Source organism: Herbaspirillum sp. GCM10030257 (genome assembly GCF_042666555.1).
Lineage (GTDB): Bacteria > Pseudomonadota > Gammaproteobacteria > Burkholderiales > Burkholderiaceae_D > Noviherbaspirillum.
Genome location: NZ_JBHTDH010000009.1, coordinates 1 through 114,442, shown reverse-complemented (window position 1 = coordinate 114,442; position 114,442 = coordinate 1). Strand labels below are relative to the sequence as shown.

Annotated in this window: 107 protein-coding genes and 2 pseudogenes; 49 read left to right on the top strand and 60 right to left on the bottom strand. The window is 55.5% G+C overall.

The genetic code is table 11. The annotated features are described in order from the left end of the window. Positions 1–152 precede the first annotated feature (152 nt). From boxC to ACFQUU_RS15655, 9 genes are all read left to right on the top strand, one after another. Positions 153–1,811 (top strand): 2,3-epoxybenzoyl-CoA dihydrolase, encoded by a 1,659-nt coding sequence (boxC, locus tag ACFQUU_RS15695; protein WP_382248740.1) that lies wholly within the window; start codon positions 153–155, stop codon positions 1,809–1,811. 33 nt (positions 1,812–1,844) lie between these two features. Then, positions 1,845–3,272 (top strand): benzoyl-CoA 2,3-epoxidase subunit BoxB, encoded by a 1,428-nt coding sequence (gene boxB, locus ACFQUU_RS15690; RefSeq protein WP_382248738.1) that lies wholly within the window; start codon positions 1,845–1,847, stop codon positions 3,270–3,272. Between the two features lie 319 nt (positions 3,273–3,591). After that, a complete protein-coding gene (gene boxA / locus ACFQUU_RS15685) occupies positions 3,592–4,836 on the top strand; it encodes a benzoyl-CoA 2,3-epoxidase subunit BoxA (protein ID WP_382248736.1) in 1,245 nt (414 codons plus the stop codon). 387 nt (positions 4,837–5,223) lie between these two features. Further along, complete coding sequence (locus ACFQUU_RS15680) at positions 5,224–6,375, top strand: ABC transporter substrate-binding protein (protein WP_382248734.1); 1,152 nt, start codon at positions 5,224–5,226, stop codon at positions 6,373–6,375. Between the two features lie 13 nt (positions 6,376–6,388). Beyond that, the gene (locus tag ACFQUU_RS15675) at positions 6,389–8,233 is read left to right on the top strand and encodes a feruloyl-CoA synthase (protein WP_382248732.1); all 1,845 of its coding nucleotides are present in this window, start codon (positions 6,389–6,391) and stop codon (positions 8,231–8,233) included. Positions 8,234–8,341: 108 nt separating this feature from the next. Then, on the top strand, positions 8,342–9,334 hold the full coding sequence (locus ACFQUU_RS15670) for a helix-turn-helix transcriptional regulator (RefSeq protein WP_382248730.1): 993 nt from the start codon (positions 8,342–8,344) through the stop codon (positions 9,332–9,334). A 460-nt stretch (positions 9,335–9,794) separates the two neighbouring features. Continuing rightward, positions 9,795–10,874, top strand: a complete 1,080-nt coding sequence (locus ACFQUU_RS15665) for a phospholipase A (RefSeq protein WP_382248728.1) — start codon at positions 9,795–9,797, stop codon at positions 10,872–10,874. Positions 10,875–11,079: 205 nt separating this feature from the next. Beyond that, positions 11,080–13,644 (top strand): EAL domain-containing protein, encoded by a 2,565-nt coding sequence (locus ACFQUU_RS15660; RefSeq protein WP_382248726.1) that lies wholly within the window; start codon positions 11,080–11,082, stop codon positions 13,642–13,644. 124 nt (positions 13,645–13,768) lie between these two features. Beyond that, positions 13,769–14,524 (top strand): substrate-binding periplasmic protein, encoded by a 756-nt coding sequence (locus tag ACFQUU_RS15655; RefSeq protein ID WP_382248724.1) that lies wholly within the window; start codon positions 13,769–13,771, stop codon positions 14,522–14,524. Between the two features lie 88 nt (positions 14,525–14,612). Here the strand turns inward: ACFQUU_RS15655 and ACFQUU_RS15650 are convergent, their stop codons facing one another. The 8 genes from ACFQUU_RS15650 to ACFQUU_RS15615 all read right to left on the bottom strand — a co-directional run bounded on the left by ACFQUU_RS15650 (position 14,613) and on the right by ACFQUU_RS15615 (position 25,702). Continuing rightward, entirely contained in the window at positions 14,613–14,804 is a 192-nt protein-coding gene (locus ACFQUU_RS15650) for a hypothetical protein (RefSeq protein WP_382248722.1), read from the bottom strand. Between the two features lie 175 nt (positions 14,805–14,979). Continuing rightward, positions 14,980–15,990, bottom strand: coding sequence for a trans-3-hydroxy-L-proline dehydratase (gene lhpH, locus ACFQUU_RS15645; RefSeq protein ID WP_382248720.1), 1,011 nt, complete (start codon positions 15,988–15,990; stop codon positions 14,980–14,982). Between the two features lie 175 nt (positions 15,991–16,165). After that, positions 16,166–17,275, bottom strand: coding sequence for a D-alanyl-D-alanine endopeptidase (gene pbpG, locus ACFQUU_RS15640; RefSeq protein WP_382248718.1), 1,110 nt, complete (start codon positions 17,273–17,275; stop codon positions 16,166–16,168). Between the two features lie 601 nt (positions 17,276–17,876). Continuing rightward, positions 17,877–18,206 carry a hypothetical protein gene (locus ACFQUU_RS15635; protein ID WP_382248716.1) on the bottom strand — a complete coding sequence of 110 codons (330 nt, stop codon included), beginning with the start codon at positions 18,204–18,206 and terminating at the stop codon, positions 17,877–17,879. A gap of 316 nt (positions 18,207–18,522) precedes the next feature. Then, positions 18,523–22,266 (bottom strand): AAA family ATPase, encoded by a 3,744-nt coding sequence (locus tag ACFQUU_RS15630; protein ID WP_382248714.1) that lies wholly within the window; start codon positions 22,264–22,266, stop codon positions 18,523–18,525. A 19-nt stretch (positions 22,267–22,285) separates the two neighbouring features. Then, complete coding sequence (locus ACFQUU_RS15625) at positions 22,286–23,521, bottom strand: exonuclease SbcCD subunit D (RefSeq protein ID WP_382248712.1); 1,236 nt, start codon at positions 23,519–23,521, stop codon at positions 22,286–22,288. Positions 23,522–23,623: 102 nt separating this feature from the next. Further along, positions 23,624–24,565, bottom strand: a complete 942-nt coding sequence (locus ACFQUU_RS15620) for an MYG1 family protein (RefSeq protein ID WP_382248710.1) — start codon at positions 24,563–24,565, stop codon at positions 23,624–23,626. Positions 24,566–24,643: 78 nt separating this feature from the next. Beyond that, positions 24,644–25,702 (bottom strand): NAD(P)-dependent alcohol dehydrogenase, encoded by a 1,059-nt coding sequence (locus tag ACFQUU_RS15615; protein WP_382248708.1) that lies wholly within the window; start codon positions 25,700–25,702, stop codon positions 24,644–24,646. 252 nt (positions 25,703–25,954) lie between these two features. Here ACFQUU_RS15615 and ACFQUU_RS15610 point away from each other — a divergent pair, with 252 nt between their 5' ends. Then, on the top strand, positions 25,955–26,089 hold the full coding sequence (locus ACFQUU_RS15610; RefSeq protein ID WP_382248706.1) for a hypothetical protein: 135 nt from the start codon (positions 25,955–25,957) through the stop codon (positions 26,087–26,089). Between the two features lie 25 nt (positions 26,090–26,114). Here ACFQUU_RS15610 and ACFQUU_RS15605 read toward each other — a convergent pair whose 3' ends face one another. After that, entirely contained in the window at positions 26,115–26,591 is a 477-nt protein-coding gene (locus tag ACFQUU_RS15605; RefSeq protein WP_382248704.1) for a DUF2269 family protein, read from the bottom strand. A gap of 370 nt (positions 26,592–26,961) precedes the next feature. On the opposite strand from ACFQUU_RS15605, the gene ACFQUU_RS15600 reads away from it, so the two are divergent. From ACFQUU_RS15600 to ACFQUU_RS15590, 3 genes are all read left to right on the top strand, one after another. After that, complete coding sequence (locus tag ACFQUU_RS15600; protein WP_382248702.1) at positions 26,962–27,714, top strand: peptidylprolyl isomerase; 753 nt, start codon at positions 26,962–26,964, stop codon at positions 27,712–27,714. Between the two features lie 87 nt (positions 27,715–27,801). Beyond that, positions 27,802–30,867, top strand: coding sequence for a peptidase domain-containing ABC transporter (locus ACFQUU_RS15595; RefSeq protein ID WP_382248700.1), 3,066 nt, complete (start codon positions 27,802–27,804; stop codon positions 30,865–30,867). Then, entirely contained in the window at positions 30,864–32,201 is a 1,338-nt protein-coding gene (locus ACFQUU_RS15590; RefSeq protein WP_382248698.1) for a sigma-54 interaction domain-containing protein, read from the top strand. Before ACFQUU_RS15595 ends, ACFQUU_RS15590 begins: the two co-directional genes overlap by 4 nt. A gap of 24 nt (positions 32,202–32,225) precedes the next feature. Here ACFQUU_RS15590 and ACFQUU_RS15585 read toward each other — a convergent pair whose 3' ends face one another. From ACFQUU_RS15585 to ACFQUU_RS15535, 11 genes are all read right to left on the bottom strand, one after another. Then, on the bottom strand, positions 32,226–32,996 hold the full coding sequence (locus tag ACFQUU_RS15585; protein ID WP_382248696.1) for a PP2C family protein-serine/threonine phosphatase: 771 nt from the start codon (positions 32,994–32,996) through the stop codon (positions 32,226–32,228). A gap of 103 nt (positions 32,997–33,099) precedes the next feature. Then, the gene (locus ACFQUU_RS15580) at positions 33,100–33,390 is read right to left on the bottom strand and encodes a hypothetical protein (protein WP_382248694.1); all 291 of its coding nucleotides are present in this window, start codon (positions 33,388–33,390) and stop codon (positions 33,100–33,102) included. A 102-nt stretch (positions 33,391–33,492) separates the two neighbouring features. Continuing rightward, positions 33,493–33,756 carry a hypothetical protein gene (locus ACFQUU_RS15575; RefSeq protein ID WP_382248690.1) on the bottom strand — a complete coding sequence of 88 codons (264 nt, stop codon included), beginning with the start codon at positions 33,754–33,756 and terminating at the stop codon, positions 33,493–33,495. Between the two features lie 103 nt (positions 33,757–33,859). Then, the gene (locus ACFQUU_RS15570) at positions 33,860–34,135 is read right to left on the bottom strand and encodes a hypothetical protein (RefSeq protein ID WP_382248688.1); all 276 of its coding nucleotides are present in this window, start codon (positions 34,133–34,135) and stop codon (positions 33,860–33,862) included. A gap of 67 nt (positions 34,136–34,202) precedes the next feature. Beyond that, positions 34,203–34,508: a hypothetical protein gene (locus ACFQUU_RS15565; protein ID WP_382248686.1), complete on the bottom strand. Its 306-nt coding sequence runs from the start codon at positions 34,506–34,508 to the stop codon at positions 34,203–34,205. Positions 34,509–34,576: 68 nt separating this feature from the next. After that, the gene (locus ACFQUU_RS15560; RefSeq protein WP_382248684.1) at positions 34,577–34,888 is read right to left on the bottom strand and encodes a hypothetical protein; all 312 of its coding nucleotides are present in this window, start codon (positions 34,886–34,888) and stop codon (positions 34,577–34,579) included. A gap of 728 nt (positions 34,889–35,616) precedes the next feature. Continuing rightward, entirely contained in the window at positions 35,617–35,820 is a 204-nt protein-coding gene (locus ACFQUU_RS15555) for a hypothetical protein (protein WP_382248692.1), read from the bottom strand. Positions 35,821–35,977: 157 nt separating this feature from the next. Then, positions 35,978–36,241 (bottom strand): hypothetical protein, encoded by a 264-nt coding sequence (locus tag ACFQUU_RS15550; RefSeq protein WP_382248690.1) that lies wholly within the window; start codon positions 36,239–36,241, stop codon positions 35,978–35,980. A 103-nt stretch (positions 36,242–36,344) separates the two neighbouring features. Next, the gene (locus tag ACFQUU_RS15545; protein WP_382248688.1) at positions 36,345–36,620 is read right to left on the bottom strand and encodes a hypothetical protein; all 276 of its coding nucleotides are present in this window, start codon (positions 36,618–36,620) and stop codon (positions 36,345–36,347) included. A gap of 67 nt (positions 36,621–36,687) precedes the next feature. Then, positions 36,688–36,993 carry a hypothetical protein gene (locus ACFQUU_RS15540; protein ID WP_382248686.1) on the bottom strand — a complete coding sequence of 102 codons (306 nt, stop codon included), beginning with the start codon at positions 36,991–36,993 and terminating at the stop codon, positions 36,688–36,690. A gap of 68 nt (positions 36,994–37,061) precedes the next feature. After that, positions 37,062–37,373: a hypothetical protein gene (locus ACFQUU_RS15535; protein WP_382248684.1), complete on the bottom strand. Its 312-nt coding sequence runs from the start codon at positions 37,371–37,373 to the stop codon at positions 37,062–37,064. 736 nt (positions 37,374–38,109) lie between these two features. Between ACFQUU_RS15535 and ACFQUU_RS15530 the strand changes: the two genes are divergently transcribed. After that, entirely contained in the window at positions 38,110–40,176 is a 2,067-nt protein-coding gene (locus tag ACFQUU_RS15530; protein WP_382248682.1) for a protein kinase, read from the top strand. Positions 40,177–40,188: 12 nt separating this feature from the next. Here the strand turns inward: ACFQUU_RS15530 and ACFQUU_RS15525 are convergent. Together ACFQUU_RS15525 and ACFQUU_RS15520 are read right to left on the bottom strand one after the other, a co-directional pair. Further along, a pseudogene (locus ACFQUU_RS15525) lies at positions 40,189–40,866 on the bottom strand (formylglycine-generating enzyme family protein); the annotation flags it as partial. A gap of 504 nt (positions 40,867–41,370) precedes the next feature. Next, positions 41,371–42,081, bottom strand: a pseudogene (locus ACFQUU_RS15520) (caspase domain-containing protein); the annotation flags it as partial. 408 nt (positions 42,082–42,489) lie between these two features. On the opposite strand from ACFQUU_RS15520, the gene ACFQUU_RS15515 reads away from it, so the two are divergent. From ACFQUU_RS15515 to ACFQUU_RS15480, 8 genes are all read left to right on the top strand, one after another. Beyond that, complete coding sequence (locus ACFQUU_RS15515) at positions 42,490–42,915, top strand: DUF4399 domain-containing protein (RefSeq protein WP_382248680.1); 426 nt, start codon at positions 42,490–42,492, stop codon at positions 42,913–42,915. 84 nt (positions 42,916–42,999) lie between these two features. Further along, the gene (locus tag ACFQUU_RS15510) at positions 43,000–43,425 is read left to right on the top strand and encodes a DUF4399 domain-containing protein (protein ID WP_382248678.1); all 426 of its coding nucleotides are present in this window, start codon (positions 43,000–43,002) and stop codon (positions 43,423–43,425) included. A 168-nt stretch (positions 43,426–43,593) separates the two neighbouring features. Beyond that, on the top strand, positions 43,594–45,531 hold the full coding sequence (locus ACFQUU_RS15505) for an HD domain-containing phosphohydrolase (protein ID WP_382248676.1): 1,938 nt from the start codon (positions 43,594–43,596) through the stop codon (positions 45,529–45,531). Between the two features lie 169 nt (positions 45,532–45,700). Beyond that, positions 45,701–47,074 (top strand): efflux transporter outer membrane subunit, encoded by a 1,374-nt coding sequence (locus tag ACFQUU_RS15500; protein WP_382248868.1) that lies wholly within the window; start codon positions 45,701–45,703, stop codon positions 47,072–47,074. A 100-nt stretch (positions 47,075–47,174) separates the two neighbouring features. Beyond that, positions 47,175–49,769, top strand: coding sequence for an FHA domain-containing protein (locus tag ACFQUU_RS15495; protein WP_382248674.1), 2,595 nt, complete (start codon positions 47,175–47,177; stop codon positions 49,767–49,769). Then, entirely contained in the window at positions 49,766–51,139 is a 1,374-nt protein-coding gene (locus tag ACFQUU_RS15490; protein ID WP_382248672.1) for an HlyD family efflux transporter periplasmic adaptor subunit, read from the top strand. Before ACFQUU_RS15495 ends, ACFQUU_RS15490 begins: the two co-directional genes overlap by 4 nt. Before the next feature lie 402 nt (positions 51,140–51,541). Beyond that, positions 51,542–53,008 carry an MFS transporter gene (locus tag ACFQUU_RS15485; protein ID WP_382248670.1) on the top strand — a complete coding sequence of 489 codons (1,467 nt, stop codon included), beginning with the start codon at positions 51,542–51,544 and terminating at the stop codon, positions 53,006–53,008. Between the two features lie 88 nt (positions 53,009–53,096). After that, positions 53,097–53,513 carry a ProQ/FINO family protein gene (locus ACFQUU_RS15480; RefSeq protein ID WP_057291250.1) on the top strand — a complete coding sequence of 139 codons (417 nt, stop codon included), beginning with the start codon at positions 53,097–53,099 and terminating at the stop codon, positions 53,511–53,513. Between the two features lie 129 nt (positions 53,514–53,642). Here ACFQUU_RS15480 and ACFQUU_RS15475 read toward each other — a convergent pair whose 3' ends face one another. The 3 genes from ACFQUU_RS15475 to ACFQUU_RS15465 all read right to left on the bottom strand — a co-directional run bounded on the left by ACFQUU_RS15475 (position 53,643) and on the right by ACFQUU_RS15465 (position 55,885). After that, positions 53,643–54,608, bottom strand: coding sequence for a TIGR01777 family oxidoreductase (locus ACFQUU_RS15475; RefSeq protein ID WP_382248668.1), 966 nt, complete (start codon positions 54,606–54,608; stop codon positions 53,643–53,645). A gap of 118 nt (positions 54,609–54,726) precedes the next feature. Continuing rightward, positions 54,727–55,269 (bottom strand): GbsR/MarR family transcriptional regulator, encoded by a 543-nt coding sequence (locus ACFQUU_RS15470; protein ID WP_382248666.1) that lies wholly within the window; start codon positions 55,267–55,269, stop codon positions 54,727–54,729. Positions 55,270–55,579: 310 nt separating this feature from the next. Then, positions 55,580–55,885: a hypothetical protein gene (locus ACFQUU_RS15465; RefSeq protein WP_382248664.1), complete on the bottom strand. Its 306-nt coding sequence runs from the start codon at positions 55,883–55,885 to the stop codon at positions 55,580–55,582. 516 nt (positions 55,886–56,401) lie between these two features. Between ACFQUU_RS15465 and ACFQUU_RS15460 the strand changes: the two genes are divergently transcribed. Continuing rightward, complete coding sequence (locus ACFQUU_RS15460) at positions 56,402–56,977, top strand: Rrf2 family transcriptional regulator (RefSeq protein WP_382248662.1); 576 nt, start codon at positions 56,402–56,404, stop codon at positions 56,975–56,977. Here ACFQUU_RS15460 and ACFQUU_RS15455 read toward each other — a convergent pair whose 3' ends face one another. Further along, positions 56,978–57,331 (bottom strand): PilZ domain-containing protein, encoded by a 354-nt coding sequence (locus ACFQUU_RS15455; protein ID WP_382248660.1) that lies wholly within the window; start codon positions 57,329–57,331, stop codon positions 56,978–56,980. It abuts the gene before it with no gap. A 117-nt stretch (positions 57,332–57,448) separates the two neighbouring features. Then, on the bottom strand, positions 57,449–58,705 hold the full coding sequence (locus tag ACFQUU_RS15450; protein ID WP_382248658.1) for an NTP/NDP exchange transporter: 1,257 nt from the start codon (positions 58,703–58,705) through the stop codon (positions 57,449–57,451). Between the two features lie 198 nt (positions 58,706–58,903). Between ACFQUU_RS15450 and ACFQUU_RS15445 the strand changes: the two genes are divergently transcribed. Then, entirely contained in the window at positions 58,904–59,083 is a 180-nt protein-coding gene (locus ACFQUU_RS15445) for a hypothetical protein (protein ID WP_382248656.1), read from the top strand. A gap of 113 nt (positions 59,084–59,196) precedes the next feature. Here ACFQUU_RS15445 and ACFQUU_RS15440 read toward each other — a convergent pair whose 3' ends face one another. Together ACFQUU_RS15440 and ACFQUU_RS15435 are read right to left on the bottom strand one after the other, a co-directional pair. Continuing rightward, on the bottom strand, positions 59,197–59,535 hold the full coding sequence (locus tag ACFQUU_RS15440; protein ID WP_382248654.1) for a hypothetical protein: 339 nt from the start codon (positions 59,533–59,535) through the stop codon (positions 59,197–59,199). Between the two features lie 244 nt (positions 59,536–59,779). Beyond that, entirely contained in the window at positions 59,780–60,265 is a 486-nt protein-coding gene (locus ACFQUU_RS15435) for a hypothetical protein (RefSeq protein WP_382248652.1), read from the bottom strand. Positions 60,266–60,586: 321 nt separating this feature from the next. Here ACFQUU_RS15435 and ACFQUU_RS15430 point away from each other — a divergent pair, with 321 nt between their 5' ends. Together ACFQUU_RS15430 and ACFQUU_RS15425 are read left to right on the top strand one after the other, a co-directional pair. Then, complete coding sequence (locus ACFQUU_RS15430) at positions 60,587–60,709, top strand: hypothetical protein (RefSeq protein WP_382248650.1); 123 nt, start codon at positions 60,587–60,589, stop codon at positions 60,707–60,709. Between the two features lie 148 nt (positions 60,710–60,857). Continuing rightward, positions 60,858–61,361, top strand: coding sequence for a hypothetical protein (locus ACFQUU_RS15425; protein WP_382248648.1), 504 nt, complete (start codon positions 60,858–60,860; stop codon positions 61,359–61,361). 164 nt (positions 61,362–61,525) lie between these two features. On the opposite strand, the gene ACFQUU_RS15420 is transcribed toward ACFQUU_RS15425, so the two are convergent. Both ACFQUU_RS15420 and ACFQUU_RS15415 read right to left on the bottom strand, forming a co-directional pair. Continuing rightward, complete coding sequence (locus tag ACFQUU_RS15420) at positions 61,526–62,338, bottom strand: IclR family transcriptional regulator (RefSeq protein WP_382248646.1); 813 nt, start codon at positions 62,336–62,338, stop codon at positions 61,526–61,528. Between the two features lie 136 nt (positions 62,339–62,474). Further along, positions 62,475–63,467 carry a Bug family tripartite tricarboxylate transporter substrate binding protein gene (locus ACFQUU_RS15415; protein WP_382248644.1) on the bottom strand — a complete coding sequence of 331 codons (993 nt, stop codon included), beginning with the start codon at positions 63,465–63,467 and terminating at the stop codon, positions 62,475–62,477. Between the two features lie 357 nt (positions 63,468–63,824). Between ACFQUU_RS15415 and ACFQUU_RS15410 the strand changes: the two genes are divergently transcribed. The 5 genes from ACFQUU_RS15410 (at position 63,825) to ACFQUU_RS15390 (ending at position 68,506) form a co-directional block, all read left to right on the top strand. After that, entirely contained in the window at positions 63,825–64,688 is an 864-nt protein-coding gene (locus ACFQUU_RS15410; protein WP_382248642.1) for a branched-chain amino acid ABC transporter permease, read from the top strand. A 2-nt stretch (positions 64,689–64,690) separates the two neighbouring features. Then, positions 64,691–65,716: a branched-chain amino acid ABC transporter permease gene (locus ACFQUU_RS15405; RefSeq protein ID WP_382248640.1), complete on the top strand. Its 1,026-nt coding sequence runs from the start codon at positions 64,691–64,693 to the stop codon at positions 65,714–65,716. Beyond that, on the top strand, positions 65,709–66,473 hold the full coding sequence (locus ACFQUU_RS15400) for an ABC transporter ATP-binding protein (protein WP_382248638.1): 765 nt from the start codon (positions 65,709–65,711) through the stop codon (positions 66,471–66,473). Before ACFQUU_RS15405 ends, ACFQUU_RS15400 begins: the two co-directional genes overlap by 8 nt. Further along, the gene (locus tag ACFQUU_RS15395; protein ID WP_382248636.1) at positions 66,460–67,167 is read left to right on the top strand and encodes an ABC transporter ATP-binding protein; all 708 of its coding nucleotides are present in this window, start codon (positions 66,460–66,462) and stop codon (positions 67,165–67,167) included. The genes ACFQUU_RS15400 and ACFQUU_RS15395 overlap by 14 nt, the downstream gene beginning before the upstream one ends. Before the next feature lie 163 nt (positions 67,168–67,330). Beyond that, positions 67,331–68,506 (top strand): ABC transporter substrate-binding protein, encoded by a 1,176-nt coding sequence (locus tag ACFQUU_RS15390; RefSeq protein ID WP_382248634.1) that lies wholly within the window; start codon positions 67,331–67,333, stop codon positions 68,504–68,506. 118 nt (positions 68,507–68,624) lie between these two features. Here ACFQUU_RS15390 and ACFQUU_RS15385 read toward each other — a convergent pair whose 3' ends face one another. Next, positions 68,625–68,864, bottom strand: a complete 240-nt coding sequence (locus ACFQUU_RS15385) for a hypothetical protein (RefSeq protein ID WP_382248632.1) — start codon at positions 68,862–68,864, stop codon at positions 68,625–68,627. Positions 68,865–69,407: 543 nt separating this feature from the next. Here ACFQUU_RS15385 and ACFQUU_RS15380 point away from each other — a divergent pair. The 3 genes from ACFQUU_RS15380 (at position 69,408) to ACFQUU_RS15370 (ending at position 74,852) form a co-directional block, all read left to right on the top strand. After that, entirely contained in the window at positions 69,408–70,574 is a 1,167-nt protein-coding gene (locus tag ACFQUU_RS15380; protein ID WP_382248630.1) for a hypothetical protein, read from the top strand. Positions 70,575–71,235: 661 nt separating this feature from the next. Next, positions 71,236–72,411, top strand: a complete 1,176-nt coding sequence (locus ACFQUU_RS15375) for a glycosyltransferase (RefSeq protein WP_382248628.1) — start codon at positions 71,236–71,238, stop codon at positions 72,409–72,411. Between the two features lie 212 nt (positions 72,412–72,623). Continuing rightward, entirely contained in the window at positions 72,624–74,852 is a 2,229-nt protein-coding gene (locus ACFQUU_RS15370) for a family 1 glycosylhydrolase (RefSeq protein ID WP_382248626.1), read from the top strand. A 43-nt stretch (positions 74,853–74,895) separates the two neighbouring features. Here ACFQUU_RS15370 and ACFQUU_RS15365 read toward each other — a convergent pair whose 3' ends face one another. The 6 genes from ACFQUU_RS15365 to ACFQUU_RS15340 form a co-directional block, all read right to left on the bottom strand. Then, positions 74,896–75,243 (bottom strand): hypothetical protein, encoded by a 348-nt coding sequence (locus tag ACFQUU_RS15365; protein ID WP_382248624.1) that lies wholly within the window; start codon positions 75,241–75,243, stop codon positions 74,896–74,898. 320 nt (positions 75,244–75,563) lie between these two features. Next, entirely contained in the window at positions 75,564–75,764 is a 201-nt protein-coding gene (locus tag ACFQUU_RS15360) for a hypothetical protein (protein ID WP_382248622.1), read from the bottom strand. Positions 75,765–75,847: 83 nt separating this feature from the next. Further along, positions 75,848–76,093 carry a hypothetical protein gene (locus tag ACFQUU_RS15355; protein ID WP_382248620.1) on the bottom strand — a complete coding sequence of 82 codons (246 nt, stop codon included), beginning with the start codon at positions 76,091–76,093 and terminating at the stop codon, positions 75,848–75,850. 116 nt (positions 76,094–76,209) lie between these two features. Beyond that, positions 76,210–76,587, bottom strand: coding sequence for a PilZ domain-containing protein (locus ACFQUU_RS15350; protein ID WP_382248618.1), 378 nt, complete (start codon positions 76,585–76,587; stop codon positions 76,210–76,212). Between the two features lie 265 nt (positions 76,588–76,852). Next, positions 76,853–77,191 carry a BON domain-containing protein gene (locus ACFQUU_RS15345; RefSeq protein ID WP_382248616.1) on the bottom strand — a complete coding sequence of 113 codons (339 nt, stop codon included), beginning with the start codon at positions 77,189–77,191 and terminating at the stop codon, positions 76,853–76,855. Between the two features lie 106 nt (positions 77,192–77,297). After that, positions 77,298–77,456 carry a hypothetical protein gene (locus ACFQUU_RS15340; RefSeq protein ID WP_382248614.1) on the bottom strand — a complete coding sequence of 53 codons (159 nt, stop codon included), beginning with the start codon at positions 77,454–77,456 and terminating at the stop codon, positions 77,298–77,300. A gap of 400 nt (positions 77,457–77,856) precedes the next feature. On the opposite strand from ACFQUU_RS15340, the gene ACFQUU_RS15335 reads away from it, so the two are divergent. Next, a complete protein-coding gene (locus ACFQUU_RS15335) occupies positions 77,857–78,165 on the top strand; it encodes a hypothetical protein (protein WP_382248612.1) in 309 nt (102 codons plus the stop codon). 83 nt (positions 78,166–78,248) lie between these two features. On the opposite strand, the gene ACFQUU_RS15330 is transcribed toward ACFQUU_RS15335, so the two are convergent. The 6 genes from ACFQUU_RS15330 to ACFQUU_RS15305 all read right to left on the bottom strand — a co-directional run bounded on the left by ACFQUU_RS15330 (position 78,249) and on the right by ACFQUU_RS15305 (position 86,253). Next, complete coding sequence (locus ACFQUU_RS15330; protein WP_382248610.1) at positions 78,249–79,247, bottom strand: Bug family tripartite tricarboxylate transporter substrate binding protein; 999 nt, start codon at positions 79,245–79,247, stop codon at positions 78,249–78,251. A 35-nt stretch (positions 79,248–79,282) separates the two neighbouring features. Further along, entirely contained in the window at positions 79,283–80,500 is a 1,218-nt protein-coding gene (locus tag ACFQUU_RS15325; protein ID WP_382248608.1) for an ABC transporter substrate-binding protein, read from the bottom strand. 48 nt (positions 80,501–80,548) lie between these two features. Further along, positions 80,549–81,598, bottom strand: a complete 1,050-nt coding sequence (locus ACFQUU_RS15320; protein ID WP_382248606.1) for a cyclase family protein — start codon at positions 81,596–81,598, stop codon at positions 80,549–80,551. A gap of 456 nt (positions 81,599–82,054) precedes the next feature. Then, positions 82,055–83,215 carry an MFS transporter gene (locus tag ACFQUU_RS15315; protein ID WP_382248604.1) on the bottom strand — a complete coding sequence of 387 codons (1,161 nt, stop codon included), beginning with the start codon at positions 83,213–83,215 and terminating at the stop codon, positions 82,055–82,057. A 435-nt stretch (positions 83,216–83,650) separates the two neighbouring features. Further along, on the bottom strand, positions 83,651–85,501 hold the full coding sequence (locus ACFQUU_RS15310; RefSeq protein ID WP_382248602.1) for a right-handed parallel beta-helix repeat-containing protein: 1,851 nt from the start codon (positions 85,499–85,501) through the stop codon (positions 83,651–83,653). Between the two features lie 392 nt (positions 85,502–85,893). Then, positions 85,894–86,253: a hypothetical protein gene (locus ACFQUU_RS15305; protein WP_382248600.1), complete on the bottom strand. Its 360-nt coding sequence runs from the start codon at positions 86,251–86,253 to the stop codon at positions 85,894–85,896. Positions 86,254–86,664: 411 nt separating this feature from the next. Between ACFQUU_RS15305 and ACFQUU_RS15300 the strand changes: the two genes are divergently transcribed. Next, entirely contained in the window at positions 86,665–88,137 is a 1,473-nt protein-coding gene (locus ACFQUU_RS15300) for a hypothetical protein (RefSeq protein ID WP_382248598.1), read from the top strand. 257 nt (positions 88,138–88,394) lie between these two features. Here ACFQUU_RS15300 and fahA read toward each other — a convergent pair whose 3' ends face one another. From fahA to hppD, 3 genes are read right to left on the bottom strand one after another with little or no spacing between them, the layout of a single operon-like run. Next, positions 88,395–89,672, bottom strand: a complete 1,278-nt coding sequence (fahA, locus tag ACFQUU_RS15295) for a fumarylacetoacetase (protein ID WP_382248596.1) — start codon at positions 89,670–89,672, stop codon at positions 88,395–88,397. A gap of 9 nt (positions 89,673–89,681) precedes the next feature. Further along, a complete protein-coding gene (locus ACFQUU_RS15290; RefSeq protein ID WP_382248594.1) occupies positions 89,682–90,224 on the bottom strand; it encodes a VOC family protein in 543 nt (180 codons plus the stop codon). Between the two features lie 16 nt (positions 90,225–90,240). Continuing rightward, complete coding sequence (gene hppD / locus ACFQUU_RS15285; protein WP_382248592.1) at positions 90,241–91,317, bottom strand: 4-hydroxyphenylpyruvate dioxygenase; 1,077 nt, start codon at positions 91,315–91,317, stop codon at positions 90,241–90,243. A gap of 222 nt (positions 91,318–91,539) precedes the next feature. Here hppD and ACFQUU_RS15280 point away from each other — a divergent pair, with 222 nt between their 5' ends. Then, entirely contained in the window at positions 91,540–92,058 is a 519-nt protein-coding gene (locus ACFQUU_RS15280; protein WP_057291217.1) for an Lrp/AsnC family transcriptional regulator, read from the top strand. A 156-nt stretch (positions 92,059–92,214) separates the two neighbouring features. Here ACFQUU_RS15280 and ACFQUU_RS15275 read toward each other — a convergent pair whose 3' ends face one another. Then, on the bottom strand, positions 92,215–94,446 hold the full coding sequence (locus ACFQUU_RS15275; RefSeq protein WP_382248589.1) for a malate synthase G: 2,232 nt from the start codon (positions 94,444–94,446) through the stop codon (positions 92,215–92,217). A gap of 78 nt (positions 94,447–94,524) precedes the next feature. Next, complete coding sequence (locus ACFQUU_RS15270; RefSeq protein ID WP_382248587.1) at positions 94,525–95,211, bottom strand: haloacid dehalogenase type II; 687 nt, start codon at positions 95,209–95,211, stop codon at positions 94,525–94,527. Positions 95,212–95,271: 60 nt separating this feature from the next. On the opposite strand from ACFQUU_RS15270, the gene ACFQUU_RS15265 reads away from it, so the two are divergent. The 3 genes from ACFQUU_RS15265 to ACFQUU_RS15255 are packed head-to-tail and all read left to right on the top strand — an operon-like array spanning position 95,272 to position 96,362. Beyond that, positions 95,272–95,529, top strand: coding sequence for a hypothetical protein (locus ACFQUU_RS15265; RefSeq protein WP_382248585.1), 258 nt, complete (start codon positions 95,272–95,274; stop codon positions 95,527–95,529). Positions 95,530–95,547: 18 nt separating this feature from the next. After that, the gene (locus ACFQUU_RS15260; RefSeq protein WP_382248583.1) at positions 95,548–95,874 is read left to right on the top strand and encodes a UPF0175 family protein; all 327 of its coding nucleotides are present in this window, start codon (positions 95,548–95,550) and stop codon (positions 95,872–95,874) included. Further along, the gene (locus ACFQUU_RS15255) at positions 95,871–96,362 is read left to right on the top strand and encodes a DUF3368 domain-containing protein (protein WP_382248581.1); all 492 of its coding nucleotides are present in this window, start codon (positions 95,871–95,873) and stop codon (positions 96,360–96,362) included. The genes ACFQUU_RS15260 and ACFQUU_RS15255 overlap by 4 nt, the downstream gene beginning before the upstream one ends. A 340-nt stretch (positions 96,363–96,702) precedes the next feature. Here the strand turns inward: ACFQUU_RS15255 and ACFQUU_RS15250 are convergent, their stop codons facing one another. The 3 genes from ACFQUU_RS15250 to ACFQUU_RS15240 all read right to left on the bottom strand — a co-directional run bounded on the left by ACFQUU_RS15250 (position 96,703) and on the right by ACFQUU_RS15240 (position 99,556). After that, positions 96,703–97,989 carry an O-acetylhomoserine aminocarboxypropyltransferase/cysteine synthase family protein gene (locus ACFQUU_RS15250; RefSeq protein WP_382248579.1) on the bottom strand — a complete coding sequence of 429 codons (1,287 nt, stop codon included), beginning with the start codon at positions 97,987–97,989 and terminating at the stop codon, positions 96,703–96,705. A 275-nt stretch (positions 97,990–98,264) separates the two neighbouring features. Further along, positions 98,265–99,059, bottom strand: coding sequence for an enoyl-CoA hydratase (locus ACFQUU_RS15245; RefSeq protein WP_382248577.1), 795 nt, complete (start codon positions 99,057–99,059; stop codon positions 98,265–98,267). Positions 99,060–99,094: 35 nt separating this feature from the next. Next, complete coding sequence (locus ACFQUU_RS15240) at positions 99,095–99,556, bottom strand: OsmC family protein (RefSeq protein ID WP_382248575.1); 462 nt, start codon at positions 99,554–99,556, stop codon at positions 99,095–99,097. A 450-nt stretch (positions 99,557–100,006) separates the two neighbouring features. Between ACFQUU_RS15240 and ACFQUU_RS15235 the strand changes: the two genes are divergently transcribed. Continuing rightward, on the top strand, positions 100,007–101,113 hold the full coding sequence (locus ACFQUU_RS15235; RefSeq protein WP_382248573.1) for a LysR family transcriptional regulator: 1,107 nt from the start codon (positions 100,007–100,009) through the stop codon (positions 101,111–101,113). 78 nt (positions 101,114–101,191) lie between these two features. On the opposite strand, the gene ACFQUU_RS15230 is transcribed toward ACFQUU_RS15235, so the two are convergent. Beyond that, the gene (locus ACFQUU_RS15230; protein ID WP_382248571.1) at positions 101,192–102,715 is read right to left on the bottom strand and encodes a CoA-acylating methylmalonate-semialdehyde dehydrogenase; all 1,524 of its coding nucleotides are present in this window, start codon (positions 102,713–102,715) and stop codon (positions 101,192–101,194) included. 300 nt (positions 102,716–103,015) lie between these two features. Further along, positions 103,016–103,810, bottom strand: coding sequence for a crotonase/enoyl-CoA hydratase family protein (locus ACFQUU_RS15225; protein ID WP_382248569.1), 795 nt, complete (start codon positions 103,808–103,810; stop codon positions 103,016–103,018). A 625-nt stretch (positions 103,811–104,435) separates the two neighbouring features. Here ACFQUU_RS15225 and ACFQUU_RS15220 point away from each other — a divergent pair. The 5 genes from ACFQUU_RS15220 (at position 104,436) to ACFQUU_RS15200 (ending at position 107,149) form a co-directional block, all read left to right on the top strand. Then, complete coding sequence (locus ACFQUU_RS15220; RefSeq protein WP_382248567.1) at positions 104,436–105,494, top strand: AraC family transcriptional regulator ligand-binding domain-containing protein; 1,059 nt, start codon at positions 104,436–104,438, stop codon at positions 105,492–105,494. A 165-nt stretch (positions 105,495–105,659) separates the two neighbouring features. Beyond that, the gene (locus ACFQUU_RS15215; protein WP_382248565.1) at positions 105,660–105,986 is read left to right on the top strand and encodes a metalloregulator ArsR/SmtB family transcription factor; all 327 of its coding nucleotides are present in this window, start codon (positions 105,660–105,662) and stop codon (positions 105,984–105,986) included. A 1-nt stretch (position 105,987) separates the two neighbouring features. Further along, positions 105,988–106,419: a YeeE/YedE family protein gene (locus tag ACFQUU_RS15210; RefSeq protein ID WP_382248563.1), complete on the top strand. Its 432-nt coding sequence runs from the start codon at positions 105,988–105,990 to the stop codon at positions 106,417–106,419. 14 nt (positions 106,420–106,433) lie between these two features. Beyond that, complete coding sequence (locus tag ACFQUU_RS15205) at positions 106,434–106,901, top strand: DUF6691 family protein (protein WP_382248561.1); 468 nt, start codon at positions 106,434–106,436, stop codon at positions 106,899–106,901. 89 nt (positions 106,902–106,990) lie between these two features. Beyond that, positions 106,991–107,149 (top strand): hypothetical protein, encoded by a 159-nt coding sequence (locus ACFQUU_RS15200; RefSeq protein ID WP_382248559.1) that lies wholly within the window; start codon positions 106,991–106,993, stop codon positions 107,147–107,149. Between the two features lie 196 nt (positions 107,150–107,345). On the opposite strand, the gene ACFQUU_RS15195 is transcribed toward ACFQUU_RS15200, so the two are convergent. Both ACFQUU_RS15195 and ACFQUU_RS15190 read right to left on the bottom strand, forming a co-directional pair. Next, complete coding sequence (locus ACFQUU_RS15195) at positions 107,346–107,555, bottom strand: hypothetical protein (protein WP_382248557.1); 210 nt, start codon at positions 107,553–107,555, stop codon at positions 107,346–107,348. A gap of 484 nt (positions 107,556–108,039) precedes the next feature. Next, positions 108,040–109,227, bottom strand: coding sequence for a YbfB/YjiJ family MFS transporter (locus ACFQUU_RS15190; protein WP_382248555.1), 1,188 nt, complete (start codon positions 109,225–109,227; stop codon positions 108,040–108,042). 248 nt (positions 109,228–109,475) lie between these two features. Between ACFQUU_RS15190 and ACFQUU_RS15185 the strand changes: the two genes are divergently transcribed. Next, entirely contained in the window at positions 109,476–110,243 is a 768-nt protein-coding gene (locus ACFQUU_RS15185) for an SDR family NAD(P)-dependent oxidoreductase (protein WP_382248553.1), read from the top strand. 262 nt (positions 110,244–110,505) lie between these two features. Here the strand turns inward: ACFQUU_RS15185 and ACFQUU_RS15180 are convergent, their stop codons facing one another. Beyond that, on the bottom strand, positions 110,506–111,291 hold the full coding sequence (locus ACFQUU_RS15180) for an enoyl-CoA hydratase/isomerase family protein (protein WP_382248551.1): 786 nt from the start codon (positions 111,289–111,291) through the stop codon (positions 110,506–110,508). Between the two features lie 154 nt (positions 111,292–111,445). On the opposite strand from ACFQUU_RS15180, the gene ACFQUU_RS15175 reads away from it, so the two are divergent. Next, positions 111,446–112,351 carry a LysR family transcriptional regulator gene (locus tag ACFQUU_RS15175; protein ID WP_382248549.1) on the top strand — a complete coding sequence of 302 codons (906 nt, stop codon included), beginning with the start codon at positions 111,446–111,448 and terminating at the stop codon, positions 112,349–112,351. A gap of 48 nt (positions 112,352–112,399) precedes the next feature. Here ACFQUU_RS15175 and ACFQUU_RS15170 read toward each other — a convergent pair whose 3' ends face one another. Together ACFQUU_RS15170 and ACFQUU_RS15165 are read right to left on the bottom strand one after the other, a co-directional pair. Then, positions 112,400–112,954 carry a tyrosine-type recombinase/integrase gene (locus ACFQUU_RS15170; protein ID WP_382248547.1) on the bottom strand — a complete coding sequence of 185 codons (555 nt, stop codon included), beginning with the start codon at positions 112,952–112,954 and terminating at the stop codon, positions 112,400–112,402. A 120-nt stretch (positions 112,955–113,074) separates the two neighbouring features. Continuing rightward, entirely contained in the window at positions 113,075–113,302 is a 228-nt protein-coding gene (locus ACFQUU_RS15165) for a phage integrase N-terminal SAM-like domain-containing protein (RefSeq protein WP_382248545.1), read from the bottom strand. 504 nt (positions 113,303–113,806) lie between these two features. Between ACFQUU_RS15165 and ACFQUU_RS15160 the strand changes: the two genes are divergently transcribed. Then, on the top strand, positions 113,807–114,274 hold the full coding sequence (locus tag ACFQUU_RS15160; RefSeq protein ID WP_382248543.1) for a hypothetical protein: 468 nt from the start codon (positions 113,807–113,809) through the stop codon (positions 114,272–114,274). Here the strand turns inward: ACFQUU_RS15160 and ACFQUU_RS15155 are convergent. Then, the coding region (locus ACFQUU_RS15155; protein ID WP_382248541.1) for a hypothetical protein at positions 114,261–114,442 on the bottom strand (182 nt) is incomplete at its 5' end. The two genes, ACFQUU_RS15160 and ACFQUU_RS15155, sit on opposite strands and share 14 nt — an antisense overlap.

Below are 114,442 nucleotides of genomic sequence, written 5' to 3'. Positions count from 1 at the left end.
AAAAGCCAACCCAAACCGCGTAGTCATTTCTTGTCCGCAAATTCTGCTCAAAGGTTTGAAAATTAATGCAGTTTACATCTTGACATTGGGGTATGTCGGCAATATAGTGCGTTTCATATCAGTCGAATGCATCATATTTCACCGAGGAGCCCATGCGCACCGCACCCCCGATCCACTACGCCACCTCGCCCGACCAGTACCGGCACTGGACGCTGGCCGTCGACGGCCCGATTGCCACCCTCACCATGAATGTCAACGAGGACGGCGGCATCCGGGACGGCTACAAGCTCAAGCTCAATTCCTATGACCTTGGCGTCGATATCGAACTCTACGACGCCGTCCAGCGCATCCGCTTCGAACACCCGACCGTCAAGACCGTCGTCATCACAAGCAGCCGCGACCGCATCTTCTGTTCCGGCGCCAATATCTTTATGCTCGGCAAGTCGTCGCATGCGTGGAAAGTCAACTTCTGCAAGTTCACGAATGAAACCCGCAATGGCCTGGAAGACTCCAGCCGCCATGGCGGGTTGAAGTTCGTCGCCGCCGTCAACGGCGCCTGTGCCGGCGGCGGCTATGAATTGGCGGCCGCCTGCGACGAAATCATCCTGGTCGATGACCGCTCGTCGTCGGTCAGTTTGCCGGAAGTGCCGCTGCTCGGTGTATTGCCCGGCACCGGTGGCCTGACCCGCCTGACCGACAAGCGCAAGGTGCGCCACGACCATGCCGACCTCTTTTGCACCACCTCCGAAGGCGTGCGCGGCCAGCGGGCCAAGGACTGGAAACTGGTCGACGAAGTGGCCAAACCGGCGCAGTTTGCCGATACCGTGCGCCGGCATGCGCTGGCACTCGCCGACAAGAGCAGCCGGCCCGACCAGGCCACCGGCGTCAAGCTGACTCCCCTGCAGCGCCAGCTCTCCGACAACGGTGTTGCCTATGAATTTGTCGATGTGGCCATCGACCGCGCCAACCGTACCGCGACCGTCACGGTCAAGGCCCCGACCGCGGCGCAGCCGGCCGACGTGGCCGGCATGGAAGCAGCCGGGGTGCGCTGGTGGCCATTGCAGTTTGCGCGTGAACTCGACGATGCGATCTTGCATTTGCGCACCAATGAACTCGAGATCGGCACCTGGATACTCAAGTCGGCCGGGGACCCGCAAGCCGTGCTCGACGTCGATGCCAGCCTGCTGGCCCACCAGGACCACTGGCTGGTGCGCGAAACGGTCGGTTACCTGCGCCGCACCTTGGCGCGGCTGGACGTGACGTCGCGCTCGCTGTTTGCCTTCATCGACGAAGACTCGTGCTTTGCCGGCACCCTGCTCGAAGTGGCGCTGGCGGCCGACCGCAGCTACATGCTGGCCTTGCCCGACGACCCCGTGAAGACCCCCAAGATCGCAATAAGCCAGCTCAACTTCGGCACCTATCCGATGGTCAGCGGCGAGTCGCGCCTCGCCCGCCGCTTCTATGGCGATGAAGCGGCGATGGCCGCCGTGCGCGAGCGCCGGGGCCAGCTGCTCGATGCCGATGCAGCCATGGCGCTGGGCCTGATCACCATGAACCCGGACGACCTCGACTGGCCGGACGAAACCCGCCTGGCGCTCGAAGAGCGTGCCAGCATGTCGCCCGATGCGCTGACCGGGATGGAAGCGAACCTGCGCTTCAACGGTCGCGAAACCATGGAAACGCGCATCTTTGGCCGCCTGACCGCCTGGCAGAACTGGATCTTCATCCGCCCCAATGCAGTCGGTGAACTGGGCGCCTTAAAAGTCTATGGCTCCGGCAGCAAGGCCCAGTTTGATCTGAACCGCGTCTAACGACATCGATACGCCCCCCATCAAGGATTCCCCGTGAGCACGATTAACTACAGCGACAAGATTCCCAACAACGTCAACCTGTCCGAAGACAAGACCCTGCAGCGTGCGCTCGAGCACTGGCAGCCCAACTACCTGCAATGGTGGCAGGACATGGGGCCCGACGGCTCGAGCAACTTCGATGTCTACCTGCGCACCGCGATCAATGTGACGCCCGAAGGCTGGGCCCATTTCGGCCATGTCAAGATGCCCGATTACCGCTGGGGCATCTTCCTGGCGCAGCAGGAAGAGGGACGACAGGTCAATTTCGGCGAGAACAAGGGGAGTGCCGCCTGGCAGGATGTGCCCGGTGAACACCGTGCCAACCTGCGCCGCATCATCGTCACCCAGGGCGACACCGAACCGGCGTCAGTCGAGCAGCAGCGCCATCTCGGCTTGACCGCCCCATCGCAGTACGACATGCGCAACCTGTTCCAGATCAACGTCGAAGAGGGCCGCCACCTGTGGGCGATGGTGTACTTGCTGCACAAGTATTTCGGGCGCGATGGACGCGAGGAAGCCGAAGCGCTGCTGCAGCGCAATTCCGGCAACCAGGACAATCCGCGTATCCTCGAGGCATTCAATGAGGAAACCCCGGACTGGCTGGCGTTTTACATGTTCACCTACTTCACCGATCGCGACGGCAAGTTCCAGTTGAATGCGCTGGCCGAATCGGGATTCGACCCCTTGTCGCGCACCTGCCGCTTCATGCTCACCGAAGAAGCGCATCACATGTTTGTTGGCGAATCGGGCATTTCACGGGTGATCCAGCGTACCGTCGACATCATGAAGCAGCACAAGATCGACGACCCCAATGAAGTGCGCAAGCATGGGGTGATCGATTTGCCGACCATCCAGCGCTACCTGAACTTCCATTTCAGCGTGACGGTCGATTTGTTCGGGGCCGACCAGTCGTCGAATGCGGCGACCTTTTACAGTTCCGGCCTCAAGGGCCGCTATGAAGAAACCAAGCGCGATGACGATCATGTATTGAAGAGCCACCAGTACCGCATCCTGGAGATCCAGGGCGAGCGCATGGTGGAGAAGGAAGTGCCGATGCTCAATGCGCTCAATGAAGTACTGCGTGATGACTACATCCGCGATTCGATCGCCGGCATTGGGCGCTGGAACCGCATCATCGACAAGGCGGGGCTGGCGTTCCGGCTGCAGGCGCCGCACAAGGCGTTCAACCGGCATATCGGCAGCTTTGCCGGACACAAGGTGTCGCCGGACGGGCGGGTGATTTCGGAAGCCGAGTGGGCGGCCAATGTGCGCAACTGGCTGCCCAGTGAAGAGGACCGGGCGTATGTGGCATCGCTGATGGGCCGGGTGATCGAGCCGGGCAAGATGGCCAACTGGATTGCGCCGCCGCCGGTGGGGATCAACCGGCAGCCGATCGAGTTTGAGTATGTGCGGTTTAATTGAGTAAGTGTGGTGTAACTGTTCAGAAAGACATCAGATGAAGATGAATTCCAGCAATAGCACCTGTCATATCTAATGCGCCTGTTAAGCATCATGCATCGCCGGACGGCTCCTTCCCCCTGTTAGGGGGAAGGTTGGGATGGGGGTGATACGGTCGAGCCAGCGCAGCAGGACAATCGACCTGTCCACCCCCACCCTAACCCTCCCCCTAGAAGGGGGAGGGAACCTGACGGAGAAGAGAGGACCTGACGAAGCACGTTGTGAACTCATCCGATCCATCGGAACGAAGCGGTAATCTCATCCCCTACCTGAGTCAACCACCATGAACGCCCCCGAACCGATCGCCATCATCCGCCAGCACCTGATCGACCCCGAGGTCTGCATCCGCTGCAACACCTGCGAAGAAACCTGCCCGGTCGATGCGATCACCCACGACAGCCGCAACTACGTGGTCAAGGCCGATGTCTGCAATGCCTGCGGCGCCTGCATCTCGCCGTGCCCGACCGGCTCCATCGACCACTGGCACCTGGTGCCGAAGGCCTCGGCCTACACCATCGAAGAGCAGTTGAGCTGGGATGAACTGCCGCCGCCGCAGGACCTCGACGCCGGTGTGCTCGACCAGGCCGCCAGCGACAATGCGGCCGAAGCCGCCAGCGAGGAAGTGCAGGTCAATGCGGCCACCTCGACCACCTCGTCGACACCGCCGTGGTCGGCGGCGCATCCGTATGTCAACCTGTACACGTTGAAAAACCCGATCACCGCCACCGTGGCCGGCAACTACCGGCTGACCGACCCCGCGGTGCAAAGCGATATCCACCATATCGTGCTCGACTTCGGCACCCAGGTGTTCCCGATTCTCGAAGGGCAGTCGATCGGCATCATTCCGCCAGGGACAGATGCCTACGGCAAGCCGCATTACCTGCGCATGTACTCGGTGGCCAGTCCGAGGAGCGGTGAGCGCGAGGGCTACAACAACTTGTCGCTGACCGTCAAGCGAGTGGTCGAGGACCATGCGGGCAGGCCGACGGTGGGGGTGGCTTCGAACTACCTGTGCGACTTGCCCAAGGGCGCCACGGTGCAGGTGACCGGCCCGTTCGGGGTCAATTACCTGATGCCCAACCATGCGGGCTCGAACATCCTGATGATCTGCACCGGCACAGGGTCGGCACCGATGCGGGCGATGACCGAGCACCGGCGGCGGCTGGAAGCGGCGGGCGGCAAGCTGGGCGGCAAGCTGATGCTGTTCTTCGGTGCGCGCAATGCGCAGGAATTGCCGTATTTCGGGCCGCTGCTGAAATTGCCGGAGCACTTCATCGACAAGCACTTTGCGTTCTCGCGGGTCGAGGGGCAGCCGAAGACGTATGTGCAGGACAAGATCCGTGCGGCCGGGGCAAAGGTGGCGGAGTTGCTGAAGGGCGACACCTACATTTACATCTGCGGGCTGAAGGGCATGGAGATCGGGGTGATGGATGCGTTGCAGGACGTGTGCACGGCCGAAGGACTGGACTGGAAGGCACTGCTCGACAGGATGGTCAGGGAAGGACGCTTCCATGTCGAAACCTATTGAATACGAATACGCAGTACGCCACTGAATTTGCGCACCATTAAACGTAAGTAAAAAGGACCCTCAGGGTCCTTTTTTTCATCTTCTGGTCCTTATGCGCATACCTGCATCGCTCATCGATTTTTGTGCTAACTCTTCCGATAGCAATCGTCGCTCTGCATGTTCGTAGATCTGCATTCTGGTATGCAGCCCCGAGTCTATTTCCACCTGACATACCGGTGTAGTTTTGCGGTGGCACAAGGAATCGAGCCCGAACGGCCAAGGCGAAAAAATATACTATGAAATAGGTTTTTCTCATAAATTAGCTATAGTATATTTGTCTCGCAGCGGCACAAAACGCGACGACCAAAACAAGCGGCTGCCCATCCAACCACTATCGTAGGAGGAGACATGAGCAACAAGTTCAAGGTAACCGCAGTGACGGCAGCGCTTGTATTCGTCGGAATCGCCGCCCCGGCAATGGCCGATATCAATGTCGGCATTTCTATCTGTGCAACCGGTCCAGGCGCAGCGCTGGGCATTCCCGAAAAAAACACCGTGGCGCTGCTTCCCACAACCATCGCTGGCGAGAAGGTCAATTACATTGTCCTTGACGACGGCACGGATGCCACCATGGCCAGCAAGAATGCCCGCAAGCTGGTCAGCGAAAACAATGTCGACATCATCATTGGTTCTTCTTCGGTGCCGCCAGCCATGGCGATCGTCGAAGTCGCCAATGAAACCAAAACGCCGCAGATCTCCCTTTCGCCGATTGAATTGGCCGGCGACAAGAACACTTGGGTTTTCCGTACGCCACAGCACAATTCCGTGATGGCAAAGGCGCTCGCAGAGCATATGCAGGCCAACAAGGTCAAGACCCTTGGCTTCATTGGTTATAGCGACGGCTACGGCGAAAGCTGGCTCAAGGAAATGACCAAGGCAGCAGAGGCAGTCGGCATCAAGGTGACTACCGTCGAACGCTTCAACCGGACCGACACCAGCGTTACCGGGCAGGCAGTCAAGCTTGCTTCGGCCAAGCCCGATGCCATCCTGGTCGCCGCGTCCGGCACACCTTCCGCGCTGCCCCAACTCAGCATCCTCGAGCGTGGTTACAAAGGCCAGATCTATCAGACTCACGGCACCGCAACCAAGGAATACATTCGTGTCGGCGGCAAAGCGGTGGACGGCACCATCCTGCCAGCGGGTCCAGTGGTCGTCGCAGCTCAACTGCCGGACAGTCATCCGTCGAAAAAGGTCGGCATGGACTACAGCCGCCAGTACGAGGAAAAATATGGAGCGGGATCGTTATCGTCCTTCGGTGCGCATATGTATGACGCCTATCTGGTGTTTGCCGCCGCTGTGACGACCGCGATGAAAAAAGCCAAGCCAGGCACACCCGAATTCAGGCAAGCGCTGCGCGACGCCCTTGAAACAGGCAAGGAAGTGGTCGGTACGCACGGCGTCTTCAACATGAAGGCCAGTGACCATTTCGGTCATGATGACCGCGCGCGTGCCCTGGTGCGGGTAGAGCAGGGCGACTGGAAACTGCTCAGCGACAAATAACAGCGAGGCAATCATGAATGCAACCATTGCAGGCACTGCGCTCTTTGCCGAGCCGCAGATGCTTGTCGAGCGTCGTGAGGACGGCGCTATTCTCCTGACTTCGCCAATCCCGCTCGAGAAACATGAACGCTGTATCGGCATGTACCTGGAGAAGTGGGCGGCTCGTGAGCCAGGTCGTCCGTTTCTGCTTGAGCGAGACCGGGAAGGCCGATGGGTGGGTGTGACGTATGCCGAGGCATTGGAAAAAGTACGCCGCATCGGGACGTGGCTGTTAGGTCATGGAGTGACAGCCGAACATCCCGTCGTTGTACTGTCGGATAACAGCGTTGAGCACGGACTGCTGATGCTTGCCTGCATGCATATCGGCGTCCCGTATTCGGCAATATCACCCGCCTATTCGCTTGTATCCAGAGATCACGCAAAGCTGAAAAGCTTGATTGCGCGGCTTGATCCCAGCGTGATTTACATCTCGGACAGCGAAAAATTTTCCGCACCGCTTGAAGCGATCAAGGATCTGCACCAAGCCACGCTTGTCACATCAGCGAGTACGGCGCCGCCCGAAGGCGGGGTATCGTTTTGTTCTTTGCTGGAGTCACTCGATGCAGACCGCGTCGCCGAGGCTTTTGCGCGGATCGACGGCGACACCGTGGCAAAAATCCTGTTTACCTCGGGATCGACCAGCGAGCCAAAGGGAGTCATCAACACGCAACGCATGCTGTGTGCCAGCCAGCAAGGCAAGACACAGCTGTGGCCTTTCCTGAAAGAGACGCCGCCAGTGCTGCTGGACTGGCTGCCATGGAATCACACGTTTGGCAGCAATCACAATTTCAATCTTGTTCTGATGCACGGTGGCACACTCTATATCGACGGTGGAAAGCCCATGCCGGGAATGTTCGACGTCAGCATTCAGAATCTGCGTGACGTTGCACCGACGCTTTACCTGAATGTGCCGCGCGGTTTCGACATGCTGGTGCCGGCCCTGCGTAGCGACGCCGCATTGCGAAAGGCATTCTTCTCAAGACTTCAAGTCATTTTCTATGCTGCTGCAGCGTTACCTCAGCATTTGTGGGATGCGCTGATCGAACTCTCCCGACAGGAGCTCGGCCACGCCTTGCCCATGGTGACGGCTTGGGGCTCGACCGAAACTTCGCCGCTTGCCACCGACTGTCATTACCAGGCTGAACGTTCCGGTGTCATCGGGCTGCCGATTCCCGGTGTTTCGCTCAAGTTGCTGCCGAACGGAGACAAGCTGGAGGTACGCGTCAAAGGACCGATCGTCACACCCGGTTACTACAAGCAGCCGGACATCAGCGCCAAGGCATTCGATGAAGAAGGCTTTTACCTGATCGGCGACGCAGTGCGCTTTGCCGATCCGGAGCAACCGCATCTTGGGCTGGTATTCGATGGCCGGGTCGCTGAAGATTTTAAGCTCAGCACCGGCACCTGGGTCAGCGTCGGCACCTTGCGAATGAAGGCCATCGAGAAGCTTGCGCCGGTGGCGCAGGATATCGTCGTCGCTGGGCATGACCGCGATAGCGTTTCCCTGCTGATATTCCCAAATGCCGCGGCCTGCAAACAGCTGGCGGGACTTCCCGCGGACGGAGCGTTCGCCGACGCACTGAACCATGAAGCGGTACGCAATCATGTGAAGCTCGCCATGGACGAACTGCGCAGGACGGGCAGTGGTACGTCGACCTTTGCGCAGCGTGCCTTGCTGATGACGGAACCACCTGCGGTCGATGGTAGCGAGATTACCGACAAGGGTTATATCAATCAGGCAGCGGTGTTGAAGAATCGAGCGCATCTGGTCGAAAGGCTATACGCGATCACACCGGACGCACAGGTAATCTGCCTTTAGAGATATGGCTATGATGCATGTGGTCAATCTGCGGTCCTCAACACGAAATGCCGAAGCACGCTTTGAGATAATGCTGCCGTTTATGTGTAGAGTTAAAGGAATTCCTTCATGCCGAGGAAAAAAAACGAGCCTGCCGACTGGCCCGCAGTAAAGCCATCCGCTACCGGAAAAGCATCTGGGGTCCGACGTAAAACGACTCAAGGGCAGGCTGAAATGACAAATCCTGGCGATGCCGTAAGCAGTGCGCTTTCCATGCGCCTTGGACAGCGGGTGCGCTCCGCCAGGGCTGCCCGGGCGATGACGATGAAGCAGCTCGCCATGGAGTCAGGTATTTCGCTGCCTTATCTGTCGCGAGTGGAAAAAGGGGACGGCAATATATCCATCGCCGTGCTTCACAAGCTCGCCACGGCGCTCAATCTGCCGCTTGAGAATCTGTTGTCCGACAATGAACGCTATGGGGCAGACTACGCGTTGATCGTCGAATTGCTCAAGCGACAATCGCATGAGCAATTGAGCGAGATTCGACAATGGCTTGCCGATTACACAAGCAAGCGTGCCGATCCTTCCATGGCGCCGATGCGGATTGCCTTGATTGGTTTGAGGGGCGCCGGAAAGTCGACGCTAGGGCCCTTGCTGGCCAGGCAGCTGGACGTTCCCTTTGTCGAACTTAATCGCGAAATCGAGGCGGAAGCCGGCGTCAATATAAAAGAAATTTTCTGGCTGTACGGGCAGGCCGGTTATCGCCGGCTCGAGCGCCGCTGCCTGGAGCGCGTGATCGCGACCTATCCGCAAGTCGTACTGGCAACCGGCGGCGGTATCGTCGCGGCCGCATCCACCTATGAACTGCTGCTGCATTCCTTTTATAACATCTGGTTGAAGGCTGAACCGGAAGAGCATTTTGCCCGCGTCATGGCGCAGCACGATGCACGTATCGCGAGTCCGCAGCTGCAAAAGGAAGCAATGGAGAATATTCACTATGCCCTCGAGGCACGTGGGGAGCTCTATGACCTGGCCCATGCGAAGATCAATACATCAGGCAAGACAGTGGAGCAGACAGCGAAGGAATTGGCACGTTTGCTAAGCAGGAAGAAGGCTGCCTGAAAGCTCCAGCGGTTTTAAGTAACTCCTAGTGTGGTGTCCTGCAGATATCTTTATTTAATATTGGAAATCAAATGGCTATCGGATGCCGCAAAAGTGCGATCACTTATTTGAAGTTTTTTGCGGGACACTACACTAGATCGCTCCAAGTCCCCGAATAAGAAAGAAGGCAAGACACGACTGAAGTTAAAAAGATACAAGCAGGCAACTGAATAAAACCGGGCGTGAATGTGCGGGATCGACGTCAGGCCATCCGTATTGTTAGCCTGCATGGTTTCTTTCAAAGCATGCGGGCATGGAGTATTTGCTGCGCTTTGCGTCCGGAACCAAAGCCAACGCGGGCACTCCTTATTGCAGGCGTTGCTAAAGGCGAAACAGCGTTGGGCCTCCGCAACAATGTACTCGACCTCCGAGCGGCATCGACGCTCTATTGGCGCATGCTTGCTTGCATCGAAAAAACACCATGGAAATGTGTGCGACAGACCTGTCGGCAAGTTACGCATTGGCCGTTTTGCTGATGTTTGGCGCGATTGACGGCCGTGCTGCTGGTGCGCCTACAGGACTTCAGGATTGCGCGGGAATCGTATCGGATTCCGCGCGCCTGCTTTGTTATGATCGTCTCGCAGGCAAGCCGGATACACAAGGCACGTCGGCTGCGCAGCCATCGGCTACCCGCCCCGGTGCTGCGATGGCGTTGCCTGCATCCGGCGAGGAAAATAAAGGCGGCATGGCGACCAGCGCAGCAAGCGAATCGTCTCACCTCACGGAGCACTGGGAGCTCGGGGAATCGAACAAGCGCGGAATTTTCAGATTCCGCCCGCATCACGAAAACTATCTTGTAGCGACCTACAATTCTGCACCGAATCAGGATCCTTATCGACCGTTCCGCGCCTTCACACCTGAAGCAAAAGGATTGGCGCACTCGGAACTGGCCTTCCAGCTCGGCTTTAAACTAAAGATCGCAGAGAATGTCGCAGACAAGCCCATCGATGTATGGTTTGGCTATACGCAACGCAGCTTCTGGCAGGCCGGCAATGCAGCGGCCTCCAGTCCGTTCCGCGAAACCGATTACCAGCCAGAAGTGATGGCAGTCGTTCCCGTTGACATCAACCTTCTTGGCCTCAGGCTGCGCATGTTGAATCTGGGTCTGTTGCATCAGTCAAACGGACAGGCTTCCACGCTTTCACGCAGCTGGAATCGCGCTTATCTGCAAGCGGCCTTCGAGCATGGCAACTTCGACCTCTCTGCACGCATCTGGAAACGCTTCAATGAGGCGGCCAGTGACGATAACAATCCACGCATCATTGATTACATGGGAAGGGGCGACCTGGTTGGCACTTACCGCTGGAACGGCCATAAGTATTCGCTGCTGACCCGCTATAATTTCCATACCGACAAGGGAGCAGCACAGGTTTCCTGGGCCTTTCCACTGACATCAAAGCTTAAGGGTTATGTGCAATACTTTACCGGATACGGTTACACCCTGATCGACTATGACGACTTCCAGCGTGTCCTTGGAATTGGTTTGCAGGTAGATTATTAAGCCGTCCCTCCCAGGAATATCGGTGACATCCTGCCCCGCGTGGCGCCATTTAAACAGTTTTAGCCCGGTTTTGTTCCCACTTGGAGGGAGGTTCCCCTTTAGTGCGTCGAAATGGTATCCTTGCCTAGGAGTAATCTTTTTGCCGGAGTAAAGTGGCGTCTCCCAAAGGCGCAACCGCAACCTGGAAAACATAAGTGGGCCAGTCTTGATCAAGCATGCACAATCCAATCCGCTAGGGCGGCGGGTCATCGCGGCAATCCTGATCTGCAGCACTTGTCTGGCTATTCTTGCAACTGGCGTACAGCTGGTGTTCGATTACTATCAGGGCGTCTCTGGTATTGACGCGAGGCTCGACGAAATCGAGCATGCGTACGCGGAAAGCATAGCCACCTCGCTGTGGACAATGGATGAGCAGCAGACGCGCAAGCAGATCGAAGGCATTGCGCGCCTGCCGGATGTCATGACAGCCGAACTGCGCGATCCCGCAGATAAGTTTCTGATGCGTGCCGGCGTCCCTTTATCAAGCGTTGCCGCTGCTAATACAATACGGCGCCATATCCCGATCAAATTTACAGAGCGTGGCACCACGGACAATAAGTTCCAGGTCGCTACCCTGGAGATCACTGCGAGTATTGATGGTGTCTATGCCGAGCTGCGCGACAAGGTGCTCCTGATCCTGGTGACGCAGACAACCAAGACGGCGATCGTCGTCCTGTTTACTCTGTTTATATTTCGGCGACTCGTCAGCCGCCATCTGTCGTCGATCGCCACATATGCTCAGCGCCTGGACCTGAACAGATTGGGCGAAACCTTAACACTGAATCGTCGAAGCACATCGCATCCCGATGAGCTCGATATCGTCGTTACTGCGTTTAACGACATGACGGCTTCCATTCGGCGTGACGTGGATGAGCTTGCGCTGTATCGCCAGGGACTGGAGCGACTGGTCGAAGCGCGCACTGCGGAATTGGCTCAGCAGGTGACGGAACGTGAAGACGCGATTCGCCGATTGAATCTGGAAATGACCGACCGTTTACACGCGGAGCAGACCGCACGTGAACATGAAGACCGCTATCGGCAGGTTGTTGAAATGTCGCCAGATGCCATCACGATCGAGAGGGATGGACGTATCATCTTCGTCAATCGGGGTACGCTGAATCTGCTTGGTGCGCGGAACGAGGAACAGGTCAAGGCCGTCACCCTGTTCGATATGGTGCCGCCTGAAGAGCAAGCGATCATGCGCCAGCAGCTGGATGCGATCCTGCCATCCGACGGCGAACCGCACAGCTTTGAGGTAAAAATGCGACGCTTCGATGGGACACCGATCAATGTCGAAATCCGCCGCGCGATATTCCAGTATGACGGCGCATCGGCCATTCAGACCGTGATTCACGACATCACGCACCGCAAGAGTTACGAGGAACAGCTGCGCAGGCAGGCCTTGCACGATGCATTGACCGGCTTGCCGAATCGCGTGCTTCTGCTCGATCGCATGGAGCAGGCGATCGCTGCGGCGGAACGGGACGGCAGTACTGTCCACGTGATGTTCTTCGATCTGGACCGTTTTAAGTTTGTCAATGACACGCTCGGACATGGCGCCGGGGACGAATTGCTAAAAACAATCACGCGCCGTATGTCCCTCTGTGCGCGCAAGTCCGATACGCTGGCGCGGCTGGGTGGCGACGAATTTGTCCTGATGCTGGAAGGAGTCGATTGCGAGGACACCGTACATCGTCTCGTGCAGCGCCTGATGACCACCATCTGCGAACCGGTTGTGCTGGGTGACCAGGATGTGGCTGTTACTTGTAGTATTGGCATCAGTGTTTATCCGCATGATGCACGCGAGGCAGGGACTCTTCTCAAGTACGCCGATGCCGCCATGTATCACGCTAAGGAAAAAGGGCGCAATGGTGTCGAGCGCTATACCGTCGAAATGGACAAACGCGCGAACGAGCACCTGGTCATGGAGACACATTTGCGCCGCGCGCTTGAACGAAATGAATTTCGCCTGGTGTATCAACCCCTTCTGGATTTGCGGAGTGGACGCATCGCGGGTGCCGAAGCCCTGATTCGCTGGCAGCATCCTCAGCTAGGCTTGCTGACGCCGGTCCGGTTTATTTCCCTGGCGGAGGAAACCGGCCTGATCAATGGTATCGGCGAGTGGGTGATGCGGACCGCCTGCCTGCAGGCGAAGGCATGGATAGATGCCGGCGTGTCGCATCTGCCTGTATCGGTTAACTTGTCGACGCAGCAATTGACACGCCCGCATTTCGATGCGGAAGTCGCATCGGCGCTGAAGAGTAGCGGTTTGCCGGCGCACAGCCTCGAACTGGAGATTACCGAGAGCGCCTCCATGCGCAATCCGGAGCGTACTGTGCAGCTTCTGAATATGCTGGCCGCAATGGGCGTCGGAATCGCTATCGACGACTTCGGGACGGGATATTCCAATCTGTCCTATTTGAAGCGTTTCCCGGTAAGGCGACTCAAGCTCGACCGTTCATTCATTTCCGATATCGGTATCAGTGCAGCTGACGCGGCACTTACGCAATCCATCATCGGGATGGCGCATAGCCTTGGACTGGCCGTGGTCGCCGAAGGGGTGGAAGAAGTTAGCCAGTTGAGGCAGCTTGTCGCTTATGGCTGCGATTATGTACAAGGTTATTATTTCAGTCCGCCGGTTGCGCCGGAGTCATTGCTGGCAATGGTGCGCGCGGGCCGGTCCATTGACATGCGATCGCTCGCCGTCACGGATGTTGCTGTTTCCGTATGATCGACGACTCGTATGACAGGATTGCGCAAGAGAGTATCTTATCGGCTAACGATATCGAAAAGAGAAATGGAATAACATGTGCGAACGCAGTTATAGCATAAATCGCCGTGAATTCGGCCTCCGTATGACAACACTCGGTGCCGCAGTGGCAACCGGTTTCTATTCGTTGGAAGCTGCGGGTCAGACGCTCGACTCCCTTACGCTGATCACGGAAGATTATCCGCCATTCAATTTCGAAAAGAACGGCCGCCGGCAAGGCATTGCCGTCGATCTTCTAATGGAAATGCTGGACCTGTCCGGTTCCAAAAGGAGCAGGGAGGACATCCGGATATGGCCGTGGGCACGCGGATATGAGACTGCGCTGAAGGAAAAGGACATTGTGCTGTTTTCAACGACGCGCACCGAACCGCGGGAGAACCTGTTCAAGTGGGTAGGGCCCATCATGCCATCTCGCATTGTACTGGTTGCGAAGAAAAAGAATGGCATCCAACTCGACAGCGTAGAGGAGCTCGGCCGCGCTGGTTATCGTATCGGAGTCGTACGCGAGGATGTCGGGGAGAAGCTGCTCGACAAAGTAGACCGCGTGCGTGACAAAGTTGTCTTGCTGAATTCGGGCATCAGCGTCGCCAAGATGCTGCAGGCCGGCCGGATCGATATGTGGGCCTATGACATCCAGGTTGCGATGTGGAACCTAAAGGAATTGGGGTACGATCCTGCCGAGTATGAAGAAGTCTTCACGTTGGCGGAGACGCATAGTTATTATTTCGCGCTGAGCAAAAAGACGGACGACAAGTTCGTCTTCATGCTGCAATCCGCCCTTGACCAGATTAAGGCCAAGGGGCGGTTTAATGAAATTGTCGCGCGGTATAGAAAATCATAAGCCGAACGTTAAGCTTGAATCTCACAATCAGGCATCTCATGCTTGCCGAGACAGTGTTTGTGCTATTGCGGCATTGCGCCTTTAAGCTTTATGCCGCCGTATTCTCGCTGTTTGCATCCACCAGATAGATGACAAAAACCGGTTCGCTCAGATAAGGCTCATCGAGTACGATAATGGAAACAGGGTCGCGCAAGACTGAATCGCAGTCATACATGATCAGCAGGTCACCGTGGATGGCGATCAGGTTCGCTAATTCCGAAACCAGTCCAGATGCCCTCATGATTGTCCTTATTCTGTCTGTATGAAGTGTACTCGTCAGGGGACAGACAAAAAGTAAAATTTTTCGATGAATCTGGTCGGCCGTATAGTCGATACATCATAAACCTTGATATAAGCGCAGCGACACGTTATGCCCTTGTATTTTCAATCTTTGGTTTTTAATGCGATGCCTGAACCTATCGCAGAAAAAAACCAGTCGGAAACGGATCGGTGTCTTCCAGTAGCCACTGGTTGAATCCCATGATATGGGCTTCACCTGTGACTTCGGTAATAGCGGCAGGCAAGGCGCCAACTTGCGTTGCTTCGACCACCCGAACCTCGAACACGCTACCAACGATACTGCCATTACGGTACGCTTGATTCAGTCCGAGCTTTCCACGCAAAAATAATTGTGCCGCGCGACCGGAGGTTCCGGTGCCTGTTGGCGAGCGATCGACTTCACGATCAGCAAAGATACAAACATTCGATTGGTCGATGCCAGTACGGTTTGGTGCGCCATCAATGATGGTCCCATACAAGCTATCAAGCCCTGTCACCAAAGGATGTTGAATCTGTACCTTTGCTTTCACAGCCTGTTTGGTTTCAGCGCCAAGCTGAATCAGCGGTCGGACCATATCGGGACGGATTTCAAGCCCGGTTTGGCCGACATGGATGTAGTAGTAAAAGGCACCGCCGAAAACGATATCGCCCCTGACTTTGCCAAAGCTTGGTGTATCGACTTCAAGATCGCGCAGGTAAATGAATGAAGGCACATTACGAAAAGTGACCCGTCCCGCACGTACCCCGTCCCATTCCACATGGGCTTCGATAAATCCGGCAGGCGAATCGAAGGCGATGCGCGTTACAGGAATTTGCCGCTCGACATGCCCCAGTTCCACCAGGACCTTACCGAGCGCAATAATCCCGTGGCCACACATGTCGCTATAGCCTTCGTTATGGATAAAAATCACGCCGAAATCAGCATTGGGGCTAACCGGGGGCAATAGGTAAGCGCCATACATGTCCGCGTGCCCGCGCGGCTCGTTCATCAGGAACATCCGCAAGTCGTCTCGATTCGACTTGAGCCACGAGCGCTTTTCCAGAATGGTACTGCCCGGAACATGCGGCATGCCTGATAACAGAATACGCAAGGGTTCGCCGCCAGTATGCGCGTCGATTGTTTGTAGTGTGCGGGTAAAGCTCAGCATTTTCTGGTCTTTCGTTTGTTTCTATAGAGTGGTCCACCGCCGGTGTGCAGTCAGGCTGGCAGTTGTACATTGTTAAACCCGCAATTGTTTCGTTAAGGAACAATTGCTGTGTCCGCATGCCTTAGTTTACCGGCTTAATTTAATTCGATCGGCGATGACTTTGCTAAAGCTGTTCTTATCCTTCTTGTTTGTCTTCCATGCGCGTCAACGTCGGTAACTTCACATTCTCGAGCCAGGTGCGCATGCGGTTTGCATCCGCCGCTCGCGAGTATTTTCCTTTTGAATCAAGGAAAATCATGACGACCGACCGTCCATCAATGACGGCATTCATGACGAGGCATCGGCCGGCTTCGGCAATATACCCGGTCTTCTGCAGGACGATGTCCCAGTTGGAATTCCTAACCAGCCGATTCGAGTTCCGGTACTGCAGAGCCCGTCCTCCCGGTTCGACTGAAAATGCTTCATGCGTGGAATAGGTCCTGATCAGTGGATGTTCGCGCGCAGCAACCACCAGCCTTGCAAGGTCGTTCGGGGTCGATACATTCTTGCTCGACAATCCCGTCGTCTCGACGTAATGGGTATTGGTCATGCCTAGAAGCTTGGCGCGCGCATTCATTGCATCGACAAATGCAGGCAGTCCGCCGGGGTAGTGGCGCCCAAGTGCGGATGCCGCACGGTTTTCCGAACTCATCAGGGCGATGTGGAGCATCTCTCTCCGTGTCAGCTTTGCACCGATTGGTAATCGTGAAGAAGTGTATTTAATCCGGTCGACGTCGGCAGTTGTCACGGTCAATACTTCATTCAGGTCTTGCTTGGCTTCAAGCACCACCAGCGCGGTCATTAGTTTGGTGATCGACGCAATCGGAAGAACCGCTTCGGAATTTTTCGCAAAGAGAACCGACGAGGTGGTCTCGTCGAGAACCAGCGCGGCGTTGGACTCAAGGCCAAGAGGATTGGCCGTTTCATTCAGGCCCGCAAGGTCACCGGCACTAAGTACCGGTGGTGATGGTGTCGCTCGCATCCGGCGGGGATGGAACGATACAAGGCGTTTGTGTCGGCCAAGCGATGATTTCGCGGAGAAACGGGCCTTGGTGCGCACCTTGTTTTTGGCTTTTGCACTGGAGCGTGATTTCAGTGCACCCGCTTTCTGGCGCTTTCTTGTTGCACTGATCGAAACCTTTTTTACCTTGGATGCGGCGGGTACTTTGGCTCTTGCGCTTGCTTGTTCCGCACCAAAAAAGAAATGAAGAAAAACGAACAGAAGCAGTAGAGAAACCTTCTTCATGCTTAACCCTTATCATCCAGTGCAGCATATTGTACCTCGGCAAGATGATTTAATGCACTGAAGAATTAGGCACTTATAGATAAAACTTAAAGAAGATTCTAGAATGATGCCAGTTTAGTATGATGACGGTGAGAGTGTATCTAAAAGGTTTTGCTATTCTGGCAATTTAGATGTCTGACCCATGCCGGATGGAAATCCCGCCGGAATGTAAAACACATCTCGGACATCTCGGTTTTTACTAACAAGTCCGAGCCGGAATATATTGAGAAAACCTTTCTCAATACCGATGTCCGACCACAATGCACACCATATAAATAAAAAACCCCGCAGCTGGGGCAAGCTGCGGGCAAAGCTCTCTTGAAAGGAACAGGAACACGACGCAATGCCTCGGTTCCAGAGATTTATGGTAATCCTTCAGTCTTAGATAGAACTTAAACGCAGGAAAACTCTTTCGGTACCCGAACTACAGTAAATCTGGCTTTGGCCGGACGATGCAGACTGGCATGCGCGAAATGCCTACCAACCATGGTGTGGAATAAAGCAATTCAAATAAAAAGGCGGGATCGCTCCCGCCATTTTATTTAAGCCTAACTCTTTTCTGTTACTTGACGGCGTCAGCCTTCTTTTCGGCTGCATCTTTATTGGCTTCCGCCTTGTCCTTACGTGCCTTTGCATCGGCTTTGGCAATCTTCTTCTCTGCCTTGGCATCGGCCTTGGCCGCCTTCTCGTCAGCCTTGGCATCCGCTTTGTCAGCCTTCGCCTGTGCCTTTGCGTCCGCCTTTGTGACGGGTGTATCGACCGTGGTGGAAGCACCAGAAGTCATCTGGGTTGGTGTGGCTGCAGGGACTGATGATGTGGTGGTGGACGACGTCTGTGCGAACACGGAAGTTGCAAACAAGCCGGTGAGGAGAGTGGCGATCAATTTATTCATTAGGTTCCTTTCAGAGAGAATAAAGGTGACATCAACGTGTCAATGATTCAGACAACGCTGCTCCGAAAGATTCCTTGCCATTATGTTATTAATTGTAAGCTATGCAACCAGACGCAAATGCGGGAATTAAATCGATCTACCCACCGTAATCGTGGGCTGCAACAGTGCTCGCCCGCAACCACGTTACTTAGAGCACCTATCAAAATGCCGCTTGCCGCGTTGCTACTCCTAGCCGTGCGCCTGTACTGTCTTCGTCGGCGTGCCTTGCCATCGTCATTATGATAGGTGCTTTTATTCACGCTTTGCGCAATGAAGCTCACGCGGCTTCAACACCAACAACACTCTTGCCGCCTGCAACCCGACGCACAATCACTTTGGTTCCTATGCGCTCCGTCATTTCCTGTACATGGGATATGACGCCGACCTTGCGCCCCATCGACTGCAATCCATCGAGTGCCTGCATGGCGACAGCCAGAGTGTCCGCGTCAAGGCTTCCGAAGCCTTCATCAATAAACAGGGATTCCACCCGTACGCGGTTTGACGAAAGCGATGCGAGTCCTAACGCGAGGGCGAGGGACACCAGAAAAGACTCGCCTCCCGACAGCGAATGCACCGAGCGGATCTCTTCGCCCATATCCCGATCGACGACCATGAGCGCCAGCGAGTTCGGCACGCGCTCCAGTCGGTAACGGCGTGCCAGTTCCATCAAATGACGATTGGCATAGCCCAGCAGGACATCCAGCGTGAACTGCTGTGCGTAGTTGCGGAACTTTTTCCCGTCTGCCGATCCGATCAGTTCACCGAGTTGGCCCCACAGGCGCGCGGTGGCCTGTTGCCGTTCGAGTTCCGCCTGTACGGCTTCACTACGCGCGCGTCTGGCTTCGTCATCGGCAAGCGCCAACCGCAGTTGTGTGGTGCGTGCGCTCGCGGACTCATGGTCGGATGACAGTGTTGCCAGTGCACTTTGCAGCGCCTCGCGAACTTGGGCCGATGGCCGCAATAATTCGTGGGCGACCCGGCGGTCCTGACGCTCTTGCAGCACAGCCTTGGCGGTATGCAAGGCATTGTCCGCATGCTGGAGATATGATCGCTCTCTGGCATGCCAGTCCGCATCATGTGCCAGCATATCCTTGAGACTCGATTCATCAAGTGGGCCGGTTTGCTGGTCGGCATGCTGGTTGTAATCCGCAATCCAGGCGTTGACACGCTCATGTGCCGACGCGATTTCCTGTTCGGCGTTTGACAGCCGTTGCAAGGCCTGGTCACGCGACTCGCGGCAACGCGTTGCACTCATGGCCCGCTCCTGCAGCGCCTGCATCTGACGTTCGCATTGTCCTCTTGCCTGTTCCAGCTTGACGGCAAGTTCTTCCTCGACCTCTCTGACCGCACGTCCGCCAAACAGCATGGCGCGTGCCGCGCGCTTCTCGTCGAGCCGTTCGCGACTGGCGGCCAATTGCGCAGTGCGTGACTGCACTGCAGCGACAAGTTTGGTCGCGTTTTCAGCGAGTGCTGTTACGGTAATGTCCAATTCGTTAAGGCGGGTGCCGAGTCGCGCATGCTCGGTGACATTGACATTCCACTGTGCGACCCGTTGTTCGCATTTCTCACGGAAATCGGCAGGCGACTTCAGCCAGCTATCTTTCCATTTAGGATGGGTGAAGGCTTCCTCGAGTTGATCGATTGCTGTCGTCAGTCGACGTTCCAGGTCCGTGAATTTCTCATTTAATTTCGCTGATTCGGCTTCGGCCTTATTTGCCTGAGCAGTCGCGCTTGCAAGGGCTTCGCTCAGTTGCGCGCGGCGGAGCAGGGCGGCATCAAGCCCTTGCTGGGCGCTGTCCTTCTCTTTCTCCGCGGCCGTCGCTGCGCTCTCGGCGACCGACAAGTCGAGCAATTGGGCTTTGATCGCCTGGCGCAGATCCGCAAACCATGCGCTGCGGTCTGCCGGACTAACGTTCATCACTTCTGCCGCGACCGGATGTGCCTGCCAGGCGCCAAGCTTGTCCTCAATCGAGGCCAAAACGGCCTCGTGGTCGCACATGGCTTCGTCAAGCTGTCGCCGCAATTCCGTGATGGAAGCTTCTTCCCTTGCATACTGCTGGAACAATGCTTCAGCTTCCGTGCGTTTTGCCGACACTTCGCGGTCCATGGTCGAGAGCACCGTTTGCAGACGGTCGTCCTCTCCGGCATAGGGATGCTCAAGCGAACCGCATACAGGACATGGTTCATCCTGTACCAGCGATGCCCGCATTTCCTCCACACTGGTACTGCAGGCATCGTGTGCCATCTGTTGCATGCGCTGTGCCTGCTCAAGAGCGCCCCTGGCAGATGTCAACGACTGCGAGAGTTGTGCATGCCTGGTTGCTCCTCCTTCGAGCGACTGCGTTAAATGTGTAATGCGCGCGGCAAGTTCTTGCGCCCGGCACTGAGAGGTGAACAGGAGCTTCCAGCAAGCATCCGCATCTTCAATCAGGTCGCGTCGTGTTTCAAGCGCATGGCGTCGCTCACGGATACCTGCGATGTCGACCTGCGCTAAAGCGCGCACCGCCAGTTCACGCCGCGCTTCCGCCTTGGTTACCGATTCGATCGCAAGTAAAAGCTGCGCCTGCGCTTCTTCACCAGCTTGTCGTTTGCTCCGGAAGTCGGCCTGAAGCATGTCAAACGACTGTTTCGCCATATTCCGCTCGGCTAGCAACGCGCCGGCCTGGCCCAACAAGGTGTCCCAGCGTGCCCAGTGCAGCGCCAAAGATTTGGTTGACGCATGGTCGCTCAGCCAGGCATCTGCCTTCTTCTGCTGGTCCGTGATAACGGCGTGCTCTTGCCGCAGGTTTGCAAGTTTCTGATTTGCTTCCGATTCGTTTTTTCGAGCCTCTTCCAGTGCATCGATCAATCGTTGATATTCGGGTTGCAGCGCTTCGATCTGTGCGTCGAGAGTCTTGGCTTTGTCCAGATTGATTGTTGCGGCATTACGTGCAATATCGGCGTTATGGGCAGCGGTTTCCGCTTCCTTCAGCGCCAGCCGCGCTTGCGAATGCGCCATCACTGCGGCGTCAAGTTTCTGCTCGGCTGCTTGTAGCTCACTGCGCAGGCCAGTCGTTGCGGCTTGCGCGCGGCTCCATTCATGCATGAGCGGACGGGTCGCCTGAATGCTTTCCACGCGCGCAAGATATCGACGTCGCGTTACCAGTGTGAGCTGTTCGGCTACTAGGCGTTCCACTTCCTCTCGGGCCTGCTGTTCATCGCGCTTAAGATTTTCCCATGCGTAGTGCCAACGCAGTTCTTCGTCGAGTTTTTGCTTTTTCTGGTCCAGTAATGCGAGAGACTCGCTAGCAAGCTGCAGCTCTTTCTCGAGGTTTGCCCGCGCTTCAGCGTCGAGCGGCGCATGGTCCGCCAGGCGGCTGCCCAGTTGATTCAGCTTCTCGGTTTCGGCCTTGGCGCGTGCAAAAGCACGCTTTGACATTTCGCTGTAGATCGTACTTCCGGAAAGCGTTTCGAGCAGTTCGCCGCGTTCGCCATCATCGGCTTTCAGAAAAGCGGAAAACTCATTCTGCGCCAGCAGTACCGCGCGGGTGAATTGTTCGAAACTCAGACCGATGCGACGTTCAATCTCGGCCTTTACTTCAAGCTTGGTACCACCGATTTGCTGCAGTTCCGGCAATTGCCAGAACGCCATGGTCACCGGTTGCAAGGCGCCATCTTCTCTGGAACGCGCCCGGCGCACACTCCAGCGCGCCCGGTAGGTCAGGTTGTCATTGCCGATGAATTCCACTTCCGCATACGCTTCCGCGCAGCCGCGACGCAGCAGATTACGGGTGTCCTGCTGTGTCAGTGTTTCGTCACGCACGTCGGGCAGGCCGATGCCTTTGCCGACAGCTCTGGACAGACGTGGCGTCGCATCGTAGAGCGCGAGGCAGAGCGCGTCCAGCAAGGTACTTTTGCCGGCGCCGGTAGGCCCGCAAATGGCAAACAGGCCGGTTGAAAGCAGAGGCTCGCTCTGGAAATCGAGAGCGAATTCGCCGCCCAGCGAGGCGAGGTTCTTGCCGCTGACCTTGAGTATTTTCATGCGTGATTCGGGACGACGGTTAGGACGACTGTTGATCAGGAGCCAGGAGAAGTTCTCCGAAGGCAGCAAGTTGTTCCGACGGCGCCTCGGCCTGGTATTTGGCCTGGTAGAGGCGCTTGAATATTTCGTCGGGTTGCAGCGCACCCAGATCATCGACCGACACGGGCGCGGCATGCTCCTGAATGCGGGCGGCGTAACTTGTGTCAATTTTCGCCAGCCTTACCGGCTTGCCTTCAATCGCTGCTTCAATACGGGCCCGCAAACCAGGCTCTGGCCCGTCGAGACGCACGCGCACTTCAAGATAAGCGTTCAAGTGGGCATCCGTCGCCGGCAATTCCAGCGCATGCAATGCCGCGAGCGCTTCCTCGACCCCCGCCGGACGGCGCGGAATGCGTAACAGTTCCACCGTTCTCGGCACCCGGATCTCGCGAATGTCGGCGACGTTCTCTCCATCGAGATCGATACAGAGTACCTGGTGTGCATAATCGACTTCCGTAAACGACATCGGCAAAGGACTGCCGCAATAACGGATGTGTTCGCGACCGCCGACGCGCTGCGCCTTGTGCAGATGGCCGAGTGCCACGTACGCAACCGAATCATCGAACATCTGGTCGGACAGCGCCTCGGATCCGCCGACGACGATACGCCGCTCGGAATCGGCGGAGATTTCGCCGCCAGTCATGTGGCAATGCCCGAGCGCGATGATGGCCTGGTGGGCTTCGCGCTTTTCGGCTGCGCGATCAAGCGCCTGCCGGTACAGAAGGGCAATGCCTTCCATGTAAGGATCGCCGTCGGTCTCAACGCGCGGCACGTCGCCAGGACGAAGAAAGGGCACGGCCAGACACCAGGCGCCAACAGAACCATCCGGGCGGTGAAGCGGGACGAGTAACTGGTCCAGGTCGATTTCACCTGTGTCCAGGCGGCGCGCATGGCCGACGACAGTGACCTTCATCCCCTCCAGCAGCGGACGCGGGGCTTCCAAGCGGCCCGGTGAATCATGGTTGCCGGCAATGACGACGATTTGCAGATGCGGTGCTCGTTGTTTGACCTGCTGAAGAAACTGATAAAACTGGCGCTGGGAGGCAGCCGAGGGATTGGCGTTGTCAAAGATATCGCCGGCGATCAGTAACACATCGACGGACTCGCTGGCCACCGTGTCGACAAGCCACGCAAGGAACTGCTCGTGTTCATGCGTGCGTTCATAATTATGGAGAAACTGGCCGAGATGCCAGTCCGAGGTGTGCAGCAGGCGCATTCCTATCCTTTCTTGAAGACGCCGTGTGAATGACCGGGATGAAGCCGAATATAGCATTTCCGCCATGATGTGCGGCGGCAAGATGGCGTTCCGGAAAACTTCTCAGGTAGGCTCGGCGAGCGCAAGTCTGGCCATATGCAAGGCGCTTTCGTAAGAGCCCGCTGCGGCAATGAACAGGTTGTTATGGCAAAAGCCGGCATCAGGCACGCCTGTCACCGCGGAAAGCTCCTGTCCTTGCAGTCCGGCCCAGGCGGCCGGCAGGTCTTTGCGTGATTCGAAGGTATCGGGCGCCGCTGGAACGGTATGCAGCATGAACCGCTGTTCCGCCAGATTGTGGCTGATGACGAACAAGACCTTGGGCATTTCATTGCGGACCACCGAGGCCCATGGCAGTGCGCTGTTGGCAATGAACAGCACCGTGCCGTTTTCGAGCAAGGTGGAATTGCGTACCTGTTCGACGGCAAGCTGGCTGCCGACCCGGTACTTCACCGCATTCACGATGATATCCGCCATGTAGCTCATCGCGCGCCGGAACTGCTCCAGGCGCACGGCATCCGCCGCGGCGGGGCTGCCGGCCTCCTGCTCATCGAGCCAGGTCGGATTGAAGCCCGAGACCACGGCGGACAAGCCATACCCGCCAGGTGCGTTTTTGGCTGCGCCGGTGTCCGACATGTCCAGGTATTGAACCAGATCACCATCGATGGCGTAAGCAATCTGCTGCGCCTGCTCGTCGGGAAGTTGTACCTTCATGCGTGACTTTGCAACCAGGGCAACACATTGCGCGCCATAGGTTTTCCAGACCAATCCTGCGCTGGCATAGACGACGCCGGTTTCGCGGGCACCGGCAAAGCCTTTCTGGTGGTGATCGAAACGCCCGGTTTTCGGATCCCAAATGCCGCCTACATCGACAGCAAAGTCGGCGGCGCGGATCTTTTCCGGGTCGCGGGTGCGAATCAGTTCGCTGTGAGGAAACAGCATGTCGAGGACGGTCGCTGCCCATACATCGTCCGCGTGGAATTTTCCTGAGTGAGTTGCAATGATCATGTAGAAAGAGGCGTGTAATGGATCCGGAATCCGGAAACCCGCCATTCTACCGGGGTATTGCCCGTCAATATCGACATCTCAGCTATTTCCCTTCAGCGAAGCCATATCGATGACAAAGCGGTACTTCACGTCGCTTTTCAGCATGCGCTCATACGCGTCATTGATCTTCTGGATGGGAATCATCTCGATGTCCGAGACAATCCCATGCTCCGCGCAAAAATCGAGCATTTCCTGGGTTTCCGCGATGCCGCCGATCAGTGAGCCGGCCAGATGGCGCCGTTTCATGATGAGGTTGAATACCTGCGGCGACGGATGCGGCTCGGCGGGAGCGCCGACCAGGGTCATCGTGCCTTCGCGCTTGAGCAATACGAGAAACGCGTCGAGACTGTGCGGAGCCGCGACGGTATTCAGAATGAAATCAAAAGAATTTACGTGTGCCTGCATCTGCTCCGCATTACGTGAGACGACCACTTCGTCTGCACCCAGACGCATGGCGTCCTCCTTTTTGCCCGGCGAAGTAGTGAACAACACTACATGCGCGCCGAGTGCGTGGGCCAGCTTGATTCCCATGTGACCGAGCCCGCCCAAACCAACGATGCCAACCTTCTGACCCTTGCCGACTTTCCAGTGCCGCAGCGGGGACCAGGTGGTGATGCCTGCACAGAGCAGAGGCGCCGCGGCAGCCGGATCAAGTTTGTCGGAAATACGCAGGACAAACTTTTCAGTCACCACGATATTGCTTGCGTAGCCGCCATACGTCATGCCGCCGGAATGCATTTCCTCGCCGTTATAGGTGCCGACAAAGCCGTTTTCGCAATATTGCTCCAATCCTTCGGCGCAACTGCTGCAGTGCTGGCAGGAATCGACCATGCAACCTACACCAACGATATCTCCTGGTTTGAAGCGCGTTACCTTGTTGCCAACCGCACTCACACGCCCGACGATCTCATGCCCTGGGACCACCGGATATACGGTGTTTCCCCATTCATTGCGGGCCGTATGCAGATCCGAATGGCAGACGCCGCAGTAAAGGATGTCGATCTGCACATCGGTAGGACCGGGATTACGGCGTTCAAAGCGAAGTTCATGCAAGGGCGTATGGGCATCGGTGGCGCCGTAGCCGAGAGATTGCAACATATTAGCTCTCCGGATGGTTTGTTCGGCCGCTTCTGCGGATTGAGAAGGCTGGATGTTGGTTGACTGACATGCTGTAGCGCAGTTCCAGCGCCGGCCTTGCGATAGATCTTTTACCCGCTCCCAATACTGAAAACCCGTAATGCAGCTCTCCGACCACGAAATGCTTGCGGTAAGTCAACTGTATGTAAATTTCCCAGCGGAACTGGGTTCTGAGTCGCTAAAATTTCCTATGAAAAATCTTGAGGACAGGAAATGGAAAAGTCGTTAAAACTCTCGACATCAGGCCGTTACTATACTTATCTCAATGTCGCCAAGGCGCAGGCGGCGGCATGCATCCTTGCCTCTTGCTGCGTGAGCGTCGGGCTCATCCTGCTTGCCTTTGCATAGAGGGTTTGAAAAGCTGTCAGGTAATTCAACCCAAAGCAGGCTTTGTCACCATTAAAAAGTAAATGATGATCATGGCAATGAACGCCGGGTAGCCCAGTAATTCCCAACGCTTTGCATACTGCCAATATTCAGCCGGCATGGCCATTGCACCGGAGGCTGCGGCATGCGAAGCGATCCGCGCCATTCTGACCTGCAGCACCAACACCGGCAGCCAGCATATTCCTGCGAATACATACAGGCCAATCGATACCATCAACCATGGTGTTGTCCAGGTAAAGCCGGCGATATGCGCCAGCCATAACCCGGATAGCGGTTGAAACACCGCAGCCGGTACGGTGAACCACAGGTCGGCACGACATACCAGCCTGGAAACCACGGACATTGCCTCTACAGATCCGCTGCGATTGGCAAAGAACAGATAGAAGGCAGTGCCAAATCCGGTGCCCACGATGAGCACCGAAGAAATGATGTGCAAGGTTTTGATCAGAAGGTAAGTGTTCATCTTTTCATTCATGTGAAGCGGTGCCACATCCGGCACATAGCGGTAAACGGCGCAAACGAGGTGATCGTGGTAACCAGCGAAACGACAGTCGATTCGTCGACACGAACTTCAGTCCAGCCGCTCCTTTCTTGGGATTAAGAACCCACATCACCTGATGTCGAAGACCTTGAGCTAAGACAGGCTCCGATGCTCCCGCACTCTTACTAATGCGCGCAATGCGGTAGATAATGTGTCAGTGGTTTTCCGGCGAATCATCCCGGACCCAACACTTCGGCATTTCACCACTGCACTATTGCAACAGTCGTAGTGCCTGTCACTATGACGCGCACAGTCGCATCGGCGTTCATCTTCACCTCGGGGAGCAGATGCAATGACGGATATTGTAAGAATCGATGATGAGGTCATCAGCGTCGACGACTTCGTCAGGACACTCAAGCTAAGCGGCCAGTTTGAAAGCCTGGTCGAACAGATGGTACGCGACCGGCTCACGGTCAACGCGGCGAAGAAGCAGGGTATTCCGGTGCTGGCCGAAGAAATCCAGGAACGGGCTGATCAATTTCGCCGGGTGCAGGGTCTGCATCGCGCGGCCGACATGAATCAGTACCTGAGCGCCCTTGGGGTCTCGCTGGACGAATTTGAAGAATTCATCACGGACGCGCTGTATCAGGAAAAGATGCTGGCCAAGGTGTGTAATGACCGCGCCGTAGACGAATATTTCAAGCTCAATTCACCCAAATTCGACAGCATCGAAGTCAGTCACATCGTCCTCGACGCCGAAGGCAAGGCGAAGGAAATGATTTCGGTATTGCAGGACGATCCGGACTGCTTCGCGGAAATGGCGATGGAACATTCCGTCGCCGATACACGCGACAAAGGCGGTCTTATTGGCAAGGTAATGCGCGGCTCGCTCAAGTCCGATATCGAAGCCAAAGTCTTTAACGCCAAGGTTGGCGACCTGCTTGGTCCTTTCCCCTCGCCTGATCGCACCATGTTCGAAATTTTCATGGTCAACGCCAAGCATCCGGCGACACTGGACGAAGAGTCGACTGCAGAAATCCGGCGCTTGCTGAAGGAAGAATGGCTTCTCGGCCGGGCGCAGGAACATATCATCGAAGCGTGCTAAATCTGTCGTGAATCGCACCTGAGGCTGAACAAGCCCCGTTGCCATTCCCGACAGCCGTCACCCTATCGAAGCGAGAATGGCAAGCCCATGGACGCTCCATCACAGTCACAACTCCAGCCGGTCACGGACTTTCTTGCATCGGTAGAAATTCTCTCTCCCTTTACCCGCGATGAACTGGAAGCCATCGCGCCGCACGTGGAATCGCGTTTCTTCGCATTTGGCGATACGGTGTGCAATGCCGGTGATCCGGCTGATGGGCTTTATGTCATCAAGAGCGGTACCGTTCGTTTCTTTACCGAAGTGCAGGGTAAGGAAGTGAGTATGGGGGTACGCAAGACTGGTGAAGTCTTCGCCGACATTGCCATGCTGCGCGATTACCGGCACGAAGCTTCCGTACGCGCTTCGGTCAAGACCGAGCTGCTTTTCATTCCGCGCCGTGTGATCGAACCGATTATTCTGAAAAATCCAGCCGCATATGCGTTCGTCACCAGCTATGTTGCGATCAGCTCTGCCGGAGGTTTTGTTGCGCGCCTTTTTGATTTGAAAGGGAAGGTCGACAAGAAGGAGTTGGAAGAATTCGTCCGTAGCGTTGGCGTCAAGCGCATTGCCGCAGGCAAGGAGATCCTCAAGCAGGATTCGCGCGACGACCGACGGCTTTACGTTGTTCGACACGGTGAAGTACGCATTGTCCGCAAGGAGGCAGGCGAAGAATATCCTCTGGCGACGCTGCGCGATGGCGAGATATTCGGCGAGAAAGCCTGCGTATTGCGTCAGGAACAGATGGCATCGGTCACCGCGAACGAAGATACGACGTTGCTGGTCATTCCAGAAAAAACCGTGCATCAGCTCGTTGAACGCAATCCGAAACTGCGCGAAGCCCTGGAAGAGCGCATTCAGTTCATCGAGCGGGAATTGCACCGCCAAAAAAAACTTGCCGATCGCCGCAAGCGTCCAGTCACACTGGACATGCGTTCGCAGCCGGAACTCGGCGAAAAAATCATCAAGCGTTTTCCGCTGGTGGAGCAGGCCGAAGAGATGGACTGCGGTGCGGCTTGCCTTGCGATGTTATGCCGGCACTATGGCATTTCCATGACCCTCGGAAAACTACGTGAGCTTGCCAATGTCACTACCCAGGGCGCCACCATGGACAGCCTTGCCAGGGTGGGTGAATCCCTGGGGTTTACCACACGTGGCGTGCAATGCACCTATGAGGCATTGCTTGGTTTCGATCTTCCCTTCATCGCACACTGGGAGGGGTACCACTATATTGTGATTTATGGCGTATCCAAACGAAATGTCTGGATAGCGGACCCGGCGCTCGGCTTCAGGAAGATGACGGTTGAAGAATTCGAACGCGGCTGGAGCGGCACCTGCCTATTATTTACGCCAGGGCAGGATCTGGCGCAGCTGACAGCGACCCGTTCTCCGTGGATACGCTTTATCGCTTACCTGAAACCTTACAGAAAGATCCTGCTGCATCTGTTTCTCGCGACGTTCATCATCCAGATGCTGGGGCTGGTGCCGCCGCTCATCATCCAGAACGTCCTCGACGGCGTGATCGTGCATCACAACGTCGGCCTGCTGCATTTGCTGATCGCAGGACTGATTATCTCGAATGTATTTACGCAACTGATGACGACTATCCGGGCGTACCTGGCGAACTTCATGGTACGCAACATGGACTTTTCGATGATGTCGCATTTCTTCCGGCATACGATGTCGTTGCCGTACTCCTTTTTCGCCAAACGCAAGACTGGCGACATCCTCGCCCGTTTCCAGGAAAACCAGACAATCCGGGGCTTTCTTACCGAATCGACAGTGACCACCATGCTGAACCTGTTGATGGTGTTCATCTATTTTTCGATCATGTTCCTGTATAACGCGAAGATGACCCTGGTCCTGATTGCCTTCGTGATACCGATCATGATTTTGACCGTCGTTGTTACGCCGAGGATCAAAAATTATGCACGTGAAGCGTTTTCCACTTCGACCGAGGCGCAGGCCTACCTGATGGAAACGCTGGGCGGTGTGGAAACCATCAAGGGTATGGGTATCGAAAGACCAGTGCGACTGAAATGGGAAAAGAAGTACGCCAAATCACTCGACGTGCAATACCGAATGCAGTCGTTCAGCATCCTTGTCTCTCTCGCCAGTCAGGTATTGAACGCCGCGACCACGATTGCGATTCTCTGGGTCGGCGCAAACCTGGTGCTGAGCCGGGAGCTGAGCGTAGGGCAGTTGATTGCCTTCAATGCCTTGATGGGCAGCGTGCTGGCACCGCTGATGGGTCTCGTCGGGCTTTGGGGGCGGTTAAATGATGCCGGTGTGGCGATGGAGCGTCTTGGTGACGTGCTCGACATGGAGCCGGAGCAAAAGCCGTCCGACCTGCCTTCACGCATCGTGCTGCCCGACCTACAAGGTTCCGTGCGCTTCGACAATGTGTACTTCCGTTATGGCGGCAATGAAACGTCTTATGTGCTGGAAAATATCAGTTTCGATATAAATCCCGGCGAACTGGTCGCCGTGGTCGGGCGTAGCGGCTCGGGCAAAACCACCCTGGCCAAACTGTTGGTCGGTTTCTATCCGCCAAGCGAAGGGAAAATCATCGTCGACGGCTATGACATGGCGATGCTGGATAAAGATTATTACCGCGCCCAGGTCGGCTATGTCATGCAAAGCAACCTGGTTTTTTCCGGCACGATTGCCGAAAATATTGCGAGTGGCGACGACAGTCCGGACAGGCGTCGCATCGAGGAAGTCGCGAAGATGGCCGATGCGCACGGCTTCATTGCCAAGATGCCACTCGGCTACGAGCAGGTCGTCGGCGAGCGGGGCGTCGGCCTGTCGGGCGGCCAGATCCAGCGCTTGTGCATCGCCAGGGCGCTGTATCACGATCCGCGCCTGCTGGTCTTCGATGAGGCAACGTCGGCGCTCGATACCCAGTCGGAAAGCAACATCATCACCAACATGCACGAGATCCTGAAAGGGCGGACCGCTGTCATCATCGCCCACAGGCTCAGCACCATCATGCGCGCCGACAAGATTCTCGTGCTGTATGAAGGAGCGATCGTCGAACAGGGCAAGCACGAAGAACTGGTCGATCGACGAGGCATGTATTTCCAACTTGTCCAGAAACAGTTGAGCGCCGCATGAAACTCTTCCAGCAAGGCGTACCGGGCAGCACCACGATGTCGTATGCAGGGCTGATCGAAAAGATAGAGATCCTGCGTACGACACTGCGCTGGGCGTCTAAACTCGAACGTCCCGATATCGAGAAACTGTTACGTCAGTCGAACGCCCTGCGCGAAGAGGTGATGCAACTGTCGCACAAGGAACGTTTTGTGAAGGCGGCAGCGCAGGAGCCGGAGAAGCTCGACCAGCTACCCGGACAGCGCAAGCAGGCGCTGCTGGCTCGCAGTTTCGTGTTCGAAGGGACGTTTGGCGACAACCCGGATTTGCTCGATGCACTTGAAGTCGCGGAAAAGGCGGCGCCAACCGACCTGCCTGTGCTGATCGATGGCGAGAGCGGGACCGGCAAGGAGTTGATGGCCAAGGTTATCCATGCCAATGGTCCACGCGCCGACAAGCCATTCATCTCGGTCAATTGCGGTGCAATACCCGATAACCTGCTGGAATCCGAGTTATTCGGCCACAAGAAAGGCTCCTTTACCGGTGCCGCGAATGACAGGAAAGGCAAGTTTGAAAGTGCGCACAAAGGGACCATTTTCCTGGACGAGATAGGCGAGTTGCCGCTGGTGGGACAGGTCAAGTTGCTGCGTGTACTGGAGTCGCACGAGATCCAGCGCGTAGGCTCTGATGAGCTTATTTCTGTGGATGCGCGTATCGTTGCGGCGACCAACAAGAATTTGCGCAAGCTCAGCGAGCAGGGTGTGTTCAGGGAAGACTTGTTCTACCGGCTAAGCGTGATCCATGTCAGCCTGCCAGCCCTGCGTGACCGCAAGGACGAGATCCCTATATTGTTTTCTTATTTCTGCGATGAAGCGGCCGAAGCATTGAAGCGTCGTCCGGTAAAGATGTCGCCCGCATTGCGCAGCTTCCTGCTCGATTATGCGTATCCGGGAAATATTCGTGAGCTGCGCAACATCATTTATCGATTGTCGTGCCTGGCTGGTGAAACTGCAGACATCGTTCATCTTCCTGTTGACATTCGTCCCAAGCCGGGCGGCCAGGCGGCGGCCAATGCTTATAGTAGTGCGGCTGCCGGTCCATCCTCGGGCGGTACATTGGCCGGGATACTGAATACGGCTTCGCTGAGCGATGCCAGGCGGATTGCCAGCGACGAGGCAGAGAAAGCATTTCTGGAAAAAGGGCTGAGGGAAGTTGGCGGAACGGTCGCAGAACTTGCCCGTCGCTGCGACATGAACCGCTCGCACCTGCAAATGTTATTGAAGAAGCATGGCATTCATTCGAAAGATTTCCGCAAGCATGCAGGGCAATCGGACTCGGGCAGCGATAAGCACGCTTGAAACGCTTCCAAAGCGTCAGTCGCTCTACAGCGCCGGATTCAATGCGGTCATTTCATTCCGGTGAAAATCGTCAGCACGCACGACGACGGCAGAAATGTTATCCCGTCCGCCCCGGTACAGCGCCATGCCGATCAGTGTCTCGGATGCATGTTCGCAATCGCCTGGTGCAAGGGCATTGCACATTTCATCTTCACTCACGGCATTACTGAGTCCGTCGCTGCATAACAGGAACATGTCGCCGTCATCCACCTCGACACGATCTTCGTCGATTTCCAGCGTGTCGGCGGCGCCAACCGCGCGAGTGATCATGTTCTTCGGTACGTGCAGCAGCGCATCCTCTGCGCTCATGCCGGCTTTGGCCTTGAGTTCTTCAAGCTGGCTGTGATCGCGTGTCAGCAAGCGAAGTTCGCCTTGCCGGAAACGATAAATGCGACTATCGCCGGCCCATAGATAGCCGCAATGGCTGTCCCAGGCCAGTAGCACAACCGCAGTGCTGCCGATGATGTAGACGTCGCGGACAATCGCTTCTTGCCGGAGGTCCTGGTTTGCCAGCTGCAACTGATTTCTTGCATGGCCGACAAATGCTTCCAGGCTATCCGGAGGAGGAACCTCCTGCAGCCGGTCTACCACAGTCCGGCTCGCGTAGTCGCCCAGGGAATGACCGCCCATACCATCGGCTACGGCCCACATGCCGCGCTCCGGTCGATCAAGAAGAGCATCCTCATTGAGATCACGGATCAGGCCCACATGAGTGCGGGACGAAGACGTCCATCGAAAATGTGTTGGATTATTCATCACAACCTCCACGAATCACGCATTGATTACTGCACTATGCGAGTCATGCTGAGCGTACGGCCCGGACAGGTATCGTACAACCAAAGTGACATCGTCTGTGTGCTTAATGCTTCTGGTTTGTGCTGTGTTCACTAAGGATAACGTTGATATTCGAGTTCGCCGCCGAATTATCGATCTCAACGTTCTGTATCTGGTTATTCATCTGGTCGGCGATATAGGTGTTGTTGATCTGGAAGAAGTTAAACACCGTTCCGAGACCTGAATTCGGATTTGATGCCACGTAGGGACGGATCCAGCCAAAGACCCATGGTGCACCCGAACCCCGAATCACCGACATGGCCTTGCGGTCGAGAGCACGGTTCAAGGGCAAATCTTTGATAGCGAGTACAGTCATGGTGAATCTCCGAAGTGTTGGGTGAAATGCGGCACAGTGCGCGCTAAGTGAGCTATATCTCCTATGGAGCAATCAGCGTGCCATCCCCCGATCAATGTCGGACTATAGTGCGGCGCTGATACTGCCCCACTGCGATGGGTTGACGGCGATATTGGGTGGAATGAAACTCGCACCGATGACGCCGACATTGTTCAACGTGTTGACGTCCACATTCTGCAACTGGTTCAGGTTCTGGGTGATGCCGACGTTGACATTGGCAATCGGGCCCAGACCGGCAAGCCAGGAATTGCCGCCGCGTACCGACGACATCGCGTGCTGGTCGAGCTCGGTGCTGTTGGCGAGATCATGAATGGCGATGGATGACATGGTGATGCTCCTTGATGAATAAGTGAAGGACAAAGATCGACAGGCTCTGCACGACGGCCACGGTGGAGGGCGGTACACCTGCCTTCCACCGTGCTGCCGGGCATTACAGGAAGCTGATGTTGTTGGAGCCAGTCTGGGTCGGATGCACATTGGAGGTGATGCCGCAGACGAAGGCCGCATTGTTGCCGTTGTTGACCTGGGTATCCTGGCTTTGCTGCATCAGTTGCTCGGCATCGAACTTGAAGTCGCTCTTGGAGACATGGGTGATTGGGCCAAGATAGAACGGCGCACCTTGGTAGGTGCCGCCGCGCACGGCGGCCATGGCGCCGGCGTCGAGTTCTGTGGTCTGGGACAGGTCTTTGATGATCAGTGCTTTCATGGTGATTCTCCTAAAAGGTATAAGTCAGTAAGTAAGCTGGGTAAGCTACGAAAGAGCCGGGTCTTGCTTAAGCAGCCAGGCCGCCGAAGCTGATGTTGTTGGTGCCAGTCTGGGTCGGGTTCACATTGGAGGTGATGCCGGATGCGAAGGCGACGTTGTTGCCATTGTTGACCAGGGTGTTCTGGCTCTGGGCGAGCATTTGGGTGGCATCGAACTTGAAGTCATCCTTCGCTACCGAGCCGGTCGGGCTGGGCCAGCAGTAGGACGGCAACGGGACGTAGCAGCCGCTGTAGGTGCCGCCGCGCACGGCGGACATGGAATGGGCGTCGAGTTGTTCGGTAACGGCCAGGTCTTTGATGAGCAGTGATGTCATGATGATTCTCCTGAATAAAAGTAAGGTGTAGGGCAAGTGAAGGTAAGCAAGGGCAAGTGCCGTGTGCATCAACCGAAGCTGATGTTGTTGGAGCCGGTCTGGGTCGGGTTCACGTTGGACGTGATGCCGGACGCAAAGGCGACGTTGTTGCCGTTGTTGACCTGGGTGTTCTGGCTCTGGTTGAGCAGTTGTGTGGCATCGAACGAGAAGTCGCTCTTGGAGAACGATCCCATCGGGCTCATGCCATAGCCGCTGCTGGGCAGGCAATACGATGGTGCAGGCACATAGCAGCCGCCGTAGGTACCGCCGCGTACGGCAGACATGGAGCGGGAGTCGAGTTGTTCGGTAACGGCCAGGTCGGAGATGATGAGGGATGTCATGGTAGTGCTCCTAAGTGAGTGAAGTTGGTAAGTCAGTGGTCAGGCATTGGGTAGTTGGGTTGGTGTCGAACGTTTTGTCGTACACGCAGGACATACAGCAGGGAGTGTGCCAGCGTGTGGGATGGCGTCTGGCGGGCGGGCTAAGTGCTTGATGTGTATGGGGATTTGTGAAGAGGTGAAGGAGGGTGGTGGCGCGAGGAGGACTTCGGCGGCACAGTGGCATGATGGGGGCGATCCAACACATCAGCAGCTAGTGTCTGCAAAAGCCTGACACCACGTAGTACACCGGCATACACGCCGAGACATACGCATGCGGATGCGATAAGGAACATCGTCTGAACGACGCATTGAACAGATCTAGCAGGGGGGAAGAACGCAGCGATGAAGACGCGCCATGTGGTGCATCAGAGTCTCTCTCGCGAACGCCAGGGGCGGCAGCAAGGCCGATTGCTACTCTTAGGAAGGGGGTACCCCGACGAGAGCTTAATGTTTCTTGGGTGGGGGAGCAGAAGGGTAAGAAGAGGGCGACGCGATGAGGAAAGCCAGGTGTCGGCAGACAGATTTGGCAGCAACAACGCGAACGCTCGTCAGCGTATCTGTCGGCAATTACATGCCACACGCAGATATACATCGATCAATGACAAGCTAATTGCGATAGACCAAGCGTACACACGAGCAAACGCCCGACAACGTCAGTTGCCGGGCGAAAAACAGGCATGCGAAACTAACTACTTGCGCGACAGCAGATCCTTCGCAGGCTGCACGCTACGTTTGACGCCGGGAGGGTAATCGACAATCCGGGTGCTGCCGAAAGCTTTCTGCAACTGATAAGCCTGGCGATTCCCGCCTCGCGCGCCGCCGATGACGGCATGCATGGCTTCGCGGTCCAGATCGATGCTTTCCGGCAGGTCTTTGATGGTAATGGTAGCCATGGCTGGCTCCTTGAAATCAGGTAACTGGAAATGCGCTCTTGTCTATCACGGATAAACCGGTATTGTGCCCAGTATAGTCGGCGCAATAAGCAATGCGCCCGATTCTTCTCAAGAAAAAACGCCGGAAACATGGGTTTCCGGCTTCAGGCTGCGAACATCAGAGTGCGGCGCTGATACTGCCCCACTGCGACGGGTTGACGGCGATATTGGGTGGAATGAAACTCGCACCGATGACGCCGACATTGTTCAACGTGTTGACGTCCACATTCTGCAACTGGTTCAGGTTCTGGGTGATGCCGACGTTGACATTGGCAATCGGGCCCAGACCGGCAAGCCAGGAATTGCCGCCGCGTACCGACGACATCGCGTGCTGGTCGAGCTCGGTGCTGTTGGCGAGATCATGAATGGCGATGGATGACATGGTGATGCTCCTTGATGAATAAGTGAAGGACAAAGATCGACAGGCTCTGCACGACGGCCACGGTGGAGGGCGGTACACCTGCCTTCCACCGTGCTGCCGGGCATTACAGGAAGCTGATGTTGTTGGAGCCAGTCTGGGTCGGATGCACATTGGAGGTGATGCCGCAGACGAAGGCCGCATTGTTGCCGTTGTTGACCTGGGTATCCTGGCTTTGCTGCATCAGTTGCTCGGCATCGAACTTGAAGTCGCTCTTGGAGACATGGGTGATTGGGCCAAGATAGAACGGCGCACCTTGGTAGGTGCCGCCGCGCACGGCGGCCATGGCGCCGGCGTCGAGTTCTGTGGTCTGGGACAGGTCTTTGATGATCAGTGCTTTCATGGTGATTCTCCTAAAAGGTATAAGTCAGTAAGTAAGCTGGGTAAGCTACGAAAGAGCCGGGTCTTGCTTAAGCAGCCAGGCCGCCGAAGCTGATGTTGTTGGTGCCAGTCTGGGTCGGGTTCACATTGGAGGTGATGCCGGATGCGAAGGCGACGTTGTTGCCATTGTTGACCAGGGTGTTCTGGCTCTGGGCGAGCATTTGGGTGGCATCGAACTTGAAGTCATCCTTCGCTACCGAGCCGGTCGGGCTGGGCCAGCAGTAGGACGGCAACGGGACGTAGCAGCCGCTGTAGGTGCCGCCGCGCACGGCGGACATGGAATGGGCGTCGAGTTGTTCGGTAACGGCCAGGTCTTTGATGAGCAGTGATGTCATGATGATTCTCCTGAATAAAAGTAAGGTGTAGGGCAAGTGAAGGTAAGCAAGGGCAAGTGCCGTGTGCATCAACCGAAGCTGATGTTGTTGGAGCCGGTCTGGGTCGGGTTCACGTTGGACGTGATGCCGGACGCAAAGGCGACGTTGTTGCCGTTGTTGACCTGGGTGTTCTGGCTCTGGTTGAGCAGTTGTGTGGCATCGAACGAGAAGTCGCTCTTGGAGAACGATCCCATCGGGCTCATGCCATAGCCGCTGCTGGGCAGGCAATACGATGGTGCAGGCACATAGCAGCCGCCGTAGGTACCGCCGCGTACGGCAGACATGGAGCGGGAGTCGAGTTGTTCGGTAACGGCCAGGTCGGAGATGATGAGGGATGTCATGGTAGTGCTCCTAAGTGAGTGAAGTTGGTAAGTCAGTGGTCAGGCATTGGGTAGTTGGGTTGGTGTCGAACGTTTTGTCGTACACGCAGGACATACAGCAGGGAGTGTGCCAGCGTGTGGGATGGCGTCTGGCGGGCGGGCTAAGTGCTTGATGTGTATGGGGATTTGTGAAGAGGTGAAGGAGAGTGGTGGCGCGAGGAGGACTTCGGCGGCACAGTGGCATGATGGAGACGATCCAACACATCAACAGCTAGTGTCTGATTGGCTCCGACACATCGTCAGACACGTTGACACCGCGTGGTGTGAATGCGCTCGAATCGAAGACAGCGATGGTGTATCTTGTCTAATACTTGAACAATGCGGAACCGACCACTGTGCACTCTATGTACCTCATGTCTCTCTATAACCAGGACATGGCGAAGCGGCGCGGGCATGCTTTAATAAAGTAGTGCGGAAGGATTCTGCTGAAGCTCAACAACGCGCGAATCGTGGAGCGCATGATGTTTGCTTATGGACGGGTCCATATCCATTTTTGTTATAGGCGTCCACCGTCATGTTTTCCGGCCGCCAATAAAGAACGGATTGCACAGCGTCCAGCATGGCAGTTTAAAGTCGGGATGAAAGCCCGGCTTGCACAACAGTCGGTCCCAAGGGATCGAGGCGCTGTAAGAACGAGGCCTGCCCATGCACTACGGACATGGAATGGCATCGCCGAAGGCACTTAGTGTGAGCACCTATGGCCACTCTTGCGCACGCAATACGTACCTTTCAAAGCGGCGGCCTGTCGCATAAGGAATTTCTAGCGCAGGTCGACCGCGTCCTTGCTGCCGACAAGGCGAATTCCGCTCGCCTTGTCGATTTGCTGAGCGAGGAAAACACCCGCATTGAATTACCGCCCGATGTCTACGTGGAATTGCGGCGCCGCGTCGAACACCTGATGGAGTCGAACCAGCGCGGCGGCGAAGAAACACATGTGCAGACCCGCCCGGGAGACATGCCGCCTATGCGGCAGGGCGGGACAAATGAAAAAGAAAAGGACAAGCCGTCCCAGGATTCCAATCGCATGAAAGGCGCGGGCGACACGCTGAACGGGCGATTTGTCCTGGAAGAATGCATTGGTTTCGGCGGTATGGGCACCGTCTACAAGGCGCTCGACCTGCGCAAACTTGAAGCGTCGGACCGTAAGCCTTATATCGCGATCAAGGTCTTGAACGTCCAGTTCCGCGGGCATCCCAAATCGCTTATCACCCTGCAGCGTGAGGCCAAGAAGGCGCAAGCGCTTGCGCACCCCAATATCGTTACCGTCTACGATTTTGATCGCGACGGATCCACGGTGTATCTCACGATGGAACTGCTGTCGGGCAAGCCGCTCAGTCGGATCCTGCGTGCGCCGGATTTCAAAGGCTTGCCTGCGGCTGAAGTCTGGCGCATCGCCAATGGCATGGGCAAAGCACTCGCATATGCCCATGAGCGCGGCTTCGTGCATTGCGACCTGAAACCGGCGAACGTCTTTTTGACCGAAAAAGGCGAGGTGAAAGTCATCGACTTCGGCATTTCAAGGGTTTTCCATAAACCGGAAGACGATGCCGACGTGACGGTCTTCGACCCGGGCAGCCTTGGCGGGCTGACTCCGGCTTATGCGAGTGCTGAAATGCTTGAACGCAAGGAGCCCGACCCGCGCGACGATATCTATGCGCTAGCCTGTATCGCCTATGAACTGCTGACAGGAAAACATCCGTTTGACCGCGTCGCTGCGACGCAGGCAAGAAATGCCGGCATGAAGCCGATGCGACCGAAAGGTATCGGTTTTAGACAATGGCAGGCGTTGAAGGCCGCCTTGTCCTTCCGGCGCGAGACGCGTACCGCCAGCGTCGCGGAATTTCTGGACGCCATTGGCGAGCATCGCGGAGCCACGACCTACATCGCGCTGGTGACGTCGACCTTTTTGGTCGCAGCACTGACAGCGACGGGGGTCGGCTACTACTGGCGTTCGCACAAAGTCGATAGCCCTCGGCGCGCCGAGGCGCCTGCCTCACCACCCACCTCATCTGCGACGCCCGTCGTGCCGGCACCCGTACCGCCGACCGCGCAAACGAAAGCGCCTGAAAAGCCGCAGCCGCTGCCACCGATCAAGCTTGCTGCGGTTGCGCCCCTTATCGCAGCCGAATCGTGTGCAGCAATGGTCTCGGCCGCACGCGACCATACGCTGGAAGTGCAGGGTTATATCGCAGACGGTGCTGCGCTTACGCGGCTCAAGAATAAACTTGCCGCGGTACCCGGCGTTACCACGCTCAACCTGACGGCGGTGCAAGTCAGTGAAGAGAAATGCGCAGTGATCGAGGCGTTGGCGCCATATTGGCAAAAGAATCAGGAAGCAGGCCGTGCGGCCATGGTGCAGACGCGCGCACGCAATGCCGAGTTGACTGAAGGCGATCCGCTCGTCATTGATATCAAGACGCCGGCGTTCGACTCATATGTCTATGTCGACTACTATGCGCTCGACGGCAGCGTCGCCCATTTGTTACCAAGCAGACGTTCCAAGGCCAATCAGGCACCGCCGAATTACAGGGCGTCGATCGGCAGCATTGAAAATTGGATCGTGTCGAAACCCTTCGGTAAGGAATTTATTGTGTTGCTGGTAACACCGGTGCCGCTGTTTGATGGCAAGCCACCGGAGTACAAAACACGCGCGGACTATCTGAAGGCCTTGGAAAAGCAACTCAAGCAGATCGCCGCCAAACATGGAAAAGAAAAAGTCGCGGTGGACTTCGTGCAGATCACGACCAAGGCCCGTAAGCCCTAAGCAGATCAGAACTCAGTTTAGTTCACGCACTACGCGGAAACCATTCTGCGAATGGCGTACGCTCGCATCATACTTAAAGCGGGTAGATGAAGGCATGTAAGTAGCACCTTCCCGCCATGAACCGCCACGGATGACGCGTACACGGCAATTGGGCTCATCCCAAGGGCGCGCGTCAGCGGGTGCGCCCTTGTAGGTGTTATGCCAGCAATCGCTGACCCATTCCCACACGCTGCCGTTCATGTCGTGCAGGCCATAAGGATTGGGGGAGAAGGATCCGACATCGGACGGTGCGTCTTTTTGCCAGGGATCTCCGCAGTCCTTGCAGTTGGCATTGCCGGGTCGCATCTGGTCGCCCCACCAGAATCGTGTGCTGGTACCACCGCGGACCGCATATTCCCATTCCGCCTCGCTCGGCAGTCGATAAGTCTTGCCACTCACGCTGCTCAACCATTTCACATAAAGTTGCGCATCGTCCCAGCTGATGTCGCGCGCTGGTGATTTTTTCTGGCGGCCTTCTCCCGCGGTAATGCGCGGGCAGGCACCTGCGGCGACACAGGCATCCCATTCTTCCACCGTCACTTCATACTTTCCAATGGCAAACGGTGTATTGATCGTCACGCGGTGCGGCGGACGTTCTGAGGGGTCGTCCGCCGCACTGCCCATGGTGAAGCCGCCGGCACGCACCGAAACGAGGACCGGACAGGTTGGGCAGTCGCGGATTTCACTTCCCGCCTGAACAGGTGCAGCCGGCTTTTCGGGCGGACGTGGTTCAGGTGGTTTTGGCGTCGCAGCGGTTTCCGGCTCTGCCTTTTTTGGTGGCTCGGGCCGTGGTTGTTCCTGTGCCCTGGCCGGTGCGCGCGGCCGTTCAGGCGCCGACCTGATTGCTGGCGGCGGCTTGTCCGCGGGCGCATCGGCTTTCGGAGCAGCAGCGCGCAGCCGCTCCATGCGTGCACGTGCAAGCGACGCGAAGCGCCCATTTGGATAGCTTTGCAAATAGGCTTCATAGTCGCTGGCATGCGTGCTGTCCTTGATCGATTCCCAAAAGGTCAATTCGTACTGTTCGGCGCTGTCCTTAGGCAGTACTCCCCGGCTTTGCCATGCGACTATCTGCTCGTTATCCGTGGGCATAGTTTGCCTGGCCACCTCTGCGGACGGCTTGGTCCCGCGTATGGTGATCGGTTGTGCAAGATTTGCTTCGATAGCCGGTACTTGCCGCTGCGCAGTTAGTTTCGCGACTGACGCTTGCACTTGCTGTAACACCGTCTGTACGTCCGCGTCTGGTTGATGCATGGCGCGTAGCAGTTGCGAGGTGAAGACGCCATGGCTAATCCCATCCGCCGCGAACGCCCCTGGCGAAGTTGCATGGGCAACCAGGGTTTGACTGCTTTCTTGCTTAACAACAGTGGATATCGGATCGTCAGATCGAACAAACCCTAGGCCTTTAAAGGGATCGTTCGAACAGGTGTCCAGCAGGACAAGATTAGGCTTGTCCGGACGCGCCGAGCGCATGTTGGCGAGAATGGCGTCCAGATTGAGTGCGCGCGACTGCATGCCGTGCAAGGAATTGCTGTCGGCATCCAGAGGCAAAAGATAGTTCGTCGGACCCACGCGTACGCCATGTCCGGAAAAGTAAAACAGCCCGACATCCGCATGTGTCAGACGTTCCTTGAACTGATCGAGTGCCCGCTGCAGGCCCGTTCGGTCCAGATCTTCATACAGGATGACGTCGTAACCCAGCGTCCTGAGTTGTGCCGCTACGGCGCGCGCGTCATTGCCGGCGTTGGGGAGCGAATGTGGACGGTATGCGCCATTGCCAATCACCAGGGCCACGTTGTCCGGCAGACGACCGTTGTCTGACTCAATGTGGCGTGGCAATTGTGCGCCGACTGCGCTGCCGCAGACCATGGCCACCAATACGGAAACGATGAAGAGTTTTCGCCACACGATCGTTCCTAGGGCTGAGGGAGTTCGGAATCCATCAGATCACCGTCGAAGGACGGTATCTGATGATCGAAGCTTAGATCAGGCAACGGCACAATCAAGCGCGATCGATACATGTCCGCGCGGATCGAACGGGCTGCGTGTTTATCTTTGAACTGTCCGGCAAGTCCAATTCTGTCTAATATCAAACGGACGACGCTTTCTGCAATGTTTTCGTGAATTTCTGTTCTACCCTGTACGTGACATTCAATAAAGCGCTGGTGGAAAACAACAGGCGCTGGTGCAACCCGGATGTGGTTGGATTCGTGAGAGTGCTTTCATGCAGACTCGCGTACGTTTGCGCGCGAGACATTTTTCGGGGTGAGGTCCAGCATGCAAAAGTTCGCCATTGTTGCCTTCGTTGCTATCTCCTGGTTGCTTAACGTACCGCTCGCCGCAGCCCCAAATACCGCGCCGGATAATGCTCAGGTATATTTCATCTGGCCGACCGATGGGACGGTGATCCATGGCGGCAAATTCTGGGTGCGAATGGGCTTACGTAACATGGGCGTCGCGCCAAAAGGCGTCGATCTGCCCAACGTCGGTCATCATCACCTGATCGTCGACGGCGGACCACTGCCGGCCGGCGAGCCTATCCCCTCGGACCGAAATCATCTCCACTTTGGTGCTGGTGAAACCGAAGCGCGTGTTGAACTGCCGCCAGGCAAACACACACTTCAGCTTGTGCTGGGCGACAAGGATCATGTTCCCCACGAACCGCAGGTAGTGTCCAAAAAAATCACAGTCATCGTGCGATGATGATTTTTGCAAGCCCTGCACGCCAGCGATTACGTGCGGGTGAGTCGCGCGTATGCCGATAACCATGCACTAAGGAGCAACGATATGGATAGGCTGTTGAGTGCGTTCGCCATTGTCTTCAGCTTGCTCTCAGGCATGGCCTTCGCGGCGGATGGTAGCGGCCCAGGCAAGCCATACTTATATATAGGCTGGCCGAACAACGGCGAAGTAGTCTCCGCTGGCAAACCGTTTCGCGTGTGGTTCGGACTGCGTAATATGGGCGTCGCACCCAAAGGGGTCAACTTCCCGAATACCGGTCATCATCATTTGCTGATCGACACCGACCCGCCGCCGGCCGGCCAGGAAATTCCATCCGATCGCAATCACCTGCACTTCGGTGCTGGCGAGACTGAAACCATGGTTGAGCTTCCGCCCGGACGTCACACGCTGCAGCTAGTGATGGGTGACGACAAACATGTCGTACATAACCCACCAGTCGTGTCGAAAAAAATCACGATAACCGTCAAGTAGAAAAAGTAAAAAAACGGGTTGACGCAAGCTTGCAGGGCGGAGCGCGCCGCCCGTGTCTACAGCGATCCTGCAGTCCTTCGCTCGGCGAACTGGTAATTTTGCCAACGGTGACCATACTGTAATCACGACGACGCAACTCGGCACAATGCGCCGGGAAGGGGTACAGCAATGGAACATGCAGGCAAGGCAAACCAGGCGGGCGGAACCGTGATGGCCTACCTTGAAGTGATCAACGACGGCGCCGCCAATCCGACACTTTTCCCGTTGCACGATGAGGTCGTCATCGGCCGTGAGCCGCAGGATTCATTGGGTACCGACCGTTTTCTCTGCATTCCCGAGCACACCATCAGCCGCAGGCATGCGCGCATCCGACGCAAGGGAAGTACCTTCTTTGTCGAAGATCTGCACTCCTTCAATGGCACCTTCGTACTCGGCACGCGACTTGAGCCCGGCGACTGGCACCCGTTGCGTGATGGCGATGAGCTCACGGTGTCATCCGCACAAATCGTCTTTCATTCAATGATGGAACCGGCGGCCGACAGTCAGCCGACGATCATCACCAAGTCGGTTGACGCGACCATCTATGCAGCGGGTTTTGAAGCTGGCACGGACCTTGATAGCAGTGACATGCAACAGACGGTACGAAAACTGCACGCGATGGCGCAAGTCGGCATTGCGTTGGGCGCGGTGACCGATCGCGCCACGCTGACTGAAAAGATCATGAACTTCATATTCGAGTTGTTTCCACTTGCCGATCGCGCATTCGTCCTGCTCAAGAAGAGTCCAGGCGAAGCGCCAACGCCGGTCGCCGCCCGCCATCGTGACGGCACCGTCGAAGATCTTGCGCATGTGCGCATGTCGCAAACGATCATCGACGAAGTGGTCAACAACAAGCAGTCGATCCTGTCGGTGGACACCTTGTCGGATCGTCACTTTGGCGTGCAGGAGTCGATTGTCGACCAGGCGATTCGCAGTGTGATGTGCGTCCCATTGCTGATGGAAGGCGAATGCCTCGGGCTGATTCAGGTCGACGCCTCGTCGAACCCTTATGCATTCAAGGAAGCCGACCTCGAAGTGCTTACCGGTGTCTGTGCCGAGACTGCGGTTGCGTTGAAGAATTTTCAGTTGTATTCGGACATTGAACGTCTGCTCGACGGTTTCGTGCGCGCTTCCGTGCAAGCGATTGAAGAACGCGATCCTGCAACCGCCGGACACTCTTTCCGCGTTGCCAATTACGCGGAAGGACTGGCTATGGCAGTGGATCATGCCGAGCGAGCCGATCTGCGCCGCGTGAAATTCAGCAAGGACCAGTTGCGTGAAATCCGGTACGCCGCCTTGTTGCACGATTTCGGTAAGGTGGGTGTTCGTGAACATGTCTTGCGCAAGGAAAAGAAACTTCATCATGCCGAAATGCGCATGCTGGAACATCGTTTCAAGCATGCACAGGTCTGCCTTGAACGACAGGCTTACCGCAAGCTCGCCGAGACACATGCGCAGCATGAACTAAGCATGGCCGCGTTCCGGTTAGAAAAGCAGAAAATTGAGGCGACCCTGTGCGAAGAATGCACTCGCCTGAAGCAATTCATGGAGGCGATCAAACAGGCAAACGAGCCGGCCATATCGCATGCCGATGGCATGAGCGGACTGCAGGAAATCACTCAATATTTGTATCGTGATGCCGACGACGCCGAGATGCCCTTGCTGGAAGACCTGGAGTTGTCCGCATTGAGCGTCTCACGTGGCTGCCTGACTCCGGACGAGCGCAGGCAGATCGAATCGCATGTGGCAGATTCGTATTCCTTCCTGGTGTTGATTCCGTGGACCCGGGATCTGGCGAGCGTGCCGACGATTGCGCATGGACATCACGAAAAGCTTGACGGTTCCGGGTACCCGATGGGTTTGCACGGCAACGAGATCAGTTTCCAGACACGCATCCTGACCATTTGCGATATCTATGATGCGTTGACCGCCGGTGACCGGCCATACAAGAAAGCCTTGCCTGCGGAGCATGCGCTGGACCTCATCGACAAGGAATGCCGCGCAGGAAAGCTGGATGCACGGGTATTCAACGTGTTCGTCGAATCAAAGGTGTGGCTGTCTCCATGAGCAGTAAATCGACATCAGCCATGTCAGCATGCAATTTCAATAACGTTTAGCCTTGAAAATGAATCGTACTTTTTCCCGACGCGTAGCGACCAACCCCTCCGCCGCCATAATCCCGGTGTGTGCACTTTCGCATTTCGCCCAACGCGCATCATGTGTGCGCTCGGCGCTCATGCTTGGTGCATGCACGGTGTTTCTGGGCGGCTGTGCCGATGTCAAACTGACCGATTACAAGCAGCCTGACGCCCCCATCAAGCAGGCATGGTCACAAAAGACGCCGGTTTCCGCCACGGAAACCGTACGTCCCGACTGGTGGAGAGAATTTCGCGACCCTTATCTGGATGATCTGGTGAAGCGTGCCGTCGAAGGCAATATCGATATCAAAATCCTGGCCGCACGCACCCGTGTCGCCAACGCGCAGATCGGGGAAGCGCGCGCCGGTGCATTGCCAAGCCTCGATGCGGGAGCTGGCGCCAGCTTCGAGAAGAGTACGGGGCAGAAACTGAGCAAGTCGTTCAACCTGGGTACCCAAGTGAACTGGGAGCTCGACATCTGGGGCAAGGTCGAGAAAGGCGCGCAAGCACAGGAGGCTGAATTCCAGGCAACCGAAGCGGACTGGCGTGCCGGGTACCTCAATCTGCTTGCCGGGGTGTCAACATCGTATTTCCAGATTCTGCAGTTCGATGAACAGATTGCGCGTCAGCGGACGGCGCTGGACAAAAATCGGCAGATACTCGGTATCTACGAGTCAATGCACAAGAATGGTTTGCTGCCCAACACTAGAGTCTTGCAGCAGCGCGCGGAAGTCAACCGGCTCAGCAGGGATCTGCTGGACCTTAACCGCTCTCGTGACCTTGCAGGCAATGCGTTGTCGACGCTGCTTGGCATCCCCGCCGGCGATTTCCGCGTACCGACCGGCGAACTGCAGCAACGGATCAGTTTGCCTGAGGTGCCCAATGGCTTGCCGTTGGAACTGCTCAAGCGGCGGCCCGATATCGTGGCTGCCGAGTATCGTGTGCTGGCTGCGCACAACCTGATTGGCCAGGCAAAGCTGGCGCAGCTGCCATCAGTGAGCATGACCGGGCGAGCCGGATCCTCCGCCCTGGGTATCGGTGACCTGCTGAAGGCATTTACCTTCAGCTTTTTACCGAGCATTAACATCCCGTTGCTCGATCCTGGCGTGAAGGCGCGTGTAAGGACCAGCGAAGCGGAAATCAAGGTGGCGGAAGAAGAGTACAGAAGGTCGGTGATCAACGCGTATGAAGAAGTCGAAAACGCCTTGGTTAATCTGGATTCGCACAAGAAGCAACATGATGAACTGCAGCAGCAGGCGGACAACCTGTCTATCGTTGCCACGCAGATCGAAGGGCAACTGCGGGAAGGTGTCGTATCGCAGCTGGAGGTCTTCGAGACCCAGCGTTCACTGCTGGGAGCACAGCTCGCTTTACTTGCCAATCATCAGCTGATTTTATCGGACACGGTGACCTTGTATAAGGCATTGGGTGGAGGGTGGCCCCCGGTGGAAGTGCGCAACGCGCGCCAGTAGGTACAGGAGGCATATTCGGCGCAGATTACGCAGATGGGAGAAAGTCATTACCGATATAAGTTTTGCTTCCAAGCTTTTCTACCAAGGAAACGAGAACTACATGCTGTCTCGACAAACGTTTCATGAAGACTCACCCGGTGTTAACGTGAGTTCCCCCGGTGGGGAAGAGGTGGTTATATCTCTCAAGCCTGCTTCCCACCCTGAACTGGCCGCAATCCATATCACCGACAGCCTGTTTCCGATAGGACGGACGGAGCCACCATTCGACACCTATCCTCAGGAGTTGACCGTCGACTTGTCACGCCGCCATGCGCGCATCTTTTGTGAGTACGGCGCGGTGTATATCGCCGACCTTGGCAGCAAGAACGGCACCACGGTGAATGGCGAGGATATCCGGCAAAAGACGCGCAGGCTGCAGGATGGCGATACCGTCTGCTTTGGCGGCGCGCTGCCGTTTCGCGTGGAGCTGGGTGAGCGGGCCCATTCGGGGAATCGCGGCAGGCGGCTGGCAAGCCTGACGCTGGAACCGGAACGTGCCGACGCCGGCTTGCAGCCGATTGTCGTTACCCACTTTCCCTTCCTGATCAGCAAAGCCGACGTGGCGTTCGCGCGCTATAAGACGGAACAGCCGCAACAGGTGAATTACTTGTCACGTCGCCACGCGCATATTTTCCAGAAGGGTGGTGAACCCTACGTCGAGGATCTCGGTAGCACCAACGGTACCTTTGTCAATGGGATCCGGCTCGACGAACATGCAGCACGTCTGCAGCGCGGCGATACGCTCGCGTTCGGCGGGCATCACTTTGTGTATAAGGTCGGATTCGAGGAGGAGCAACCCGAGGCTGACCCCACGGTGACCAAGTTTGCGAAGCTCCCCCAGGTTGCCACTGCGCGTGGGGGGGATATTGCAGAGGCGAATGCCGGCCACCATGCCGATGCGAGTGCAGGTGCGGCTGCGGGCGCACACCCGGCCGCAAATGCAAGCGCCGGAAGCAATGCTGACAAGACGACCTTCATCGCCGCGGCAGACTCCTTCCTCAATATCTTTTGCGTCGATCCAGCGCCGCAGCCTGACGAGATCAACCAGGACGCGCAGGTGCAAAAGCCGGAAGCAGCCGGCGACGGCGCCAAGCCGCGTGCCAAGGGCAAGCATGCCGCACTGGCATCGGCAGTGAAGGATGTGTTTGCGTCGGATCGGCCTGGCCGACTCAGGCGTACTCTCTGGCTGAGCGCTGCCGGCATCGCGATGCTGGCCGTGGTTGTACTTGCCATCCATCTTAGCGGCGCGACTGAACGTGAGATAAAAGAGTTGCTTGCCGAGGGCGAATACGCCCGCGCAGCAAGCTTATCGGAAGAGCACCTTGCACGTCGGCCGGAAAGTGTCGCGATCAAGGCCTATGGTACCGAAGCACTGCTGCGTTCCATGGTGCCCGGCTGGCTGGCAGCCCTGCAAACGCGCAACTACGATCAGGCCGACGCGATAATCGCTGCCGCCAAAGATCGTTCGCGCCGCAACAGCGATGTCCAGATGCTGCTGGGCGAATTGCAATGGATCGGCAATCTGGAGCGCTTCGTCGTCGGCAGAGGTGGGTTGGAAGCACCGATTCGCCTGTACGTCGATGACAACAAGATTCGTTTCTTGCTGAAATGGTGGGACGAGGATGCGGTCGAGCACCAGCGCGCGCTGGACAGGGTCGCGCAGATGGTGCCTGAATTTCGTGAGCCGTATGCCGTGGCATTGAGCCATCTGCGCAAGGTCCAGAGTGACAAGGCGGTATATCTGGCCGCGATCGATCGCCTGCAGTCGACGATCGTCGAAGAGCTGAACCAGGACCGGCCACAATCGCTCAACGAGATATTTAACGAATATGCTGAAAAGTATCCGCGATTGGCGGGTATGGATACGCTGCGCGAAGATTTGCGGCGCTATATCGAAATCCGGAACTTGGCGGGTGCGCAGCGTCTTGGTCCGCTTGCGAGTATGTTGTCCGATACGCGTCTTTCGACACCGCCATTCATCGAGCGTGTAAAGGCGATGTCGGTTGATGGCCGCCTACCTCCGGCCACATTGATCGGCCAGTATCTTCGGGCTTCGCAGGCATGGAGTGGCGGCAATTCGGCGCAGGCTTTCGCGGCGCTGGAGAAATTGCCGGAAGGTCCATGGTCGGATGTCGCGGCCAGGCAGTTGCAGCATAAGAAAGAAGTTGCTGCACAATTCGATGCCTTGCAAAAGGCACGGGGCAGCAAGGGTTATGAAGACAGGTTGCTCGGATTCTATGCAATGCTGGATGCCGACGAGGATACGTATTTTATCCGCAGCATTGATGGCGACATCCGTACGGTCAGAGACAAGGCCATCAAACGCGCAGAGGAAATGATGGCGCGTGCGCAATCAGCGTGGCGGCGCTATCGCGACAATGGCGCGATAGGCGGCGCCCAGCGCCTGGAAGCCGGCGTGTCCAATGAATTCCGTGCGCAGGCGCGATTGCTCGCCGATGCTGCGGGCGAAGCCAACCGCGGTGCGCGCATCTATCAGGACCTCAAGGCCGGCTATCCGTCTCAATGGGCAAAACTCCAGTCCGAGATACAGGCCGAAGCAGAGTTGCAGCGGCGCTCGATGCTGGAACTGCAGCGCGTCATCGAACCCGGCGTGCTGAAGGCCAAACTGGCCTTGCTGGGAGGTGCGGAAAAATGAAAAACGATCTGCAGTTGAAATCTCTATCCGAAGCGCTGGAAGACCACAGCGCCGAAGGCATTGCCATCCTGAGTTCCGAACCCTCGCGTCTCGCCCGCGCCGCGGTGATCACCATGCTGGCGCTCGTGGTAACAGCCCTGGTATGGTCCTTTGTCGGCCATGCGGACGTGATCGTGACGGCGCAGGGTTCATTGATGCCCGACTCCGAAGTGCGGCGGATTTATGCGCCGGTCGATGGAGAACTCGCAAATTTGTATATCGCTGAAGGCCAGCCGGTTTCGAAAGGGGATGTATTAGCACGACTCAACGCACGCGGCGCCATCGAGGCAGCGACTAGCGCACTGGAAGCACAGCTAAAACTTGAAGATGCCGAACGTGAATGGAGACAATTCCCCGAACGCAAGGTCTTGATGGAAAGGCGCGCAGCCACGCTCAAGCAGCAAATTGAGGTTGAAGAGCGCCTGCATGAAAAGCGCATGGCCGAAGGCACCAGCAAGCTTGCCGAAGGCCAGCGTTCGCAGTTGCAGGAGGCACGCAGCAATCTCGACAATGCACGCCGCGCGCGTGACATTGCAAAAGAAGAAGCCGACAAATATGCCCGGCTATTCGCCATGCCCGGAGGTGGCGGCGTGTCACAGTTACAGGTAGAACAAAAGAAAAGTACTCTCATGGCGGCAGAAAATGCGCTGCGGGTTGCACAGGCGAAAATAGGGGAGCTCAATTTCCGCCTCAGCCAGGAATTTGGCGAAGCCAGTGCACAGATCGAAGGCAGCAGTACCCAACTCGCCAAACTGCAACTGCAATACGACGCCGCATTACGCGAAATTGCCAGCGCCGAAGACAAGACACGCCTGCAGGTGCAGACTGCGCGGCTAGTTGCAGATGCCGCGGCGCGTATCCGTTTTGAAAACATCGACAAGGACAATTTCCTGTTGATTGTCGCCCCGGTCGACGGCGTTATCACCGATGTCACTTCCACGCAGTCCGGCGACAAGATTCAGGCCAATGCGCCGCTCGGCGGGATCGCACCCAAAAACGCACGTCCGGTGTTAAAGGTTGAAATTGCCGAACATGACCGTGCTTTTTTGCGCGAAGGCCTTGGGGTCAAACTGAAATTCAATGCCTTTCCCTATCAACGCTACGGCATCATCAACGGCACCATGGAATATATTTCCCCCGCCACAAAACCCTCTTCGGCGAACAAACAGCCAGTCTATGAAGGGCGTGTCCGGCTGACACAGGATCATTACATGGTCGGCGAGTCCAGATATCCCTTGCGGTATGGAATGACTGCGACTGCGGAGGTAGTCGTGCGTGAACGGCGGCTGATCGATCTGGCGCTCGATCCTTTCCGGGAGGTTGGCGGGTAGTGCGTTTTCGGGAGATTGATAATTTACAACACGTTAATTCGAATTAGTTTTCACTGGCGCACACCATGCGCCACTCATTGCCGGGATTAATCAATTCGCGCTGGCCCGGCACCACGGAGGCGATTCTGATTCACGACCAATCCTGGCGTCGGAATGATCTCACCGCCCACCGGTTCGTTGCCCGAAACGCTGCAGAGACACGATGTCACGTCGTGTCGCTCCAAAGAGAAAGAACGAAAGTTATAAGTGCCGCACGGCATTTCGGTAGCAATTTGTCCAGATTTGAAGATAAGGCAAAGTTTCAGTCGCAGCTCACGTATATGCTTGGCTGATCGGGTTTTTACCTGATCGGCGACGCTACACATAGCTATCCGACAACTACCACCACGCCAGACGCGCCACGTGACAGAAATACGCAGTGATATTCCTCCTCGTCTTGATCGACTTCCCTGGTCGCGCTGGCATTGGCGCGTGGTGACGGCCCTGGGGATCGCGTGGATACTTGACGGTCTGGAAGTTACGCTGGTCGGGTCGATCGGTAGTGTGCTTGAGAGACCGGACACGCTGGCGCTGACGGCATCCCAGGTTGGCTGGACGGGCTCGCTATACGTCGGCGGTGCCGTCATCGGGGCAATGGTATTCGGCCGGCTAACCGATCAATGGGGACGAAAAAAGCTTTTCCTGGTGACCCTGGCCGTGTACATGGCAGCCACGCTGGCTACCGCGTTTTCGCCCAACTTTGCATTCTTTGCCCTGTGCCGCTTCGTGACGGGTTTGGGTATTGGCGGTGAATACGCGGCGATCAACTCTGCCATCGACGAACTGATCCCGGCACGGGTACGAGGGCGCGTCAATCTCGCCATCAATGGAAGCTTCTGGATCGGGGCCGCGCTGGGAGCGGGGCTCAGCCTGGTGCTGCTCGACCCGCGTGTGCTGGGGCCGCAACTTGGATGGCGTGCCGGCTTTGTCGTCGGCGGCCTGCTGGCGGTTGCCATTTTGCTGGTAAGGCGCAATGTGCCCGAGAGTCCGCGCTGGCTGCTGGCCCATGGACGGGAGGCCGAGGCGCGTGACATCATCGCCCGCATTGAAGCCGAGGTGGAAGCGGAGCACGGCAAGCTTGCGCCGGTGACCTCCGAAATCGTACTGGGTTCGAGAGTACTTCCATCCTTCGCAAAGGTGACGCATACCCTGGTTCACCGCTACAGGCGGCGCAGCATCGTCGCCATTGCGCTGATGATTTCGCAGGCATTCTTTTATAACGCGATCTTTTTCACGTATGCGCTGGTGTTGACGCGCTTCCATGGCGTGCCCGAAGGTCGGGTGGCACTGTATATTTTTCCGTTCGCACTGGGCAACGTGCTTGGGCCGCTGATCCTGGGGCCGCTGTTCGACCGGGTAGGGCGCCGCAGGATGATCGCATTAACCTACATCCTTTCAGGCATTGGTTTGGGATTGACTGGGTGGGCCTTCATGGAAGGCTGGCTTGATGCGCGCAGCCAAGCGTTATGCTGGTCCGCGGTGTTCTTCCTGGCGTCGGCTGCCGCCAGCTCGGCTTACCTGACGGTGAGCGAAGTCTTCCCGCTTGAAATGCGCGCTGTCGCCATTGCGGTGTTTTACGCGGTCGGCACTGGTGCCGGTGGTTTTGCCGCGCCGGTGCTGTTCGGGATGCTGATCGAGACCGGCAGCCGCGGTGCGGTGACTGTCGGTTATGGGATAGGCGCAGCGTTAGTCATCCTTGCAGGATTGCTGGCCTTGCGCTTCGCCATCGATGCCGAGCGCAAGCCGCTGGAAGAAGTGGCGCCGCCGCTTTCGAGTGATGCCGGACCGGAGTGTAATAGCGTGACAAACGCAAAAAAGAACTCGTTTTGACGCCGGCACGACACAAAGCTGCAGGAACAGCAATTGCACGTGCTGCGGTATGTTAAGCTTCGAACCGTCGTTTTCCCTTTTAGTCTGAATGAACGTTACCACCACCCCCGAAAATTCCGCGCCTTCGCCGCGCCAGCTTCTGAAGACACTACAGGAGCAGTACGCCGTGTTCCGCGAACACCGGGCGCTTTCCATTGGAATCGACAAGCAGATCATCGCCGCGCACCCGGACATCGGTCGCAAGGCGCTGCGTATTGCGCTGGGTATCCATACCAATTCAACGCCTTACCTGAAGACGATGGAGCGTGCCACTGCCCGTTTTGACCTGCAAGGAAATGCCTCCGGCGATGTCACCGAAGAGCACCGCGAACGTGCCAAGACCATGCTGCGTGAGCGCTACAAGAAGATTGCGGAACAGCGCAAGGCGCAACGCGAGGCCGAAGAAGCGGAACGCCGCCGTGAAGAGAAGCTGCAGCAGCTGGCCGCGAAATTTTCGAAAAAATAGAGCGGAATCGGGATTTGCGGACGGAAAAGCAGACCGAGGCGACAGTGCGGCAAGGTGCGACCTCCTTCAGGGGCTGCAACTCCGCGACGGTTATTCCGTTCTCCCGCTACCGGACCGCGCTAGTTAACCTTATGCTTCGACACTTGAAGGTGACTGATTAGCGCCATAAAGGCTGGTCAATGCCTTGTGGAGGTCCGGGTAAATAAAGCTGAAGCCTTCCGCAGTTAGCCGTTCCGGTACAACACGCTGTCCTTCCAGTAGCAGGTCTGCCTGTTCGCCCAGCACCAGCCGCATCGGCAGCCCTGGTGTTGGCATGAAAGAGGGACGCCGCACAATGCCTGCTGCAATCCGGCTGAATTCTGCCTGAGTCACCGTTTCCGGTGCCGTGAAGTTATACGCCATGACACCTTCATGGCTGTTCTTCCAGATATGTGCCATGGCGCGCAGCAGGTCGTGCACATGGATCCATGATATGCACTGGCGTCCTCCGCCCAGTGGCCCGCCCATGCCAAGTCTGATCGGTAGCATCATCATGGGCAGGGCACCTTGGTGTCCAAGTACGAGGCCAAAGCGCATGCAGGCTACGGACACGCCGTAACGGCTGGCTTCTCCAGCAGCGGCTTCCCACTCGCGACAAAGATCTGACATGAAAATCGGCTGTGCTGGGCTGGTTTCCGTCAATGCGGAATGATCGTCGCGGCGTTGGATGCCGTAGTAGCCGATGGCCGAGGCGGACAGCAGCAAGCGTGGTTTCCGTTGCGCCCCGGCGATCCATTTCACCAGCGACTGAGTCAGTCCGATGCGACTGCGGCGCAGCACCTTCTTGCGCTCCGCGGTCCAGCGACGGCCAAGGATACGCGCGCCGGCCAGATTGATCATCACATCGATGGTCTGTGTAATCGGTACTTCGTCCATGGTGGTAATGCATTTCACCTGGTTATTGAACATCCGAGCCGCTTTTTTCGTATCGCGGCTCAGGATAAATACGTGGTGACCGTCCGCGAGCAGTGCAGGCACCAGCAAGTGGCCGATAAACCCGGTGGCACCGGTGACCAGAACTGTTTCAGGACGATCGCCGAAATGAATGACTGACATAACTTTCTCCCGTGGGAAAATCTGTTTGAGGTAATCGAATGCGCCATTTCCCTATCGGGCCGGTTACAAGTTTTCCTGTCTGTTCTGGGATGATGGCGATTGAATAGATGAAATCTTGTTAATTTCCGTCCTTGTCATCGGTACCAAGAAACTTGGCTACTGTTCCGCCCATCTTCAGCATGCGCTTGAGCGTTGCAGGAGGTAGCCGTTTGTAGTCTTCATAAGTAGCCGAGAGCATCTCCATGAAGGCGAGCACCTGTTCCATCTTTGCGCGGGTGGCTGCTTCGAGATCGACATCGTTGTTGGCATTCATCGCGCAATCACGCAGGACGGTCAGCGTCGGGTCGATTTCTCGGCGCTTACGTCCTTCCATGATGACCCGGAAGATTTCCCAAACGTCCTGGAGCGCTACAAAGTGATCGCGCCGGTCTCCAGCAAGGTGACTAATGCGTACCAGTCCCCAGCTCTGTAATTCCTTGAGGCTGGTGCTGACATTCGATCGGGCCACGCCGAGGGTTTCCGCAATGTCTTCAGCCGGCAACGGTGCGTTGGCAAGGAAAAGTAAAGCATGGATCTGTGCGACGGTGCGGTTGACTCCCCATCGGGTGCCCATTTCGCCCCAATGAAGGACGTACTTTTGCATGGTCGGGCTGAGGTGCATAAGGGTTTTCTCTTTTTTCTTTAATTTCTGTCGTTACAGAAATTAAAGGCGATATGCCGTGTGTTGTCAATGCTTTTACGCCAAAATGCTCAAAGCGTTTTGCCGAATCCGTCTAAACGATAGCTAATTATGCGTTGTCCGCATCTGCACCGTGCCATACAGCCGCGCCAAATTCAGATCGTATAGTTTCAGTCCAAAATTCGTCCGAAACGATTTACCCTGTTACGACCTCAATCCATTCCGGTCCCCGCACGTCAGTCATATGCGGCCGGATTGGTGCCCAAGGTGGCATAGACTGTCAGTCACTGTCTCAACTCTCAGCCTTTGAGCCAGACAAGGCGAAACGGGCAGAATCATGGCCTACAAGCAGCCCGGCCTCATCAGCCGTAGGCGGATCGCAAGGTTTCGCTCCACAGGCATCCAGCACGTGTCTGAAAAAACTCTCAGTGCCTGGGGAAAAGTAAAGTTTGCTGGCATTGCCGACGCCGAGGCCGCTAAACATTGCCCCTTCTTCGGGCGAGTCGGACAAATCCCACAGCCGCTCAAAATTCTCCTGCAGCCGTACATGCTCATTGCACAGGATTGCTTCATCGGACAACTCAATCATGAACCACAAAATAATTCTTCCTTTTTAAGTTTAACGGCCGCTTAGCCTGCGGGATACATGTTTGGGCCAGACCGTAATAAGAATATTTTACTTTGACAATTACATCGTAAACCAGCCGGCCGGTATAGCTATATACATGACATATTCCATATATCGATGGGAGACGATATAGACCGCTTTCTGCTATTCCATGTATAAACAGCCGGGTTTGGAGTTTTAGTAACAGGTTTATTCCAAAGCTCCGGGCTGGCACGACTTGGGATTAGCCTGATAAAGCACGCCATGCTGCCGAACAAACGCGCAGTGCATGAAGATACGTCTGTAAGTATTTGATTAGATGAGATTCATACAGTACGTACTTAAGGCCATTAAAATGGCGTCGAAAACAATGTTCTCAAATAAAAGAAGACAGCGGCAATGTTGATGTTATGCCTTATTCGTATAGTTTCATGCGGATAAGGCATTGGATTTGCTGCACTGCGTTCGCCTACGCTGCGGAATTGCCTTTTCGCTAACGGGGTCAGTATGTCTCAACTCAAGAGTGATGAATACTTGCTTGGAAATTCAAGCCTGCACTTGCAACTATCGACCGCGCTTGCCGTGATGACCCATCTGATTTGTAACGTTTCACGCCCGCCCAGCGCGCAGCAGATGTCCGAATCAATGGAATTATCTTCGCGTCATCTACGTAAACTGATGCGGACCCTGAGTGCGGGCGGGCTGCTCCAGCCGCATCCGTCCCGTTCCGATACATGGATATGTCCGCACCCGCCTCATTCGATTTCACTGGCGGATATTTATCAGTGTCTCACTCGGGGCGATGATGACAGCATTTTGCCATTCATTCCGCCGCCGCAAGTGGATGCTGCCGGATCAAGCGCGGACCTGCTGATGATGCAGGCCACCATGGCGATTAACCAGATTGTGATGCAGCAGCTGCAAAGATTTGACCTCGGACGATTGAAAGCTGCGGAAAATGCCATGCTGTTTACTGCTGCGCTTCGTCGAAAAGCGTGGCCGAAAGTTGGTAAAGCGGGTCAGGCAGGTGACGATGGCGACCTGCTGGAATTATCCATCAGCCTCGATCGCGACACTGCCTGATCAGCGGTGTTGCGTCAGCGCCGGTTCGGGCATGCTAAGAAATTCAGCGATACAAGCTTCGCTGTAGGCATCCATGTCTATAAACTGTATGCCGCTGCGGAACAGACCCCGGTCAGTCGGTACACTGTACACGACCGTACCCCAGGCATTGATACGGCGGCGACTATGCGGCACATCGACTGCCAGTGCATGGTTTTTCAGCACAGGGAGCGCTTGTGCGCCAAGGATGGCCATGCCTCCCATGGACAAATCAATGGTCATGTAGAGCGACGAGGTGTGGTCGAGCAGTAGTCTTGCGCTAAAAAGGGCAGGTTTTCTGATATGACTGCGATGTTCGAAAGCGATAAAGGACACTGGGCAACTCCTGATTTCCAGCGGGAAATATAGTCGCTTGACCTTGGTCGTAATTGATACCCGTCAACACTTGACGTGTTTTAGCAAAATCAACCGATGTCGCCGGTACAGAGTTGTCTATTTGTCAGTTCGGCGATCGAAGCTTATGCCGGTGCGGAACGCGGCAACAAGCCATACCAGCACGGCGGGCAGTCCAACCAGCAGGACAGCGCTCCATCCGACACCGCGAACAAGATTGATTAGCCACGCACTGGCCGCGTCGTTTGCCCGGTAAACGGTGGTATCGATAAAATTCTTGGCTTTGAAGCGGCCTTCGGGTCCGATAGTCGTGTAAATCATTTCGCGCCCGGGTTTTCCAAACGCGTACTCACTTGCTCTGTGCAGTACCTGTACTGCTGCAAATCCGATCAGGGTCGGCCAGACGCCGAGCACAACAAGTCCCGCCAGCATCAGCACCGGCGCAATGCTCAGGGCCAATACAAGTCCCGCATGTCTGACGACAAAGCGCGTTCCCGCGAGTTGCAGGCCAAAGGCAAGGAGATTCACGACAAGGTCTACCGAGGCGAAGAAGGTTTTGCGTTCACCGGAACTGGCGTAGTGTTGGCCGGCCAGACTAATAATTTCAACGTAAAGGACGGTTGAGACGGTGGTCAGGCAAATCACAAGCAGCGCAATTCCGCGCAACTCCGGCATTTTCAGCGTTAGCGGCACGCCTGCAACGATGGACCCGCCCACTGGCCGCAAGCTTGTCACGTTATCTCCCGGGGATGCTTTTCGTAACGCGATCATGCATAGCGTGGCCAGAAAGAGCAGCCCAGCAGAAGTTGCCAGCAAAGTCGAGGTACTCACGTAGCGGGCAACGAGCGCGGTCATCGCCGGCCCGGCCATCGCTCCCACTGTGCCGCCCGCGGCGATCATGCCATAGCGACGCTGCGCTTCCTGCGCATTAAACGCATCGCTTACGTTGCTCCAGAAAAGGGAGACGACAAAAAGATTAAAGACACTGAGCCAAATGAAAAAAGCGGCGGCCGTCCATGCATTGCCTTCGGCTCTGAATGCCGCGCAGAACCCGAGCAAGTTCATTATAAGAAAGCCGTAACATACTGGCAGTATCGCGTTACGGCGTACATGATGGACGACGGCGCCAAACAAAGGTATCACCGCGAGCGTACACAGAAAAGTTCCGGTAAAAAGCCAATGCAGGCGGTCGGCGCCGAAGCGTACGGCCATGTCATCGCGCACCGGACGCAGCATGGTGTAGCTACTTAACAGGAGAAAGAAGGCAAGGGCGGCGTAGCTAGTACGGAGCCATTCGTGCTGCAAGACCGTGCGCAACCCCTTCGGGCCGTCTGGCATCGAGGTCGAATGTTTCATGCTGGCTCCGCTGGATTGTCGACACGGCTTCGCCGGTACGCCGACAGTACAGGTAATATGCGCCCGCCGGAAAAAATGTGCGGCCCTTTACAAACTTTGTCTGACCGCGTTTGTCACACTACTGCAGCATCCGCTGTCAGTTCGCGTCTCCGCAAACGAATTCAATCACTACTCTTACTGCATCCATAAGGAAACTGAATGTCCTATACCGCGCAAGCCGTACCTGTCGATGAACTGGAAGATCTTCTCCAGCGTTGGGAATCCAGTATCGATGTCGCGGATATTGCCGGCGACGATGCGCGTGAATCCGTACGTGCCTTCACAATGCAGAAATGCATCGAAGAACTCAGGGAAACACTCGGAAAGCATCAGGCATAATCTCGCGTCCAGCCTTTCCACGCTGTTGGTTAGTTACATCGACGGCGTGCGTTGGCACTGCTCATCCTGACGGGTATCAGGACCTGTTCTGCCAGGCCATTGCGATCATTCATTCATAAGGGCCGCACATGAATGAATGAGTCGCTGATCCGATATTTCTGACGCCGATCACCCATCAAGTCGCGTAATTCGCGAATACTCAAATTCGTTACCTCGTGCATGCGAATCAGTAAGGATGCGCGTACCGGCACGCGTTTATGCCGGATCTTGCTGATGACAGGAGGTGCGACCTCCAGCGTCCGCGACAGGGCGGCATCGTTCTTCAACTGCAGTCTGTCGATCAGCGAGTCCAGTAGGCGGTTTGGATCGTAGGTCGTTGCCGTGGGCTTACTTTCAGGACTGTGTTTCCGCTGATCATTCTGCTTCCCGTTACTGTTGCTCTGGTCACTCATTAACGCTCCGGTCGTGCATCGTTTATCAAGTTTTTGGATCAGATGCACTGACCTTCAGGAACGACAAAACGTTCACTGTAGTATACGGATTTCTTGGGTGAATTTTTGGCAGGCATGCGCCGAAAATTGGATACCGGCGTCCGTGGAAGCGGGACTACCCGTCAACAGAAATAAGCTGGCCACGCAACGTCTCTGGCTTACTTCTTCGCTTGTTCTGTTGACGGTTCCTCTGCTGAGATACTGATTATTGGCTCTTGTTTCCTGCCTTGGGTGTAGCGCTGGTGGTTTCGTTTTCACCTGTCGGACTCATTTTTCCGCTGCGGTTGGAACTGGTTTTACCACTGGCACTCTTGGTGTTGGCCTCACCGCCACCGCTCGAACCAGAGGACATGTTGCTGCTCGATGAATCGCTGCTACCCGAGGACATACCGCTGTCTGAGGATTTGCTTGAATGCGACTTGCTTGAATGAGATTTACCGGACATTGATTTACCAGAAGTGGAGTCGCTTCCGGAAGAACCGCTGGCCGACGGTTTCTTGGTGGCGCTGGTAGTCTCATTTTCACCTGTCGGACTCATCTGCCCAGCGCGATTGGCATCCGTCTTTCCGCTTGCGCTCTTGGTGGTCGCATCCGCTGCGCCGCTGGAGCTTGAAGTCTGTGCCTGGACGGATGCAGTACCCATGGCGAGAAGGAATGCGGATACCGCGAGGGGAAGTAGTTTCTTTTGCATGTCATGTCTCCTTGGAACGTTAAGGGGGTAAATTGTTGGAGTAAGGCACTCCGGCAAAGCATGCCGTTATATTTCACGCAAGATTTGCGCCAGAGGCTTTCACGGCAGATAGGAGCGGGTATTGCAATATTTACCCGCTACGAAACGACTGTACGGAAAAGTTTATACATCGCGGCTACGCAAGGCGGCACAAGAGGATGATTGCAAGCCATTCGATAGTGCCTATACTGAGTTAAGAGATCGTCCGCGTGAAGGAGCACACCATGCGACATCGTCTTTATTATCTGCTTCCGGATATCGACAGCGCACGCCGCGCGCTTGATGACATTGATGATCGCCGATGTGCCTGCGCGGCAGGTTGCGCGCATCGAGAGACTGATGATGGAGGATTATCCCGAAATGCGCTTCGCGGGCGAGGCACCTGGCGCGCCGATCTTCCCATGAACCGTTTGTTTCCTTAGGGCGAGATTAATTCGGCATCGTCCGATAGTGAATGAAGTTTGATCGCGAATTGATCGGTGATAAGTCAGAGATAGGTCAGATTTAATCAGGTATGAACCGCGGTTGGTCGTGGTCACTTAAGGAGGTAATCATGCAATTGCATCTTCCACTGCATAGATGGCATGCACATGCGCCTGACTGGCGCGCAGCGATCGCATCCGGCCTGGTTGCCGGTGCTGCCCTGATGGTGCTCGAGCTGTTCTGGTCAATGACTTCGCTCGGTTCTTCGCCTTGGGCGATGTCTCATAAGATCGCTGCCATCAGTATGGGCAGCGGCGTATTGCAATCGTCCGAATTTGATGCTGGCATCGTAACTGTCGCATTGATTACCCATTACATCCTCGGAGTCGTCTTTGCAATTATCATGGCGGCCCTCATTGAATCGTTCGGTTGGGATACGAGTCCGGGAACAGTATTGTTTGCGGGTGGTGTATTTGGATTGGTACTTTATCTGTTCAACTTCTTTGTGATGGTAGGTGTGTTCCCGTGGTTCGCTGAGATGCGAGGCTGGGCTGCCGTGATGGGGCACCTGTTGTTCGGCATGATTGCCAGCGGAATGTATCTGCAACTGGCACAGCATCGCTCCACGTCTTGAGCAGCTCCTTCAATCAGCTTCCTCAGGCTCAGTTGGCTGCCAAACGTGTAGTGAACGAGTATGCAAACCGGGCCAGCCGCGCGGGCCCGCGCGCTTGGTCGGCGGCTTGGAACAGGCGGTAAATCTCAGTGAAACGGTCCTGGTTCTCCCTGACCGGCCCCCGCTCACGAGAAAGACGAAGACTCCAGCTTCCTGGCCATCGCCAGGAGCTTGGGCCGGACTTCCATGAGCAGATATTCTTTCGTGAGACTAAAGGACGGACCGCCACAGTTCATCACCATGGTCGGAATCGTGCCCGCTGTACGGAACGCAACGGCAATGCCATTGACGTCCTTCTGCCATTCGCCAAACGAGGTGGTACAGCCGTATTGCATGAAATCTTCGACGCCGCGCGCGATACCCTGACGTATCGCGTCGGCGGCGGAATCATCAAGTTCGTGGGCCATCTTGAGAACCGCATTGCGTTCCTGCTCCGAAGCACTTGCCAGATAGGCGCGTCCGATCGCCGAAGTTGCCAGTGGTATGCGTGAACCGACCTGCAGCGTCAGGGCAAGCGTAGCGGTGCTGCGTGCGACTTCCGTATAAATAATCGATAACCGATCGCGTACACCCAGCGCCAGCGTGGCCCCGGCCTGATCGGCCAGTTCCTGCATCAGGGGTCGCGCATATTGCCGAATGTCCATCCGCGCCAGCATGGAACTGCCCAGTGCCAGTGTGGCGGTGCCTAAAGCGTAGCGACCGCCCGGCTCGACTTGTGTCAGATAACCCCGCTTCAACAAGGTGTAGGCAATTCGCGTGACAGTCGATTTCGGCAGGCCGCAGCGCTCGGAGATTTGCTGATTACTGAGGGAGGTATCGCCCGAGCGGAAGCAGGCAAGCACGTCGAGCCCACGTGCCAGCGCGGTAATGAAATAGCGATCTTCCGCAGATTTTCCTTCATCGGGAGCGGGCAGTGCGTGGCCGTCGGAAGCAGTCATGGGATATCGAAAATACGCGTCGTGCGCAGGTGCGCGGGCAGGGCAGCAAAGCCCTGATCAAGGAGCGAAACGTTACAGTAAGTGCCGGCGCACAGCAAAACGCCGGGACCTACGCATTAATTTAAATGTATTCAGATTACTCGGCCTTTGCCCCGGAATCCTTTACCACCTTGCTCCACTTGGCGATTTCGCTGCGCTGGTAGGCCGCCAATTCTTCCGACGTCGAACCGATCGGTTCCAGACCAATATCGAGCAGGCGTTTCGATGCGTCCGGCGACTTCAAAATCTTGCTGACCTCTGCCTGCAGCTTGTCGACGATGGGCTTGGGGACACCCGGCGCAGCAAACAGCGCAAACCACGACACTGCCTCAAACCCCGGCAGGCCGCCTTCGGCAATGGTTGGAATATCCGGCGCCGCCGGTGAACGCTTTGCACTGGTCACGCCAAGCGCTTTCAGCTTGCCTTCGCGGACCAGGGGCAGGCTGGAGGGCATGTTGTCGAACATCATGGTGACCCGCCCGCCGAGGAGGTCAGGAATTGCACTGGCACGGCCCTTGTAGGGCACATGCTGCATGTCGATTCCGGTCTGCGTCTTGAACAACTCTCCTGAGACATGGATGGACGTACCCGAACCGGAAGAGGCAAATGTCATCTTGCCTTCTTTCTTCCCAAGTTCAATGAATTCCTTCAGATTTTTGACAGGCACGTTGTTGTGCACTACCAGCATGTTCGGCGTCGTTGCGAGCAGGCTGACCGGCGTAAAGTCCTTGATCATATCGTAGGGCATCTTCTGGTATAGCGCGCCGTTGATCGCATGCGTACCGACTGTGCCGACCACCAGGTTGTAGCCATCGGGCGGCGCCTTTGCCACGACATCGGCACCGATATTGCCACCGGCACCCGGCTTATTGTCTACGACTACCGGTTGGCCCCACGCAGCGGAGAGCCGGTCTGCCAGCATGCGCCCGAGGATGTCCGGGGCGCCACCCGGCGTAAAGGTCACGATGATGTGGATCGGCTTGTTTGGATAAGTCTGGGCCGGCGACTGCGCGCTTGCTGCGTTCGAAGCGAACGCGAGCAGTGTGGCGGCAGCAACGGGAGCCAGACGAGAAAAGAAACGGGTAATCATGTTGTCTCCTAAGTGAGTGATTTACACACAACTTGCTTATATACAACTTGCGATGCACTTCTCTATGTCTTTTCGGCAAGCGGGCGCATTCTGTTTTTCATAGTGAAACAGTATTCTGCACTAGCGTTCCATGGTTTAGCCCACGGTTCCAATCGCATCCTGCCAGTGAAACCACGCCGCCGCAAGCGTTGTGATAGGACAAGGCAAGGTGATTCAAGTTTCGCACAGCGGAACAATGTTCCAAAATCGTTGACAGCGCCAGCCGTTTTGATTAGCGTTGCAACAACTAACACGGCACAGACTGTGAATCTTGCATTGTCGCCACCAGCGACAGTCAACTACAAAGGAGACAAGGTTTTGGATTTGCTTTTTCAACAGGTCCTTAACGGACTGACGCTTGGCGGCGTTTATAGCCTGGTTGCGCTGGGACTGACACTGGTCTACGGCATTCTTCACGTACCTAACTTTGCACATGGCGCCTTCTACATGGTTGGTGCCTACGCGGCATTCATTCTGATGGGCAAGCTGGGACTCAACTACTGGCTTGCCATGCTGGGCGCCGCGGGGGTTGTAGCAATTCTGGCCGTGATCGCGGAACGCCTGGTATTTCACCCGCTGCGACACTCTCCCGGTCTGCACCACATGATCGCGGCGATCGGCATCCTGCTATTCCTGGAGTCCGGTGCACAAGCGCTTTTCGGGGCTGACTTTCAGCGCATGCAAACACCTTATACCGGCATCATGGAGTTCTCTGGCCTGATCATGCCGGTCCAGCGCATGCTGATCGTCGTTGCAGCATTCGGATTGATGGTGGCGTTGCATCTGTTCCTGAAAAAAACCATTACCGGCTCAACCATCATTGCGATGGCGCAGAACCGCGATGGTGCCGCCCTGGTCGGTATCGATCCAAATCGGGTAGCGATGCTGACGTTTGCGATTTCCGGCATTCTCGCCGCAGTCGCCGCAACCCTTTATGCACCGATCAACCTGGTGTATCCGGCAATGGGCAACCTGGTGATTACCAAGGCTTTCGTGATCATCGTACTTGGGGGCATGGGGAGTGTTCCCGGCGCCATCGTCGGTGGTCTCATCATCGGTTTTGCGGAGGCCTTCGGCGCCTTCTACATTTCGACCGACTACAAGGACATTATCGCCTTCGTGCTGTTGGTGGTCATTCTCTCGGTACGACCGGAAGGCCTATTCACTAAAGGAGTGCGATAAATATGAAATTCATTGAAGGAAAAATCGGCTGGACACTGCTACTTGTCTTCGCTCTGCTATTCCCTGTGTTCGCAGGCAATGATTACCTGCTCACCGTGATGTCGCTCGCCTACATCTACGCCATCGCCACGATTGGCTTGAACCTGATTACCGGCTATACCGGCCAGTTCAATCTGGCCCACGCCGGTTTCATGGCGGTAGGCGCGTATACCGTCGGCATCCTGACCGTGGACCACCAGGTTCCATTCTGGATCGCTTTTGCGCTGTCGGGTTTCGTGGCGACCGCGCTCGGCTTTTTCGTCGGACTCGTTTCGCTCAGGCTGAAAGGGCACTTCTTTTCCATCTTTACGCTGTGCGTCGGGTACATCATGTATCTGCTGATCGAAAAATGGGAGAGCCTGACCCATGGAACCGTCGGCATCATCGGCATTCCTGCTCCTGAGTCGATCGCCGGCATTGATTTCGAGACGCCGCGTGCGCAGTACTATCTGGTGTTGTTCTTTCTCGTGTTGAGCGTCTGGGTAATGCACCGTATCGTTACCTCCTTGCTTGGGCGCACTTTCATGGCGGTACGCAACAGTGATGATCTGGCCGAAGCGCTCGGCATTAACCTGATGCGCAATAAACTGCTGGCCTTCATGCTTTCGGTGTTCTATGCAGGCCTTGCAGGCGGCCTGTATGCCGGTTCGGTGCGCTTTCTCGGTCCCGGCCTCGCGGGTGTTGAACATACTTTCGATATGACCATGTTCATGCTGATCGGCGGCATTGGCACGCTGTTCGGCCCATTGCTCGGATCGATTTCCATGCCATGGCTCACCCAGTACCTGCAGTTCCTGCAGGATTACCGTTTCATCGTTTTCGGCCCGATCTTGGTATTGCTGGTGATCTTCCTGCCTAACGGCATCGTTGGCTCCTATGTGGCCTGGAAAACGCGCAACGCATCGCGCAAGGCGGACGCAATTGCCAAGTTGACGCGGCAAACAGCGGCCGGTGCGACAACAAAGCGGGAGGGCACGTCCCATGCTTAAGATTGAGTCCCTGACCAAGCGTTTCGGCGGCCTAACCGCAGTACATGATGTCTCCACGACCGTCGAGAAAGGCAAGATCAACGCGATCATCGGTCCGAACGGCGCGGGCAAGACGACATTCTTCAACCTCGTCAGCGGTGCAATGCCGCCGACCTCGGGGCGCATAATCTTTAATGGCGAAGACGTTACCCGGTTGCGTGCGGATGAAATGGCACGCCTCGGCATTGCCCGGACATTCCAGAGCACCAGCCTGTTTGATCGCGCCACTGTGTTGGACAATCTGATCGTTGGTCATCGACTGCGTACCCGATCCACGTTGGCCGATGTCTTGCTCGGTACGCGCCGCTTAAAGGAGGAAGAGGCTCGATGCCGCGAAAAAGCCCGTGACGCGCTTGATTTCGTCGGCTTGTCGCATGTGGCGCATCGCATCGCCGGCGATATTTCTCAAGAAGAGCGCAAGCGCGTCGCGTTTGCACTCGCGTTGTCCACCGATCCGACGCTGGTTCTGCTCGACGAGCCCGCCGGTGGCGTCAATCCGGAAGAAACCGTCGGCCTGTCGGATCTGATCCGCAAGATGGTGAAAAGCGGCCTGACGGTCTGCCTCATCGAACACAAGATGAACATGATCATGAGCATTGCAGACAAGATCATGGTCCTTAGCTACGGCGAAAAGATTGCCGAAGGCACGCCGGATGAAATCCGTTCCAATCCGGTCGTCATCGAAGCTTATCTTGGGAGCGAACATGCTGCAGCTTGATAATATCTCCGTAAACTACGGCGGGTTCCGCGCGCTTGACAACGTCAGCATACATGCGAAAGAGGGCGAGTTAGTGGTGCTGCTTGGCGCTAATGGTGCCGGCAAAAGCTCTATCTTCCTGACCATCAGTGGATTGAACAAGGCCTCCACCGGGAGCATTCGCTTCGGCGGAAAGGAACTGGTCGGTATGAAACCGTCGAGCATCGTGCATGATGGCGTCGTGCACTGCCCTGAAGGACGCAAGCTTTTCCCCGGCATGTCGGTCCTCAAAAACCTGCTTCTGGGCGCTTATGTACATCGTGCCGACAAGGCAGGCGTCAATCGGTCACTGGAAGACGTGTTCTCGCTATTTCCCATTCTGCATGAGAAACGCGATGTGAATGCCGGTTCGCTCTCAGGAGGGCAGCAGCAAATGGTCGCCATCGGACGTGCGTTGATGGGGCGGCCTAAAGCACTGTTGCTCGACGAGCCCTCGCTGGGACTCGCACCGTTGGTGGTCAAGCAGGTATTCGAGGTGATCCAGAAGATCAATCAGGCAGGCACCACCGTTCTGCTGGCGGAACAAAACGCGTATGCCGCCCTCAAGATTGCCAGCCGAGCCTATGTTATCGAAAGCGGACGCATTGTGATGGAAGGTGACCGTGACGAATTACTCAACAATGAACAGGTGCGCAAGGCATACATCGGAGCATAAATAGATTTTCCATTGTGCTCATGGTGCGTTTATCGCTACCACGAAAAGAAGTACCGAAACAGAACCGAAACCAAGGCAGTGCGATAAAACAGAAATACAGGAAACACAGCAACACAGCAACATAGAGAGCAGACCAATTCCTTTACAGAACAGGAGACAAGCAATGATCAAGCAACCAGGAAAGCTTACTCGGCTATTTGCGTCCATCGCCATGGGCTTTGCAATGAGTGCCGGCGCTTTCGCGCAGGAAGTCGTCAAGATCGGTTATTCCGGCCCATTGAGCGGAGGTGCCGCACTCTACGGCAAGAATGTTCTGTCCGGCATGGAAATGGCTGTCAACGAGATCAATGCCAAGGGGTTCGAAGTCGGCGGCAAAAAATACAAGCTTGAAATTGTGTCTCTGGACGATCAGTACAACCCTAGCCAGACCGGCATCAACGTGCAGCGCCTGATCCAGCAACACAAGACGCCTGCTGTGCTCGTCCCGCACTCGGGCGGTATCTTTGCGGTACAGGCATTCAATGAAAAATCGAACGTCCTGCTACTCGCTTATACCAGCCTGCCGCAGGTCACCGCGCGTGGGAACAAACTGACGATTCGTATCCCACCGGAATTCACTGGCTACGTCGACCCCTTCGTCAAGACCACCATGGCAAAGTATGGCAAGAACGCGGCCATCGCCAATGCGGACCACGATTATGCCAAGGCATGGACTGCCGCCTTCAAGCCCGCCTGGGAAGCCGCTGGCGGCAAGATCGTTGCGGAAAATCCGATGTCCTATAACAAGGCCACCGACTTCTACAGTGGAGTGTCGCGTGTATTGCAGGCCAAACCGGACGTGCTCTTCATTGGCGGCGCGTCCGAGCCGACCGCACTGGTCGCAAAACAGGCACGGGAACTTGGCTTCAAGGGCGGCTTCATCATCATCGACCAGGCGAAGATGGATGAAATGGCAAAGGTCATCGGTGGATACGGACCGCTGGAGGGTTCGATCGGCGTGTTACCGCTGGTAGAAGACACACGAACGGATGCCAAGGGTTTTGTCGATCGTTACCGCAAGTTGAATCCGGGCCGTGATCCAAGTTCTGAAGTGTCGCTGAACTACACGGCAGTCCATGCCACCGCCAATGCCATGAAACTGGCGAATTCAGTGACCGATCCGGTAGCGATTCGCGCCCAGATGGACAAGGCTTTCAACACGCTGCCGGCCGAATACAATCCGAACGACATCGACGGCGTGAATGAGGTTGGCGGGTCACTGGCTAATACCTACGTCGGTACGATTGAAGGCGGTAAGGTCAAGGCTTTGAATCTGCGCAGCCTGTCGGCGAATAAATAAGTAACCTGACCCGCCCGGCTGGCGGAGTCTTTTCCTGACCATAAACGGCATGGACTGCTCCCCGCAGTCCATGCCGTTTTTCAATTGAACCCGTTCAATATTTTGTTTGTTCCATCAATCAACCCGGGATACATAGCAAGCGCTGACGGAGTGAGGCATCGGGGTTGTCCGGTGCTTCTAGAGCGCTTTCACCCTGATCGGGCCAGGCGAGGCTGAGGTGATTTGGCTGCGGAACAAGGCGCGCCGACGCAACATGGCGAGCCATGGCAAGGAGGCCTCGGCGGCCCCGCGACAACGCCGTGCCGCGGGCAAAGCATCCGGCATCGTCGGTACGATCAGGGTGAAAGCGCTCTAACATCTCAACCTCCGTTGCAATCCTGAGATGGCCGCACAGTGTGGTCCTAACATCACAGGCACTCGTCTAAGTTTTCGCCGTCGATAGCGTTATATCAATGCATTAGATTGAAACCTATCGGCTTTCTGCGCGTGTGTCTTCCTGTGACGGTTTCCCGCTTGTGATTTATGCCGCCTGCCGATTCGAGGATGCGTTAGGGTTAAACCAAGCTGATGTCTTCTGCCTCATGCCTTATGCCGAATGTAAGGTCCCCTGCGTGCTTGATGTCGTCGCAAAAGCTGAATAGCCATTTCATCGTCGTGGTTCGGCTACAACGCCAAATCGGCTTGCGTGCATTTCGCCGGCGCTCAACCTCTCGCGCTTGAGACACATCAAGCATTGCGCATCAGGCGTAGACAACACTAAACATCTGTTCGCGAATCTCGGCGTCACAGTAATCTGGAGAGAAATTCAGGGAGCTGTTCATTCGCTTCACGCACCTTGCCGCATGTAGACCTCAGCTCTCCTCAAGGACGTGTTGACCTTTCGTTTTGGAGAATAGAAATCATGGTTGGAAGTGTGAAGTATCTTTCAGCATTAGGAATTGTGCTGATGCTGGCCGCATGTGGCGGCGGCGACGTCAATGACATAACTTCGTCCAATGGTGCTAATGGCACTGGCGGATCGTCGACGCAACTCCGACCCACGGTCTATACGTCTGAAGGCAGAATCTTTAATAGCTGCAGCCTGAGTCCGGCTTGTTCCGGCAATCCCTATGCGCCATTCTTTGCAGGCGCCAATGCAGCGCCGGCAAACGGTGCGACCGTAAGTGGAATTGTGCGAATAGAAATCAATGGCAATGAAATAGCCAATGCCGAGCTGCTGCCGGCTTCAGGATATATGCCACGCTTCGGAATTTTCAACATCACTGGAGACAAGACACGTGCGTGGCTCGATCTTGATACAACCTCATTGCCAAACGGCCCCTTCAATGTCCGTGCAAGCGCATTCAACGTTCCGGCAGGCCAGCCAGGCGCACTTGAGATCGTCGCCATGTCGGCGCGTACCTGGAATATCAATAATCCCGTGCCGCCATCAGGCATGTTTTCAGCGACACTAACTTCCGCGCCCGCTGACGGTGCAACTATCAGTGGCGTCACCCGGCTGGAATTGCGGGGCAGCGGCATTGCGAACGCCGAGTTGCTGCCTGCGAGCGGTTATGCGCCGACTTACGGTACGTTTAATGTATCGGCTGACCGGACCATGGCATGGCTGGATTTTGACAGCCGATCATTGCCGGACGGTGTCAAGGATTTAAGGATCAGTGCCTATAACGTGACACAGGGTCAGCCGGGCGCAAGCGAAATTGTCGTCATGCCGGCGCGGCGCTGGAATATCCAGAATGGCGGGGCCCAACCGTCAGATGCGCCGTTTACCGCAACGGTGACGATGGCTCCGCCTCACGGGGCGATAATTAACGGTCGTATTCGACTTGAAGTGCGTGGGAGCGGCCTGCAAAATGTGGAGCTTTTACCGGCCAGTGGCTATACGCCCCGGCTTGGCGTTTTTGAGATTTCCTTCGACCGGAAGTTTGCATGGATCGAGGTAGAGACCTCCATCCTGCCGGCAGGTGTGTTGAACGCGCGCATCAGCGCATTCAACGTCGCGGCAGGGCAACCCGGAGCAAGCGAAATCATTGCCATGCCTGCACGTCAGTGGGAGGTGAGGCATTAAGAAATTTGGGCAGTAAGCCTTTCCACTTCGGATGGTGACAAAGCTACGTTATGTGTGAATGACAGTGCCGGCAGAATTCAGCCGGTGCTGTATTGCAGTGTAGCGATTACACCGCTTTACATTTAGTTCCTGCTAATCAGTCTTTGCTTGATATTAAGCATGAACTGTTAATTCCCATTGTCTCCGCTCCTTGGTATGTCTGTTAGCAGACGGTACAGGGAGTAAAAGTAGGTGAGGATTTCAGCAATGACAAATCCTCGCCTGCACAAATTTCGACACCACGGCCATTTTAGGCCTATCGGCGCACCATCCGCCCAAGGCTTTACGGCATCCCTATCGCCACTAGAAGCAGGAGCATCGCGTTTTATCTCGGGATGGAATATGCACCAAGATTTTCAAGACGATGCTGGACAAGACGGGTTACCCATGCCGTTCCGATGTCTGCTTACGAGATTCTTGAAAAGAATCACGTTGCGATGCCGCAAGAGCTTAAAAAGTGTAACGAATTTTATCGCCGTAGCGTTGTCTGTTTTATATGGTGCGCGGATCGACTTTCCATAGTCCATCCTTTATGTGAACGCGTCTAGCGCATCAATCCCGTAAGCCGGGCTTGCAATGAAAGAACTATTTACCAGGAGTCAGATATGAAGGCGGAGCTTGCATGAATTCAATATTCGTATTTTCACACTTGCGTTGGGACTTTGTTTACCAGCGGCCTCAGCATCTACTTTCCAGATTAGCCGATAAATACCGGATCGTGTTCTTCGAAGAGCCGGAATTCCGTGAAGGTCCTGCCACGATCAAGACATCAAAACCTTTGCCCAATCTGACAGTCTGCCGTCCCGTTACACCCGTTGACAAACCTGGGTTTCACGATGATCAGCTTCCCTACCTGCGGCAAATGGTCAGGGAATTGAGTGAAGACCATGAAGATCCTTATGTCTGGTTCTACACGCCGATGGCTCTTCCTTTACTGGAAGAACTGCAACCGCGACGCGTCATCTATGACTGCATGGACGAACTGAGCGCCTTCAAAAATCCGCCTACGCATTTGCTCGAGCGGGAAGACGCTTTGCTCAAACGCGCCGACATCGTATTTACGGGCGGGCCAAGCCTGTATCAGGCCAAGAAGCACCGCAATCCGAATGTCCATTGTTTCCCAAGCAGCGTCGACATCATCCATTTCCGCCAGGCGCTCGACCGGAACATCGCATTGCCTTCGCAGAAGGAGCTTGGCCAGCCTCGCCTCGGCTTTTATGGCGTCATTGATGAACGTTTCGATCCGGAGATCGTGCGGCAGATGGCGGACGTCCATCCTGAATGGGAGATTGTGCTGGTGGGGCCTGTCGTTAAAATTGATCCCGAGACATTGCCACAACGCACAAATATCAGCTACATGGGGCAGCAGTCGTATACCGTGCTACCGCAGTTCCTGGCGGCTTGGGATGTATGCCTGATGCCATTCGCGATGAATGAATCGACAAAATTCATCAGCCCAACCAAGTCGCTTGAATACATGGCGGCGGAACTGCCGATTGTCAGTACGCCGGTTAAGGATGTAGTAGACCTGCACAGCGATGTGGTGACTATTGCCTCTACGCCGGCCGAGTTCATCTCAGCGTGTGAAAGAGCGTTGACCATGGCTGCTGATGAAAAGCTGAAGATGATCCGCATGATGCGTGACAAGTTGTCCCGGACCTCCTGGACTGTCACGGCGGAGTCCATGTACACACTGCTGGAGCAGCTTGACGAACAGGACGTGGCAGAGAATGCCGCGCGGTTTGCTGTCGCTGCGAAAGCATCCGACGCGACACGCGCAAAGAGCGTGCGCAAGTAAGTGAACCAGGAGATACGGCGTAGCGGCATTGCAGCCCGCCGCGGATAGCCTGAGGAATGGGCGTACGCCGTTCTCCCTGTTTGCTTCATCGATTTTTATCTTTTATCTCTTTATCTTCTATGTGAAGTCTGGCGGGATGATCCGCAGGGCAGCGCATTTCCGGTTTAAGAACAAGCAAATAAAGACGCATGATTCAAACAAGCACACAAAATATGAATTCAGAAATCGAGTTATGGGGCGGGCTTGAATGCACCGTCAACCGGGTAGTAGACCAGTATTTCAGCCAGATGGAACGGAACGGCCATGCGGCGCGCAGTGACGATCTTGAACGATTTGCGTCGCTGGGAATTCGCGCGATTCGTTATCCGGTACTGTGGGAGCGTACCGCACCGGACGGGTTGGATACTGCTGACTGGTCTTGGCCCGATGAAAGGCTGCCTGCGCTGCAAAAACTCGGTGTGACGCCCATTGTCGGCCTTGTCCACCATGGCAGCGGTCCGCGACACACCAGCCTGGTCGATCCTGGTTTCGCGGAGGGACTCGCCGAATTTGCCGGGGCAGTGGCAAGACGTTATCCATGGATTGAATACTACACACCAGTCAACGAGCCGCTAACCACGGCACGCTTCAGCGGACTCTACGGCGTGTGGTATCCGCACGGCAGGGATGAACGCAGCTTCATACAGGCGCTTGTCAATCAATGCCGGGCGGTGGTGTTGTCCATGCGTGCAATACGCGAAGTCAATCCCAATGCCAAACTTGTGCAGACAGATGATCTGGGAAAAACCTACAGCACTCCGGAGGTGGCGGAACTGGCGACCTTTTATAACGAACGTCGCTGGCTTTCCTGGGACCTGTTGTGCGGCAAGGTCGATGAAAACCATGCGCTATGGGAATACCTTGGCAGCACAGGTGTTGAGACTGCCGAGTTGCTCTGGTTTAAAGATAATCCATGCCCTCCAGATATTATCGGCGTAAATTATTACATTACGAGCGAACGATGGCTCGACCATCGAGTGGACCGTTACCCCGAGCGTTATGCCGGGACTTACCGCGATTTTCATCATGCCGATATCGAAACGCCGCGTGCACTGGCCACACCGACGCCGGGCATTAGTCCTTTGCTGCAGGAGGCCTGGGGTCGCTACGGCTTGCCAATCGCGATCACGGAGGCGCACATTGATGCCAACCGTGAAGACCAACTGCGTTGGCTACTGGAAATCTGGGAAGCCGCCCAGCAGGTGCGGCGCAGCGGCGTCGACATGCGCGCAGTCACCGTTTGGGCTTTGCTTGGATCGTATGACTGGAATTGCCTCGTAACCGAGTGCCGCGGCTACTACGAACCTGGCCCGTTTGACGTCCGTTCGGGGCATCCGCGTCCTACTGCAGTTGCGTCCCTGATGCGCGAACTATCCGCCGGTCGTCCGCTATCGCATCCGGTATTGCAGGGTCTGGGTTGGTGGCATCGGCCCGGGCGATTCTTGTGTCCCCCTGTAGCTACCAGTGCAGCGGTTGCCTCGTTTTCTTCGGAACGTCTGCATGGTCGCTCGGGGGATGCACAACCAATACTGATCACGGGTGCCTCAGGAACGCTGGGTAGTGCATTTGCGCGCATTTGCGACGCGCGCAGCCTCGCCTATCGAATTGTGAGCCGGCAGGAGATGGATATTGCCGACCCAGCCTCTGTCGAAAGTGCCATCGCGCGTTACCGCCCTTGGGCAATCATCAATGCGGGTGGCTATGTGCGCGTCGATGAGGCCGAAATGGATAGTGAGCGCTGCTTTCGAGAAAACACGCTTGGGCCATCTGTGCTGGCTATCGCCTGCGTGCGGCATCAGGTTCAACTGATGACATTTTCGAGCGACCTCGTCTTCGACGGTCGCCAGCAATCGCCCTATATCGAAGGCGACAATGTGGCACCGCTTAACATTTATGGTCGTAGCAAGGTCGAAGCGGAACGTAAGGTGCTGGACATGCTGCCGGAAGCCCTGGTGATACGCACCAGCGCATTTTTCGGTCCGTGGGACAGTCACAATTTTGTTGCGCAGGCTTTGAAAGCCTTGCGTGCCGGATTGCCGTTCGTCGCGGCGAATGACATGACGGTCTCACCGACCTATGTCCCGGATCTCGTGCATGCTTGCCTGGACCTGCTGATCGATAAAGAAAAGGGTATCTGGCACCTGACCAACGCGGAGCCGATTACCTGGGCCGATCTGGCGTACAAGGCCGGCACGATGGCAGGTATCGATACGAGTCGACTGGAACCGATAGCGTCCACACAGATGAATTACGCAGCGCCGAGGCCGAGATATAGTGCGTTGCAAAGCGAGAAGGGCATTGCCTTGCCGCCTCTCGACGATGCATTGTCACGTTACCTTCGCTTGCAGGAAGAAGCGGCCGAAGAAGACTATGGCGGCCAAGCTGCGCATGTCGGCAGTTAGCGGGATTTCCGTGCAACGACGGTCTTGTCGGCTTTGGGAGGTCTTAGTCTGCCTTCTGGTCCGGACCGTCGGATAACTTGTCGAGAAGCAGTGTTAACTTGCTGCTCACCGCGTCCAGTGTCTGGGCAAGAAGTCCCAACTGGCATTCCAGGCGTTGTACCCGTAGTTCAAGATCCGAGTCTGTCGCTGCCGTCAGCTCGGATTCCGTTTTTACGCTCGAGGCGTCGGAACTACTCGATCCAGTCTTGCGTTGCTCCAGGATGCGTTCGAGTATCTTGAGCGCGGTTTCGTAATCGCCCTTAGTCTGGTCAAGCAGATAACTACAATGGGCCAGCGGCTCTCCGGTAATCTGGTGCAACCTCAGCGCCATTTGCGCATTGACTTCCTGCATGATGACCTCGATGGAATGGATTCGCTGTCACTATACTCCTCAGCTGTCCCATGCGCAGACGGTCTACTACAAATACCAAGCTTTAACGTAACGAATAAGATCGATGGATTTTTGACTGCCAAGGCGCAAGAGGAGTCAGTAGTCCGGCTATTGACGACGAATTCAACGCCGCCAGACAGAAAAAGACGCGATGTTATGTTGCGTTATGGCTTGGGATTGGTATAACGGCTACTTATGGTGTCTGGCATGATCATTTGCGGTATTCTGCAAACCGATGATATTGATGTTATGCAGCAAACTGAGCCGACTACGTTTCAGGATTAATCGTTCAGTGCAGCCTTTGCTGCTTCTTCCGGTGTCAGGCCGTCATAAAACTGGTCGGTGAACCATTCGACCTGTTCTTCAATATGTTCTTGTGCCTCAGCCAGCGTAGCCCCGCCGGCAACGAGATATTTCTCGACCTCGGTACACCACTGTATTAATGCCAGCGTTTCCGGGTCGAGGGTTTCCTTTTTTGCCATGTTTGGCTCCTTGGTCGGTGATCCGACAGTTTTTTGATCATCGCATAAATGGGTTACAAGCCTCAGCATGCGGTTGATACTGATCAGATGATTAATGCCATGGGCACGAGTAGGCATAGCAGTGCCAGCGTAGCAAGCGGCAGGAAGACGGAACGTCCTGGAGCCTGACTTTCGGAAGAGGAAGGTGTGTCAGACACGCGCGTTTCATTATCGCGTCTAAACAGGCGGGCGTAATAGCGGTTATGGATCACACGATATCGGTAATGCGAGTAACCGGCGCCAGTGAGAGCAAGCACTGCCAGCGCTGCCCATAATAAGATCAACAACATGTGAACGGCTTTAAGGGAAAGCCGGAGATTTTAGCATCATCTCGTGATGAAAACCGGGAGAGACCGTGAAAGCACTGCTTGCCAATCCAGGTAAGGACGTAATACCCCCGACGCCGTCAGTTATTGTTGCCGAGGCGTTGGAGCAAATGACGGCTATACGCATCCATATCGACAAAAGCGATGCCGATACGATGTTGCCCAGTATCGGAACCGGCATAGTCGTAGACGACCGCCCCCCAAGCGTTAATGCGTCGCGTACCTTCCGGCATCTGAACTTCAAAAGCAATTGCACAACCAGTGCCTAGCGGCAGGGCCTGGTTGGTCAGCACACAAGCGCCGCCCACCGACACGTCTATCGTTTCCACGTCGAACGGGTGATCACGGGATACCAGTAATCTGGCCGGCAGCCGCAGCGGCGTTCTTGTGATCAGTCTTCGCTCAAGTTCGTCACGCATGCTTTTAAAGCGCGGTTCGGGCACAAGAGCTACAGTCAAGCCAATGCACCGGGGATGGTATGGGAAACGTAATCTACGTCAGTTATAAGTTGTTAGTGGCCAGAAGGCGTTCATCATGTGCAAGCTTCATGCCCATGAGAAAAACCTTCTGCGGCGCAATTATAGAGGCATGCGGGCGTTGCCGTCCAAAACTAAAGCATTCGGGATAAATAATAAAAGAATGACAACGCAATGCCTCCCAGTCGCCGCCGGAGCGGCGCCGACTGGTTTCCCTCGGGATGTCAGGCGAAACGCCTAAAAAGCCTTACTTGCAGGTCAGGCAGACGACGAGTTGGTTGTCCACTGCAACGACACCTGGAACCGCCTTGGCGACGACCGGAGCCTTGCGGTATGCGGCGACGGACTTTACCTCGCCTTTGAGGGTGACTTTACCTTGGGCGGTATCCACATTGTATTTCTGTCCCGCCGTATCGGGGTCTCCCTGCAAACTGTCTTTCACCTTTTGCGTGATCGTCGCGTCCGTGTTCGTCGCGGAAGCTGCAGCCTGTGCAGGCGATGCAGATGTCGCGCTATTACCCGTGCTGGCACATCCAGCGATCAGCACGGCGGAAATAAGCATGCCGGGCAGCAGAAAGGATTTCATTAGCGTCTCCTGAAAGTAGTTAGTGATTGCCCGTCTTGAGACGGAGCCGAGCGTTAATTTACCGTAGACTCTCCAGACGTGCATGACGGCATGCAAAAGTCTTGCTTCAATGCGAACGTTGATGTTGTACACCAGCATCGATGGTGCCATATACCTGTACGCCGGAACCGCTATTTCCCGTACGCGCATAGCCGCCGCAGCCGCTAACGAAGTGCACTAGAAGCAGCAAAAGGATTGCCGCTGCTTTATTGCTGGGGTTTTTCATTGAATCGCCCTTATTTAGACTGCACCGTGACCGAGGTTGGTGCCTTGGTATGTCCTAAAGATCACTCACGATATGACAGTGCCGCGACATGAGGGTTGCGACATGCTGGGAATGATGAGAATGAAGGGGAAAGAAGTGTAGTTTCATCGCGAATCCTGGAGCTGATGCATTTCGACACAGATTACGTTGCGCTGGCTTCATTCTACTTGTGAATTCTTGGGGCCGTATTGTACGGCTGGTTCTGCCATCTATATCGGTGCATTCTTCAGCACCGCCATCAATGATTTCCTTCGCGTGCCGGAACAACTCGATAAAGGCGTCGTCACACAGTAAGCGTATAGTCGTGTTGAACAAGCTGTGGCATGCGCTGTGCACGCGCGTCGACCAGGAAAGGATACCAATGAAAAGCCTATTTATTTTTCTTTGCGCACTTACTCTTTCAGGCGGTGCCATGGCGGCAAGTCACACGGCTGCGCCTGATGAATCGGGCGCTGCCGGTAAGGCGAAGACGTCGAAGCAGTCGGGGAATGCGGATGCAAAATCCAAGGCGCCGCATCCCAACAAAAATGACAAGACAACGATGGACAAAGCCCGGCCGGCCACACCAGACGCAGGTAGCGCTGCTGGGGAGACAGGTGGACCCGCGGCGACAGGCGGACATACCGGCTCGACCACCAACAAATCGAATAGCCCAGGCCCAGACAAGTAAGCATGGGGATTACGTCAGGTCGTGCGGATAGCGGTGCCCATTTGTGTTAGTTGCAGACACCGCCGACCAGCTGGCAAAACGGCTTAGTCAACCTTGGCGCCTGAGTCCTTCACGACTTTCGCCCACTTCTTGGTTTCGGCCTGGATATGAGCGGCAAATTGCTCCGGTGTATTGCCGACGGGCTCTGCGCCTTGCGCCACCATTTTCTCCTTTACTGCCGGTGACGCGAGAGACTTGCTGATTTCCTGCTGTAACTTGGTGACGATTTCTTTAGGCGTGGCTGCCGGCGCTAGAATGCCGAACCAAGAACTGGCTTCGTAGCCAGTAAGATCACCACCGGTCTGCGCAATGGGCGGTACGTTCGGCAGTGCCGCAGATGGCTTGCTGCTCGTAACGCCAAGGGCTACGAGGCGGCCGGACTTGATATGTCCAATGGCCGATGGGAGGTTGTCGAACATCAGGTCAGCCTGGCCGCCGATGAGGTCGGCAATCGCAGGCGATGATCCACGGTAGGGAATGTGCACCATGAAAGTCTTGGTCTGCGTCTTGAATAATTCACCGGCCAGGTGAATCGATGTGCCATTGCCGGACGACGCCATATTGAGTTTTCCCGGATGCGCTTTGGCATAGCTTACAAAGCTTTTAACGTCGGTGATCTGATTCTTTTCAGCGAAGGCTTTATTCAAGACAAGAACATTCGGCACCGCCGCCACCAGGGTGACGGGTGCAAAGTCCTTGATCGGGTCGTAGGGAAGCTTCGGATACAGTGACTGATTGATGCCATGAGTGCCGACTGTTCCCATTAGCAAGGTGTAGCCGTCCGGTGCCGCATGTGCAACCAGTTGAGTGCCGATATTTCCGCCTGCGCCCGGGCGGTTATCAATGATTACTTGCTGACCTAATGCTTTGGTCAGCTCTGCACCCACCGCACGGGCAAGAATGTCAGTGGTGCCGCCCGGTGCAAACGGTACAACGATCGTAATCGGCTTGGTTGGATAGTTTTGTGCAGAAACGCTACCGGCGGCAAAGGCCAGCGTAGTAAAAACTGCCGCGCAGAGGCGACGCAATATGCGGGTGTTCATAGTTAACTCATCCTCAAAAAAATAACTCGGTAAATTTATTTCTTGACTAGCGGGCACGTGGAAGCTGACAGCGGCTGGAATGCCTTGTCGGCTGGCACGACCGATACTTCCTTGTAATAGTCCCAGGGATAGCGTGATTCGGAAGGCTTCTTGACTTCGAATAGATACATATCATGGACCATACGGCCATCTTCACGGATGCGGCCGTTCTTTGCAAAGAAATCGTTGATCGGTGTCTGCTTCATTTTAGTCATAACGGCCACGGTTTCATCCGTTCCGCTTGCCTGAACTGCCTTGAGGTAGTGCATGACGGACGAATACAGACCAGCCTGGCTCATGTTGGGCATCTTCTTGGTTTTTTCAAAGAAGCGGCGCGCCCATTTGCGCGTATCGTCGTCACGGTCCCAGTAGAAACCGGTAGTCAGCAACATGCCTTGTGCCGCCTCCAGGCCTAGCGTATTAACATCGTTGATGTACACCAGCAGACCGGCAAGGCGTTGCTTGCCATCTGCGGTGAGCTTGAATTCCTGCGCGCCCTTGACGGCATTGATGGTGTCGCCTCCGGCATTAGCCAGTCCGACTACTTTGGCGCCGGATGATTGCGCCCGCAATAAGAACGATGAGAAATCCGATGCATTGAGAGGATGGCGGACCGCGCCGATTACCTTGCCACCGGTTGATGTAATGACGTCGGTCGCATCCTTTTCCAGCGTCGAGCCGAAGGTATAGTCAGCCGTCAGGAAAAACCAGCTGTCGCCACCCTTGGCGACAACTGCGCGCGCGGTGGAATTGGCCAGCGCATACGTATCGTAGGCATAGTGCACCGTTACCGCGCTACATGCGTCGTTGGTCAGCCGTACCGAGCCAGGACCGCTGAATACGGCGATTTTGTTTTTCTCTTTTGCAATCGGAGCGACCGCGAGGGCAGGGCCGGATGCAGCCACATCGAGAATCGCGTCGACCTTGTCGCGATCGAACCATTCGCGCGCCTTGTTCGCGGCAATATCGGCCTTGTTCTGGTGATCGGTATAGACCAGCTGGATAGGTTTTCCAAGTACCTTGCCGCCGAAGTCGTCGATCGCCATTTGCGCCGCCGTCACGCTTCCGGTACCGGTAATGTCAGCGTACAGGCTGGACATGTCGAGGAGTAGTCCGATGCGGACCGCATCATCGGAGATACCAGATGCTGGCTGCGCATTTGCAGCAGCAGAAAACAATAACGTAAGGCTTGCTGCAACGAGTCGGTTCTTCATTGTTGTCTCCATATCGAATCGGTGTTGCCAACGTTTTTCATGTTTTAATCAGACCGTCGCGATCGGTGTTACCGGTGAGCCCACCGCACCGGGCAGGCGAAGTGGTGGGGCGGTGAGCATGAAGCGATGCCGGCCATGCTGGTGCAGCCATTCCGCAAGGTCGTGTAGATACCATAGCTCGCCAAGTGGTATGCCGAGTTTGAAAAGACAATGGTGGTGCAGCGGGAGAATCGATTTTTTGCCATGCATTTCAGCTGCGGGATAAGCTTCCACCGCATAGTTATCCGCGCAGATTGCTGCAATGCCTGAATCGCTGATCCATTCCAGCAAGCGAGCGTCGCGTCCGTTCAAGACACTGCAGGTGTGATGTAATACATCCGGATCCGGCTTGCCATCCATCCGTACGACCGCCTCTGCAAAGCCGGTACGCAGCACCAGAAAGTCTCCTCTTTCGACAGTGACGCCGTCGACCTGCATGACTTCCTGCAATTCGTCGAAACCGATCAGCTTGCGCTCGTCTCCGAAATGACGTGCAAGATCGACCAGCACACCGCGGCCCTGCATGCCGTGGACTGCCATGTTCTCGATACCCAGGGCTTCAGCGAAGGAAAGATTTGGTCCATCACAGCCACAGCCGCTTTCCTCGTCGCCTTGGCCGTAATGCACCGGCCCCTTGATATGCTCATCGGCGCGAAAACCGTTGTAATAAACGGTCTCTTCCACACCATCTCCATCCGCGTCAAAACGTGCGCCTACATGCGCGAGTGAGTCCCACTGTGTCGAATACTGCAGGCAAATCAGCACCTGATCATCGGACACGATATCGATGCTATCCCGGTCTATTCTCGCCATGGGGAAGTTGACGACAGGCTTGCCTTCGCGATATGTGGGTTCAAGTCGCGGCGGATGCCTGCGTGCATTGAGCAGGTTCCCTCCTGGGAGGTTGAGCGGAAGCGATAGGCAAAAGCTGCGCCCGTCACGGACTTCGGCTGCTCCTTTCAGGATCTGTTCACGGCCGATCAGGTTGACGCGGCCTAACTGGTCGTCAGGGCCGAAGTCGCCCCAGTTCGCCCCTGGCGGACGGTTCTTCCAGCGCATGGTTTGTCTCCTCTTTTTGCTTTGTTTTTAATGCACGTTTCATCATGCCGACACCATTGCTGAAGGCTTTGTCTGTAGTCGATTCTTCAGCAAAAAACGCCAATTTCTGTGGCGACTAGAACTCAAGCTGGATTTTCGTTTTGACGGTCAACGTAACGGAACGACAAGAAGTGGTCAATACCTTTAAAACATTGTTTCGCTGTGCGAAACAGACTGTCGATGGGCCATCGTTTCTCGATTCCTAAAAGAAACTCGGACGTGCCCAACCTTGCGCTTATTGGATTTATACCAATCCCAACCTATAACGTGACAAATGAGATCGATGGATTTTTTTGACTGGCAAGGCGTAGGAGGAGTCAATAGCGGGCTATTGACGACGAGTGCAACGCAGGCAGGCGGCTCGGCGCCCCCGGAAAAAGACGCGATGTCATGGTGCGTTATGGCTTGGGATTGGTATTAGTCCAGTGTCCGCGCGACATAAGCTGCGGCTGCAATAAAAACACAAGCAACGCCGAGTAAGCCAATCGCCGCCTGCAGACCCCAACCGTTGGCCACGAAACCAATGATCGGAGGCCCAATCAGGTTGCCGCTATAGCCGAATGTCGCTACTGCCGCCAATGCTGTCGAGCCATGCCGCCCTGCTGCGCTATAAACAAAAGGGAAAAGCGAAGCCAGTCCAGCTCCCGCCAGGGCAAAGCCGAGGACCGTAGTGACCGTATTTAGCGCTGGCACGGCAATGAATATTCCGGCAGCGGCAATCAAGGTACCGGTAGCGACGACACGCCGCGCGCCGAACCGGTCCTTCAAGCGATCCGCGCCGAGACGTGCGGCGAGCATCATCGCAGAAAACGCGGCAAAGCCGAGAGGCGCAACGCCATCGCCGACGTCTAGTTTGTCTTTCATGAACACACCGCTCCAGTCGGCAACCGAACCTTCAGCTACGGCGCCGCAAAAACAGATCGCACCAAGCATAACAGCCGGCCCATGCGGGATTGCAAAGTTCTTGCCACTGGCCTGCGGATCGGGGCGGTCATGGGGCAGGCTTGTATAGCTGGCCCACAAGATCATTGATAGTACGATCGAAATGCCGACGAAATGGGCTGATACCGACACACCTGCGGCGGCCAGCGCGCTACCTGCCAGTGCCCCTGATACAGTGCCGACGCAAAACCACGCATGCAACGCCGACATGATGGAGCGGCCTGCGCGTTTTTCAGCTTCAGCGCCAATCGCATTGATGGCCACATCAAAGGAACTTGACGCCCCGCCATACAGCAGCGCTGCAGCAACGAGCAGCGAAAAGTCTGGCGCCTTCGCAAGCAAGGGCAGGCCGAGCAACAATGCGACTCCCGTCATCATTGATGCATGTCGCCCACCCCTATGACGTGTCAGCCATGCCGCTACGGGAAACGACATCACCGCGCCGATGCCTGCACCAAGCAGGACAATCCCAAGCTCGGCCGGATTCAGCTGCAAACTTTCTCTTATTGCGGGAATACGTGCAGCCCAGGTGGCATAGGTCACGCCAAGCAGCATGAACAATGCCGGCAACGCACAGCGGCGGAATAAGGAATCGTTTTTTGAAACTGAGGCGGCTTGTTTAATTGAATCTGTCATCGATGTGTTCACTGCGTCGTACACGCAGTCAAATGCAATGCGTGGAGATACCGGAAGCGATCTGTTCCCGGGTGATTGGTTCGTTGCCAGGCAATGGGTAACGGGCAACGCGATTGTTACATGACGGGCTTTAGGACTGAGCCGCAATCTGGAAGACGATATTGTACTGAGAAAACTTCCTGCGAATGGCAGTCTGAGTGACTGCGGAGTAGCGGACTTACGGCAGGATTAAAGCGGGTTTCAGGACGCAAGAAGGAGACATGCATCTGATGTCATCGGCCATGCCGTGCAAAGCAAACCGGTCTAAAACAAAAACGCATGCCGGAAGCATGCGTTTATCAAGTTATCCATTCGTTCACACAATTTGAACAACAGCCTGGCGGATAATATGACATAGGCCTCATGACATATTCGCCAGGCTGAAAGCCAGGATGGCTAGTTAAGTGTGGAGTTGCTGTCCTGGCCTGTTCTCGTCTTCCACTGCGTGAAATTCAACGCTTCGCCATTGAAATTGGCAAAGATCGATGAAGAACTTGTATACACGTTCGCTGAATAGCTTCCAAAGCGGGGCACCGCGCTAGTGCCAAGGTCGCTACTGATACGATAGTTTTCTTGTTTTCCGGATGTGACAAATCTATTACCTGAAAACGCATTGTTCTTCACCACGGCTGCCGTGCCGGCCTCGACAATCTGTACATGCGCCTGTGTGCTTTGGGTAAAAGTATTGTCTTTGATGACGTTGTCATAACCGTTCAGTATTTCCATACCGTTAGCGTTGGCATTCACATGATTACCGGCCACCGTGGTGCCGTTTGCAAAATCTCCCAGGTAGATACCCCATGCGAGGCGCTGATTGACAGCGACATTACGAATGACGTTATTCTCAATCGTCGTATTCAGCGCAAGCTTGTCGGGTGCGGACGTAAAGATACCGCCGCAATCCGTCAATACGTTGCAAGCACCATCCACCGTGTTTCCGCTGACACGCGCATTGCGAAACACGCGTATGCCGATATAGCCAGAATTGGTTACGCGATTATTCTGGACAACTGCACCGCTGCCGCCGGTCAGGTTGATCGCCGCATGTGCATTGGTCGGCATGCTGACCGTGCCCGATGCATCGATAACCGAATTACTGATAAGTTCGCCGCCACCGCCCCATTTAACCGCTATTGCATCATGCTTTGAGTTGCGGATGATGGCGCTATCTACAGTCAGCCCGGTTCCGCCGGAATTAAGAATACCGTTGCCCGATGAGTTTTCAATGCGCACCGCACTTGCGCTGAGCTTGCTCGCATCGAGCCCGTTAATGCCATTGGCCGCACCAAAGATGCTGACATTCTGGATTGTGACATTACGCGAATTGCTGGCGTCGATGGCATCTTTGTCTGGAGCGGCCCAAATGCGTCCCTCGGGTGATTGACCATCCGGCGCCCACACATACAGGCGACCATTGCTGACGGCCCATTCACCCGGCTCATCAAGCATCCACAGTTTACCTTCCACATAGAAGTCAACCTGTCCGCCAAGCTGGTAACCGTCGAAGTTGATGTTGCCAGTGGACGCTACCGCCATGGTGGACCCGGAGTAGCCAGTGATTTTTCGTGCCTCGACCGCCCATTCGTAAGGCTTAAATACCAGCGTGGCGCCAGTGAGGTCGGCGTTCGGCATGGCATAAGTCAGGCCGCTGGTGTTAGAGCTGCTGGCCTTAGCCCAGGTTTGTGTGCGGTTCGGCCAGTGGGCCGCACTCACAGGTGCGCCATCAATAATGACCTGAGCCACCTCGAAGGATACCGGCGCCGAGTAAATATTGCCTTGAACTTGCGTCCAACCGCTAAGCGACTGCCCTGGCGTAAGAGTTGCATTGCCACACGCGCCTGTGGTCCGCACTGTTACATTCGTTTTTCCTTTGAGGTCGAGCGTGCCCTGATAGGTCCTCCCGCACTGCAAGTCCACCACACTGTTATCACTGACTGTAGACGGCATGGCGAGGACGGGCAGGGAAGCACTTGGTGCGACCGGTGTCGGACTATCACTGCCGACCTGGGTATCCGAAGCGCCGACGGCATCTGGAGGTGTGACGGTAGGCGATGTCGGAAGTTGCGAAATGCCTGGTAACTGGGTATTTGTGGCCGTTGTCGTCGAAGCGCTGAGGCCGTCTTGCAGGGCGACTTTCGATTGTGCTTCCGGGGAAGATGAGCCACCTCCGCATGCGGCGAGACCGATGGTGAGTAACAGTGCCAGCGTCATGCGCTTTAGCGGAAATGGAATCGTGTCATATGGCATTGGAATTTTGAGTCACACCCATGCGGAAGCCGGGGGCGGAGAAAGTGAACGGAAGCGCATTTCAACATGTCATTTCCGGTCTATCAATACGCGTTTTGACAAGTAGCCGTGCCTGAATTGTTACTAATAGTGAGTAATGTAAATGCAAATGAATTGCTGCGTTGGTAACACAGCAGAGCCAAATGGCGATCGGTTCGCATAGTTGCCTTCTACCTCTCCGTCCTTTAGAGGAGAAAAAGTGTGGGCTTATTTATTGCCCGAAAATGGTGCGCTTTATACGTCGCTTGCGGACTTAAACTGTTTTTATCGCGATGTTAGATCAGTCGTCGATTGCACCTTCACCACATTGCCCCGGACAACCCGGGTGCGTCGCACAGAAGCCGGCGGCAGGGTTACGACTCTTCGACAAGAGGTGATTGCACCTTCAGATGCTGTGTGATGGCGAATGAAAGAAGATTGATGCCGACTCCTGCGGAGATCAGTGGCAGCAGGTAAAGTGCTAGCGTATACTCGGAGCGGAAAACTTGGTCGTCAGCAATCCCTTTTGTTGCCTTCGCTAGATTCGCGACAAAGGTGATTACCACCACATCAAGACCTGCCAATGCAATGAGCATGCACGCATAGGCAATCAGGACTGTGCGGGATATGCGAATGGTCCGCAACAGATGCCAGATGATAACGACGGGGAGCGTCAGTGAAGTCAGCACCAGGGCCCAGAATTCATACTTGATTAAAACTGATTCAATCAACATTTCGGTGCACGCTTAATCCGGTATGTGATAATGTAGCTGTAGCCTGATATTTGTGACAGCTGCTGTTGCAAATAAAAGGATTATACTTAGCGCCAAGGCGTCAGGCCTGAACCTTGACGGCAGGAGCGCACGGACTTCGCCCCAAAGCTGATTAAAAACGTTTCTTACAGACCAGCAGGATGCCTTTTTTTTCAAAACGGCGGGCTTGGCCGCGGATCCAAAACTGTCTCGGTATGGTCCAGTCGGGCAAGGACAGGTGTCTTAAGTTAACCGTTAAAATGCTGCGTCGGCCACTTCCTGAAGACGATAGATGCTCTTAATTCACAAGTGGTTTACATCGATTTGTGACCTCTCATACTGATCCGGCTCTGAAAAGAACGGGTTAAACACGACTAACGAACAACAAGACTTATGCCGAATAAAGCTGACCAGTCATCACGTACCGCTCCGATCAAGTGGACCGACGACGAATGGGTGAAAATCGCCAATCAACTTCTCCTGGAAAAGGGAGATAGTCTGCTTTCCTCAAAACGTCTTGAAGAAATCAAGGCAAAAGACGTATTCAATGCCCAGGAATTATTTCCTGAGGACCGTCACCGGAAACTTGTCTCGATTGCACAGGGCTTTGAAGGTATACGTGAGAAGCTGCGCCCCATTTTTCAAAGGCTAGGACAGGCGCGCCAGAACGATCTGTTCCGCGAAGAGGCCGAAAGCCGCGCTGCCGACGAAAGCATGGGAGATAAAGACGGCAACGCCTCTGCTTCACAAGCAGGAAGCCGGCATGAGCCAATGGCGGAATTCATTGATACAACATCTTCAACTGTCGACACGCAAGAAGCATCCGGACAAGAGGTCATCGCCAACGCGACCGCGACAGAGCAACCTGCGGCAAATACGCCTGCAGCCATCGGGTCAGAATCCAATGCGGTCCAAACCGGGGCATCAGCGCCGGCCTTTCCGGCTCGCAGTGCCGAGGCAGAAGCAGCACCGACTCCTCATAGCCGGCAATCGCACGAGGACAGGCGAGCGGCACGCGCACAAGCCGATCAGGACTTCAGACAGACTCAGGCCCAGCGTCGCGAGCAAGCCATGCAGAATCGCAACCAGCCTCGCGGCCCGCAAGCAACTGGGGTGCCTGACGCAAACCTGGTCGAAGCAGCTCGTCCCTTCGTCGCAATGGTATGTCAGGAACTGGCCCGGGCGTTCGTCAATGCGTTGTCCGACAAAGGATCGAGTGACGTACTACGCTCCTTCGTTGAAACAACTGCCGCGCAGGTATCGTCGATGCAGTCGTCCGGGAGCTTCGGTGCAAGAAACGCTACGCGCTCACCGCAACAGCAGGCATTCAACAAACCCGCGCAAGCCATGCGTCAGGCCGTCGAGTCAGAACAGCCTATCACTTCGGGCCATGCTGATGCGCTGGAAGACGAGGGTGTGCATCCCGGCGATGTCCAGCCACTCTTCGATCCGAAATTGCCACCGTCAGCCGATAGCGAGTTCAAGCCGAACATTGGTATCGTAGGTACCAGTGCGGATCAGTTTGACGACCTGCGTCAACGTTATCCGCAACTGATGCTGACAGTCGTTCCGGTAGATGCAATTCGCAGTGGCAATGTGTTCAGGCAATGCCAGCGCATTATCGGCTTGAGCGACGAAATGCCGCCGGGTACCGACGAACTTTTGCGCCGCTCGCTGGCACCACGATACATACGCCTCACGGGAGGGATTGACCGGGTCAAGGAACAATTGAATCACTGGCTCGATAAGCCTGGTTCAATCAATGCAGGTCCGCGTAATCAGGGCCAGCATAATCGCAACGGGAAGAAATTCAAGGATAGGGGACAGTACAAGGGCAAGCACCGTCGGCCCGGACCGGTTAGCTGATGTTGCAGTTCCGTCGTAGTAACTTCGCATGTGAACCGCCATAACGTCGACAGTCTGCCGGTGTGCCTTGCGGCAGTTGTTAGCGCATAGAAGTCGGTGGCTCTTGTTAGCCTGCGTCTCTTCGTCGCCGTGTGCAAAGAGACTTGCATCGCACATGCAGCGGAACGTAGGGTAGACCCACATTTGCGTCCGCGCGTAATCAACGTCGTTTGTGTGAAGATAAAGGGGTGCGCCGTGCGCACCCCTTTAACGTTTTACTACTGCTGCCTGGCGGCCAGCAAAGTACCTTTACATTCGCCGAACCCGATCCGCCGTGCGCCGGGCTTTTCACAATAGGCGCGGAGAATCACCGTATCGCCGTCTTCTAGGAAAGTACGCGTTTCACCATTCGACAGGGTAATGACTTGCTTGCCACCCATCGTCAATTCGAGCAAAGAACCACCCTGTTCACCGGCAGGACCTGAAATTGTTCCGGAACCCAGCAAGTCGCCAGGCTGCAGATTGCAGCCGTTCACAGTGTGATGGGCGATAAGCTGGGATACGGTCCAGTAAGCATCGCTGAAGTTCGAATAGCTTAATCGCTGTGCCGGCAAGCCAGCCTTACGCATACCTTCTGTCTGCAGCCAGACTTCGAGCTTGATATCGATGCCACCACTTTCGCGGTTCACCGGAGAATCGAGGTAGGGCAGGGGCTGAGGGTCCCCCTCCGGCCGCTGGAAGGGAATGCGGAAAGGTTGCAGCGCTTCCATGGTGACGATCCACGGAGACACCGTTGATGCAAAGTTTTTCGCAAGGAAGGGCCCCAGCGGCTGGTATTCCCACGCCTGGATGTCACGTGCACTCCAGTCGTTAAGCAACGCGAGGCCAAAAACATGCTCTTCCGCCGCCGCCATCGATACGGGTTCGCCTAGCGCATTATCCTTGCCGACAAAGATACCCAGTTCCAGTTCGTAATCCATCCGACGCGAAGGCGACAGTGTCGGCGCGGGATCGTCCGGTCCCTTGGTCTGTCCGCTAGGACGGAGAAAGGTTTGTCCGCTGACACCAATCGACGAGGCGCGACCGTGGTAGCCGATCGGTACCCACTTGTAGTTAGGCATCAGTGGGTTGTCAGGACGGAACAGCTTACCAACCGTCGTCGCATGGTGGATGCCGGTATAGAAATCGGTGTAATCGCCTATCTGGCAGGGCAAGCCCATCTCGACTTCTGACTGCGAATAGAGCGCAGCTTGCAAGCTTGCCTGCTGGTCGCTTCCGCGACGCAAGCCCGTGGAAATCTTTTGGCGCAGGCTCTTGCGTACGTTGACACCAGCCGACATCAAACAGTTCATGTCATTGGTATCGACGAGTTTCGTCTTGTTGAGATCAAGCACCTTGTCACCAATGGCAACGCCAATATGCCACTCATCGCTGCCCGGCGTGCGAAAGCGGCCGAACGGCAGATTCTGAATTGGAAAATCAGTCGCCTGATCGTTGGCGGATTCGACCCAGCTTTGCAGGTCAGGGTCGTGGGTATCGTCTAGGGAAGCAGTCATGGTGTCGTGTCAGTGGTTGGCAAGGGCGCGTTCATGCAGGAAGGCAGCGTGCCTTGGCGCACGCTTCGTTTTAGACCATTCTTCCAGCATATCCCACTTCACTGCATCCAGCTGCTTGAGCTGTGCCTCCTCCTCAGGATCGGGACAGGCGAGTTCCACACGATGGCCATTCGGATCGAAGAAATAAATTGAATGGAAAACGCCGTGATCGGTCACCCCCAGTACGTCAACACCATTGTTTTCCAGATGCCTCTTGAAGGACAACAACTCCTCACGGTCCTTGACCTTGAAAGCAATGTGCTGGACCCATGCCGGGGTGTTCGGGTCACGGCCCATTTCCGGTTGCGTCGGCAATTCGAAGAATGCCAGTACGTTGCCATTCCCGGCATCCAGGAAGATGTGCATGTAGGGGTCGTCCTGACCTGTCGATGGAACCTTGTCTTCCGCAATGGCAAGGACGAAGTCCATATTGAGCATTTTCTGGTACCACAGCACGGTCTCCTTGGCATCCTTGCAGCGATAGGCGACGTGATGAATGCGATCGATCTTCATGATGCCGGTTCCCTGATCAGGCTGTTTGCAAAACGCCGCGACGTACCTGGTCGCGCTCGATGGATTCGAACAAGGCCTTGAAGTTGCCTTCGCCGAAGCCGTCATCCCCCTTGCGCTGGATGAACTCAAAGAACACTGGACCGAAGACGGTCTTCGAGAAGATTTGCAGCAGCAGGCGTTTTTCGCCACCGTCGGTTTTGCCGTCGAGCAGAATGCCGCGGGTCTGCAATTCAGAAACACGCTCACCATGACCCGGCAAGCGATCGGCCAGCATCTCGTAATAAGTTTCCGGCGGAGAGGGCATGAATTCCACACCAGCCATCTTCAACTGGTCCAGAGTGCTGATCAGATCATCGGTGTACAGCGCGATGTGCTGGATGCCTTCGCCATTGAACTGCATCAGGAACTCTTCGATCTGGCCAGACCCCTTGGAAGACTCTTCATTGAGAGGGATACGGATCTTGCCATCCGGCGCCGTCATTGCCTTGGATGTCAGGCCGGTATATTCGCCCTGGATATCAAAGTAGCGAATCTCGCGGAAATTGAACAGACGTTCGTAGAATCCTGCCCAGTACGCCATTCGGCCGCGATAGACATTGTGTGTCAAGTGATCGATCAGTTTCAGTCCGGCGCCCTTGGGATTGCGGTCCACGCCTTCGATGAATTCAAAGTCGATGTCATAGATGGACTTGCCTTCTTCAAAACGGTCAATCAGGTAGAGCGGGGCGCCGCCAATACCCTTGATTGCGGGCAGGCGCAGTTCCATCGGGCCGGTCGGGATTTCCACCGGTTGCGCGCCAAGTTCAAGCGCGCGCGCGTAGGCTTTGTGTGCATCCTTCACGCGGAATGCCATGCCGCAGGCTGACGGACCGTGTTCGGCAGCGAAGTAAGAGGCGATACTGTTCGGTTCGTTGTTGATGATGAAGTTGATTTCGCCCTGACGGTATAGGACTACATCTTTGGAGCGGTGACGGGCAACCTTGGTAAAGCCCATTGCCTCAAATACCGGTTCAAGCACGCCCGGAGTGGGCGAAGCGAATTCGACGAATTCAAAGCCCATAAGGCCCATCGGATTTTCAAAAAGATCAGACATGGTGGTTTCCTGAACGAGAGACAAAGGGAATGTGGCTTTACCGGATTCGGTGGGACGGCGCACTATTTAGTGCAATATTCAGCTAGAAACTGTTGCAGTGCGCCCGTCACATCAATAAACGAAGTTTAATGCGCAGAAGGTGCAATATGTGCGCGTTTAAGGTAGGATTTCGCGGTACGCGTACACATTTTGTGCATTCAACGTCATCAATATGAGAATATTATGTCCCTTATCCAAGTTGACAGGTTTGACCTCGACATCCTGAACGAATTGCAACGGGATGGCAGGACTACTAATAGTGTCCTGGGAGAAAAAATCCATCTCTCGACTTCGCAAGTAAGCCGTCGCATTCAGCGCCTTGAGGAGAGCAAGGTGATCAATCATTATGCGGCGATGCTGGACCCGGATATTGTTGGTTTGAGTGTGATGGCCTTCACTTCTGTGACACTCGAGCGTCACGGTGATGCGCGCAGCGACACCTTCGAGCGTGCGGTTGCGGATATGCCGGAAGTCCTCGAGTGCTTGTCCGTGACTGGTGAGGCCGACTATATTCTGAGAATCGTGGTGCCCGACCTGGAATCGTTTTCAGCTTTCCTGATGAGCAGCCTGCTGCGTGCGCCCGGTGTGGTGAACGTCAAATCCAATATCACTCTCAAGCGAATCAAGCAGACCCATGTCCTGCCTATGGGGCATTTACTGCAGCCAACGGAGACGACCCGCAAACTGGTTCTGTCGAAATAGAGCGAGAAGTTGCAGCCGCGCCTGAACAAGGTGGATACACAAGGTTTTCGGCGGATATAAAGACATCCGGCGGGTCTGGCCGCCGGATAAATGCGGAAACTGAAACGACTGAAGGCGGCTTCAGTCAGGAAGCCGCCTTTGCCGGATGCAGCCGGCTTACTTGCCCGGTGCTTCGGCCTTCACCTTCAGGCGCCATGCATGCAGCAGCGGCTCAGTGTAACCGCTGGGCTGTTCGAGACCCTTGAACACCAAGTCACGCGCAGCGCGATAGGCATAAGACGACTCGAAGTTCGGTGCCATTGGCTTGTAGAACGGATCGTTGTCGTTCTGCGCGTCGACGACCTTGGCCATGCGTTGCATGGTTTCGGTCACCTGGGCTTCAGTTACGATGCCATGCAACAGCCAGTTCGCAATGTGCTGGCTGGAGATGCGCAGCGTCGCACGATCTTCCATCAGGCCAACGTTGTGGATGTCCGGTACCTTGGAGCAGCCTACGCCCTGGTCTACCCAGCGCACCACGTAGCCGAGAATGCCTTGTGCGTTGTTATCGAGTTCCTGCTGGATCTCGGCAGCCGACCACTTGGCTTCGGCGACGACGGGGACCTTCAGCAAATCATTCAGCAGGCGCTCGATCTCGGTAGCAGCATCGATTTTCTCAAGCTCTTGCTGGATCTGGGATACGTTGACCTGATGATAATGCAGCGCATGCAGGGTTGCGGCGGTCGGCGACGGCACCCATGCCGTATTGGCGCCAGCCTTGGGGTGATTGATTTTTTGCTCCAGCATGGCAGCCATCAGGTCTGGCATTGCCCACATGCCCTTACCGATCTGCGCACGCCCGCGCAGGCCGCAGGACAGGCCCACCAGTACATTGCTGCGTTCATAGGCAGTCAGCCATGCACTGGTTTTCATGTCGCCTTTGCGCATCATCGGACCTGCACGCATCGCAGTGTGCATTTCGTCGCCGGTGCGGTCAAGGAAGCCGGTATTGATGAACGCCACGCGCGCACCTGCTTCGCTGATACAGGCCTTGAGGTTGACGCTGGTACGGCGCTCTTCATCCATGATGCCGAGCTTGACCGTGTTGGCGGGCAAGCCGAGCAGGCCCTCGACACGGCCGAACAATTCCGCGGCAAACGCGACTTCTGCCGGGCCATGCATCTTCGGTTTGACGATATAGACCGAACCGGTACGGGAGTTGCCGATGTCCTGGCCTTGCTTGCGCTTGAGGTCATGCAGCGCGATGGTGACGGTGACCACCGCATCCATGATGCCTTCCGGGATTTCCTGGCTGTTCTCGAGCAGGATCGCCGGGTTGGTCATCAGATGTCCAACGTTACGCAGGAAGAGGAGGGAACGCCCATGCAGCGTTACTACGCCGTCTTTAGCATCCGTCGCGCCAGCGCCAGCGGTGTACTTGCGGTCGGCATTCAGGCTACGGGTAAAGGTCTTGCCGCCCTTGGAGACACTTTCAGCAAGCGTGGCCTGCAGAATGCCAAGCCAGTTGTTATATGCCAAGACCTTGTCATTGGCGTCTACAGCGGCAACCGAATCTTCGAGGTCGAGAATGGTTGACAATGCTGCTTCGATGACGACATCCGCTACACCAGCCGCATCGTCCTTGCCGATACGTGTTCCACGATCGATCTGGATATCGATATGCAAGCCATTGTTCTTCAGCAGTACCGATGTCGGTTCCGATGCTTGCCCCTGATAACCGACAAATTTGCTCTCGTCGGCGAGACCCGTCACGCTGCCGTCCAGTAGCTTGACCGCGAGCTTGCCGTCGACTACCTGGTAGGTTGCGGCGTCGCGATGGGAACCCTTTGCCAGAGGCGCGGACTGGTCGAGGAAGTTACGTGCAAAAGCAACGACTTTCGCACCGCGTGCAGGGTTATAGGCTTCACCATTCGGGCCGGCCTTGGTTGCGCCATCGGTTTCGGGAATGGCGTCGGTGCCGTACAGCGCATCGTACAGCGAACCCCAGCGTGCATTTGCGGCATTCAGCGCATAGCGCGCGTTAAGGATCGGCACGACCAATTGCGGGCCGGCCTGCAAGGCGAGTTCCGCATCGACGTTGGTCGTGGTTGCCTTGACTTCTTTTGGCTGAGGGACGAGATATCCGATCGATTCAAGAAACGCGCGGTATGCGCTCATATCGGCGATCGGACCCGGGTGGGCACTGTGCCATTTATCCATTTCCGTCTGGATGCAATCGCGCTCTGCCAGCAATGCTGCGTTCTTGGGTGCGAGATCGTGGGCGATTGCGTCAAAGCCTTTCCAGAAGGTGGCGCTGTCAATGCCGGTGCCCGGCAAGACCTTATCTTCAATGAAGCGATACAGCACGGTGGCGACCTGAAGCCGATTGCAGGGAGTGCGGTTAGTCATTGTGTGAGACCTCGTATGTTTTAGGTATAAATAAAAGCAAATGAAAAACAGTCTAGCAAAAGAAATAGTGTAAGCAATCTATCCCGACGCTCCACTTTCATGGAGGAATGGCAGCAAGTCGCGGAGTGAACGCCCTTCGCCATTTGGCACGACGCCGAGTTCTTCGATAGGGGCCTGCGCGCGATTGACCCAGAAGGTCTTGTAGCCGAACCAACTGGCACCGCAGATATCCCAGCAATTGCTCGAAACGAACAGCATGTTTTTGGGCGGGAGGCCAAAAATATCCGGCCCCAATTGATACGCTTCGGGCGCTGTCTTGAATTTTCTTACGCTGTCGACAGACAAGAGGTGACTGAATAGCTCCTGCATGCCGGCAGCCTTGACAACGGTGGTCAGCATTTCTGGATTACCGTTTGACAGCACCGCGAGTTTGAGGTCCTGGCTCTTCAATTGTTCAAGTACGCCAGCACATTCCGCAAATGGCTCGAGCTTTGCGTATTGCGACATTAAGGCATGCTGCGCCTTCAGATCGAGATCGAGTCCAAGGGAGCGGCAAGAGTACACCAGCGCATCTTGAGTGACTTCCCAAAATGGCTTGTAGGTTGAGCACAGCGTACGCAACTGCGTGTATTCGATCTGCTTGCGGCGCCACAATGCAGCAAGCTTTTCGCCATTACCGCGAAAAAGCTTTTCGGCGAGCGCACTGATCGAATACACGTCGAACAGGGTGCCATACGCATCGAAGACTACCGCCTGAACAGCCATTAAAGCCCGATTCTGATATTAAAAATTGAATGAAAGTATATGTGTAAAGAAATCCGACAAATGAACGATTTAATCAAATCATTTGTGCGTTTAAGTAAAAAGCAGGCCGTAGAGCGGTATACGAATACTGCAGTCGGAGCAGGGCAACATTTAACCCATGAAGACAGGAATAAGATCAGACCTATTACGTTATATAGAACTATTAACAATTTTCGCCAAGGAAACATTCGTGAGTTTACCGATGAACTGCCACAGAAGGACCCTGAAACAGCATCAAACGGGCATAGAGGCAAACAAACCGATTGTGCTATCATTTGATGGCACACTGGAGGTCTTATGCAAACATTTTCAATTCGCGACCTGCGCGAGCGTACTGGCGATATCACACGCGCCGCCGAATCCGGTGAAATGGCGGTCGTGGCCAAACATGGCGAACCGATCTTTTTGACAGTTCCATTCGACGAATTTCTGCTTCAGCACGGGGTCAAGGTGGATGTCGCCATCAAGCTGTTTGCAACGGATGTGCTGACACTTGCTAAAGCGTCGCGGTTTGCCGGGCTTCCCCAGGAAGCGTTTATTGAAATTCTTGGGTCTATCGGTATCCCAGCGGTAAAGTACGATCCCGCTGAGCTTGATGAAGAGTTGAAACTGCTGCAACAATGAAGCTTATTGTTGCTGATTCGAGTCCGCTCATTGCATTTGCGCGTTCCGACTACCTTGATCTGGTGCGAACTGTTGCTGGAACCATTCATGTGCCGCACACTGTGTGGCAAGAATGCGTTCACGATCTGTCCAAACCAGGAGCGCAGAAAATTCAGCAAGCCGCAGCTAACGGCATCATCATCTGTCTCGATGATCCTGCACTTCCAACTTCGCTCGAAGTCGCCCCGATTGATGCGGGTGAAAAGGCGGCTATTGCACTTGCTCTCAAGCAGAGCTGCCCTGTCTTGCTTGACGAACGTCTCGGACGAATTGTCGCGCGCCGACATGACATTTCCGTGGTTGGCAGCGCCGGCATTTTGCTGACAGCAAAAGCCCGCGGGTTAATTTCAGCGGTTGGACCGATCCTCGATCAATGGCTTAGTTTTGGTTACCGGCTTTCCAATGAGTTGGTCGCCGAAGTACTACAGAGAGCTAATGAGGAACGCTAGGCAGAAAACACGGTGGCCCGACTATTCTGTCGAATCTCTTGGCGTCTTCCGTCAAACCGTTCCAAACTAAGCGCATCCTGCACTTGCCTTGTGTAGTTTAAACACTTGTCTTTGACTTTTCAAAGGGAGGTCCGCGATTCTTTGATGCCTACACTAAAATGGCGTAAAGAGGGCCTGACAGGTTCTGTCGTCTTAATGATTTGTCGAGTGGAGCGCGACAATATGCGCGCATCGTCGGCACCAGCCTCGCGGGGAGCTCGATGCGCAGAGCTCCGTGTAGATGCCAGCAGTGTTGTCGATCACCCGCGTCAGGCCGAATTGTTCGTGCAGGTCTTCTGAATCAGGCAGCAGCCAGCGCCTTGTCGAGGTCGGCAATCAGGTCGTCCACGTGCTCGATGCCAATCGACAGGCGCAGCATCTCTTCTGATACGCCTGCCTTAGCCAATTCTTCCGGGTTCAACTGGCGGTGTGTCGTTGAGGCCGGGTGAGTGACCAGTGACTTGGCATCGCCAATGTTGACCAGACGCGTAAACAGCTGCAGCGCGTCCAGTACGCGTGCTCCCGCTGCACGCGGATCACCCTTGTCGGCGGCCTTTAGACCGAAGGACAGGATGCCGGAAGCGCGCCCGCCCATGTATTTCTGCACCAGCTTGTTATCCGGGTGATCTTCCAGTCCGGCGTAGTTAACCCATGCCACCTTCGGATGCTGCTTCAAGTGGCGCGCAATCTTCGACGCGTTTTCGCATATGCGATCCATGCGCAGCGCCAGTGTCTCAATGCCCTGCAGGATAAGGAAGGCGTTCATTGGCGCGATTGCCGCGCCCATGTTGCGCAGCGGGACCACGCGTGCGCGCCCAATGTAGGCAGCTTCTCCGAGCGCTTCAGTGTAGACCACGCCGTGGTAGGACACGTCTGGTTCGTTCAAGCGCTTGAATCGATCCTTGTGCTGTGCCCATGGGAACTTGCCGCTGTCTACGATCACGCCACCGACGCTGTTGCCGTGGCCGCCCAGATACTTGGTCAGCGAATGCACGACGACGTCGGCCCCGTATTCGAACGGCCGGCAAAGGTAGGGGGTGGGCACCGTGTTGTCGACAATTAGGGGTACGCCGTGAGCGTGGGCGATCTCTGCGAGTGCGGCCAAGTCGGTGATGTTGCCGAGCGGGTTGCCAATCGATTCGCAAAATACCGCCTTGGTACGCGCGTCGATCAGGGCAGCAAAGCTTTCCGGTTTGGACGCGTCGGCGAAGCGCGTCTCAATGCCCATCTGCGGCAGCGTGTGCGCTAACAGGTTGTAAGTGCCGCCGTACAGGGTGGTGGAGGACACAATGTTGTCGCCGGCTTCGCAGATCGTCTGCAACGCAGCCGTGATCGCCGCCATACCGGAAGCCATCGCCAATGCACCGATGCCGCCTTCGAGCGCGGCCATACGCTTTTCCAGCACGTCCTGGGTCGGGTTCATGATGCGAGTGTAAATGTTGCCAGGTACCTTAAGGTCGAACAGGTCGGCCCCATGCTGGGCGTTGTCGAAGGCGTAGGCGACGGTCTGGTAGATAGGCACGGCTACCGCTTTGGTAGTCGGGTCGGAGGAAAAGCCGGCGTGGACTGCAAGTGTTTCAATTTTCATGGTGTCCTCTCTGCTGCGAAGCCAGTATTGTGGATGCAAATACAAAGTTTTGCAGACCTTAGTCACGGGTCATTTTCCACGTGTGCGGCCGCAGATCGCGCCAATTTGTTCTCTTCACTATTGCGTGGTCAATCAGCCGCATCAGCCAGGTCTATGCGGCGCCGGTTTTGCTTTGAACCATTCGTAAGGCGGTTCTGGCGCCATGGATTAGTAACGAGTGTAAAAGGCAATGGGCTAGGAGTTGTTACTTGTTATAGGCCGCTGTCTTGCCGTGCTCAGGAACGCCAGCATGCAGGACGCTTTTCCAGAAATGCGTCAACGCCTTCGGCGGCATCTTCTTCCATCATATTACGCGCCATGACGTCGCTAGCATAGGCATAGGCGTCGCCGAGTGCCATCTGACGTTGCCGATAAAACATTGACTTACCATACCGAATTGCTGTCGGACTCTTCGTCAGGATTTCGGCAGTCTTGCGTGCGATAGCCTCGTCAAGTTCGCCATCGGGGACTGCCTCATTGATCAAGCCCCAATCGGCTGCGGTCGCTGCATCGATGAAGCGGGCAGTGACCAACATGTCAAAAGCACGTTTCGATGACACATTGCGCGACAAGGCAACTGCTGGTGTCGAGCAGAATAGGCCGACATTGATGCCTGAGACCGCGAAACGTGCTGATTCCGACGCAATCGCCAGATCGCAACTGGCGACGAGTTGGCATCCGGCCGCAGTAGCGACACCATGAACACGGGCAATCACCGGCACTGGCAGCATCTGAATTCCTTGCATTACAAGGCTGCAACGAGCGAAGAGCGCTTGGTAGTAAGTGAGACGGGGTGACTTTGTCATTTCACGCAAGTCATGTCCAGCACAGAAAGCTTTGCCGGCACCGGCCAACACGACGCAGCGCACCGTGGGGTCCATGGCGATGGAATCCAGTTCACGCCGCATTGCGTCCAGCATTGCCTCGGACAGCGCGTTGAATTGCAGCGGACGGTTCATGCAAAGCGTTATGACACCGTCACGTTCGGTCCGTTGCAGCAACGCTTCTCCGGGCAGGGAGGTCATGTCCATGGATGTACTTGTATCAAGTCTTGCTGGTTCAAAGTTCAAGCTGGGATAGCGTTTGTCACCACGCTCACTTTAGCCTTGATCGAATTGCCGATGAAGCAGTTCTTATGGGCTCCGGCATGGATCCGGCTGATTGCGGCAGCGTCCGGAAGCTTACTTCCTCCGAAGACGACCTTTGGCGCAAGCTCGATTCGCGTGACTGCCATGCCAACACCCTCGACCTTCTCCAGGTAACCGACGGCGACATCTTCGTATTTCTCCACGCGATACCCCTGGAATTCGGCGATCGCGAGAAAGGTTAGCATGTGGCAACTCGCCAGCGCGCTGACCAGCATTTGTTCGGGATCGGAACATGCGGGATCACCTTTGTATTCGACGGATGAGGATACATTGACCGACTGTTGTCCATTGAGTGTTGCAATGTGGTTTCGGGAATAGGTGCTGTCATCGAGGAGGTGAGGGATGCGGTGCCATTGAATCGCTGCCTGATGCTGAGACATGGGGGAAGAACTCCTGTTGTATTGCTGAGTGAGCGTATCGCCTGAAATGTGGGCAAGGCAATTGCGAATAATGGATTTTAGGAGCCGGTGTCGCCACCGTAAAACGAAGTTTTCTAAGCACATTGCTTAGAAAAAGTAATTCAGGCAAAGGGGACCCAAAGCTGACTTATATCAGCTGCTTAGACACAATCAGGATGAGATGTAGAGGGTTGCCGAGCGTGTCGATAGTCACATAATGCTTGAGGTTCCAGCGGACACGAGAGCGCTTGAGCGCACTCTACAATGGGGGAAGCAAGTGCCTAGCATACTCGGCGTGTCTTCGACGTCTTTAACTAGAATGATTGCGGATTCCTGGTGCTTGAAGCAAAATTGATCGAAGCAAGTCTGCGAAGACTTGGCAGAATGCTCGCAGTTCACGAAGTCATCAACGCAAAGTAGAAACGGACTCTTATGGTAAAGCCTCCTTCGGCGGTCAACGCTTCATGCGATACGATTTCCGTTGTGTGTGACGACAATTTGGCACCAGATGTGGCGGGAAGCTGCTTCTCGAACGAATCTCGGAAGACCTGGCCGATGCCGGAAGGAAGCAAGCGTCTGCCCTCGTTAATAGCGCTGTCCTATTTCGAAGCAGCGGCCAGAACAAAGAGCTTCGCAGCTGCGGCAAAAGAGCTTCATGTAACTCCAGCAGCCATCAGCCACCAAATAAAAGCGCTGGAGGAACATCTTGGCGTCGAACTTTTCATTCGCCATCATCGCAAGGTCAGCCTCACACCTGCGGCAAGAGCGGCGCTATCCAGCCTGCAGGAAGGCTTTGCTGCGCTTAACGACGCTGTGGAACAAATTTGCTCCTACAGCGAAGCCAAATGGGTAATCACCGTTTGCGCCGAACCTCTTTTTGCAACCAAATGGCTGGTGCCGCGCTTGCATCGGTTTTACGCACGCTGCCCACAAGCAGAAGTCCATCTTCAGGCCAGTCTCCATTCGGTCGATACGATCCGAGGTGGCCTGGCAGACCCGACAACATTTCGTAGGGCAGGCATCGATCTTTCGGTGCGTTTTGGCTACGGAGAATATCCAGAACTGGAGACCCAGCAATTGCTAGATGTGTCCTTGATCCCGGTGTGGTCACCGGACATCGGCAATAACGTTTCCTCAGCCTCGCCGCATACCTTGCTCAAGCAACGGCTGTTAAGTGATAGCACCGCGTATCGTTCACCTGAGCGATTTGGATGGCAAGAATGGTTCCGTCATATAGGTGTTCAACCACCCAACATTTTACGGGAGCATCGCTTTGGCAATGGACTGCTGGCATTGGAAGCCGCGATCACTGGGCAAGGCGTTCTTTTGGCAAGCAAACATCTTATTCAGTTTGAACTGAGCGCGGGAAAGTTGACTGTTGCATTTGAAGGAGAAATGCCATGTCCGTTCGCTTACTACGTGGTATGCCCACCTCATGCATTGGAGCGTCCCATCGTGAAAGAATTTCGGAATTGGCTAATTGAGGAGTCAACCGTGTCGACCAGCGCCAAAGCCTCCTCATCGAGTCCATCCCAGTGACGAGTGCGGGCGCTGAGTGTTGTGATCCGACATAACTGACCGTCGCCAGACACCGACAACGGTCTGCAATTATTAATTCTACTTGGCTGTCGGCATGACAAACTCAGCACCTTTGGCAATGCTCTCAGGCCAGCGTTGCATGACAGACTTCTGCTTGGTATAAAAGCGCACGCCTTCCTCGCCATATGCGTGCATATCACCAAACATGCTCTTTTTCCATCCGCCAAAGCCATGCCAAGCCATGGGAACCGGGATCGGTACATTGATGCCCACCATGCCTACCTGAACACGCCGTGCAAACTCGCGCGCAATGTTCCCGTCCCGCGTAAAGCATGCAACGCCATTGCCAAACTCGTGGTCGTTGACGAGCTGGACGGCTGCTGCAAAATTGGTCGTGCGAACGCAAGACAATACGGGACCGAAGATCTCTTCCCGGTAGATGCTCATCTCCGGTGTCACGTGGTCAAACAGCGTGCCGCCAAGCCAAAATCCTTCGCTACAGTTCTCGCCTGCGGTAGAGCCGAGAAAGGTTCGACCATCCACTAGCAACCGAGCGCCTTCCTTGACTCCCTGCTCGATGTAACCAGTGATTCGATCATACGCTGCCGGCGTCACAATGGGTCCCATTTCGGCATCCGGATTGGTGCCGTTGCGCACCTTTAGTGCCTTCGTACGTTCTACCAGCCTGGGTATGATCTTGTCGGCCATGTCTCCGACGAGCACAGCCACCGAAATCGCCATGCACCGTTCACCGGCCGAACCATACCCTGCGCCGATCAGTGCGTCCACGACCTGGTCGATATCGGCATCTGGCATGACCACCATATGGTTCTTGGCGCCCCCGAGAGCCTGCACGCGCTTGCCGAGACGCGCGCCGGTTTCGTAGATGTAGTTGGCGATCGGCGTGGAGCCTACGAAAGAGATTGCCTTCACATCCGGGTGTACCAGCAGCGCATCCACGGCCTCCTTGTCTCCCTGCACCACATTGAACACCCCATCAGGCAATCCGGCCTGCTTGAATAGTTCGGCAATGAACAGACTAGGGCCAGGATCAATGGGGCTGGGCTTGAGCACAAAGCAGTTACCCGCGGCGATCGCTATCGGGGCCATCCACATTGGCACCATGACGGGAAAGTTGAATGGTGTAATGCCCGCGACGACGCCAAGCGGTTGCCGCACGGTCCAGTTGTCAATGCCGGTACTGACTTGATCGGTGAAGTCTCCTTTCAGAAGTTGCGGAGTACCGCACGAAAACTCCACGATGTCGACGCCCCGCGCCACTTCACCTTGAGCATCAGTGAAGACCTTTCCGTGCTCAGCGGTAATGAGCGCTGCCAGTTCGTCCTTGTGCTGGTTCAATAGCACCAGGAACTTGAATAACACCCGTGCACGTCGAATCGGAGGATTGTCTGCCCACGCGGGAAACGCCGCCTGCGCAGACGCGACTGCAGTCTTAACATCGTGCGAAGTACCGAGCCGCACATGACGTTGGACAGCGCCAGTTGCAGGATTGTAGACAGGTTGAGTACGAACGCCACTGCCCGTGGTAAAGGCGCCTCCGATGTACTGGCCAATCTCGGCATTGTTGTTAATGATTGTCATGATGTTAGTCCCGCTGAAATGAAAAATCAGATGTGGTGAATGATGTGCATGAACACAGAGGCGTGGGCCACCTGTAAGGCCAATCACGGGAAGTCGGCGTCACTGGTATGGCGCTTTCATCACCGGCAATGACGTTTTCCCTAATGCCAAGCAGCTTTGACAGGACATGATCGGCGTTGCAATGTAGGCCGTTCATACTTGGAGTAGCCCGGCAGGCGCAGGGAGATATCATCGTCGGAAAACATCATTCGCCCCCATCCTTGATCTGGCTTGTTGGCTACACCTAAATGTCTGATGCTATTAGGACTTTGGACGGACCTTGTGGGCCTTTTTGTTCACAAACTCACTCAACCGCTCTTGAACGTCGCCTCCGGTTTGCACGACGGCGGCCATTAATCCCTCAGCGAAAAGGCCTTCGGTCGATGCCATGTCGGCGATACGGTTGATGGAACTAACGATTGCGTAGTTCGAGAGCACCGCGTTGGTCGCGATCTTGCGCGCCAGTTCCAGACCGAGGTCGTATGCCGTTTTTGGGTTGTCTTCCGTGTTGCAGACGTAGTGTGCCAGGCCCAGTCGCTCGCCCTCTTGTGCATTCAGCACGCGCCCGGTCAGCATCAGTTCCACCATCCGGCTGGCAGAGATGATTTTGGCTGTACGTACCGTCGCGCCCCCGCCGGTAAAGATGCCTCGCGTACCCTCTGGCAAGGCAAAGAAGGTACTCGTGTCGGCGATCCGCACATGTGCGGCGCTAGCGAGTTCTAGACCGCCGCCTACCACGGCGCCCTGCAGACAAGCGATGACGGGAATCCCACCGTGCTGGATCTTGTCGAAGGCACGATGCCATCCTTGGCACACGCGTAGGAAGTCCACCGCACTGCGTTCCTTGTCGTGATGTTCCTTGAGGTCCAGGCCGGCGCAGAAGTGATCGCCCTCGGCAGTCATCAGAATGACACGGATATGGCTGGGGACGTTCGAAAAATAATCGTCAATCTCGGCAATTGCGGCTTCGTCGAGCGAATTGCGCTTAGATGCTCTATTCAGCGTGATGATGCCAATATTATCCATCTCGGACGTTATTAGGAAAGGCTCAGACATGGAAATACTCCTTCGAATCAAGTGGAAAGGCGCGAGCGCGACAGTGTCGTATTGCTGAGAATTAGTGCGGGGTTCCGGAAGCAGGCGGAGCACTGCCATTTGCCTTTTCCCGTGGACAACATCGGCATGCCCTCAAGGAACGTACCCGCCGTAGCGTGTGAGGATTCGGGCAGTACCGTATCGTTGGCCCCTTTTCTTGTGGCTCCAGATTAGGGTGTCTGCTCGCAAAACCCAATTGCCAATGACGACGATGAATATGCAAAAATTGCCAAAATGGGATATTCCAGCAATGCGGTCTTGGAAATGCTGGATGATAGACTCTCACGGGCCATCGTTTGCGGCGACCTAAGCTTCATGCCACTCTTGCTCAATAAGCAGATGCGATGGGAGAAGGAGACATAAGTACAGATATTTCAAATGCGATTCAGGTATATACGAACTTTTTTACAACCTCCTTCACCTCCATTCAGGAGTTCGCTGGCCAGAGCGCACAAGCACATGTGTTCGCGCGGAAGGAATAATGCGTGTGCTTCTGCAGCACAGCCATCCCCTTTGCATTCACATTTAGTATTGGAATGTGAATGCAAAGGGACGTCGACTGTTTCGCCCCGGTGTGGTGGATGATATGGACCGTGTCACCATTGAAAATAGATTGCAACCGGATGCGGGAAGCACGACAACAGAGACCGTTTCGCTTGAACTGGTACAAGACTTGTTGCGAAGCCTTCGAACCGTGTGCTCAGAGTCCAGCCTGGACCGTTGCCTGAAGCAGGCAGGCATCGTCAAGGAATTCATCAGTCATCCGGTCTCTCGACTAACTCACGATCAACTCGTGCGGCTCTATCAAGAGAGCGCTGCGGCAACGGGCGACGAAATGATGGGACTGTGGAGTCGCCCCATCCGGACCGGCACCTTGAAGTACATCGTCCGGGCCATGTTGGATGCACCAACAATCAATGTTGCGCTGTATCGCTTCACACAGTTCTGGAACTTGTTGCTGGACGACTATCAGCTCAACCTGTCTCAAAATGAAAGCACCATGAGCCTGGAGTTGATTCCGCGTTATGCAAACGCGGGCGTGAACCGCTTTGGACATGCCTTGATGTTAAAACTGACGCACGGCATCGTTTCATGGTTTGTTGGTAGAGAAGTACCCGTCCAGGAGGTGCTGTTCTCTTTCCCTCGGCCATCCTTCGCAGCCGATTACTCGATTCTCTTTCCTGCCCCGGTCCTTTTTCAGGAAAAGCATTCGCAGATTAAGTTTTGTATCGAACTGGGTAGAATCCGGCCGGCGCGCAAATCGGCCGATGTTCGTGCATTCCTGGAGCGAGCCCCCCGGGATTGGATTTTCACGTCCTATCGACAGCATGCGATGCGACTTAAGGTGCGCGAGCTGCTGTACGCCGATCTAGGACGAACTCTGGACGACGTTGCAACCAGGCTTCACATGTCGTCACGGACTCTACTTCGAAGATTGCAGGACGAGAACATGTCCTTCCAAGGCATCAAGGATGAACTGCGCAGAGACTTAGCCATTCTCCATCTGGTGTACACGGATGTCTCGCTGACAGAAATATCCTTTGCCTTGGGGTTTAGTTCGCCTGCGGTTTTTCATCGCGCCTTCCGTCATTGGACTGGCATAACACCGGGAGTGTATAGAGCTGCTCAGCAAGAGCTGCACTGAATACCGATCTCCGTGTTCTACCAGTCTTCATCCACATATCGTCATGAAGCTCAAACATGACATTCCAATATACACAGCGACGATATATCGGTTAATAAAACATGATTTGATATAATATAGCGAGATATATAGTTTCGCGGGAGCACTAGAATAAGGAGAAAAGACATGGCGCAAGTGGACTTGAGTGACCTTCAGGCAGCTGCAGAGAGGGCGGGCGGCCTGTTAAAAGTGCTCGCTAATCCAGCCCGGCTGTTGTTGCTTTGTCAGATGACGCAAGGCGAGTTCTGTGTCAGCGATTTGGAAGTGCTAACCGGAATCCGGCAACCAACCCTGTCTCAACAACTGACCGTGTTGCGGGAGGAGGGGATGGTGGACACACGACGCGAAGGAAAACAAATCTTTTATCGCATTGTCAGCGAGGAAGCGCTCGCTGTGTTGCATACCCTGTATGCCATCTATTGCAGCAATGGCAAGGCCGTGAAAGGAAAATGAGATGACTATTGATTGGGTAAACTTCACACCCTGGGCTTCTCTGGCAGGCGGTCTATTGATTGGTTTGGCGAGCGGAATGTTCCTATTGTTTAACGGGCGGATCGCCGGCATCAGCGGCATTGTCGGGGGTCTGCTGCGGCCGGTTTCGGGCGATATCGCCTGGCGGCTCGCGTTTATCCTTGGGCTGGTTAGCGCACCCTTCGCGTTCTCACTGGTGATGCCCTTGCCTGAAGTGCAGATTGACGCAGGCACCGCCACTCTCTTGGCGGCTGGTCTGTTGGTGGGCATTGGCACCCGCTACGGATCAGGCTGCACCAGTGGCCATGGCGTTTGCGGCCTGTCGCGCCGATCGCCGCGCTCGCTGGTGGCAACGGCGGCATTCATGTTTGCCGGGTTCGTGACTGTCTTTGTAGCTCGGCATCTGCTTGGATAAGGAAGGAGTTCATCATGCAAGTAGTCATGGCTTTTATAACTGGCCTGGTATTCGGATTGGGCCTGCTCCTGTCCGGGATGGCGGATCCTTCCAAGGTGATCGGTTTTCTCGACCTGGCCGGGAACTGGGATCCCTCGCTTGCCTTCGTCATGGGCGGCGCGATTCTGGCGGCCGCCGTCGCCTTTCAATTTGCAAAGGGCCGGACAAAGGCTTGGCTCGGAGATGTGATGCGCATGCCGGCAGCAAGCCAGATTGACCGCCGCCTGGTCTTGGGCAGCCTGACCTTTGGGGCGGGCTGGGGTTTGGCAGGCTATTGTCCTGGTCCGGCCCTGGCTTCGCTCGCTCACGGCGGCAACAACCCGCTGATTTTCGTCGCAGCCATGCTCGTTGGGATGGCTGTCTATGAAATTCGGGATCGTCTGGTCACCGTACAGCAGCATAAAGCGGCTTGGGACCGCAATGAACATGGACTCCTGCCATGAGAGCATTCCGCTGTACGCGTACATTCACGTAGAGATTGGATGCTAATCATGGTAACGATGCTGGACGGGGATTGGTGGTAGGAACGATCATGGATCTAACCGGCGCCGGCGGCGGCATATTGGCCGTCCCGCTGCTGATATTCGACGCGAGTCTCGGATTGTTCCAGGCTTTGCTTATGGCCGCTATAGGCATGCTGCTAGCGCCCGCCGGACTGTGGATTGGGGGCGGATCGGCAACCGCTGGCTAAGCATCTTTGTTCGCCTTCATCCTGCTGCTTGTTGCTTACCGCACTTTCCACCGGGCTGGGTGTGGCGCAGCGAACAGTCAGGAGAGCAAAGGCTTGGCGCAGCCCTGCATCCACAGCAGCGATGTGAGACGGCTTATCTGGATTATCCTCTGCGCGCACTCTGGCTGTTGTGCCTGCCATGCTTGTCGTGCGAGCGCTACGTCCGGACGGGTTTGCTCGCTCGCATGGAGCGTCTTTTTTTCAGGCTGATGCCCAGCCGTACCAACGTCTTCGAGAGGGTCGAAACGCCGACCCGCACACCATGCTCAGCATCGAGCCAGTCGCACAGCTGCATGAGGATCAAGTCGTTGACTGTCTTTACCTCGTAGACCAAAGCTTGTTTAAGCCCGGTCAGTTTGAGCGGCACCTGGCTGCACTGCACGCCGGGTGTTTCGACTCCCAGACGTCGTCGCCGGGAACGCGCTCAGGCCACATACAAATGACTCACGTCAAAGCGAGCAGCAACTTCTCCAATACTGCCCTCGGCACTCAATACGCGATCACGTAAATCTTGCCCGTAGGCTTGACCAAGATGCCATGGCATAACAGCCTCCGCTTAACCGTGCGTGCCGATCTGATTCCTTGTTCCTGCTGTAAGTTCAGCACCTTTAATGGTGCTACTCAACACGAAAATGCTCTAACCACTCGGCTTCGTATCGTAGCGGCTCAACTCGAACGTTGAGCGTCCACTATCCGGAGAGCGAGAGGCAAGCACAAGTCGCCATACGCCTGTCGAACGAATTAAAGAAATGTCTCGAAGGCAGCCTATAGCGCCCATTGCCGCTGATCCGTCGTCGGTAGCGACTGCGTGAAACCACAAACGCGTGAGACGACACGATCCTCCGAAATCTTCATTTTTCCTGGTGGCGCAACATCTGAAGCAACACCATGCCAATGACCATGACTACCGTCGCCACCATCAGAGCGCCACGATACGAGCCAGTCACTGCGGCGATATAGCCAGCCATCGCCGGCGCAGCGACTTGTGCCACGCCGTAACTCAGCGTGAGACGCGCCATTGCCTTGGCCGGATTGCCTGGATAGGCGCGCCCGATAAGTGAAAGAGTCAGACTGACGATGCCAACTGCTGTCATTCCGTAAAGGACCGCGCTCGACACATTCAGTATTCCGCTGATACTGGTCGCAGGAAGAAAAAGCGAAATGGCCTGCACACCGAACGCAATGACTAATGCTGGGACTTCACCCATCCGGCGTGCCACCCAATCCCAAAAGAAGGATGCCGGAACGCCGGCGGCACCGACAATGACCCACACCCACGCACCTTTGCCTGTCAGTGCAGGCAGTCTTTCAACGACTGCCACGATGAATGTTGCACCTGTGACGAATCCGAAACCAGCGCAAAAGTAAGCCAGAGTCAGCAATCCAAGCCAACGTCGGGAAAGTGGAGTCGCCTCTGCCTTTGCTGCGTTACCGGTTTGCATCGGCAGCGGTGCAGGCAGCCAGCGCCAGGCCGGAATGAAGAATGCAAGGCCCAACAGACTCAGTACGACCCATTGCTGGTCCCAGGACAAGTTCCCGACCATCGAGCCGACTGCCACACCCGATACCAGGATGCCCAAGCCCAGTCCCGTGAAATGCAGACCTAGTTCCGACTGGTGTTCATTTCGAATAAGCCAGTTCAAGATAAGACCAGATGCCAAGAGCAAACCTGCAATGCTTGAGAATCCGGGAATGAATCGCAGGACCGCCCACAGCGCCACGTTCTCCGTCAACCCCATCGCAGCGGTGCTCGCCAGCGCAATGACCAACCCGGCACGATACAAGTAATACTTTTGCTTTGGTTCTCCAGTCGTGGCTGCGAGAAGGGTTCCAGCCATGTAACCCATATAATTGAATGTTGCCAGCCATCCGCCTGCGAGATAGGTTAGTCCTGCCTCACGCTGCATGATCGGGAGCATGGGGGTATAGGCAAAGCGCGCCAATCCAACCGTCAGGATCAAGGCGCAAATGCCGGAAAAAATTACTCGATAACGCTGGCTATTCCTGCCATGGTCAATCTGTCCGGTATTTAGCAGCATTTTTTCTTTCACGAACGCTTGATCTATTCAGGGTAACTGCAGATAAACTTTTCTTCTTGCGATAATAACCAAACACTTCAACACTTCTGCCTGAGGTCGGTGCCGTTCAATGCCCAAGGCGCGGGAGGCCGGCAAGGAAAACTCACGGACGGTCATTTTGCACGGATCTGTTCATTTGCTCTGTGCCAACACAATGCAAATGTCGGAAGAGTAAACTAAGCACTTCAAAATCAATGGAGACAACAATCATGAGCAAGAAAGTTGCAGTCATCACGGGTTCTTCGTCAGGTATTGGTGCCGCCACCGCCAAACTGTTTGCCAAGAATGGCTACAATGTCGTCGTCAATTTTTCGCGCAACCCGGAGCCGGCACAGGTGGTTGCTGATGAATGCATTGCACTTGGCGCTGAGGTACTGCTGCAACAGGCTAACGTCGCGGAAGATGACGACTGCCGGACGCTTGCCCAGGCAGTAGAAGAGAAGTGGGGCCGATGCGATGCGCTGGTCAACAACGCCGGCACCACCAAATTCGTCGCTGCCAATCATCTCGAGGGGCTGAATGCCCAGGATTTCCATGATATCTACTCAGTCAATGTCATTGGTGCGTATCAAATGATCCGAGCCCTGGCCCCGCTGATGAAACGCAACCCGGGCGCCGGCATTGTCAATGTATCCTCGATTGCTTCGGTCTCGGGGATTGGTTCGAGCGTTGCCTACATGGCATCGAAGGGCGCGCTCAACGCCATGACGTTTGGCCTTGCACGCGCACTTGCACCGGAAATCCGCATAAATGCCGTCGGCCCCGGCATGGTGGAGACGCCCTGGTTGCAGAACGGCCTTGGAGCGGAGCGTTACGAGGCGACCCGCCAGTTATATATGAAGTCCACGCCTCTGAATGCCACCATTCAACCTGAAGACGTCGCCGATGCCTGTTTCTGGTTATGCGACGGTGCACGCAAGACGACCGGCGAGTTTATCCTTATTGATAGCGGGCGCACCAAATTTCCATTGTTATGATCTCGCTTTATTTATTCACGTATTTGCAGCGTATCCCAGCAAGCTGATAAGAGTGCAAATACGAGATGAATTGCGGACCTAGCGCATCCCCTGAATTGTCACAACCCGCGTATCTGCGAGCGTGCGGCGATGGATCCTATTTGCTCGCCTGAAAGAGGAAGCCTTCAGCCAAAGGACGTCAAGATCGAACATCTTTGGAAACAAATTCTTCTGCGTCATTGATCACCTAACGCCGCCGACCACACGAGCCGTGCCGCTGTCGTTAGCGACCAATGTAGACGGGCTGTGTTTTTTCAACAAAGGCACGCGTGCCGATGCGGAAATCCTCGGTTGTAGCGACGAGTCCGAAGAAATCCGCGCCAAGTGCGGAGGATTCCTCCAGGCTCATGTTCAGGCCACGATGCAATGCCTCCCAGGTCAGCCTTACGGCGGTGGATGATTGGTCGAGGATGTCGCGCACGATTGCGTATGCGGTGTTCATCAATTGGTCAGGGTCGGATACCTCCTGCACCAGACCAATGCGCGATGCTTCCTCCGTGTCGATCGCACGACCACGCAGCAGCATTTCGGCCGCACGCCCCTTGCCGATCAGTCGCGCAAGGCGGGTCGTACCGCCAAATCCGGCAACCGCGCCAATGCGAACCTCGGGATGGCCGAGCTTTGCATGACGGACGGCAATCCGGATCATGCAGGCTTCAGCAAGTTCCAGGCCGCCACCATAGGCATAGCCGTTGAGCGCGGCGACGACGACCTTGCCAAGAGTTTCAATCCTGTTTGTGACTCGAACCGCCAGTCGCGCAAATTCTCGCACCTCGAGTGGCGTCGCTTGGTTCAGATATTTAATATCCGCGCCCGCAGAAAATGCGTTTGCCCCGGCACCCGTCAGAATTACTGCGCCGACGGAGGTTTGGATTGAAATCATGTCGAGCAATTCGGAGAGAAGTTGGAGCGTCGGCAGGTCAAGCGCATTGAGTGCTTGCGGCCGATTAAGCGTGAGGATTGCGACACCATCGTTCTCCTCGTACAGAACAGGCTGGCTTGCTTGCATCGTTTTATCTCCATGAATAACAGCATTTAGTTAATGGCATTTCCTGGCAACACGCTGTGGCAAAGCGAACATAGTGTCCACGCAGCGAATGGAAGTAGTATAGTTTTCTGAAATTGAAAAAGGTTTAACGAAAAGGGAATACGGTTTTCCAAAAATGAAAAGTACAGGCTTCGACTGGAATGATCTGAAATTTTTCCTGGCGGTCGCGCGTAGCGGCAGCCTTAGTGGCGCCGCTGCAGCCCTTTGCACCAGTGCATCCACCGTGTCACGCCATGTTGACGCGCTTGAAAAGCGCTTCGGGAGAACCCTGTTTCTCCGTCAGCAAAGCGGCTACCTCCTTACCGATGAGGGTGTGGAACTGATAGAACAAGTCGAACAGGTTGAGCAAGCCATGATGGCGACCGAACGTAAAGGACACCGGTCCGCACAACAGGAGGTATCAGGCATAGTGAAGCTAGCTACTACCGAGATGCTCGCGTCGCACCTGGTAGTCCCACACCTGCACAAATTGCGGGCGCGGCACCCAAAGCTGCGGATTGAACTCGACGTCGCACTGGCACGTGTCAATCTTTCACGGCGTGAAGCCGATCTGGCCCTGCGCATGGTTGCGCCAAATGAAGGGGAGGCCGATTACATCGCAAGGCGCATCGGCAAAATAGATTTTGATGTGTACTGTGCGAGCAGCGCCATGCCGGCCAACGACGGTGAAGATCAGCCCGATGGTTGGCGCGGACGGGACTACTTTTCATGGGGCGGTAATTGGGATGAATTGCCGATGGCCAAATGGATGCGATCAACATTTAGTGATAAGCCCCCTGCCATTGTCTGCAATAGCTTGCTGACACAATATGCAGCAGTGCGCGCGGGTCTGGGACTCGGCATGCTTCCCTGTTTCATCGGGGACGGCGATTCCGGACTTTGCCGCGTAAGCCGCGACGCCATCCCCGTGTCACGCGACCTGTGGCTAATGTATCATCGTGACATGAAAGCAAGCCGGCGCGTGGTAGCCGTGCAGGACTTCATTAAAGAACTGGCCGAAACACACCTTCAAGCGTCATGAGTCATGCGACTGAAAAAAGCGAATCAATAACGCTATCAAACTTGTCTCTCAGGGCATTGTGGTCGATACGTCGTTATGCCCTAACAGCTCCTGCACCGTGCGAATGTCATTCCCTGCTTCAATCAGATGGGTTGCGAAACTGTGCCGAAGCGTGTGGCACGAAGCTCGCTTCGTTAGCTTTGCTGCCAGTACGGCACGCTGGATTGTCTGTTCATACAAATGATGCCGGCGGACGATTCCGCTGCGTGGGTCAGGCGATTCATGATCGGACGGAAATGCCCAATACCATCCCCATTGAGTACCAGCCGATGGATATTTCCTTTCCAGCGCATCAGACAACATCACGCCGTTGCGACGATACAGCCGATCGTCTTCATAGAGTGATTTCGCGTACTCCGATTGATCTCGCACGGGCTGAGCCAGTGACAACGGCAGCATGGTCAGTCGGTCCTTGTTACCTTTACCTCGCCGGATCGTGATTTCACGCCGTTGAAAGTCAATGTCCTTCATGAGGCGCATGCCAGTGCCATACAACAGTCTGGCAATCAACAGGTACGTGCCGGTCATCTGCGCGAAGATGAGATTAATTTCCTGCCGCGTCAATACCGTTGGCTGGCGAGCGGGCTTCTCCGGTCTTGGAAGATTGTCGATCTAAGGTAATTCCATCTGTAGGACATGTTTGTATAGGAAAAGCAAAGCACACAGCGCCTGATGATGGGTTGATTAGGAAACGTCCCTTTCGTTGGACAGGTACGACAAAAAGGCATGGATTTCCGGTGCTCCCATATCGGCGGGATGGTGGAGCTTATGAAATCGGATATACCATCTTGACCAATATACATAAACGCATTCGGTTCGCAGGCTATAGTACCTGTCTCTAAGGCAACGTCGCAGCTGGTCAAGCAACTTCAGTGGCTGCCTAGATTCAGTATTCTGGGTGCCGCTTTTCATGGTTAATTAATACTGTATGGATGTACAGTATACTGACGCAAGGCAGACGGCATGCGCTTTGCGGAGGCTCAAGCGAAATGGTTTATCAGGCACCGCCCCGGTTTAACAGGCACTCCAAGCCTTTTAATTAATATAGTTAAGCGGATATGTTTTATTCCGAATGCGGCTACCAATTCTCATGGCTCTTGGTATTGGGCGTATTCGTAGTGGCTTTTTACTTTGCCGTATCGCCGTCGACGCCTCGCCATGTGCGAGAGCGAATGCTACGTCTTTCGCGTTGGGTGGTACATATGACAGAAGAACAGTTGCAAGAGGCGTTGAATCAACAAAGACCGTTGACGCGACGTGAATTGATTTTTGCTTGGATGCTCGCCGGTGTCGCTACATTACTTGGCTTTACGCTTCCATGTTGAGAAAGAACCTCTCGTGCCGAATGGGTACACGCTTAACTCAATATTCAACACGGTCGGGCAGGCCCGCCGTTTAACATGGCGTTAAATATCAATGACGCTTCAACAATATTTCGAGGTCGATGACGGTAGCCTGCCAGAGATAGTGGTCGACTTTCACTCACCGAATCAAGTGCGAGATGCCTTCGCATTTCTTTTCCGGCTTGGTGGTAAGGACATCACTGCCGGCGGTGCGGCGCTCTGGAATCGGGAAGAAGAAAAGGAGACAGAATTCCGAACACCAGATGACTTCGAGTTGGTGTTTTCGGGCGCTGCCGATCCATTTCATTTGGTTTTGCGCGGACTAGAAAGCGATGGCGTAATACTTCCAGACTTAGGTGTCTTCGTCGATCCGCACTCAATGGTCCTTGATTATCGTATGGGAGCCGAATGGGGCGATAGCAAGGTGGCTAGCTTTATTGCAATGCTAAGAGAACTTGTTCGACTCGGTGGCACGATCACAGTGCCCTGGTGGGGCGCGGAGGGTGAGCAGGCTTTTAGAGAAGCAATTACAAATATTTAACATGAAAATGATCACAGGCGGCTGCGCCGCTGGTTATCCGAAACGTTGAGGCTGTGCAAAAAGGTGTAAACGAATCGACGTTTGTGCTGTCTGAGTAAGTGATATCTGCGATGAAGGAGCTACGATGGCACGCTTCAAACCGGTCGACATGAATCCGCGCTTTCTTCC

Bases quoted from the DNA above. Each gene is read 5' to 3' on its own strand.
- boxC (WP_382248740.1), top strand. From the start codon at position 153: ATGCGCACCGCACCCCCGATCCACTACGCCACCTCGCCCGACCAGTAC.
- boxA (WP_382248736.1), top strand. From the start codon at position 3,592: ATGAACGCCCCCGAACCGATCGCCATCATCCGCCAGCACCTGATCGAC.
- ACFQUU_RS15680 (WP_382248734.1), top strand. From the start codon at position 5,224: ATGAGCAACAAGTTCAAGGTAACCGCAGTGACGGCAGCGCTTGTATTC.
- ACFQUU_RS15675 (WP_382248732.1), top strand. From the start codon at position 6,389: ATGAATGCAACCATTGCAGGCACTGCGCTCTTTGCCGAGCCGCAGATG.
- ACFQUU_RS15670 (WP_382248730.1), top strand. From the start codon at position 8,342: ATGCCGAGGAAAAAAAACGAGCCTGCCGACTGGCCCGCAGTAAAGCCA.
- ACFQUU_RS15665 (WP_382248728.1), top strand. From the start codon at position 9,795: ATGGAAATGTGTGCGACAGACCTGTCGGCAAGTTACGCATTGGCCGTT.
- ACFQUU_RS15655 (WP_382248724.1), top strand. From the start codon at position 13,769: ATGACAACACTCGGTGCCGCAGTGGCAACCGGTTTCTATTCGTTGGAA.
- ACFQUU_RS15650 (WP_382248722.1), bottom strand. From the start codon at position 14,804: ATGAGGGCATCTGGACTGGTTTCGGAATTAGCGAACCTGATCGCCATC.
- lhpH (WP_382248720.1), bottom strand. From the start codon at position 15,990: ATGCTGAGCTTTACCCGCACACTACAAACAATCGACGCGCATACTGGC.
- pbpG (WP_382248718.1), bottom strand. From the start codon at position 17,275: ATGAAGAAGGTTTCTCTACTGCTTCTGTTCGTTTTTCTTCATTTCTTT.
- ACFQUU_RS15635 (WP_382248716.1), bottom strand. From the start codon at position 18,206: ATGAATAAATTGATCGCCACTCTCCTCACCGGCTTGTTTGCAACTTCC.
- ACFQUU_RS15630 (WP_382248714.1), bottom strand. From the start codon at position 22,266: ATGAAAATACTCAAGGTCAGCGGCAAGAACCTCGCCTCGCTGGGCGGC.
- ACFQUU_RS15625 (WP_382248712.1), bottom strand. From the start codon at position 23,521: ATGCGCCTGCTGCACACCTCGGACTGGCATCTCGGCCAGTTTCTCCAT.
- ACFQUU_RS15620 (WP_382248710.1), bottom strand. From the start codon at position 24,565: ATGATCATTGCAACTCACTCAGGAAAATTCCACGCGGACGATGTATGG.
- ACFQUU_RS15615 (WP_382248708.1), bottom strand. From the start codon at position 25,702: ATGTTGCAATCTCTCGGCTACGGCGCCACCGATGCCCATACGCCCTTG.
- ACFQUU_RS15610 (WP_382248706.1), top strand. From the start codon at position 25,955: ATGGAAAAGTCGTTAAAACTCTCGACATCAGGCCGTTACTATACTTAT.
- ACFQUU_RS15605 (WP_382248704.1), bottom strand. From the start codon at position 26,591: ATGAACACTTACCTTCTGATCAAAACCTTGCACATCATTTCTTCGGTG.
- ACFQUU_RS15600 (WP_382248702.1), top strand. From the start codon at position 26,962: ATGACGGATATTGTAAGAATCGATGATGAGGTCATCAGCGTCGACGAC.
- ACFQUU_RS15595 (WP_382248700.1), top strand. From the start codon at position 27,802: ATGGACGCTCCATCACAGTCACAACTCCAGCCGGTCACGGACTTTCTT.
- ACFQUU_RS15590 (WP_382248698.1), top strand. From the start codon at position 30,864: ATGAAACTCTTCCAGCAAGGCGTACCGGGCAGCACCACGATGTCGTAT.
- ACFQUU_RS15585 (WP_382248696.1), bottom strand. From the start codon at position 32,996: ATGAATAATCCAACACATTTTCGATGGACGTCTTCGTCCCGCACTCAT.
- ACFQUU_RS15580 (WP_382248694.1), bottom strand. From the start codon at position 33,390: ATGACTGTACTCGCTATCAAAGATTTGCCCTTGAACCGTGCTCTCGAC.
- ACFQUU_RS15575 (WP_382248690.1), bottom strand. From the start codon at position 33,756: ATGTCATCCATCGCCATTCATGATCTCGCCAACAGCACCGAGCTCGAC.
- ACFQUU_RS15570 (WP_382248688.1), bottom strand. From the start codon at position 34,135: ATGAAAGCACTGATCATCAAAGACCTGTCCCAGACCACAGAACTCGAC.
- ACFQUU_RS15565 (WP_382248686.1), bottom strand. From the start codon at position 34,508: ATGACATCACTGCTCATCAAAGACCTGGCCGTTACCGAACAACTCGAC.
- ACFQUU_RS15560 (WP_382248684.1), bottom strand. From the start codon at position 34,888: ATGACATCCCTCATCATCTCCGACCTGGCCGTTACCGAACAACTCGAC.
- ACFQUU_RS15555 (WP_382248692.1), bottom strand. From the start codon at position 35,820: ATGGCTACCATTACCATCAAAGACCTGCCGGAAAGCATCGATCTGGAC.
- ACFQUU_RS15550 (WP_382248690.1), bottom strand. From the start codon at position 36,241: ATGTCATCCATCGCCATTCATGATCTCGCCAACAGCACCGAGCTCGAC.
- ACFQUU_RS15545 (WP_382248688.1), bottom strand. From the start codon at position 36,620: ATGAAAGCACTGATCATCAAAGACCTGTCCCAGACCACAGAACTCGAC.
- ACFQUU_RS15540 (WP_382248686.1), bottom strand. From the start codon at position 36,993: ATGACATCACTGCTCATCAAAGACCTGGCCGTTACCGAACAACTCGAC.
- ACFQUU_RS15535 (WP_382248684.1), bottom strand. From the start codon at position 37,373: ATGACATCCCTCATCATCTCCGACCTGGCCGTTACCGAACAACTCGAC.
- ACFQUU_RS15530 (WP_382248682.1), top strand. From the start codon at position 38,110: ATGGCCACTCTTGCGCACGCAATACGTACCTTTCAAAGCGGCGGCCTG.
- ACFQUU_RS15515 (WP_382248680.1), top strand. From the start codon at position 42,490: ATGCAAAAGTTCGCCATTGTTGCCTTCGTTGCTATCTCCTGGTTGCTT.
- ACFQUU_RS15510 (WP_382248678.1), top strand. From the start codon at position 43,000: ATGGATAGGCTGTTGAGTGCGTTCGCCATTGTCTTCAGCTTGCTCTCA.
- ACFQUU_RS15505 (WP_382248676.1), top strand. From the start codon at position 43,594: ATGGAACATGCAGGCAAGGCAAACCAGGCGGGCGGAACCGTGATGGCC.
- ACFQUU_RS15500 (WP_382248868.1), top strand. From the start codon at position 45,701: ATGCTTGGTGCATGCACGGTGTTTCTGGGCGGCTGTGCCGATGTCAAA.
- ACFQUU_RS15495 (WP_382248674.1), top strand. From the start codon at position 47,175: ATGCTGTCTCGACAAACGTTTCATGAAGACTCACCCGGTGTTAACGTG.
- ACFQUU_RS15490 (WP_382248672.1), top strand. From the start codon at position 49,766: ATGAAAAACGATCTGCAGTTGAAATCTCTATCCGAAGCGCTGGAAGAC.
- ACFQUU_RS15480 (WP_057291250.1), top strand. From the start codon at position 53,097: ATGAACGTTACCACCACCCCCGAAAATTCCGCGCCTTCGCCGCGCCAG.
- ACFQUU_RS15475 (WP_382248668.1), bottom strand. From the start codon at position 54,608: ATGTCAGTCATTCATTTCGGCGATCGTCCTGAAACAGTTCTGGTCACC.
- ACFQUU_RS15470 (WP_382248666.1), bottom strand. From the start codon at position 55,269: ATGCACCTCAGCCCGACCATGCAAAAGTACGTCCTTCATTGGGGCGAA.
- ACFQUU_RS15460 (WP_382248662.1), top strand. From the start codon at position 56,402: ATGTCTCAACTCAAGAGTGATGAATACTTGCTTGGAAATTCAAGCCTG.
- ACFQUU_RS15450 (WP_382248658.1), bottom strand. From the start codon at position 58,705: ATGAAACATTCGACCTCGATGCCAGACGGCCCGAAGGGGTTGCGCACG.
- ACFQUU_RS15445 (WP_382248656.1), top strand. From the start codon at position 58,904: ATGTCCTATACCGCGCAAGCCGTACCTGTCGATGAACTGGAAGATCTT.
- ACFQUU_RS15440 (WP_382248654.1), bottom strand. From the start codon at position 59,535: ATGAGTGACCAGAGCAACAGTAACGGGAAGCAGAATGATCAGCGGAAA.
- ACFQUU_RS15435 (WP_382248652.1), bottom strand. From the start codon at position 60,265: ATGCAAAAGAAACTACTTCCCCTCGCGGTATCCGCATTCCTTCTCGCC.
- ACFQUU_RS15430 (WP_382248650.1), top strand. From the start codon at position 60,587: ATGACATTGATGATCGCCGATGTGCCTGCGCGGCAGGTTGCGCGCATC.
- ACFQUU_RS15425 (WP_382248648.1), top strand. From the start codon at position 60,858: ATGCAATTGCATCTTCCACTGCATAGATGGCATGCACATGCGCCTGAC.
- ACFQUU_RS15420 (WP_382248646.1), bottom strand. From the start codon at position 62,338: ATGACTGCTTCCGACGGCCACGCACTGCCCGCTCCCGATGAAGGAAAA.
- ACFQUU_RS15415 (WP_382248644.1), bottom strand. From the start codon at position 63,467: ATGATTACCCGTTTCTTTTCTCGTCTGGCTCCCGTTGCTGCCGCCACA.
- ACFQUU_RS15405 (WP_382248640.1), top strand. From the start codon at position 64,691: ATGAAATTCATTGAAGGAAAAATCGGCTGGACACTGCTACTTGTCTTC.
- ACFQUU_RS15400 (WP_382248638.1), top strand. From the start codon at position 65,709: ATGCTTAAGATTGAGTCCCTGACCAAGCGTTTCGGCGGCCTAACCGCA.
- ACFQUU_RS15395 (WP_382248636.1), top strand. From the start codon at position 66,460: ATGCTGCAGCTTGATAATATCTCCGTAAACTACGGCGGGTTCCGCGCG.
- ACFQUU_RS15390 (WP_382248634.1), top strand. From the start codon at position 67,331: ATGATCAAGCAACCAGGAAAGCTTACTCGGCTATTTGCGTCCATCGCC.
- ACFQUU_RS15385 (WP_382248632.1), bottom strand. From the start codon at position 68,864: ATGTTAGAGCGCTTTCACCCTGATCGTACCGACGATGCCGGATGCTTT.
- ACFQUU_RS15380 (WP_382248630.1), top strand. From the start codon at position 69,408: ATGGTTGGAAGTGTGAAGTATCTTTCAGCATTAGGAATTGTGCTGATG.
- ACFQUU_RS15375 (WP_382248628.1), top strand. From the start codon at position 71,236: ATGAATTCAATATTCGTATTTTCACACTTGCGTTGGGACTTTGTTTAC.
- ACFQUU_RS15370 (WP_382248626.1), top strand. From the start codon at position 72,624: ATGAATTCAGAAATCGAGTTATGGGGCGGGCTTGAATGCACCGTCAAC.
- ACFQUU_RS15365 (WP_382248624.1), bottom strand. From the start codon at position 75,243: ATGCAGGAAGTCAATGCGCAAATGGCGCTGAGGTTGCACCAGATTACC.
- ACFQUU_RS15360 (WP_382248622.1), bottom strand. From the start codon at position 75,764: ATGGCAAAAAAGGAAACCCTCGACCCGGAAACGCTGGCATTAATACAG.
- ACFQUU_RS15355 (WP_382248620.1), bottom strand. From the start codon at position 76,093: ATGTTGTTGATCTTATTATGGGCAGCGCTGGCAGTGCTTGCTCTCACT.
- ACFQUU_RS15345 (WP_382248616.1), bottom strand. From the start codon at position 77,191: ATGAAATCCTTTCTGCTGCCCGGCATGCTTATTTCCGCCGTGCTGATC.
- ACFQUU_RS15340 (WP_382248614.1), bottom strand. From the start codon at position 77,456: ATGAAAAACCCCAGCAATAAAGCAGCGGCAATCCTTTTGCTGCTTCTA.
- ACFQUU_RS15335 (WP_382248612.1), top strand. From the start codon at position 77,857: ATGAAAAGCCTATTTATTTTTCTTTGCGCACTTACTCTTTCAGGCGGT.
- ACFQUU_RS15330 (WP_382248610.1), bottom strand. From the start codon at position 79,247: ATGAACACCCGCATATTGCGTCGCCTCTGCGCGGCAGTTTTTACTACG.
- ACFQUU_RS15325 (WP_382248608.1), bottom strand. From the start codon at position 80,500: ATGAAGAACCGACTCGTTGCAGCAAGCCTTACGTTATTGTTTTCTGCT.
- ACFQUU_RS15320 (WP_382248606.1), bottom strand. From the start codon at position 81,598: ATGCGCTGGAAGAACCGTCCGCCAGGGGCGAACTGGGGCGACTTCGGC.
- ACFQUU_RS15315 (WP_382248604.1), bottom strand. From the start codon at position 83,215: ATGACAGATTCAATTAAACAAGCCGCCTCAGTTTCAAAAAACGATTCC.
- ACFQUU_RS15310 (WP_382248602.1), bottom strand. From the start codon at position 85,501: ATGCCATATGACACGATTCCATTTCCGCTAAAGCGCATGACGCTGGCA.
- ACFQUU_RS15305 (WP_382248600.1), bottom strand. From the start codon at position 86,253: ATGTTGATTGAATCAGTTTTAATCAAGTATGAATTCTGGGCCCTGGTG.
- ACFQUU_RS15300 (WP_382248598.1), top strand. From the start codon at position 86,665: ATGCCGAATAAAGCTGACCAGTCATCACGTACCGCTCCGATCAAGTGG.
- fahA (WP_382248596.1), bottom strand. From the start codon at position 89,672: ATGACTGCTTCCCTAGACGATACCCACGACCCTGACCTGCAAAGCTGG.
- ACFQUU_RS15290 (WP_382248594.1), bottom strand. From the start codon at position 90,224: ATGAAGATCGATCGCATTCATCACGTCGCCTATCGCTGCAAGGATGCC.
- hppD (WP_382248592.1), bottom strand. From the start codon at position 91,317: ATGTCTGATCTTTTTGAAAATCCGATGGGCCTTATGGGCTTTGAATTC.
- ACFQUU_RS15280 (WP_057291217.1), top strand. From the start codon at position 91,540: ATGTCCCTTATCCAAGTTGACAGGTTTGACCTCGACATCCTGAACGAA.
- ACFQUU_RS15275 (WP_382248589.1), bottom strand. From the start codon at position 94,446: ATGACTAACCGCACTCCCTGCAATCGGCTTCAGGTCGCCACCGTGCTG.
- ACFQUU_RS15270 (WP_382248587.1), bottom strand. From the start codon at position 95,211: ATGGCTGTTCAGGCGGTAGTCTTCGATGCGTATGGCACCCTGTTCGAC.
- ACFQUU_RS15265 (WP_382248585.1), top strand. From the start codon at position 95,272: ATGAACGATTTAATCAAATCATTTGTGCGTTTAAGTAAAAAGCAGGCC.
- ACFQUU_RS15260 (WP_382248583.1), top strand. From the start codon at position 95,548: ATGCAAACATTTTCAATTCGCGACCTGCGCGAGCGTACTGGCGATATC.
- ACFQUU_RS15255 (WP_382248581.1), top strand. From the start codon at position 95,871: ATGAAGCTTATTGTTGCTGATTCGAGTCCGCTCATTGCATTTGCGCGT.
- ACFQUU_RS15250 (WP_382248579.1), bottom strand. From the start codon at position 97,989: ATGAAAATTGAAACACTTGCAGTCCACGCCGGCTTTTCCTCCGACCCG.
- ACFQUU_RS15245 (WP_382248577.1), bottom strand. From the start codon at position 99,059: ATGGACATGACCTCCCTGCCCGGAGAAGCGTTGCTGCAACGGACCGAA.
- ACFQUU_RS15240 (WP_382248575.1), bottom strand. From the start codon at position 99,556: ATGTCTCAGCATCAGGCAGCGATTCAATGGCACCGCATCCCTCACCTC.
- ACFQUU_RS15235 (WP_382248573.1), top strand. From the start codon at position 100,007: ATGGTAAAGCCTCCTTCGGCGGTCAACGCTTCATGCGATACGATTTCC.
- ACFQUU_RS15230 (WP_382248571.1), bottom strand. From the start codon at position 102,715: ATGACAATCATTAACAACAATGCCGAGATTGGCCAGTACATCGGAGGC.
- ACFQUU_RS15225 (WP_382248569.1), bottom strand. From the start codon at position 103,810: ATGTCTGAGCCTTTCCTAATAACGTCCGAGATGGATAATATTGGCATC.
- ACFQUU_RS15220 (WP_382248567.1), top strand. From the start codon at position 104,436: ATGGACCGTGTCACCATTGAAAATAGATTGCAACCGGATGCGGGAAGC.
- ACFQUU_RS15215 (WP_382248565.1), top strand. From the start codon at position 105,660: ATGGCGCAAGTGGACTTGAGTGACCTTCAGGCAGCTGCAGAGAGGGCG.
- ACFQUU_RS15210 (WP_382248563.1), top strand. From the start codon at position 105,988: ATGACTATTGATTGGGTAAACTTCACACCCTGGGCTTCTCTGGCAGGC.
- ACFQUU_RS15205 (WP_382248561.1), top strand. From the start codon at position 106,434: ATGCAAGTAGTCATGGCTTTTATAACTGGCCTGGTATTCGGATTGGGC.
- ACFQUU_RS15200 (WP_382248559.1), top strand. From the start codon at position 106,991: ATGGATCTAACCGGCGCCGGCGGCGGCATATTGGCCGTCCCGCTGCTG.
- ACFQUU_RS15190 (WP_382248555.1), bottom strand. From the start codon at position 109,227: ATGCTGCTAAATACCGGACAGATTGACCATGGCAGGAATAGCCAGCGT.
- ACFQUU_RS15185 (WP_382248553.1), top strand. From the start codon at position 109,476: ATGAGCAAGAAAGTTGCAGTCATCACGGGTTCTTCGTCAGGTATTGGT.
- ACFQUU_RS15180 (WP_382248551.1), bottom strand. From the start codon at position 111,291: ATGCAAGCAAGCCAGCCTGTTCTGTACGAGGAGAACGATGGTGTCGCA.
- ACFQUU_RS15175 (WP_382248549.1), top strand. From the start codon at position 111,446: ATGAAAAGTACAGGCTTCGACTGGAATGATCTGAAATTTTTCCTGGCG.
- ACFQUU_RS15165 (WP_382248545.1), bottom strand. From the start codon at position 113,302: ATGAAAAGCGGCACCCAGAATACTGAATCTAGGCAGCCACTGAAGTTG.
- ACFQUU_RS15160 (WP_382248543.1), top strand. From the start codon at position 113,807: ATGACGCTTCAACAATATTTCGAGGTCGATGACGGTAGCCTGCCAGAG.